Consider the following 115,343-nt stretch of genomic DNA (forward strand, 5'->3'; position numbering starts at 1 on the left):
TTTAATTGGTTTTTATAAATTTTCTTATTCTTAATTAAATTATTACTTTTTATTTTACATTTTTAATTAAATATAAATAAAAATTTATTTAAAATAAATATCTGTTGGGAAAAAATAATGGAAGAAATATTTTCAAAATGTGATGAAGCAACGAAATTTTTAAAATCTTTTTCAAATCAAAATCGATTAATTATTTTATGTTGTATTTTAGATCAAAAACGCAATGTAACTGAAATTACACAACTTACAGGCTTACCACAAGCCTCTGTTTCCAATCAACTTGCTTTATTACGAGAAAATAAACTGATTGATTGTGAAAAACGCCATCGTGAAAGATTATATTATATTGCCGATCCAAGAGTGCTTGAAATTATGCAACTCTTACATAAATTCTTCTGTCAATAAAATAAATAATAAAAATAACTTTTTTGCACCTTAAAAATAATCTCTTTTGAATTAAGGTGCAAAAATGGGTTTCTTTCTTATTAAGCACCAATAATACGATAAAGTGCGGTATCTTTTCTATCCAAATAATGTACTGATTGGATGCGACGAATGGTGCGAGAACGACCACGAATAAGTAGTGTTTCCGTCGTAGCAAGATTGCCTTTACGGTGAATCCCTTTCAACAAATCCCCGTTAGTAATACCAGTGGCAGAAAAGACTAAATTATCATCACGTACCAGATCTTCTAGTTTTAATACTTGATTAACTTCAATGCCCATTTCTTGGCAACGACGAATTTCCTCTGCAGCAAGTGCTTGATTTTCAGGTGTATCTCCTTTTACGTGATCACGTGGTAATAAACGGGCTTGCATATCGCCACCTAAAGCACGCACAGCCGCCGCCGCAATGACGCCTTCAGGCGCACCACCAATACCGTATAGCATGTCTACCCCACCATCTGGTAAACAACACAATATCGAGGCTGCTACATCACCATCTGGTATAGCCAATACTTTCACACCTAATTGTTGCATTCTTTTGATCATCTCATGATGACGGGGTTTATCTAAAGTAATCACTGTAAGTTGAGAAAGTAATTTCCCCATTTTTGATGCCACTCGACGTAAATTTTGTTCTAGTGGTAAATTGAGATCCACCATGCCTTTGACTTCAGGACCCACCACTAATTTTTCCATATACATATCAGGTGCTTTTAAAAAGGTTTCTTTCCCACCGGCAGCTAAAACAGATAAGGCATTTGCCTGCCCCATGGCAGTCATTCTTGTGCCTTCAATAGGATCAACTGCAATAGAAATTTGTTCACCTTTACCATTTCCCACTTTTTCACCGATATAAAGCATAGGCGCTTCATCAATTTCACCTTCACCAATCACGACTTCAGCATCCATTTCAACTTGATTTAACATCAAACGCATGGCTTGTACTGCAGCATTATCCGCGGCTTCTTTATCGCCACGACCTAACCATGCAAAACCTGCAAGGGCGGCAGCTTCAGTGACTCTTGAAAATTCAATCGCTAATGCTCTATTCATTTTATTATCCTTTGGGTTGATTGATGAAAATTCAGCGTTATTTTAGCACCTAGCAAACGATTGCGTAACGAAAAAATACAAAAATGCACAGAATTTTTTCGAACCAAATAAGAAATTATGTTAAGGTGGCAAGCAAAATGATACTCATCTGTTTAACATCCCTGTTAACTAGAGTAAAATAGACACACTTAATTACATTGTAGAGGAATCCTTTTATGTCTTTAGAAATTTTAGATCAGTTAGAAGAAAAAATTAAACAAGCGGTTGAAACTATCCAATTACTTCAATTGGAAATTGATGAATTAAAAGAAAAAAATAACCAATCTCAACAAGCAAATGACGCATTACGCAGTGAAAATGAACAACTAAAGAGTGAGCACCAAAACTGGCAAGAACGTTTACGCTCATTATTAGGCAAAATTGATAACGTATAATTCACTTCTTATTAAGGCTTAGTTTTTCTAAGCCTTATTTTTTAGGAGAAATTAATGAAAACAAAAATTTGTATTATCACTGGCAGTACGCTTGGTGGTGCAGAATATGTTGCAGAACATATTGCTGAAATATTAGAACAACAAGATTATCCTGTACGTTTAGAACATGGACCAAATTTTGAAGAAGTGATCGATGAAAAATGTTGGCTTGTTGTCACCTCTACCCATGGTGCAGGTGAATTACCGGATAATATTAAACCTCTGTTTGAAAAATTAGCATTTCACCCAAAACAGTTAGCTGACTTACGCTTTGCGGTGATCGGGTTAGGTAATTCGGATTATGATACCTTCTGTCACGCAGTGGATCATGTGGAACAATTACTGCTAAGCAAAGATGCTTTACAACTGTGTGAATCGCTAAGAATGGATATGCTAACCATTACTGATCCTGAACACACGGCCGAACAATGGCTCCCACAATTTCTCAGTCAATTATAATATTTATTCCCTATACAATGGCATATGTAAATCAAATATGCCATTTTTCATCTCGATCAAGCATAATATTTAACCAATCAAATCAATATTTTCTCTGTGGATAACTAAGATCAAAACTGTATAAAAGCTGTTTTTATTCCCTGAATAAGATTGAATGTTTTTTATTCTGTGGATAACTAAAGAAGTTATTCACAGTTTTTTCTGGTGCCAAATTGAGATCTTAACAACTTAAAAAATGATCTAAGTTATTCATTTAAAAAAAGAAAAGGATCTTAATCACAGCACTATAGGATCCTAATAATCATAATAATAAGATCTCTTTATATAAAAAGATCCTATCTTTATTAACTCACGATCTTTTTCACGATCATCGTACAGTCTTGATCAAAAATGTTTCTTTCATGGATCCATAAATTTCAGTAGAATAGCCAACCAGCAAAAAGGATCAAAAGATCCATAAAATCCGAGATAAATTAACAAGGTTACTATGTTTTATACTGAAAATTATGATGTTATTGTGATCGGTGGTGGACACGCAGGTACTGAAGCTGCACTTGCACCGGCACGCATGGGACTCAAGACCCTATTATTAACCCATAATGTTGATACACTAGGGCAAATGTCTTGTAATCCTGCGATTGGTGGGATTGGTAAAGGCCATTTAGTCCGAGAAATTGATGCGATGGGCGGTTTAATGGCAACTGCTGCGGACCAAGCAGGAATCCAATTTCGTACCTTAAACAGCAGCAAAGGACCGGCGGTACGTGCTACACGTGCGCAAGCTGACCGCGTTTTATATCGCCAAGCAGTACGTATTGCATTAGAAAATCAAGAAAATTTAGATATTTTTCAACAAGAAGTGACCGATATTATTTTAGATCAGGATCGTGTCTGCGGTGTTGTTACTAAAATGGGTTTAAAATTTCACGCAAAAGCAGTGATTTTAACAGCCGGTACTTTCCTTTCTGGTAAGATCCACATTGGTTTAGAAAATTATACAGGTGGACGCGCGGGTGATCCTGCTTCAGTGATGTTAGCCGATCGTTTAAGAGAACTGAATTTACGTGTAGATCGTTTAAAAACGGGTACACCGCCCCGTATTGATGCACGTACTATTGATTTCTCAATACTGGCTAAACAACATGGCGATGAAAAATTACCTGTCTTTTCCTTCATGGGATCTGTTGATCAACACCCACGTCAAATTCCATGTTTTATTACCCATACAAATGAACAAACGCATGAAGTGATCCGTAATAACTTAGATCGCAGCCCAATGTATGCTGGGATCATTGAAGGGATCGGTCCACGTTATTGCCCTTCTATTGAAGATAAAGTAATGCGTTTTTCTGAGCGTAATTCTCATCAAATCTACCTTGAACCTGAAGGGTTAACCAGTAACGAGATCTATCCAAATGGGATCTCCACCAGTTTACCTTTTGATGTTCAAATGAAGATCGTTAATTCAATGAAAGGGATGGAAAAAGCACGCATTATCAAGCCAGGTTATGCAATTGAATACGACTATTTTGATCCAAGAGATCTCAAACCCACTTTAGAAACAAAATCGATCCGTGGTTTATTTTTTGCTGGTCAAATTAACGGAACCACGGGTTATGAAGAAGCCGCAGGGCAAGGGTTACTGGCAGGAATTAATGCTGGGTTATTTGTACAAGAAAAAGAAGCTTGGTTCCCACGTCGTGATCAAGCATATATCGGTGTTCTTGTTGATGATCTTTGTACTTTAGGGACGAAAGAACCTTATCGTGTGTTTACGTCTCGTGCAGAATATCGCTTATTGTTGCGTGAAGATAATGCTGATAGTCGTTTAACACCAATTGCTCATCAATTAGGTTTAATTGATGAAAAACGTTGGGCAAGATTCAATCAAAAAATGGAAAATATTGAATTAGAAAGACAACGTTTACGCCAAATTTGGCTCCACCCACGTTCTGAATATTTAGACGAAGCAAATAAGGTCTTAGGTAGTCCATTAGTGCGTGAAGCCAGTGGGGAAGATTTATTACGTCGCCCAGAAATGAATTATCAGATTTTAACTTCATTAACGCCATTCCAACCAGCAATGGATGATCAAGAGGCGGTAGAACAAGTAGAAATTGCGATTAAATATCAAGGTTATATTGAACATCAACAAGAAGAAATTGCACGTCAAAAACGGCATGAAAGTACCGCGATTCCTGCTCATTTTGATTATACTGTCGTATCTGGTTTATCCAATGAAGTACGTGCTAAGTTAGAGCAACATCGCCCTGTTTCCATTGGACAAGCTTCGCGTATTTCTGGTGTAACTCCAGCGGCGATTTCAATTTTATTAGTAAGCTTGAAAAAACAAGGCATGTTAAAGCGTGGTGAATAATGACTAACCTTGAGCAACAACTTAGCCAAAAATTAGAAATTTTATTAAAACAGACCGCACTTTCGATAACCGATCAACAGAAAGAGCAGTTAATAAAATTGGTTTTATTATTAAATAAGTGGAATAAAGCCTATAATCTCACTTCTGTACGTGATCCGATGGAAATGTTGGTAAAGCATATCTTAGACAGTGTTGTGGTGAGCCCTCATTTACAAGGTAAACATTTTATTGATGTTGGTACAGGTCCTGGCTTACCGGGATTACCGCTTGCTATTGTTAATCCTAATAAACACTTTGTACTTTTAGACAGTTTGGGTAAACGAATTAGTTTTATTCGTAATGCGATTCGTGAGTTAGGCTTAGATAATGTTGAAGCCGTACTAAGCCGAGTTGAAGAATATCATCCAGAACAACCATTTGATGGTGTATTAAGTCGTGCTTTTGCTTCTTTAAAAGATATGACGGATTGGTGTCAACATTTACCAAAACAAGATGGTTATTTTTATGCCTTAAAAGGGCTTTACCATCAAGAAGAAGTGGAAGAATTAAGTGAAAAGTTTACTATTCAACAGGTGATTCGACTACAAGTGCCAGAGCTGATTGGAGAAAGACATTTAGTGATTGTTAAGTAAACTTTAAAGGAATGTTTAAAAAATATAATTTTGTGATCTTGTTCACATATTTTAATTTCTAATAGTATTAAAACTAGCGTATAATCCACAGCAATTTTGTTTTTATTTATACTGTTTCAATGCAGTGAATACAGGTAATGTCGAAAGTAATCTATCAAGCTAAAAAGCAATATAAAATTGCACTGGGTATTGAACTGGGCGTATTGTTAGCTAGTTTGATTTGTTTGTTGGGTTATCAATGGCAAGTCGCGATATCTTTTATATTGGGGTCATTGGCGATATTTATTCCACATTGTTTATTTGTTTGGTTCGTTTTTTTTACAAAAAAACAACAATTTTCGAATAAGTTAACAACATTTTATGGTGGAGAGGCCGTTAAATTTATATCCACAATTTTTTTGATTGTACTTGCTTTTAAACTGTTCAATTCAATGCATTTTATTGCATTTTTTGTTGGATATTTTATAACAATAGTTTTAAACAATATTCTTCCATTTTTTATAAGTAAGTACTTAAATATAAAGCATTTTCATAAATATCAATAAAGGATTAGTTATGGCAGCAGAGCTTACAACAGCGGGATATATTGGGCACCATTTAGCATTCTTGAAAACAGGGGATTCTTTCTGGCATGTTCATTTAGATACCCTTCTATTTTCAATTATTTCAGGTGCAATTTTTCTTTTTGTTTTTTCAAAAGTTGCAAAAAAAGCAACGCCGGGTGTGCCTAGCAAGATGCAATGTTTTGTTGAGATAATGGTTGATTGGATTGATGGGATCGTAAAAGAAAATTTCCATGGTCCTCGTCATGCTGTTGGACCATTAGCATTAACTATTTTCTGCTGGGTATTCATTATGAATGCTATCGATTTGATCCCAGTAGATTTCCTACCTCAATTAGCCCATTTATTTGGTATTGAATACTTAAGAGCTGTTCCAACAGCAGATATCAGTGGAACATTAGGCTTATCAATTGGTGTCTTCTTCTTAATTATTTTCTATACAATCAAATCAAAAGGTATGAGTGGCTTTGTTAAAGAATATACGCTTCATCCTTTTAATCATCCTTTGTTAATTCCGGTTAACTTAGCGCTTGAATCAGTCACATTATTAGCAAAACCTGTTTCTTTGGCGTTCCGTCTTTTCGGGAATATGTATGCAGGTGAACTTATCTTTATTCTTATTGCAGTGATGTACATGGCAAATAATTTTGCACTTAATTCAATGGGTATTTTCATGCATTTGGCTTGGGCTATTTTCCATATTCTTGTGATTACCTTACAAGCATTTATTTTTATGATGCTTACAGTGGTTTATTTGAGTATGGGTTATAACAAAGCAGAACACTAATTTTTTATAAACAAAACCAGACCTTGGGTCTAAATTTCAATCTTATGGAGAACATTATGGAAACTGTAATTACTACAACAATCATCGCATCTGCAATTCTTCTTGCTGTAGCAGCATTAGGAACGGCTTTAGGTTTTGCTATCTTAGGAGGTAAATTCTTAGAGTCATCAGCTCGTCAGCCAGAATTAGCAAGCAGCTTACAAATCAAAATGTTTATTGTTGCAGGTCTTTTAGATGCGATTTCAATGATTGCTGTAGGTATTGCGTTGTTATTTATCTTTGCTAACCCATTCATCGACCTATTAAAATAATTATTGATTTGCGAATAGGTGCAAATAATTACTCTGTTACAGAGTAATATAAACAATGATTATATAAGGAGGAGTGGTTGTGAATTTAAATGCAACACTAATTGGTCAACTTATCGCGTTCGCAATTTTTGTTGCGTTCTGTATGAAATTTGTTTGGCCGCCAATTATTAAAGCGATTGAAGAGCGTCAACGTTCAATTGCAAATGCGTTAGCATCGGCAGAAGCGGCGAGAAAAGAGCAAGCAGATACGAAAGCTTTAGTTGAGCAAGAAATTACTGAAGCCAAAATGCAAGCGCAGCAAATTATTGATTTAGCGAATAAACGTCGCAATGAAATTTTAGAAGAAGTCAAAGTAGAAGCTGAAGCAACAAAAACGAAAATTATTGAACAAGGTTATGCTGAAGTAGAAGCAGAGCGTAAACGTGTTCAAGAAGAATTACGTGTTAAAGTTGCATCGCTTGCGATTGCGGGTGCTGAGAAAATTGTGGGTCGTACAGTTGATGAAGCGGCAAACAGTGACATTATTGATAAATTAGTTGCAGAACTATAAGAAGGTTGGGCTTATGTCAGAATTAACTACAATAGCTCGCCCTTATGCCAAAGCAGCATTTGATTTTGCTATTGAGCAAAATACAGTAGAAAAATGGGCGAATATGTTGCATTTTTCATCCGAATTAATCAAAGATGAAACAATGCAAACTTTTCTAAAAAGCTCACTTTCTGCTAGTAAACTTGCCGATACAGTAATTTCAATTTGTGGCGAACAACTTGATCAATATGGGCAAAATCTTATTCGGTTAATGGCTGAAAATAAGCGTTTGGAAGTGCTTCCTGCTATCTATCAAGCATTTCAACATTATGTTGAAGAGCACCAAAAAGTAGCAGAAGTTCAGGTCATATCAGCACAACCATTAAATGCAACGCAAGAGCAAAAAATTGCTAGCGCAATGGAAAAAAGATTGGCTCGTAAAGTTAAATTAAATTGTAGCTTAGATAGTTCACTGATCGCAGGTGTAATTATTCGTACAGATGATTTTGTTATTGATGGAAGTAGTCGCGGACAACTGTCTCGTCTAGCAAATGAGCTGCAATTATAAGAGGAATAAAAAATGCAACTAAATTCTACAGAAATTAGTGAATTGATTAAAAAACGCATTGCCCAATTCGATGTTGTGAGTGAAGCTCGTAATACGGGGACAATCGTTTCTGTGAGTGACGGAATTATCCGTATTCACGGTTTAAGTGAAGTGATGCAAGGGGAAATGATTGCATTACCAGGCAATCGCTATGCGATGGCGCTTAACCTTGAGAGAGATTCTGTGGGTGCAGTAGTAATGGGACCTTATGCAGATCTTGCTGAAGGAATGGAAGTTCAATGTACAGGTCGTATTCTTGAAGTCCCAGTTGGTCGTGGCTTACTAGGTCGTGTCGTCAATACATTAGGTGAGCCAATCGATGGAAAAGGTGAGATCGAAAACGATGGTTTTTCACCAGTTGAAGTGATCGCACCAGGTGTTATCGATCGTAAATCGGTTGATCAACCAGTACAAACTGGTTATAAAGCGGTTGACTCCATGGTACCAATCGGTCGTGGTCAGCGTGAATTAATTATAGGTGACCGTCAAACCGGTAAAACGGCATTAGCCATTGACGCCATCATCAATCAACGTGATTCAGGTATCAAATGTATTTATGTTGCAATTGGTCAAAAAGCATCAACTATTGCTAACGTAGTACGTAAATTAGAAGAACATGGTGCCTTACAAAATACAATCGTTGTTGTTGCATCAGCATCAGAATCTGCTGCTTTACAATATTTAGCACCATATTCTGGTTGTGCGATGGGTGAATATTTCCGTGATCGTGGTGAAGATGCATTAATCATTTATGATGATTTATCAAAACAAGCCGTTGCGTATCGTCAAATTTCATTATTATTACGTCGCCCACCAGGTCGTGAAGCATTCCCAGGGGATGTTTTCTATTTACACTCTCGTTTACTTGAGCGTGCTTCTCGCGTAAATGAAGAATATGTTGAGCGTTTCACGAATGGTGAAGTAAAAGGAAAAACGGGTTCTTTAACCGCACTTCCAATTATTGAAACTCAAGCGGGTGACGTTTCTGCGTTCGTTCCAACTAACGTGATTTCGATTACTGATGGTCAGATTTTCTTAGAATCTAATTTATTTAACTCAGGTATTCGCCCTGCGGTAAACCCAGGTATTTCGGTATCTCGTGTAGGTGGTTCAGCGCAAACTAAAGTAATTAAAAAATTAGCAGGTGGTATTCGTACTGCACTTGCACAATATCGTGAATTAGCGGCATTTGCTCAGTTCGCTTCGGATCTTGATGATGCAACACGTAAGCAATTATCACATGGTCAAAAAGTAACTGAATTATTGAAACAAAAACAATACTCTCCGTTATCTGTAGCACAACAAGCATTAGTGTTATTTGCAGTAGAGTTTGGTTACTTAGAAGAAGTGGACTTAGATCGTATTGGTTCATTTGAATCAGCACTTTTAGAGTATGCTAACCATAACTATGCTGATTTTATGCGTGAGTTAACCCAATCTGGCAATTACAATGATGAAATTAAAGAGTCATTAAAAGGCATTTTGGATAGCTTCAAAGCAAACAGTGCGTGGTAAGTTAACACTTTAAATGGAGAGACAAAATGGCAGGTGCTAAAGAGATAAGAACCAAAATCGCGAGTGTAAAAAGTACACAAAAAATTACTAAAGCGATGGAAATGGTTGCTGCCTCGAAAATGCGTAAAACGCAAGAACGCATGTCTTCTTCACGCCCTTATTCAGAAACAATACGTAACGTGATTAGCCACGTTTCCAAAGCAACGATTGGTTACAAGCATCCATTTTTAGTGGATCGCGAAGTAAAAAAAGTGGGCATGATTGTTGTGTCCACAGATCGTGGTCTTTGTGGTGGCTTAAACGTGAACTTGTTTAAAACTGTATTAAATGAAATGAAAGAATGGAAAGAAAAAGATGTTTCCGTTCAATTGAGTTTAATCGGTTCTAAATCTATCAACTTTTTCCAATCTTTGGGAATTAAAATTTTAACCCAAGATTCAGGTATTGGTGATACTCCCTCTGTTGAGCAGTTAATTGGTTCAGTCAATTCTATGATTGATGCTTATAAAAAAGGGGAAGTAGATGTTGTGTATTTAGTTTATAACAAATTTATTAACACGATGTCGCAAAAGCCAGTATTGGAAAAATTAATTCCATTACCAGAATTAGATAATGATGAATTAGGCGAAAGAAAACAAGTTTGGGATTATATTTACGAACCTGATGCGAAAGTATTATTAGATAATTTATTGGTTCGTTATTTAGAATCTCAGGTTTATCAAGCAGCAGTTGAAAACCTTGCTTCTGAGCAAGCCGCTCGAATGGTCGCCATGAAAGCAGCAACAGATAACGCAGGTAACTTAATTAATGAGTTACAGTTAGTCTATAACAAAGCTCGTCAAGCAAGTATTACAAATGAATTAAATGAAATTGTTGCCGGTGCAGCAGCAATTTAACAAATAGAGGATCGGTAATGGCAACTGGAAAAATTGTACAAATCATCGGTGCGGTTATTGACGTTGAATTCCCACAAGATGCAGTACCAAAAGTATATGATGCCTTAAATGTTGAAACAGGTTTAGTACTTGAAGTTCAACAACAATTAGGTGGTGGTGTAGTTCGCTGTATCGCAATGGGATCATCTGATGGATTAAAACGCGGTTTAAGCGTAACAAATACGAATAACCCAATTTCTGTTCCAGTGGGAACGAAAACATTGGGTCGTATCATGAACGTATTGGGTGAACCAATCGATGAGCAAGGTGAAATCGGTGCAGAAGAGAATTGGTCTATTCACCGTGCGCCACCAAGTTATGAAGAACAATCTAACAGTACTGAACTTTTAGAAACGGGAATTAAAGTTATCGACTTAGTTTGTCCGTTTGCGAAAGGGGGTAAAGTAGGTTTATTCGGTGGTGCGGGTGTCGGTAAAACCGTCAATATGATGGAATTAATCCGTAACATCGCAATTGAGCACTCAGGTTACTCTGTCTTTGCGGGGGTAGGTGAGCGTACGCGTGAAGGTAACGACTTCTATCATGAGATGAAAGACTCTAACGTATTAGATAAAGTGTCTCTTGTTTATGGTCAAATGAACGAGCCACCAGGTAACCGTTTACGTGTGGCATTAACAGGCTTAACTATGGCGGAAAAATTCCGTGATGAAGGTCGTGATGTCTTATTCTTCGTTGATAATATTTATCGTTATACTCTTGCTGGTACAGAAGTTTCTGCATTATTAGGTCGTATGCCATCTGCGGTAGGTTATCAACCAACCCTTGCAGAAGAAATGGGTGTTCTGCAAGAGCGTATTACCTCAACCAAAACAGGTTCTATTACTTCTGTTCAAGCCGTTTACGTGCCTGCCGATGACTTAACTGACCCATCGCCAGCAACCACGTTTGCGCACTTAGACTCAACAGTTGTATTAAGCCGTCAAATCGCGTCATTAGGTATTTATCCTGCAGTGGATCCATTAGAATCAACTTCTCGTCAGTTAGATCCATTAGTCGTGGGTGAAGAACACTACAACGTTGCACGTGGTGTACAAACAACCTTACAACGTTATAAAGAATTGAAAGATATTATTGCAATTCTTGGTATGGATGAGTTATCTGAAGAAGATAAATTAGTGGTTGCACGTGCACGTAAGATCGAACGTTTCTTATCACAACCGTTCTTCGTTGCGGAAGTATTTAATGGTACGCCAGGTAAATATGTTCCATTAAAAGAAACAATTCGTGGCTTTAAAGGTATTTTAGACGGTGAATATGACCATATCCCAGAACAAGCGTTCTATATGGCGGGTACCATCGACGAAGTATTAGAAAAAGCGAAAAAATTGTAATTGCTTCTGAAAGCAACTAATCAGGCTTGAAGGAGAAAAAATGTCAGTATTTAACTTAACCGTAGTAAGTGCAGAGCAACAGATTTTTTCTGGTCAAGTAGAGAGTATTCAAGCAACAGGTATTGAGGGTGAACTGGGTATTTTAGCTGGTCACACCCCACTCCTTACGGCGATTAAACCCGGTATTGTGAAATTAACTCTTGAAGACGGAAAAGAAGAAGTGATCTATGTCTCGGGTGGTTTTTTAGAAGTTCAACCCAATGTGGTTACCGTATTAGCGGATACGGCGATTCGTGGTGATGAATTAGATGGCGATCGTATTTTAGCTGCTAAAAAACGTGCAGAAGAAAATATTCGTACGCGTCATGGCGATGCTAATTATGAAATGTTGGCGTCGAAACTGTCTAAAGAATTAGCGAAACTCCGTGCTTATGAATTAACGGAAAAATTAGTTAAAAATAAACGCTAATTTGACCGCACTTTAAATACCAAAAAGACCACATCATGTGGTCTTTCTTTTTCAATTTTATTTGCCTTTTTTTACCCAATATTGAAAGGGAATATGTTCAATCTCACTTTTTAACAGTGTGTGTTCCATAAATTGACAAAAACTGGGAATATCTCTTGTTGTTGCTGGATCATCCGCGATAACTAATAAAACATCGCCTTCCTCTAAAAAACGGATGTGTTTTCTCACCAGCATAACTGGCTCAGGACAGCGTAGGCCTAATGTATCTAATGTTTGTGCTACCCTAATCTCATTCATTGATTTTTATCATTGGTTGGCTATATTTAGGCGGTATAATACACCAAACTCAAATTGCGTAAAAGTTCAATAAAACAATGATTGAATATAAAATCCCAAAAAGTGCGGTCATTTTTGAAGAAGAAATCAAAAAAAGCCGTTTCATCACTTATCTTCAACATGTAGAAAACCTAACACAAGCAAAGGCATTTTGGCAACAAATCAAATCCCAACACCCTCAAGCACGTCATCATTGTTGGGCAACCATTGCTGGCGCGCCCAATGATTCACAACAATTTGGTTTTTCCGATGATGGCGAACCGGCTGGTACAGCGGGTAAGCCGATGTTGTCTGCTTTACAAGGCAGTAAGATTGGTGAAATTTGTGCTGTGGTTGTGCGTTATTATGGCGGCATTTTATTGGGAACGGGAGGGTTAGTCCGTGCTTATGGCAACGGTGTGCAACAAGCACTGACGTTATTAGAAACCGCAGTAAAAGTGCAACGTCAATCTTACAAAGTGCACTGTGATTATAGTCATATTAATGCGTTACAACTGCTTTGTGAAAAACAGGATGTGATGATCATAAATCAACATTTTGTTGATCGTGTAGCATTTGAGTTAGGGATCAGAGATGATAAACTGACAGCATTTGAACAAGCCTTAATTGAACGTTTTAGTGGACAGTTACAATTAGAAAGAGAGTAAATTTTGAGAATATTATCCATTATCCGTATTGTTGGCATTCTTGTGATGTGTTTTTCCCTCACCATGTTAGCACCTGCTTTTGTGGCATTACTCTATGGTGATGGAGGCGGTAAAGCGTTTATGCAGACTTTTGTAATGAGTGCTATTGTTGGTATGTTATTGTGGTGGCCTTGTCATCACCATAAAGAAGAATTACGTTCTCGAGATGGCTTTTTAATTGTGGTGGCATTTTGGTTAGTACTCGGCAGCATCGGGGCCATTCCATTCATGTTGTTTGAGAAACCGCACCTGTCTTTTTCCTCGGCAATTTTTGAGTCATTTTCTGGCTTAACTACCACGGGTGCTACTGTCATCGAAGGTTTAGACCAACTTCCAAAAGCGATTTTATTTTATCGACAGTTACTCCAATGGCTAGGCGGGATGGGGATCATTGTATTAGCGGTAGCGATTATTCCTTTATTAGGTATAGGTGGTACACAGTTATATCGTGCAGAGTCCTCCGGTCCTTTAAAAGAACAAAAATTACGCCCACGTATTGCTGAAGTAGCAAAACTTCTGTGGATTTTATATTTCTCTCTCACGGTTCTTTGTGCAATAGCGTATTGGTTTGCTGGCATGAATGCATTTGATGCCATTGGACACAGTTTTTCTACGGTAGCGAACGGTGGATTTTCAACCCATGATGCAAGTATGGGGTATTTCAATAATGCGACTATTTATTTGATTACAACCTTCTTTATGCTGATTGCGGGGGTTAATTTTAATTTGCATATTTCCGCGCTGACGTATCTCGGTAAACAAAATCTCTGGAAAAATTATTGGAAAGATCCTGAATTTCGTTTTTTCGTAGCGATACAAGTACTGTTTATTTTATTATTTTCTCTCTCTTTATATTTTTATGACGTCCTCACAAATTTAAGTGATGCTTTTATTCAGGGTTCATTACAATTGACATCAATGTCAATGACCGCAGGTTATAGTATTTTTGATATGAATAACTTACCTGCATTTTCTGCTATGTTATTAGTCATTGCTAGTGTCATCGGCGGATGTGGTGGTTCAACAACAGGTGGCTTAAAAACTATCCGTGTTTTAATTTTATGGCTACAAGTTAAAAGAGAATTACGTAGTCTTGTCCACCCAAATTTAGTTCAACCAATAAAACTAGGACAAAATATTTTACCTATTCGGATGTTAGAAAGTATTTGGGCTTTTCTTATGATTTTTATTTTGGTGTATTGGGTCTGTGTTTTTGCCGTGATTCTTTGTGGTATGGATGTGTTTGATGCTATGGGATCTGTTTTTGCAACATTAACCAATGCGGGTCCTGGGCTTGGTGTGATCCACCAAGATTTTCTTAATGTCCCTGAAAGCGCCAAGATTGTTTTTGCATTTGCCATGATTTGTGGCCGTTTAGAAATTTTTTCTTTATTAGTTCTCTTTACTCCTACTTTTTGGAAAGAATAATGAAAACACTGATTCTCTATTCAAGCCGTGATGGGCAAACGAAAAAAATCGCAGAATTTATTGCTTCGAAATTAAGTGGTGATGTACAAACACAACCTTTGACAGAAAAAACAGATATTACGAAAGCCGATCGCATCGTAATAGGTGCCTCCATTCGCTATGGGCATTTTGATAAAGTACTTGATAAATTTGTGAAAAAACAGACCGCACTTTTGAGCCAAAAGCCAAATGCATTTTTTGCAGTTAATCTTACCGCGCGTAAAGCTGGAAAAGATACGCCAGAAACGAATGTCTATGTCAGAAAATTTTTACAGCGTATTGATTGGCAACCGCATTTAGCGGCGGTTTTTGCTGGAGCATTATATTATCCACGCTATTCTTTTTTTGATCGTACAATGATTCGCTTGATTATGAAAATCACAGGTGGAGAAACAGATACCAGCAAAGAAATTGAATACACTGATTGGCAGAAAGTTGAATTTTTCACAGAGCAATTTGAGAAGCTTAAATAAAGTACATGTTTTGTTTGTTTTTATAGCGGAAAAATCATTTTTGGTTAATAAAAGAGCTGTCAGTAAAAAAAATGAAAAAAGCGCTTGCGTGAAAATCTGAAATCCCTATAATGCACCTCCGCACCGCAAGGGAGGCAAGCGAAAGGAAAGCGTAATGCTTTTTGTTGTTTTAAAAGGTAAGCAGTCTTTAAAATAAAATGGCTTGACATAGAATAGAGATTTGATTATCATTTTCGTCCTTGCTTAGTGCAACGTTCTTTAACAATCTAACAGACAATCTGTGTGGGCACTTGTTGATTGATTTCATTTAAAAAATTTTAAATTTGAAGTCTTAATAGGTGCTTAATACTGAAAATTCATGATACTTTTGAAGTAAATGTAAACTTTTAGCTAAGCAGTTTATTGAGCGATTGAACTTTGAATTGAAGAGTTTGATCATGGCTCAGATTGAACGCTGGCGGCAGGCTTAACACATGCAAGTCGAACGGTAGCAGGAAGAAAGCTTGCTTTCTTTGCTGACGAGTGGCGGACGGGTGAGTAATGCTTGGGAATCTGGCTTATGGAGGGGGATAACTGTGGGAAACTGCAGCTAATACCGCGTATTCTCTGAGGAGGAAAGGGTGGGACCTTAGGGCCACCTGCCATAAGATGAGCCCAAGTGGGATTAGGTAGTTGGTGGGGTAAAGGCCTACCAAGCCTGCGATCTCTAGCTGGTCTGAGAGGATGACCAGCCACACTGGAACTGAGACACGGTCCAGACTCCTACGGGAGGCAGCAGTGGGGAATATTGCGCAATGGGGGGAACCCTGACGCAGCCATGCCGCGTGAATGAAGAAGGCCTTCGGGTTGTAAAGTTCTTTCGGTAATGAGGAAGGGATGTTGTTAAATAGATAGCATCATTGACGTTAATTACAGAAGAAGCACCGGCTAACTCCGTGCCAGCAGCCGCGGTAATACGGAGGGTGCGAGCGTTAATCGGAATAACTGGGCGTAAAGGGCACGCAGGCGGACTTTTAAGTGAGATGTGAAATCCCCGAGCTTAACTTGGGAACTGCATTTCAGACTGGGAGTCTAGAGTACTTTAGGGAGGGGTAGAATTCCACGTGTAGCGGTGAAATGCGTAGAGATGTGGAGGAATACCGAAGGCGAAGGCAGCCCCTTGGGAATGTACTGACGCTCATGTGCGAAAGCGTGGGGAGCAAACAGGATTAGATACCCTGGTAGTCCACGCTGTAAACGCTGTCGATTTGGGGATTGGGCTATATGCTTGGTGCCCGAAGCTAACGTGATAAATCGACCGCCTGGGGAGTACGGCCGCAAGGTTAAAACTCAAATGAATTGACGGGGGCCCGCACAAGCGGTGGAGCATGTGGTTTAATTCGATGCAACGCGAAGAACCTTACCTACTCTTGACATCCTAAGAAGAGCTCAGAGATGAGTTTGTGCCTTCGGGAACTTAGAGACAGGTGCTGCATGGCTGTCGTCAGCTCGTGTTGTGAAATGTTGGGTTAAGTCCCGCAACGAGCGCAACCCTTATCCTTTGTTGCCAGCGATTCGGTCGGGAACTCAAAGGAGACTGCCAGTGACAAACTGGAGGAAGGTGGGGATGACGTCAAGTCATCATGGCCCTTACGAGTAGGGCTACACACGTGCTACAATGGTGCATACAGAGGGCAGCGAGAGTGCGAGCTTGAGCGAATCTCAGAAAGTGCATCTAAGTCCGGATTGGAGTCTGCAACTCGACTCCATGAAGTCGGAATCGCTAGTAATCGCAAATCAGAATGTTGCGGTGAATACGTTCCCGGGCCTTGTACACACCGCCCGTCACACCATGGGAGTGGGTTGTACCAGAAGTAGATAGCTTAACCTTCGGGGGGGCGTTTACCACGGTATGATTCATGACTGGGGTGAAGTCGTAACAAGGTAACCGTAGGGGAACCTGCGGTTGGATCACCTCCTTACCTAAAATGGAACGACTGCAAGTGTTCACACAGATTGTTTGGTAGATTGTGTCAATGAAGAGACAAAAAACCGAAATCCTTTTGGGTCTGTAGCTCAGGTGGTTAGAGCGCACCCCTGATAAGGGTGAGGTCGGTGGTTCAAGTCCACTCAGACCCACCACTCAAGCGAAAGCAAAAGAGTGAAGCGAAAAGGGATGACGGCGCATTGTAATGATGTGAATGGGGATATAGCTCAGCTGGGAGAGCGCCTGCCTTGCACGCAGGAGGTCAGCGGTTCGATCCCGCTTATCTCCACCAAATCATCATTGCTAAGTGTTTTGTGTAAATGGCATTAGTCTGGATAGGTTAATGGTTTTTACATTAAGAATATTTAGCAATGATGAGCGAAAAATGGCGAAGCCATTTTGACTTGTCTTTATTGTTCTTTAAAAAATTGGAAACAAGCTGAAAAACTGAAGAGATTTTCGAAAGAAAGTCTGAGTAGAAAAAATCTTGCATGAAAAAAGGCATGCAAGTGTTTAGCGTTTAAACACAACATCAAGGTGATGAAACTTGATTAATGCATTAGCAAAGGTTAATGGATTAATTGAGATTAAGTAAGAATACTTGAGGTTGTATGGTTAAGTGACTAAGCGTACAGGGCGGATGCCTTGGCAATCAGAGGCGATGAAGGACGTGCTAATCTGCGAAAAGCTTGGATGAGTCGATAAGAGGCGTTTAATCCAAGATGTCCGAATGGGGAAACCCGATGGATGAAGAATCCATCATTTCATGGTGAATACATAGCGATGAAAGGCGAACCGGGAGAACTGAAACATCTAAGTACCCCGAGGAAAAGAAATCAACCGAGATTCTGTGAGTAGCGGCGAGCGAAAGCGGAAGAGCCAGTAAGTTTTAGCTAGCATATTAGAGGAATTGGCTGGGAAGCCAAATCAAAGAGGGTGATAATCCCGTACTCGAAAGTATGTTAGTGGAACTAAGCTTACGATAAGTAAGGCGGGACACGAGAAATCCTGTTTGAAGATGGGGGGACCATCCTCCAAGGCTAAATACTCCTGATTGACCGATAGTGAACCAGTACTGTGAAGGAAAGGCGAAAAGAACCCCGGTGAGGGGAGTGAAATAGAACCTGAAACCCTGTACGTACAAGCAGTAGGAGCGAGGGCAACCTTGTGACTGCGTACCTTTTGTATAATGGGTCAGCGACTTATATTTTGTAGCGAGGTTAACTGAATAAGGGAGCCGAAGGGAAACCGAGTCTTAACTGGGCGTTGAGTTGCAAGGTATAGACCCGAAACCCGGTGATCTAGCCATGGGCAGGTTGAAGGTTGGGTAACACTAACTGGAGGACCGAACCGACTAATGTTGAAAAATTAGCGGATGACTTGTGGCTGGGGGTGAAAGGCCAATCAAACCGGGAGATAGCTGGTTCTCCCCGAAATCTATTTAGGTAGAGCCTTGAGCGGACACCTTCGGGGGTAGAGCACTGTTTCGGCTAGGGGTCCATCCCGGATTACCAACCCGATGCAAACTGCGAATACCGAAGAGTGATACTCAGGAGACACACGGCGGGTGCTAACGTTCGTCGTGGAGAGGGAAACAACCCAGACCGCCAGCTAAGGTCCCGAAGTCTATATTAAGTGGGAAACGAAGTGGGAAGGCTTAGACAGCTAGGATGTTGGCTTAGAAGCAGCCATCATTTAAAGAAAGCGTAATAGCTCACTAGTCGAGTCGGCCTGCGCGGAAGATGTAACGGGGCTCAAATATAGCACCGAAGCTGCGGCATCAGAATTTATTCTGTTGGGTAGGGGAGCGTTGTGTAAGCGGATGAAGGTGGCTCGAGAGGGTTGCTGGACGTATCACAAGTGCGAATGCTGACATAAGTAACGATAAAACGAGTGAAAAACTCGTTCGCCGGAAGACCAAGGGTTCCTGTCCAACGTTAATCGGGGCAGGGTGAGTCGGCCCCTAAGGCGAGGCTGAAAAGCGTAGTCGATGGGAAACGGGTTAATATTCCCGTACTTGGATAAACTGCGATGTGGGGACGGAGAAGGTTAGGTTAGCAGACTGTTGGATGTCTGTTTAAGGTGGTAGGTGGAAGACTTAGGCAAATCCGGGTCTTTATAAACACTGAGAGCTGATGACGAGGTCTTAAGGGACTGAAGTAACTGATACCCTGCTTCCAGGAAAAGCCACTAAGCTTCAGGTTTATCTAAACCGTACTGAAAACCGACACAGGTGGTCAGGTAGAGAATACTCAGGCGCTTGAGAGAACTCGGGTGAAGGAACTAGGCAAAATAGCACCGTAACTTCGGGAGAAGGTGCGCTTACAGTAATTGTAGTCCCTCGCGGATGAAGGTGAAGTAAGTCGAAGATACCAGCTGGCTGCAACTGTTTATTAAAAACACAGCACTCTGCAAACACGAAAGTGGACGTATAGGGTGTGATGCCTGCCCGGTGCTGGAAGGTTAATTGATGGTGTTATCGAAAGAGAAGCTCCTGATCGAAGCCCCAGTAAACGGCGGCCGTAACTATAACGGTCCTAAGGTAGCGAAATTCCTTGTCGGGTAAGTTCCGACCTGCACGAATGGCATAATGATGGCCAGGCTGTCTCCACCCGAGACTCAGTGAAATTGAAATCGCCGTGAAGATGCGGTGTACCCGCGGCTAGACGGAAAGACCCCGTGAACCTTTACTATAGCTTGACACTGAACATTGAATTTTGATGTGTAGGATAGGTGGGAGCCTTTGAAGCAGTGACGCCAGTCATTGTGGAGGCGACCTTGAAATACCACCCTTTAACGTTTGATGTTCTAACGAAGTGCCTGAAACGGGTACTCGGACAGTGTCTGGTGGGTAGTTTGACTGGGGCGGTCTCCTCCCAAAGCGTAACGGAGGAGCACGAAGGTTTGCTAATGACGGTCGGACATCGTCAGGTTAGTGCAATGGTATAAGCAAGCTTAACTGCGAGACAGACAAGTCGAGCAGGTGCGAAAGCAGGTCATAGTGATCCGGTGGTTCTGAATGGAAGGGCCATCGCTCAACGGATAAAAGGTACTCCGGGGATAACAGGCTGATACCGCCCAAGAGTTCATATCGACGGCGGTGTTTGGCACCTCGATGTCGGCTCATCACATCCTGGGGCTGAAGTAGGTCCCAAGGGTATGGCTGTTCGCCATTTAAAGTGGTACGCGAGCTGGGTTTAGAACGTCGTGAGACAGTTCGGTCCCTATCTGCCGTGGGCGTTGGATGATTGATTGGGGCTGCTCCTAGTACGAGAGGACCGGAGTGGACGCATCACTGGTGTTCCAGTTGTCTCGCCAGAGGCATTGCTGGGTAGCTAAATGCGGAAGAGATAAGTGCTGAAAGCATCTAAGCACGAAACTTGCCAAGAGATGAGTCATCCCTGACTTTAAGTCAGTAAGGGTTGTTGTAGACTACGACGTAGATAGGTTGGGTGTGTAAGTGTAGTGATACATTGAGCTAACCAATACTAATTGCCCGAGAGGCTTAACCATACAACGCTCAAGTGTTTTTGGGTGTTGAGTGAGATGTTAGACGAAGACGAAGAAGAGAAAATTACTTTAGACAGCTTGTTTTTGATTAAAGTGCGAGAGTGAAGAAAGCACGAAGGAAGAACAGAAGAATAGAGAAGACATCAACCGAATATCTTGGCGGCGATAGTGCAGTGGACCCACCTAACTCCATGCCGAACTTAGAAGTGAAACGCTGTAACGCCGATGGTAGTGTGGGGCTTCCCCATGTGAGAGTAGGACACCGCCAGGTCTGAATGAGAAGAAACCTCAAGTAGAGATACTTGAGGTTTTTTTGTGTTTGGAGAGAGTGGGGATATGGGGAGAGTGTCATTCGCATAACAAGAAGTATAGTCATTACCCAAAAATCAAGCAGGACTAAGCAGTAATACAGTAATTAAGAAGCAATTAAGAAACAGCAATTAATGAGCAGTCAAGAGGCAATTAGGCAGGCTGTTTGGGGGAATCGTCGCTTTGTGCTTTATTCATAAATCTCAATGCCACCAGAACAAAGTACTTTTGCTACCGATTGGTTATTTTTAAATACTTCCACACCATTTTCATCCTAAGCTTTAGGATTGGTATAAAAAATATGATACGTATAATTACCACTTGTTAGCTCGTAGAAACGTTTTATTTCGATTGCGCCTTTCGTGATAACCCCTTTTATAATGTTTTCAATATGACTTGTTAGTGTAAGTTCTGGATTATTAAGATTTGCACCAAAGCGATAGATATAGACTTTATCATATTTGTTTAATTGAATGATTTTTCCTTGATTTGTTCTGTAAGTAAAGATGGGTTCTTCTTGTTGTTGAGAAGATTCCTGATAAGATTTATCCAACATAGGAATACTTGTATTAGCGGCATTAAGAGAAAAGCTGGCACAGACGAATGGAAGGAAAAAATATACTGACTTCATATTATGCTCCTTTTTTATTATGGGATCATAGAAAGTATGTGCATTTTTTCTTTAAACAAAAACGTTTATTTTTTTAGATGTTATAAAATGATATATCCATTTTTGTGGATAAAAAAGGGAAGCCATTGCTTCCCCTTTGTTTAATACGTTGTTCTTTGATGCTATGCATTTAAGATATTTTGAATTTCAGTCATGCTTAAGTGGTAACCATGTGGACAAGCATGCCAAACATCTAACATACGCATATATTTATCCCACATTGGGACTTGTGAGTCACAACCGTGTTCACAACGCATAAATTCTTGATATTTTCCTTCTACACCAGTGATGAAACGCAAATAATTTAAATATTTTTTCTCACGTACGGCACAATAACCCGCAAATTGTAAACGATGTGGTGTGAGAGCTGATTTATCACTCAGGTTGTTGTAAGACGTTTGTAAGGCGTTGTACATTTCTAAGGTATCTAATACAGTTTGGCATTCCTGTTCTGACACATCGGAAAATTCTTTATCTAATTCTTTGAGTTCTAAGGCAAATCCGCCTTTTACAATGGCTTCGAGGCGCTGATATTTTTGTGCATTTTGACTATCTAATAAGCCCATTAATTTATATTGGTTGGCCAAGATTAAACGTTGTGTCGATGTCATTTCCATAATGTATTCCTTTTAATCAATTTCATTTAAGATATCTTGAGCGAGATCCTGTTTTGGTGTGCTTACTTTGCCGTCTTTCACTCGATATTCAAGGTTTTGGAAATAAGCTTCACGGAAAGTAATATACGGATCTTGTGATTGTTCTAATAAGGCATCTTTATCTAATGCTTTAGCGCGACCGTCAATAATTTGTACGCCAGATTTTAAGAGTGACCAAGGTCCTAATAAAGATAACATTGGGTAGGTGGTATCCGCCAAATTACCAATGTCTTGGCGTGGTGTGGCTGGTCCATAAAGTGGTAGCATGACATAAGAACCAGTTTCAACCCCATAGCGTCCGAGTGTATCACCAAAACGGCTTTGATTTTCTACTCTTAACGGTGGGCTATAGCTTGCCACATCAATTAACCCACCGATACCAAATACCGTATTAATCCAAAAACGATTGAAGTGAGTCATCGCTTTTTTAAATTCACCTGAAAGTAAGCGGTTTACAAAACTGGCTGGTTCATCTAGGTTATTCGCAACATTCGTTAAACCGGATTTTACAGGTGTTGGAACATACTCTTTCCAACCTGTCGCAACAGGTTTTAACAGATAAGGATCAACTACTTTATAGTTAAAATCCCACATTGTGCGGTTAAAGCCTTCTAATGGATCTTTACGCTCACCTGTTTTTGAATCAATAGTCGCACAGCCACTTAATACTGTGGCAGCTAAGAACAAGGTTACGAGACGTTTGGTTTTTTTCATATCCGCTCTCTATAAGATGAAAAGAAATACCATTTTAGCAAGTTAATGCATAACTACAAGACAATTTATTGTGGCGGAAAAAATGTGTACTTTTTTGTATTTTTATGCAATATTATTGTATAAATATTCATTTTAACGTTTGCGAAATAGCTTGAATAATTACGTATTGTCCATTAGAATTGCGAAGTTTAACTTTTGGCAAGGGATTTTCTTCCACAAGTTAATTTTCAGACACGATTTAGTTTGCTCAGCGAAACCCGAAAGCGCGGTGAATTTTCGTAAACTTTACTAGATTGTGGTTAATGAACATTCGTAAGTGTTCAACCAAAACAAATTAGGAGTAATTTATGTCTGAACCAGCAATTTTGGTATTGGCTGATGGGAGTGTTTTCCATGGCAGCTCTATTGGAGCAAAAGGCCACACCGTAGGCGAAGTGGTGTTTAATACCGCTATGACAGGCTATCAGGAAATTCTAACGGACCCTTCTTATTTTCGACAAATCGTCACCTTAACTTATCCTCACATTGGCAATACCGGTACAAATCTAGAAGATTGCGAAGCGAATCACGTTTATGCCTCAGGACTGATTATTCGCGATTTACCCTTATTACACAGCAATTTCCGTTCATCCATGAGTTTGCGTGATTATCTTCAAACCCATAATGTGGTTGCTATTGCGGATATCGACACACGCCGTTTAACCCGTATTTTACGTGATAAAGGTGCGCAAGCGGGTTGTATCATGACCGGTGAGATTGATGAAGCCAAAGCCCTTGAGTTAGCGAAAAGTTTTGGGTCTATGGCGGGCAAAGATCTTGCACAAGAAGTGAGTACGGGTGAAATTTTTACTTGGACATCCGGTCAATGGCAATTGGGTAAAGGGTTTATTGAACAAACTCAAGCGGAATTTAATGTGGTGGCTTATGACTTTGGTGTCAAACACAATATTTTAAGAATGCTTGCTGAGCGTGGTTGCAAAATCACCGTTGTACCGGCAAAAACCAGTGCAGAGCAAGTGTTAGCATTAAATCCAGATGGCATTTTCTTGTCTAATGGACCAGGCGATCCGGAACCTTGTGATTATGCCATTTCCGCTATTCAAACCTTATTAGCCTCAAAGAAACCCATTTTTGGTATTTGTTTAGGTCATCAGTTATTAGGTTTAGCAGCAGGTGGTAAAACTAAAAAAATGGCATTTGGGCATCATGGTGCTAATCACCCCGTACAAGATTTGAATACACAAAAAGTGTTTATCACGAGTCAAAATCATGGTTTTGAAGTAGATGAAGCGAGCTTGCCAAGTCATGTGCGTGTGACACATCGTTCATTATTTGACAATTCTGTACAGGGTATTGAACTCAGTGATCAGTCTGCGTTTTCTTTCCAAGGGCACCCTGAGGCGAGTCCAGGTCCAAATGATGTGGCTTATTTATTTGATAAATTTATTAATGAAATGCGCAAGGCAAATTTAAGTCAGTTATCGACTTATGTCGCGCACCATTAGTGAGGCTATGCGTAGGTTGAGGTAGTACTACGCCTTATTTATTAAATCATGACCGCATTTTCATTCAACTTTTGAGGCTCGATGATGTTAACCCCTTATGCATATCACTTGGTTAATGTGTTTGCCGAAACCTATTTTGGCGGCAATCCGTTAGCGGTTTTTCCTCAAGCTGATGGACTGACTGATCAACAAATGCAGTTAATTGCACGTCAATTTAACCTATCCGAAACCGTTTTTGTCCATCAAACAACAGAAAGCAGTGCGGTAAGAAAATTACGTATTTTTACCCCTGATTATGAATTACCTTTTGCAGGACATCCGACAATTGGTGCGGCGTTTGTGTTACATCAGCAGTTAAACCTACCCGAAACTTATCTTTTACAAACACAGGCTGGCTTGGTGAAGTTGTTTCATGAAGCGAAGCAGATTTGCTTTGGTTTACAAAACCATATTGAAGTGGAGGTGATTGATGACAATCTTCCTCAATATACGCAATTATTAGGTTTAAGCGAGTCAGATATTGCTCAAATTGCGTGGGTTAATACCGGCAGTCGCCAATTACTGATCCAATTAACCTCTCTCAACGCCCTTAAAACTTGCCAAATTCATCCCGCACTTTTTCAGCAAATTGTGAAACAATCTGCGCTTTATCTTTGGTTTGTAGAACAAAATCAAGCCAATGTGCGACTCTTTTTTGGTTCAAACGGTGCGGTTGTCGAAGATCCCGGGACAGGTTCAGCGGCTGCAAATTTAGGGGGCTTATGCCTTAAAAACGGCTTAACACCACTCAATTGGCGCATTTATCAAGGTGATGAAATCCAACGCCCGAACCGTTTAACCTTACAAGTCGATGAATCTGAAACCATTTATGTGGGCGGTAAAGTGATTGCGGTAGGATGTGGAGAGTTGTTTGTGCCGAGTAGAGAGGGTGAACCAAGTCAAGGAAGTCGTTAAGCTTGTGTACAGTGAGGAACTCGAAAAAATGAATATTTATTGCTTATTATTTGATGATTACGAAACACTGGACTTAATGGGACCGATTGAGTTTTTGTTTCGACTTCCAAATGTACAACTTCATTATATTTCCAAGCAAGGTGGACTGATTAAAAGTTATCAAGGCTTTAAAACAGATACAGTTTCTATCACCTGTTTGCCAGAAAAAAGTATATTGCTGATTCCTGGTGGGCAAGGGACACGACAACTAGTCAAAGATATGCCGTTTTTAACTTGGTTAACCCAACTTGTGGATGAGGCTGAGTTTTGTCTGAGTGTTTGTACAGGCTCTGCTTTATTGGCTGCCATGAAACAACTTGACGGAAAATGGGCGACATCCAATAAATTAGCATTTGAGTGGGTTCGTCAGATAAATCCAGATGTGAAGTGGAAAGCTGTCGCTCGTTGGGTAAGAGATGGTAAGTTTTATAGTTCATCTGGTGTGACTGCTGGCATGGATATGACCTTAGGTTTTATTCATGATCATTACGGTCAAGGCTTAGCACAACAGATAGCTAATCAAACGGAATATATTTGGAACGCTGATCCTAATAAAGATGAATTTGCTTCATTATATGGTTATTCCGCTAAAAGTAACATGACAAAAGCATAACAAGTTGAAGTGATGTCAGTATATCCAAAAGTGCGGTTAAATTTTTAATCGTTTTACAGAGAGAGAAAAAGATGCCAAAACGTACAGATATAAACACCATATTAATCATCGGCGCAGGTCCGATTGTGATTGGGCAAGCGTGTGAGTTTGACTATTCGGGGGCGCAGGCGTGTAAAGCGTTGCGAGAAGAAGGCTATAAAGTGGTATTGGTGAACTCTAACCCCGCCACCATCATGACCGATCCCGATATGGCGGATGTGACCTATATTGAGCCGATAGAGTGGCGAACAGTTGAAAAAATCATCGAAAAAGAGCGTCCAGATGCCATTTTACCCACCATGGGTGGACAAACCGCATTAAACTGTGCGTTGGATTTATCCAAAAACGGCGTGTTGAAAAAATACAATGTCGAGCTGATTGGGGCAAAAGAAGATGCCATTGATAAAGCAGAGGACCGTGGGCGTTTCAAAGAGGCAATGGAAAAAATCGGTTTAAGTACACCAAAATCCTTTGTTTGTCATACCTTGGAAGAGGCATGGGCGGCACAATCTGAAGTGGGTTTCCCGACTTTGATTCGTCCGTCTTTTACTATGGGCGGTTCTGGTGGCGGGATTGCGTATAACAAAGATGAATTTTATGCCATTTGTGAACGAGGATTTGATGCTTCACCGACCCATGAATTACTCATTGAACAATCTGTATTAGGTTGGAAAGAATATGAAATGGAAGTAGTACGCGATAAAGCAGATAACTGCATTATCGTATGTTCGATTGAAAACTTCGATCCAATGGGCGTACATACAGGGGATTCGATCACCGTTGCACCAGCACAAACCTTAACCGATAAAGAATACCAGATCATGCGTAACGCCTCGATTGCGGTATTACGTGAAATCGGCGTAGATACGGGAGGATCAAACGTCCAATTTGCGATTAATCCAGAAAATGGAGAAATGATCGTGATTGAAATGAACCCACGTGTTAGCCGGTCTTCCGCCCTTGCTTCCAAAGCAACGGGGTTCCCTATTGCCAAGGTAGCAGCGAAATTAGCCGTCGGTTACACCTTAAACGAACTCCGTAATGATATTACGGGAGGATTAATTCCTGCGTCCTTTGAGCCTTCTATTGACTATGTTGTGACGAAAGTCCCACGTTTTGCGTTTGAGAAATTCCCACAAGCGGATGATCGCTTAACCACACAAATGAAATCAGTGGGGGAAGTGATGGCAATGGGACGTACTTTCCAAGAATCCTTACAAAAAGCCTTACGTGGTTTAGAAACAGGCATTTGTGGCTTTAATTTAATGTCAGAAGAGCCGGAAAAAATTCGTCAAGAATTGGGTAATCCGGGACCTATCCGTATTCTTTATGTTGCAGACGCGTTTGGTGCAGGCTTCACTTTAGACGAAGTCCATCATTACAGTAAAATTGATCCATGGTTCTTAATCCAAATTCAAGATTTGGTGCTAGAAGAACTTGCCCTTGAGAAGCGTACATTAGATGATCTGGATTATGCCGAGCTTCGTCGTTTAAAGCGCAAAGGCTTCTCAGATAAACGTATTGCTCAACTGACTAAATCAGCGGAAAGTGCGGTCAGAAATAAGCGCGTTTCTTTAAACTTACACCCTGTTTATAAGCGAGTGGATACTTGTGCGGGTGAGTTTACCTCGGATACCGCCTATTTATATTCCACTTACGAGGAAGAATGTGAAAGCCGTCCGTCAGATAAGAAAAAAATCATGATTTTAGGTGGGGGACCGAACCGGATTGGACAAGGCATTGAATTCGATTATTGCTGTGTACACGCCTCACTTGCTCTACGTGAAGCGGGTTTTGAAACCATTATGGTGAACTGTAACCCAGAAACCGTATCGACGGATTTTGATACCTCTGATCGTCTTTATTTTGAGCCATTGACGCTAGAAGATGTCCTTGAAATTATCCATGTAGAAAAACCACATGGCGTGATTGTGCATTATGGTGGTCAAACACCACTTAAACTTGCCAATGATCTACATGCCAATGGTGTGAACATTATTGGGACATCCGCAGACAGCATTGATGCGGCAGAAGACCGTGAACGTTTCCAACAAATTTTGCATAAATTACATCTGAAACAACCAACCAACCGCACAGCACGCAATGCGGAAGAAGCGGTGAAACTCGCTGAAGAAGTAGGCTATCCGTTGGTGGTGCGTCCGTCTTATGTGTTAGGTGGGCGAGCGATGCAAATCGTGTATAACGTGGATGAATTACAGCGTTATATGCGTGAGGCAGTGTCAGTGTCTAACGACAGTCCAATTTTATTGGATCACTTCTTAAATAATGCGATTGAAGTGGATGTGGATTGTATCTGTGACGGTGCGGAGGTCGTGATCGGTGGGATTATGCAACATATTGAACAAGCGGGTATTCACAGTGGGGATTCCGCTTGCTCGTTACCCCCTTATTCCTTAAGCCAAGAGGTGCAAGATGAAATCCGTCGTCAAACGGCAGAGATGGCATTTGCGTTAGGGGTGAAAGGGTTAATGAACGTACAATTTGCGGTACAAGACGGCGTGATTTATGTATTAGAAGTCAATCCACGTGCAAGTCGAACGGTTCCTTTTGTGAGTAAAGCAACAGGGCGCCCACTTGCCAAAATTGCGGCACGTGTGATGGCGGGTGAAAGCCTGAAAGCACAGGGTATTCAAGGGGAAGTGATTCCACCATTCTATTCGGTGAAAGAAGCCGTCTTCCCATTCATCAAATTCCCGGGCGTCGATACGGTGTTAGGTCCTGAAATGCGTTCAACCGGTGAAGTGATGGGCGTGGGGACAACCTTTGCTGAAGCGTTCTTAAAAGCCCAGCTTGGTGCCAACGAACGTATTCCAAAAACCGGTAAAGTGTTTTTGTCGGTGAATGATGCAGATAAACCACGTTTATTACCTATTGCACGTCAATTACAAGAATCAGGTTATGGCTTATGTGCGACTTTAGGTACGGCAAAATTCCTGCGTGAGCACGGTGTTGCGGTACAAATTATTAATAAAGTGCGTGAAGGTCGCCCGAATATTGTTGACGCGATTAAAAATGGTGAAATTGCTATGGTGATCAATACGGTGAGCGGCTTAGCTGAAACCGTAACGGATGGACACGCCATTCGTCGCAGTGCGTTGCAACAAAAAGTATTTTTACAAACTACCCTTGCGGGGGCGGAAGCCTTAGCGGGCAGTGTGGAATACCTTGCTGATTCTGAAGTGTATTCGTTACAGGATTTACACCAACGTTTACTGTAATCGACTGTGGATAAAAAAGTGCGGTAAAAAGGACCGCACTTTTTTTAAGTTGAGTTTCATAAAAAAATCGGGACAATTGTCCCGATTTTTCTTGATTATAGCTAGACAAAGTCTAGCTATAAAAACCATACGCTTTGCGTATGGAACAGAAAAGCTTAAGCGGTGAGCAGAACAAAACATCCTCCTATAATGAACAAGGCTGACAACCAAAATTCAACATATAGGAGGATAAGTCATGGCAAGTAAATCCAATGACGATTCAAGTCTATCACACACAAGATGGAACTGTAAGTACCACATAGTCTTTATCCCTAAGTATAGGAGAAAAGCAATTTATGGAAAATTGCGAGTTGATATAGGAGGGATACTAAGACAATTATGTCACTACAAGAATGTAGAGATAATAGAGGCATATGCAATGAAAGAGCATATCCATATGCTGTTAAGGATACCTCCGAAACTGGCCGTTTCAAGTTTTATGGGGTATTTAAAAGGTAAGTCATCGCTAATGATATTTGAAAGACATGCAAATTTGAAATATAAGTATGGGAATCGAAATTTTTGGGCGAAAGGCTATTATGTAAGTACAGTAGGTTTAAATACAAAAATTGTAGAGGAATATATCCGAAATCAGGAAAAGGAAGATATGATTCAGGATAATTTATCGAAGAAAGAATATATGGACCCCTTTAAGGGGTAGGCAACAGAGTTATTGAACGGTTGTCAGAATTCACATGCCCCTTGAGGGGCATGTGAAGTACTAGGCCCTTATAGGGTGGCCTAAAAACCGCCCGTTTTACGGGCGGATTGTTATTTTCAATTAAAGGTAGTATTTTTCCACGACTTTTAAATTGTCATCTAATTTATACACTAATGGCTGACCGGTTGGGATTTCTAAATCCATGATGTCTGCATCAGAAATGCCTTCAATGTGTTTTGCCAATGCGCGTAATGAGTTACCGTGTGCTGTCACAAGGACACGTTTACCCGCCAGTAAAGCTGGGGCAATTTGGTCTTCCCAGAAAGGTAAAACACGCTCAAGGGTGATTTTTAAGTTTTCTGCATCAGGTACCACATCGCTTGGTAAGTGAGCATAACGACGGTCGTTATGGGCAGAATGAGGATCTTGTGGATCTAAATCTGGAGGAGAAATATCGTAAGAACGACGCCAAATATGGACTTGCTCATCACCATATTGTTCAGCAGTGGCTTTTTTATCTAAGCCTTGTAATGCACCGTAATGACGCTCATTTAAACGCCAGTTTTTCACTTGTGGGATCCAAAGTTGGTTAGATTCTTCTAACACAATGTTACAGGTTTTGATTGCACGCGTTAAAACAGACGTGAAAGCAATATCAAATTCAAAACCGGCTTCGAGTAATTTTTTGCCTGCTGATTTTGCTTCTTCAATACCGCGTTCTGTTAAGTTGACATCACGCCAACCTGTGAATAGGTTTTTGGCATTCCACTCACTGAAACCGTGGCGAATAAAGACCAATTCCATAAAAAATCTCCTCAATGTTAATAAAAAAACTATGGCAAGTTATAGCAAAAAACAGCCGGCTTTAAAAGGGAAATACTTTGCTTTTCTGATCTGTCGCAAAAATTTAATGAAAAATTAGATTTAGAGCCCTTGCTCAAATAATGTTATATTTAATCAACGTGATTTTAACGGAAGGTTTTGCAATGTGGTTGAGATTGAATAACGTGAAAACTCGAAGAAAACTCACCGCACTTTGTTGCGGCTTATTGTGCATGTCGGTCAATGTGTTTGCTAATGATTTATCTAAAATTCAACAACAAATCAAACAGCAAGAACAAAAAATTGCTGAGCAAAAGAAAGCGCAGCAAAAATTACAATCACATTTAAAAAATCAAGAAACCCAAATTAATCAAGTCATAACACAGCTACGTCAAACGGAAACAGATCTAAAAGAAAGTCGCAAAATGATTAGCGACACAGAAAAGCAAATCCAGCGCTTAGAGAAGCAAGAACGTGAGCAAAAACAAAAATTGGCTGAACAATTAGACTCAGCTTACCGTTCGGCGGCTAATCCTTCCGCACTAGAGCGCATGCTGTCCGAGGAGGCAAAAAATGCCGATCGTCTTAAACAGTACTATGCCCATATGAACCAAGCGCGTTTGGCGTTAATTGATGATCTCAAAGCGACACAAACGCAATTAGCACAAGAAAAAGCCACGATGATTGCTCAACAAAAAGCGCAACAGAGCCAATTATCGCAACAGAAAAAACAGCAGCAAGATCTGCAAAAAGTGCAACAAGAGCGACAGTCCACGTTAAAACAATTAAATCGAAATTTATCGCGTGATGAAACCCGCTTGGAAACCCTACGAGCTAATGAAAATGCCCTACGTCAAGAGATTCAACGCGCAGAACAAGCGGCACGCCAGCAGGAGCAGCGTGAGCGTGAAGCTTACGCACAAAAAAAGCAAGCAGAAGAAAAGAAAACGCAAAAACCGTATCAGCCGACAGCACAAGAAAAGCAATTAATGGCAAGCTCAAGTGGTTTGGGTAAGCCGAATAAGCAATACGCTTACCCTGTTTCAGGCAAATTATTAAATAGTTTTGGTGCAACCCAAATGGGCGAATTGCGCTGGAAGGGAATGGTCATTGGCGCGAATGCGGGTACCGCAGTGAAGAGTATCGCAGATGGACGCGTAATTTTAGCAAACTGGCTACAAGGCTACGGGCTCATGGTGATTATCAAGCATGGTGAAAATGATTTAAGTCTTTATGGCTATAATCAGTCTGTGGTTGTCAAAGAGGGACAATTTGTCAAAGCCGGTCAGAAAATTGCTGAAGTTGGTAGTAGTGGTGGACAATCACAATCCTCCTTGTATTTTGAAATTCGTCGTAAAGGGGTGGCTGTGAATCCAATAGGTTGGTTGAAATGAAAACAATTGGCGTCAAAAGGGTGAAAAGTGCGCTACTTTTTGGGGGCTTTTGGATCAGCATGGCGTTGGCACAGCCTGCCAAGTTAGCCATTGTGATCGATGATATTGGGTATCACCAGAAAGAAGACGCACAAATTTATGCGCTACCAAAAGAAATTTCGGTGGCAATTATCCCGTCTGCTCCACATGCTCGCCAACGTAATGAACAAGCCTATCAACAAGGTCGTGATATTTTAATCCATATGCCCATGCAACCGTTAAGTCATCAGCGCATTGAAGCGGGAGGATTACATGTTGGCATGCGCCAAGAGGACGTACAACAACGTGTGCAAACTGCCAAGGCGATTGTGTCTCATGCCATTGGCATGAATAATCACATGGGCAGTGCCGCGACTGCTGACGCGGAGTTAATGCGTAAATTAATGCAAGAACTGAAAGTGCAAGATTTGTTCTTTCTTGATAGCCGTACCATTGGACGCAGTGTGGCAGGCAAAATAGCCAAAGAGTACGGGGTACAAAGCCTCGATCGCCACATTTTTTTGGATGACAAAGACACTTATGCGGATGTTGAACGTCAATTTCAACGTGCAGTGCATTATGCACAAAAGCACGGTACGGCAATCGCGATTGGTCATCCACGTAAAAATACAGTAGCCGTGTTACAAGCCGGATTAAAACATTTACCCGATAATGTACAGTTAGTCGGCATGGGGCGTTTGTGGCGTAGTGAAACAGGGACGGCGCCGAAACCGCTTATTTCTCTCTTTAATACAATGCCAGCACCAACATCGAGCATGCCTTATCAGGCTGTCCCAATGTTGAGAGGCATACCTCAATAATTTCTTATTCAGGAGACTGCATGAAACAAAAGTATCTTTTCATTGCCTCAATGGCATTAGCGGGTTGCGGGAGTATGTCAGAAAGCAACAAGTATTGGATCCAATATAAAGATATTGATCAGTCTGTCAAAGAAGTGAGTTTTTGGTCAAGAGAGCAGTTTCATTCTCCCTCTGATGTTAAGGGGACGGTTTATCAACGTGATAATTTGACTCATCTGGCGACATCAACGCCATTAGGCGAGATTTACCACATTTATGATGTGAATCATATACCCATGAATGTGATTTTCCTCGATACGAAAACGCAGCGTTCATTGAATCCGCAGAATGCACAAGACATGGCTCAATTAAGTAAAGCAACTCAGTTTGATTTCTATGAGTTTGGCAAAGGACGTATTGCACACGCGGTATTTAGTGCTAAAACAGGACTTTGCCAGGATTTCAAATCAAAACGCGGTGTCGCATTAAAAATGGCGACAAATTACTATACCGATGACAGCTATAAAGGCTATTACGTCAGCGTTATTCATGCCATTATCCGACACAATGGGCAACATACCGATTTCGCTTATACACCGGCGTTTTCGATTGCCGACACGAAAGCGCTTGCTATGACCCAAGCTTTAGAGAAACAAGATGGAGAGAGAGTGGCACAGATGAATTTAAAAGAAAAAGTCACGTTATTGACGAATATTGTGTGCCAATAGCGTTTTCAAAACAAGTGCGGTGCTTTTTAACGCTGTTTTGTCACCGCACGAGCATTGAATTCCCCTTTAAAATTAAAGCTTTTTCTATACTCAGGGGCGTGTGCAATTAATATTGATAACTGAGCGTAAACACATAAGTGCGACCACGCGCAAAGTTATTTAACACATTAATTGTTTTATCTGACAGATCAATATTAAATACCGATTGGCTTGCCGAGTCATTATTAGCATCTAATGGGTTGATATATCGCTTATCAAACACATTTTGCACTTCTGCTTTTAGCACCAAGTTTTTAATTGGTTCATAGCTAATCTGGAGATCAAAAATGATAGGTTGTTTTGGAATGTCCTGTGTTACCCTAATTTGTTCTTTGACTGTATCCTTCTCATCACCTGATTTTATTGCCAAAGGTTGTTTTAATACTCGCTTACTTTTTCCGTAGTACTTAGCAGTCGTACTAATATCGAGTTTGCCATCGAAAAAGCGAGTCCCTATTTCTAATGAACCATAAGATTCCGGTAACACTGAGATTTTACTTGCGCCAAAACCTTGAAGTAATCTGTTTGTATTACTTGCACCACCAGTTCTTGCACTCCCATCAGTAAAGGAGACGGGTTGGTTATTTTTTTGTTTTGCATACGTGAGATTGAAATAGATATTACCCATATCATAACTTATCTCTGTTTCAATCCCAGTCATTTTTACGCGTTGTGAGTAGTTCTTATGTAAAATATTTGTATCATTAAGATAGATTAATTTACCCGCAACTAACGGTTGACGATTATCTGAGTTATAAATGAAATCTTTAATATGAGTATTATAATATACCACCTTGTAGCCTAATTTATCCCTTTCGCTAAAAAGCCTATCTCGATAACCATTAATACCGAATTGTATTGTTTTGGCTGTTTCTGGTTTCAAATTGGTATTGACGCCATAATCCCCAACACTAGAAAAAAAGACCTCTCGAATGTTGGGGGCACGATGGCTTTTAGCATAACTAATGAAAGGGGTAAATAAATCGTGAAGATGGGTAGATAATGTCACGGAATAATTATACATTTTACCTGCCGAACTATCAGGTAAGGTGAAATTCACTTCACGGCATTGCTCATGACCATCTTCCTCCTCTTTGCAGTTATGTTGTTTGAGATCATCTCGTTTTGACGTAAGCTGAAGGAGTTGTTGCTGTATCTTGGTATCTTTAAAGCGCCCTTTTATCAATTTACGAGTCAATGCATTAATTTCATTATCCATATTAGAGAGATAATGTGGTAAATATTTTAAACGCTCCCCTTTCAAAGTATAGCGACTTAGATTGATGTTATAATCAAGGTTAAACATCTTCCAGCTAAGATGGTTGTCAACATAAAACGTGATGATATTGTGCTTCCCATTAGGCTGAAAAGTGGCTTTTCCTAAACTTTTTCTAATACAACCTAAACCCAAACAGTCAAAGTCATAAGTTCGTTCGCCTTCTTCAAGGTTAATATTCAGTTCTTCAGAGGGATCGCGATTTTTAAAATAACGACTTTTTAAAATATGAAAACCCACGCGAGTTTTTAATGTTGCCTCAAAAGGTAAATCAAAATGGAACATGTTATTCACATCGAACGTGTCGGCTTTATTGCTTGCAATTAATGGTGTTAACAACGTTTTACCAATAATCATGGTGCCTTCTGGATATTTCTGTGATGACACATTACGAGCAAGTAATAAGTTGAAATCAAGCCATGAGATATCAGGGAGTGCCAAATGATAATTAAATTGGTAGTTATTATTTCGAATCGAACGTCCTCCGACACGTGTTTGGTATTGTCGATAGGAAAGGGTACCTTGTTGATAACGATCACCATACTCTAATTTAGCAAGATGACTAATTGGGCGCTGACGTACATGGGTGGCATCAAATGGTGAGGTATCAGTTTGTTCTCTATCGTTTTCATCTAAACCTGTTAAATCAATGGAACTTTCCGTCACTTTTCTGCCGCCACCGATACGATAATCTTGTGAAAGATGGCGTTCACTAAACCCATATAGTAAGCCTAACCAACGCTCATTTTCAAAATTTTGTTTAAAGGCGACAGCACCTAGTACTTGCGGTTCTGTGGCATTACTCCCCCATAAATATTTACCCATAAATCCCAGTTGTCGACTTTCTGCAACTAAATCTTTCACTCCAATAGTTTTAAAGTGGGCAGAACCTAACAGTGTATTTGCGCCATGGCTTCCTTCAAAAGAACCTCGATCAATTTCGACACGGCTTAAAAAACCAGGATCAATCAAACTACCAAATTGAGAGGTGCTACTATTGCGGCTCCCACTATCAGTAGAGCTTGCATAAAAAGTTTGGCTGACACCATCGATCATAGTGTTGACACGACCAAAACCTGTTCCGCCTCTTACATTGACTGATACGGTACCTGACGATTTATCAATTTGAGTGAACGAGCCTGGCACAGAACGTAATACCGAATCTAAACTCTGTGTTGCAGTTTGAAATTGTGTTCGAGTACTGCTAGCCGATTGTTTTAAGAACACTTTATCTTTTTCTTTAAACGCTTCTGTTTCTACCGAAATCACATCTAATTCTGTACTTTCTGCATAAGAATATAAAGGTAAGATTAAGGGTAAAATATAACCCAATATTTTCTTTGATTTGTTCATATATTTAATTCCTTTTAAATTTCAAATCATTTAAAAAATTTGAGAGTGACAGAATAGTAATATAGTTGATAATGATTATCAAACTTATTTTTGTGGTTTTTTATTTTAATAAATTAATTTTTTATGGATGATAAAATTGATGAGGAAATATCTTGTTTCAGGTTTTTATATATAAGTTTTCAATAAATAAAGGTAATTGATAAGGATGGTTATTAAATGAAATCGTCAGATATAAGATGAGTTTATTTTAATTTCCTTAACATGAAAGGATGATTTATTCTTATTTAGAATAATGAGTGATATTTAATTGTTAGTATAATTTGTTTGTCTAATAAAATAGTGCTTCATTACCAACCAAATTTTAGGTTAATAATGTATTTATTTAGCCAAATATCATTCCTTTGCTTAAATAAATTATTTTTTACAACAATATAATCTAAATTATTCATGCTATCGACGACAAGTACAGCTCATTTTAAGAAAATTGTACTTATACCATGGATTATATTGCAGATAACTTCTGTAACAACCTATCCATCGCCCGATAACCCAGTGCTTCGGCGAGGTGGCATTGTTGAATTTGGCATTCATTATTTAAGTCTGCAATGGTGCGTGCTACTTTTAAAATACGATGATAGGCGCGTACGGATAACCCCAATTTAGCTAAGGCATTTTCTAAAAATAACGCATCTTGATCACTGATCTTACAGTCTCGCTCAATTTCTTTACTGGTCAAATAAGCATTAATTTTCCCCGCACGCGCCAGTTGTATGTCGCGTACTTTTAATACTTTTTCTCTCACTTGTGCGCTACTTTCGCCCCGATCTGTTTGCTGTTGTAACGCGCCTTTGGGTAGTAAAGGGACTTCGATTGACAAATCAAAGCGATCTAAAAACGGACCGGATAAGCGATTGAGATAACGCAAGATTTGTTGTGGTGAGGTGCGATTGTGAGTACCTTGATAATGTCCCGTTGGGCTAGGATTCATGGCGGCAATTAATTGAAAACGAGCGGGGAATTGAATTTTTGCATTGGCACGCGAAATGATAATTTCACCACTTTCCAAAGGTTGACGTAAGGCATCTAATACTTTACGTTCAAATTCTGGTAACTCATCGAGAAATAACACCCCATTGTGTGCGAGCGAAATTTCACCGGGTTTGGGTATGGTGCCGCCCCCTACTAAAGCTGGTGTTGAAGCGCTGTGATGAGGGGCACGAAATGGGCGTTGTTTCCAATTATGAAAATTCAATTCATGATGAATAAGGCTTGTCACTGCGGCGGTTTCAATGGTTTCTTGATCGTTCATTTCTGGTAACAAGGTAGTTAATCGGCTGGCGAGCATGGTCTTTCCTGTACCGGGCGGCCCCAAAAAAAGCAGATTATGTTGTCCTGCGGCAGCAATGGTTAAAGCGCGTTTAGCATGGGATTGTCCGATAATATCGGTTAAATCTTTTTGTGTTGTTGCTAAAAGGGCTGGATCATGTTGTGTAGGCAGGTCTGAGGCTAAAGGTAACGTGGAATGATCATTGAGGAAATTGACGACTTCTAATAAATGTTGCGCAAAATAGGTGTCTTGCTGGGAAACTAACGAGGCTTCATTGGCATTTTGACTGGCGATAATCAATTTCCGCTTGGCTTTTTGTGCAGCAAGGATCGCGGGGATGACGCCATGTACTGCACGTAAATCACCGGTTAGCGCTAACTCACCCACAAATTCAAATTGTTGTAACTTTTGTGGATCAATTTGACCAGAAGCGGCGAGCATACCAATGGCGATCGGTAAATCAAAACGTCCGCCTTCTTTGGGTAAATCGGCGGGGGCGAGATTGACCGTGATCCGTTTAGCGGGGTATTTAAATTGAGCATTGAGCAAGGCGCTGCGTACGCGATCTTGTGCTTCTTTGACGGTTTTTTCGGGTAAGCCGACTAAGTTGAATTGCGGTTTACCATTACTGAAATGCACCTCAATGGTGACTAAAGGGGCTTGTACGCCCATTGAGGCGCGACTATAAACAATTGCAAGTGACATCGTTCATTCCACTGATAAAAAAGAAAACCGCTGGATAATAAAAAAGTGCGTTTCCTTTGGCAGGAAGAACGCACTTTTTTACGATCTAGATCGCAGAAACGATGTTTCTATTCACTCAAAACAGGGGCAAACCAACTGTCTAATTTGGCAGCAAGACGATCAATGCCCGTTTTATTTAAAGCAGAAAAGGCTTCAACTTGGACATCACCTTGGAAAGGGAGAATGGCTTCACGTACCATTTTTACTTGTTTACTTCTTGCACTTTGGCTCAGTTTATCTGCTTTGGTGAGTAAAAGAAGAACTGGCAGCTCAGAGGCGACCGTCCATTCTATCATTTGTTGGTCTAAGTCTTTCAACGGATGACGAATATCCATTAAGATCACCACGCCAGCTAAACATTGACGTTTTTGTAGGTACTCACCGAGGGCTTTTTGCCATTGAATTTTCATTTGTTCAGGTACCGCGGCGTAGCCATAACCGGGTAAATCCACTAAACGACATTGGGGTTCAACTTCGAATAAGTTGATTAACTGGGTGCGACCGGGGGTTTTTGAAGTACGTGCTAAACTTTTTTGGTTGGTTAAGGCATTAAGTGCGGTGGATTTTCCCGCATTTGAACGTCCCGCAAAAGCAATTTCAATGCCACTGTCTTCTGGCAAGGCACGAATATCCGGTGCACTGGTGAGAAAATGGGTTTTATGATAATTCAGTTTTATATCAGACATAGAGGCTCCTTTAAGTGTCTTAGAATACCTTATAAGCACACATAAAAAAATGAAAAAATGCCGAATTTATGCGAAAATAAGCGCTCTTTATTTCTAATTAGCTGAATTATATGACAGATAACTTTTATCAATGGCCTGATCCCATGCGTTTATATCCTGATCAGGGCAAAAAATCCTATCGTTTGAAACGTTTTCGTTTCCATTTACGTTCGTTATTGCATCAGGGCAATATTAAGCGTTTTGAACAGTTTATTAATCAGCATCCTACCTTAGCGGGGCTATTAAACAGCCGTCCTAGCTTTAGTTATCCGTTGGCACACCGTTTTTTAGACAAGCGTTTTAGCACCAAACAACGTTTTGCAGCAATTTGTGAGAATTTACGTTTTTTACCTGAAAAATTCACCGCACTTGGTCTGCCTCAGCTATGGGAAAAGGAAATGTGCTTTGGTGAGGTGATTGAGGATTTCGAGCTTTATCTGTGTCTAAATTATCATCAGGCAATGGAAGGGTATTGGGCATTAGAACTGCGTTATAAACCGACGGGGCAATTAATTTATTTATTAACCTTTGGTAAAGTTGAACAATCATTACTTATTGCCGTGATTCAAGGTCCAAACTTTGAGGGTTCAAAAGAGTTAGTGAAAGTGTTAACGAAAAAATGTCATGGTTTACGTCCAGCCTATTTGATGGTGGAGGCGATGAAAGCACTCACGAATGCTTTGGGGTATGACAAATTATTAGGCATTCCGCACAAGTATCAAAATAAATCTCGCTTGGTCCAAAGTAAGCGCTATGTGGTGGATTATGATGCGATTTTTGCGGAATCGGCTGGCGAACTAAAAGATTATTGGGAATTGCCAGTGCAATTTGCGATGAAAGATATGGACAGTATTCCAAGTAACAAACGCTCTATGTATCGTAAGCGCTATGCGATGCTTGAACAGCTACAAGCCAATATGAAGCAAACATTGCAACATTAAAGCCAAGAGAAAAGGTCGCTTAATCAAATAAGCGACCTTTCTGTTAGAAAGTGCGGTGGTTTTTTCGTATTTTTTAACGTGGGAGATTTACCGCACCGCCGTAACCTAGTTGTCGCCATGCTTCATAGACGGCGACCGCAACGGAATTAGAGAGGTTCATGCTACGACTATTTTCCGTCATCGGAATTCGAATTTTTTGTGCCATGGGCAAGCTGTCTAAAATGGACATTGGAATTCCTCGGCTTTCTGGACCAAACATCAAATAATCCCCTAACTCAAATTGCACTTGGCTGTGTGCCGGTGAACCTTTCGTGGTTAAAGCAAATAAACGTTTTGGTTGTTCAGTGGCTAAAAATGTTTCAAAGGTTTTATGCCGTTTGATTTCGGCAAATTCATGATAATCCAAGCCAGAACGACGTAATTTCTTATCATCCCAAGTAAAACCCAGTGGTTCAATCAAGTGTAAGCGAAAACCCGTATTAGCACATAAACGAATAATATTGCCGGTATTTTGTGGGATTTCGGGTTCGTATAAAACAATATCTAGCATAATTTTTGACAAAAAAAGAAAAAGTGGGCTGATTTTAGCATGATTTCTTTTTGTGTATAAAAAGGTTTCTGTGTTCAGAAGCCTTTTAAATAACTTATTGTTTTTTCTCCATACCTAAAACACCCCAGTACTGCTCAGTACTACCTTGGCCGACAAGATATTTGTTTTTTTCACCATTTGTACTATTGATGAAATGTAAGTCCATTTGGAAACGATGAGGTGATGTGGCTCCTTTTGTTAGTCTTGTTCCCGAATTAGGTAAATATTCTACAGTAGGAAAAATTTCTACTTTACGAGGATTATTATCAAATCCAGTAATCTGAAACAATTTTTCATTCCAATGTTTAGCCAATATTTCACCATCCACTCTACCATTGTTATATGTTAAGAATGCTCTTGCAACAGTAGGTACATTTGGAGTATCTATACTAGAGAACCAAAATTGACCTTCATAAGTCGCATTAAATTTTTGAAGGTTATCAAAATTTTCAGCTTCTTTTTTGAAAGCATAAGTATATTTATTTTCTATTCTGTTCATATCTTGAGTATCACGATAAAAACCATAATAGACATTGTCATCTAGTAAATTAAAAATATAGCTTGGTGCATTTTTATTGTCTTGATTTATGCCTAGATTAAGTTTGATATAACTAATTTCTTTTTTAAGAATCAATTTTTGATCGCTATAATCTGCATCTGGATTTGCGATTAATTCGTATGTAAATACAGCATCTTTATTATAAGAATCTTTTACTGGATTAGTTGATGTTTCTAAAAGTGTTTTGTTTACTTCGGGAATCAGAACTGGCACTTTAACAGGTTCGGCTGGTAAAGTAGCCGTTATTTGCGCTGTCGGCACGGGATTTTGTTTAGGCGCAGTATCAATAGTCGGAGCGAGTGAGGGCGCTTTAATTGGTGTAGTTGGTGAAGTTACCACTGTTTGTATTGTTAGCGCTGGTTTTTCTGCTACTTTTTGTGCTTGTGGTATAGTTACGGTACGTTTTTCCATAGGAGAGTGAGATGGATTGTTATTACCCCCACCACCACTACAAGCGGTAATCAGAAGAGAACAAAAAACAGGGAGAGATTTTTTGATGTCAAAATACTGCATGACAATTCCTTTTAAATAAAATGGTTAAAATGTTTTACTGAAGGTTAAATAAATCCGATTCCGGTCATATTCGGAAAAAGGATTGTTACTGGTGGTTTTTTGATATGCCCAAGTGATTTTAGGCGTGATCCCCAACCAGTGAAGACTACGATGCCAAATCGTAAAATTGACACCGTATTCGCGATTTTTTTGCACAACTTTAAAGAAACTCGGCGCGAAAATCATATTCTTTTCTGCTGAAGGTGCTCGATAAGTACGCGTGGCATAGCTTGTTTGTAAACGCGTTGAAATGCCTTTCGGCCATTCTTGCCCCCAACCTAGACGTATTCCTTGACGTTCAAAAGCATAGGCTTTTAGCCGGGTATTTTTTTGATAATAATCGAATCCAACAAACCAAAATTGTTGGCTATTTGGCATATATATCAGAGTATTGCTAATGGAATAGCTATTTCCATTTGAGCTTTGCCGTTGAGGTTGGATATAACGTTGTTCGGTATATTCCAGAACCGTGGAGATTTTCCAATTGGGTGTCAACCAATAATCCACGTCAAGGTTGATACCTGAGCTTTTAGAATAACGGTGTAATGTACGTGCATCCTTTGTTGCATTTTCACCGCCCACATACCAAAATTGTTCCACGAAAGGTATAAGTTTCACTTCTGTTTTGGCATTACGGTAACCACCACCTAGATTGAGGCGAGTCGAAAACTCATCATACTTATGATTATCCCAATAATATTTTCCATTGATATCGGCACTAAATTCTGTGAAAAAGCCGTGGGCTAATGACCAATTTTTACTTAAATTAATAAAATAACTTAAACCATGTGCTTTTTCTGGTTGGCTTGAAGGGGTGAAGCCTTCCGCTTTGGTGCCTTTAGGCGGTGCATTATTGACATTGTTCTCATGCAAATAATTTACTCCGCCATACACATTCCAGCTATCGCGTTGGTTAATCGCATCAATATAGCTATCAATGAGGGTCAGTAAAGGCGCGGGTAAGTTTTCTGAACGCAGTTGGTTAAATTGTGCTTTCGCGGCTTCATTTTCACGGTTTTGCGTTAAGGCGATAGCGAGTTGTAAGCGTGCAGGTTGTAAATTGGGCTTTTCTGCAATAATTTGGCGATATAAACGTACTGATTCACTTAATTTTCCTTGTTTACGAGCAACCATTGCCTGTGCCCATTTTAATAACAGCGGATCAGGCGATTGTTGGGCATAAATGGGTAACAGAATTTCCGCACCGCGCATATCATTATTTTTTAATGCCGGGATTAAGGCGCGAAGCACCAAATCAGGTCTGCTAGCAAGTTGTTCAATGGTCAACGAAATTTGCTGACTGCTCGCACTTGATGTGGGTTCAGTCGGTTTCGGTTTCTGAGAAAAGAGATGCTGTTTAGGTGACGTCTGGGAAAATGTTTCATCTGGTCGGCTATTATCTACGGGGATCACAGTATTCGCCCACGCGGTGTTATAAATAACGCCAGAGAGAAAAACAAGGCGACCGAAAAAAGGTAAAAAAGTAAGCGGTTTTAAGTTTATCATTAAGTTCATCTGAAAAAAGTCATTATATTCTGTTTATTATTGGTGTGGGCTTTTGCGATTAAGGCATTGCAATGGCATACAAGCGGTAACTAACTTGACCGGTTATTTTTTCTTTGAGTATTGTCCAGTTCTCTGGGGCAATAATCGGTTTGTCTTTTTCCGTTTCCACATAAACCAATGCGTCAGGTTTTAGCCAATTATGTCGAGCTAATAAATCAACTGTTTGCTGTGCTAGACCGAAGTGAAAAGGCGGATCAATAAACACAATGTCAAAGTGCGGTGCAGTTTGGGGTTGATTTAAAAATTGCAGGCTATTTTGATTGATGACGTTAGCCTGTTCTGCATTGCATTTTAACGTAGCAAGATTTTTGCTGAGTTGTGTCGCAACATTTTTATCTAGCTCTAAAAACGTCACCTGTTTTGCCTGACGTGAAAGTGCCTCAAAACCTAATGCACCACTGCCAGCAAAGCAATCAAGGCAGGTCGCATCGACAATGTAGGGCATGAGCCAATTGAATAAGGTTTCTTTAACCCGATCACCTGTTGGACGTAATCCATCCGCAGAAAGCACGGGCAATTTCCGCCCGCGCCATAATCCTGCAATGATACGTACTTCACCTTTTGGTGTGCTAGATTTGAGTTTTTGTGTTGGTTTTTTCATAAGGTTATAAAATAAATAGCGGTATGCGAAAATACCATATCATCATGTGTTTATTGTGCTTGGTGACTTTTTTCAGCAAATAATAACCCATAATATTTTTCAGCTTTTCCTACACCAACAACGTATTTTTTATCAGTTTTTTCTGCGTTGATAAAATTCAGCTCCATTGCCATGTTGTCGGGTCCTGTAGGGGATAGTTTATGGGGATTGTCCTTGTGTGGTGTTATAGTTAAGTTTTGTCCTTCTCCTGAGAGCTGAAACAAATCATCACGTCCTCTATTATATCTGTAGATTTCACCATAAATCTTGCCATTTCGGAAAGTAAGAGTCACATTGCCATACTGAGGAATATATTCTGAACCAACTCGATTTACATCACTTAATACGGAATATATAAAACCATCTTCTTGATAATAAGTTGCAGTTAGTGCATTGAGGTTCTCATTATTTATTGCATCTGGTTTAATTGCATAAATATAATTTTTTTCTACTTTTTTGTAATCTGCTGAAGGTTGTCCATAACTTCCATAATAAAATAAAGCGTCTTTTAACGTAAAGTTATAATAATCCTCTTTATTCTCATTTTTTCCGTCAACTAATGATATTGTTTTACTTTGTGTTTTTGTTTTATCAAAAACTGGATCATCATTGTATTGAGAATTATATTTTACGAAAGTGAATACCGTAACGTTATCTTTATCTACATTATTACTCGCATTTCCCACTTCTGAAACATGATAACCTGTCCAAGTGAGATTTTCTTGTGCAGGTTGGTTTTTTTCTTGTTCTAGAGGGGCTTTAAAGGAGGATTGTTGACTATTTTCTTTGGATGTGTCATGAGAAGACATTGAAAGTTTGTCATGAAGAGAATCATTCGTAGCGGTATTAGTAGGATTTTTGATTGGAGCGGAAGAAGGCTCACTATTTGATTGAACCGGTTGTGCTTTTTCCTCTACACGGTCAGCACGATTTCCAGCGCTACCGCCACCGCCGCTACATGCAACTAATAATGAAGAGAGGGTCATCAATAAGCTTGTTTTTAAAACGATTTGTTTCATATTTATCCTTGTACTGCCTAGATCAAAATATAGGTAACATCATATCCTTTATGATGCGGTGTTATTTTATCATTTTTTCTTTGTTAAGAAGGGATTTATTATTTTTAATAAACAAGATCGTTTTATTTGCTTGGTTTTTATGCCGTTATTGTCTATGAATTATATTATTTCGTAACAGAGAGTATTTTTTAAAATAAGAAAAGATAAAAAAAGGCGTTTTTTAAACGCCTTTTATCTTTTATTTACCCGTAGAGTTTTCTGCTGGTTTTTCATCTGATTTTTCAGCGGCTAATACTCCAATCCATGTTTCGGCTTTAGCATTACCGAAAAGGTACTTGTGATCAGCTTTTCCTTTTTCTGAATCAGCTAATATATAATTAAGATTAGCTTTATCCCCTTTTTTAATTGTACCGAGAAGATGTTCTAAGACAGGTTCAATAGTTGAACTACCATGATTACCTTTTTCTATTTTAAAAATTTCTTCTTTGTTAGTTTCTCGACTATTGCCATTCTCAGAGCGATAAATAGAACCTGATATACTACCGTTGTCATAGAGAATATTCACATCACCATAATTTATTAAGCCATTATTAGATAATTCCGTATTACTAATAGGCGCATAAATAAACCCTTTTTCTTTTTTATAATAAGCCTTGAACTGAGTAGATTGGTCTGGGCTTTTAAAATCCGTATTGATGGCATAAAGTAATTCCACATTTTTATGCGCGCGACTATCATCAATATTGTGACGATAACCATAATAGCCTACTTCATTACCATCACTGCCTAATAAAGTAAATTTATACTCCACTCCTGAATTATCACCTAAGTTAAGGGTGATATGTTCTGGCTCTTTTTTATATTTATCTGGTGTACTACTGTTTCTATCAGCATTTTCCACATGTTCTAGTTTATAAACCGTTACATGATTTTTATTTTCATTTTTTGCAGCACAAACCGATTTTGCCTCACAAGCGCCTTCCCATTTTTCTTGTGCAGAAGGAGGGGACATTCCCATACTGTCATTTGCAGGTGGTGCAGGTGGTGCAGGTGGTGCAGGTGGTGCCTCCTTTGCGCCAGTATCTGGTGCTTGGTTTTTAGGTGGTGCCGGTATATTTGGTGCAGCATCTGGTTGTTGATGCGCTGGTGGTGCAGGTTGAATCGGCTGTACTGGTGGAGGCGCATTGTTTCCGCCATTGCCGCTACCGCCACCACCGCCACCGCAAGCGATTAAAAGGCAAGATAATCCGAAGACAGTTGTTAATTTGATGATTGCTTTTTTCATAGTGTATTCCCTATACATGTTGCATAAGCAGATTGCTTATATCCTTATTAAAAATGTGCATATTTTACACATTTTTATTATTTATACAGCTAAATTTGTATAAATTTTGCAAATTTTATGGAAAGCAAGGAGATTTTTTTCATCGTTTAAGTATTCAATGTTAAAATGAGCAATCAATTTTTGAATTCAAAATATGTTTAGGCAATGAGAAAAAATTATGTCAACGGAAAATAAAAAAGGTGGCTTTTGGTCTTGGCTTGGTTTGGGAAAAAAGCAAGAAACACCAGAGGCGACACAGACGTTACCGAGTACAGAAACGTCTGACAATATTGAGCAAGTCGAAGAAATCAAACCAGAGGTTGAACCCCAAATTGAGCAAACAGAAAGTGCGGTGATTTCTGATGAAATATCATCTTCGACCACATCCGATACACCGGCGACATTCTCCCCAACATTAGACGAAACAGACGCGCAACACGTGAAGACTGATGAGGGTGACGATGTGCAGAGTGCGTTTCAGCAGGCTGAAAAGGAGACGAAAACGGAAGACTGCCTTGAAGAAACGGATTCTGTTGCCAGTGCGCTAACATCTGATGAGGACGTCAAACTGGCTGTGTTAACACCTTCTCAACCTCAAGAACAAGAAAAAAAGAGTGAAGGTGGTTTTTTTAGCCGTTTAGTGAAAGGGCTGTTAAAAACGAAACAAAATCTTGGTGCGGGTTTTCGCAGTTTCTTTTTTGGTAAAAAAATTGATGATGCATTATTTGAGGAATTAGAAGAACAGCTCCTCATCGCCGATTTAGGTGTACCGACTGCGACAAAAATCATCAATAACTTAACGCAACATGCTAGTCACCAGCAATTAAAAGAAGCGGATTTGTTGTATCAACAACTAAAAGTAGAAATGGCAGAGATTCTTAAACCTGTTGCCCAGCCACTCGTGATTGATCAAAGCAAAAAACCTTATGTGATTTTAATGGTCGGTGTGAATGGTGTGGGAAAAACCACGACCATTGGTAAATTAGCGCGTCAGTTCCAAAATGAAGGTAAATCAGTCATGTTAGCGGCAGGTGATACGTTCCGTGCGGCGGCGGTTGAGCAATTGCAAGTGTGGGGTGAACGTAACGGTATTCCGGTGGTGGCACAAAGCACAGGATCCGATTCTGCTTCCGTTATTTTTGATGCGATGCAGTCTGCTGCCGCACGTCATGTTGATGTGTTGATTGCAGATACGGCAGGACGTTTACAAAATAAAAATAACCTAATGGACGAGTTGAAAAAAATTGTGCGTGTGATGAAAAAATATGATGAAACAGCACCACATGAAATTATGCTAACGCTCGATGCCGGAACGGGACAAAATGCGATTAGCCAAGCGAAATTATTCCATGAAGCGGTTGGCTTAACGGGGATTACCTTAACCAAGTTAGACGGTACCGCAAAAGGTGGTGTGATTTTTGCGATTGCTGATCAATTCAATTTACCGATTCGTTATATTGGGGTGGGTGAAAAAATTGAAGATTTACGTCCATTTAATGCGGATGAATTTATTGACGCGTTATTTGTGCATGAAGACGAAAGCAGCGTAGCAAATTAAAGTGAGCTCGGCGATGGCTGAGCCTAAAAAGAGAGTAAAAGTAGCATAACATGATTAGATTTTCCAATGTGAGTAAAGCCTATCTCGGTGGTAAGCCTGCATTACAAAATATCAGTTTTCATTTGCCCGTGGGTAGTATGACCTATGTCATTGGGCATTCTGGGGCGGGGAAAAGTACGCTGTTGAAATTGATAATGGGCATGGAAAGGGCAAATGGTGGGCAGATTTGGTTTAATGGGCATGATATTACCCGTTTAGCAGCACATGAAATTCCGTTCTTACGTCGTCAAATTGGCATGGTACACCAAGATTACCGTCTGTTAGCAGATCGTTCGATTGTGGATAATGTGGCGTTACCCCTGATTATTGCGGGGATGCATCCTAACGAAGCGGAAAGTCGAGCGCTCGCTACCTTAGATCGTGTGGGCTTGCGTGATCGTGCGAATCATTTACCTGTGCATTTGTCCGGTGGTGAGCAGCAGCGAGTGGATATTGCCCGCGCGATTGTGCATAAACCGCAATTATTGCTTGCCGATGAGCCAACAGGTAACTTGGATAATACCTTGTCTTTTGAAATTTTCAGTTTGTTTGAAGAATTAAATCAAATGGGCATGACGGTGCTGATTGCCACACATGACCTCAATATTATTCAACAAAAACCAAAACCTTGTCTTGTCCTTGAACAAGGCTACTTACGCTGAGGAAAGTTGTGATGAGTTCGCGCCGTGTGCATGCGCCATTTTGGGTGCAAATACAATATGTGTTAAAAGCTGTATGGGCTGATTTATTAAAGCGCCGTTTTGGCACCTTACTGACAATTTTAGTGATCAGTGTTTCCCTAACCATTCCAACAGTAAGCTATTTATTGTGGAAAAATATTCACCAAGCTACGACCCAGTTTTATCCGGAAAGTGAGCTCACAGTGTATTTACACAAAACCTTGAGTGAAGAAGATGCCAATTTGGTGGTGGAAAAAATTCGCCAACAAAACGGCGTTGCCTCGTTAAATTACATTTCACGTCAAGAGAGTTTGAATGCGTTTCGTGATTGGTCGGGGTTTGGCAATGAGTTAGATGTATTAGATGATAACCCTTTGCCCGCGGTAGTGATGATCAGACCGACGAAAGAATATAATGAATCGCAAAAACGCAATGAGCTACGCCAAAATTTAGATAAAATTAAAGGTGTACAAGAAGTCCGTTTAGACAATGATTGGTTGGAAAAATTGACCGCACTGACTTGGTTAGTGGCACATGTGGCGATCTTTTGTGCGGTGCTGATGACCTTGGCGGTTTTCTTGGTGATTGGTAACAGTATTCGCTCGGATGTGTACAGTAGCCAAGCCACCATTGAAGTGATGAAACTGCTTGGCGCCACCGATCAATTTGTTTTACGCCCTTTCTTATATACGGGCATGATTTATGCCTTGTTAGGTGGCTTTTTTGCTTGTGTGTTAAGTAGTTTAGTGATTGGTTATTTCACTAGTGCCGTCAAGTATGTGACCGATATTTTTGCGGTACATTTTGAGTTAAACGGGGTAAATCTGGCGGAGTTTTTATTTCTGATGATCATTTGCACGTTGGTGGGCTACCTTGGTGCTTGGTTAGCGGCAACTCGCCATATTAAAATGCTTGAGCGAAAAAATTAAAAAACAGACCGCACTTTTTATGCAGAAACAAAAGGCAGATCAAATGATTGATCTGCCTTTCTTATTTTATGCATTTACTCTGACGTCCCGACAGTATGGAATTGACGCGAGAAATAGACTAAGGCGTGCTCTTGTTCTTCATTGACTTGAATTTCTTCAAGCTCCACTAAAAACATCGAATGCGTGCCAATATCACGAATATCCACAATGGTGCCCGTTAAATTGGCGAGTGCATTCTTAAGACTCGGTGGTGCCACCGGGTCTTGTTTTTCATGCCAAACAGCCCACTCAAAACGCTCATCCATACAACTGCCCATGAAACCAGCAAAGTGTTGTGCGAGTTCGAGTTGTTCTGCACTCAATACATTGACACAAAGGCGTTTATTGGTCTGGAAGACCGGATTCATTTCACTGTTTTTGTTAATACATACCATAATCGTTGGCGGTGTATCGGTAACGGAACAAACAGCTGTCGCCGTAATACCACATTTCCCAGCGATACCATTGGTCGTAATAATATTCACGCCAGCGGCTAATTTTGCCATGGAATTACGAAAGTGTTGTTGAATTGGCGTAAGCATATTGATTTTCCTTATGTTTTACAACGTACGTTATTTTGAAAAACGGTTGAGGTTATGCAAAATATTAATATCTTCTGAGTTATTCAGATGTGGCACTTTCCAACCTTTTTCATCATAGTCAGCCAAGCATTTATCCACTAAATCGAAACAACGCTGTAATGTACCGTTACCGGTGGATTGCCCGAGTACTTGTAAACGCACTTCTTCTTGGCTACCGGCGTAGTTGATTTCGTAAAGTTCGTGACGACCACCGAACTCCGTGCCAATGGCATCCCACAGAAGTTTTAAAATTTTGATCCGATCACGGTATTCAATATTGTTTGAACCACGCACGTATTTTTCTAAATATTGGTCGATTTCAGGGTTATTGAAATCGCGAATATGTGAAGGCAAATAAATTAACCCACTTGTTACCGTTTGTTCAATGATTTTTTTCACCGTATGGTAGGCCATTGGTGCCATCACGCGATAGGTTTGGATTGCTTGTGCACTTGGCATTTGGCAACCATTTTTCCATTGATAAGAAGATCCCGCCATGGCATCAGTAAGTGTCCAAAAGAGGTTGCGATACATCATCACTTCGCCCATTTGTGCCGCGACGCCACGGAATTCAATCACGCCGGTACATTGTAATGCTTTATGTAATAAACCTGTAATGAAATCTAATTTCACCGCTAAACGGGTACAGGCTTGCATTGGGAAAAGCGTTGCAAAGCCGGCATATTGTGCCCAAGTACGACAACGCTCTAGATCACGATAGATTAAAATGTTTTCCCAAGGAATAAAGACGCTGTCTAACACCAAAATGGCATCGTTTTCATCGAAACGAGTAGAAAGTGGGAAGTCAAACGGTGAACCGGTCGCGCCTGCGGCAAGTTCATAAGAGTGACGGCAAATGAGTTTGACACCTTCTGCATCCATGGGTGCAATAAACATCAAGGCAAAGTCGTCGTTATCACCAATAATTTGTGCGGAACCAAATCCAATAAAGTTATAGTGAGTTAGTGCTGAGTTAGTCGCCACCACTTTCGCCCCACTGACCACAATCCCATCGGCACGTTCTTCTTCGATTTTCACATAGATATCTTTAACTTGATCAATCGGTTTGTTACGGTCAATCGGTGGATTAACGATAGCGTGGTTGAAATAGAGGCAAGATTCTTGGATACGTTTATACCAATTGCGCGCATTATCGGCGAACTTACCGTAAAATTCTGGATTGGCGCCTAACGCGCTACCAAATGCCGCTTTATAGTCTGGAGTACGCCCCATCCAGCCATAGCTAAAACGTGACCAAGCTGCGATAGCATCGCGTTGTGCTTTGAGTTCTTCTGCGGTACGGGCATAACGGAAGAATTTATGGGTATAACCACCATTGCCAGTATCTGTTTCCCAACACAATTCGTCTTTGGTTGCTGGATCATGTAACGCATCGTAGAGTTTTGCTACAGAGGCGGCGGCATTACGAAATGCAGGGTGGGTTGTCACGTCATCGACTAACTCACCATAAATATAGACTTTGCGCCCATCTCTTAAACTTGCTAAATATTCTTCACCGGTGAATGGACGATTTTTTTCTTTACGGTAATCATCCGGTAATTTGTGCTGTTTTTTTTCTGCTTGCGTCATGATTTACTCCTTTTGAATAAATAAGGGTTGAATAGCATTTCGGGCAAAATCGCTGGCATGTTGCGAATTTGTTAAATTTATAGTGGATCTCTGCGCAAGAGAAAATGCAATTTTCGTGTCAAAAAATGTACTTTTCCGTATTTAGACGGGAAAAATGAATAAAATGTGATCTCTATCGCTGTTTTAAGGATCAAAACTATACAGGCGAAAAAGCATAGTTTACATTCAAGCAAGAAGGATAAGGCGGAAGTAAATTGGAGGGAGGTTATGCGAGATCAGTCCTTTGAAACACAAAATATTAATATTGAAAAAACCTATGGTGGACAAGAAAGCAGTAGCATCATCCACTATGAAACCTTTGATAATCTTGCCTTATTTTATGGACGGAAATCGTTGGTGCATTTTCATGATCGCTTTTATCAAGTGCACTATTTAACTGAAGGAAGCATTGCATTACAGTTAGATGCACATGAATATCGCCTGTATGCCCCTTGTTTTTTTATTACTCCGCCTTCTATTCCTCATGGCTTTTACACCGATTTAGATACGCATGGGCACGTTTTAACCATTCCACAAGAGTTTGTTTGGCAGTTATTAGAATCGTTAAAACGCGATATCAATTATTTTTATCCCATGTGTATTGAATTATCTCCGCAAGAGGAAGCACAGCAAATTTTTAAATTTGAATATTTATTTAATTTATTGGCGGGAGAGTACCGTCAACATACGGACGAAAAACAGACCGCACTGCGTTTAAGTGCGAAATTAATTTTATTAGAGATTTATCGTTTGTCGAAAAGCAATGAGAAAAAGTACAGTCCGCGTAACAACGAGCTGTATTTATTTAATCAGTTTAACTTCCTCATAGAAGATAATTTCAAAAATAATTGGCGCATTAATGATTATTTAGATCGCTTATGCATTAGCGAAAGTAAATTAAATGCCATTTGTCAGCATTTCTCAGCTACCTCACCAAAACGTCTTATCATTGAGCGCCAAATTCAAGAAGCGAAACGGAAGCTATTATTTACTCAGCATTCGATCTATCAAATCGCCTATGATCTCGGGTTTAAAGATCCTGCCTATTTCTCGCGTTTTTTCCAAAAAGAAACGCAATTGTCACCAAAAGCATTTCGCGATCAAGATCACATATCTTCGAATCCATCGTGATTTTTTGTGAAAAGTACAATTTTTCACCTGAAAAGTACATTTAAAACTCGGTTTAACTCCATTATAACTGTAACAACCTATTAACAATTTGGTTACATTGGACTGCTGTTTGTTCTTAAATGCCTTTTCCCAACGAATGTGAAGGAGACTTTTTATGAAGACACGTCAACTCTTACTCACTTTAACTTTAGCGGCTTCTGCCTCAGCCATGGCAAATGACAAAGTCGTATTAAAAATAGGTCATTTCTTACCCGCACTTTCAACCATGCACAATGATGTGTTAGTCCCTTGGTGTCAGGATCTGAATACGGAATCAAAAGGTCGTATCGAATGTCAATTATATCCTTCAAATCAACTCGGTGGGACTGCAGGTCAATTGATTGATCAGGTGCGTAACGGGGTGGCGGATATTGTGTGGACTGCACCGGGTTATTCGCCGGGTCGGTTCAAAATCATTGAGGCGTTAGAAACCCCATTCTTATTACCGAATGTACGTGTGGGCAACAAAGTGGCGTGGGAGTTTTTTGAAAAATACGCCAAAGATACCGAATTTAAGCAATTTAAAGTGCTGTCTATTCAAAGTGATGGAGGGGTGACTTTCCATTCGAATAAGCCTTTAAATGAAGTTGAGGATTTAAAAAATAACAAATTACGTACCCCAACGCGTTTAGCCTCCCAAGTGATTCAAGCCTTAGGTGGTGCAGCGATTTCTATTGCCCCTTCACAAGTGGCTGAAAGTATTTCAAAAGGTGTCGTCGATGGTGCGATGGGGGCGTGGGAAGTAGTGCCACCAACTAAATTAGATGAAGTGACGAAATATCATGTGATGCCTGCGGCGGGTGAGCCTTTCCCAACCGTAACCGTACTTGCTTTAGTGATGAATCAGAAAAAATACGATTCATTACCTGCCGATTTAAAAGCGATTCTTGATAAACATTCTGGTCCCGCTTTACTTGAACGTATTACGGTGGCATGGGAAAAAACCGAAGACAATGCGCGTAAAAAAGTGCTTGCCAATGGTGGTGTGATTACTGAGTTTGGTCCAAAACATACAGCAAAAATGAAAGCCATGACGGATTCATTAACCAAAGATTGGATCGAAAGCATGAAGAAACAAGGTAAAAACGGTCAGCAATTAATTGATGATTTACGTGAAATGGTGAAAAAACACCAATAATCTGCGAGGAGACGACCGATGAGCGGATCAACTCAAGCTGTCATGATGCCAGAAAACGTCAGGAAGAGTGCGATTGGCATGGGGTTATATCAGGTGTCAAAAGGCATGGCGATTGTGGGTGGGTTTTTATTCATCGCTTTGATCGTGATGTCGTGCTATTCCTTAGTGGGACGTAAATTAGGTAATGGCGGTGTTCTTGGTGATATTGAAATCATGCAAATGGGATGTGCGGTCGCCGCCTCCCTTTTCCTCCCGTTTTGTACCCTGATGTCAGAGCACTTAAAAGTGGATTTTTTTACTGCAAAATGTCCGCCTGTATTACGCAATAAGATGGATGCACTTGCTGATTTATTGCTTGGTTTGGTGTCCTTTTTATTAGTTTGGCGCATTGCCTTACAAAGTGAGACGTTAAAAGAATATGAAGAAGTGACGGCCTTGCTTTCTTTTCCAACATGGATACCCAATGCCGCCATCATGTTGGGTTTTATTGTGATGGGACTGTGTGCTTTTTTCCATTTTTATATCCATTTAACTTCAAAGGATTAAGCTTATGATGAGTGGCTTAGAAATGGGTATTGTGGGTTTTTTTATCTTACTGACCCTCTTATTAATTCGAATTCATATTAGTATCGCGATGTTTTTAGCGGCAGCTGGGTTGTACGCCTATTTAGGTCAAGGGGATCTGAATGCCTTGATGTACACCTTAAACGGTTTAGCCTATGCGCGTTTGTCTAATTACGACTTAGCGGTTGTTCCTTTATTTATCTTTATGGGACAACTTGCTTCACATGGTGGGATGTCGAAAGCCTTATTCCAAGCAGCGAGTAGCTTTATTGGTCACTGGCGAGGTGGTCTCGCTATGGCTTCTGTTGGCAGTTGTGCCGCTTTTGGGGCGATTTGTGGTTCATCTTTAGCTACCGCAGCAACCATGGGACAAGTTGCTATTCCCGAATTGAAAAAACGCCGTTATTCCGGTGAATTAAGTACAGCAACTTTAGCTGCGGGCGGCACACTCGGGATTTTAATTCCACCTTCCGTACCGCTTATTATTTATGCGGTACTAACACAAGAATCCATTGGGAAACTGTTCGTGGCGGCGATTATCCCGGGAATTTTAGCGCTGTTAGGCTATGTGTTTGTGATCAAGGTGTTAGTCAGTTTACACCCTGAGGCTGGTCCAACGTCGGAAAAAGTCCCCTTTTTACAAGCCTTAAAATCACAAGTCAAAGTATTACCAATTTTCATCGTGTTTGCGGTGGTGATTATCAGTATTTATGGTGGCTGGGCAAATCCAACTGAAGCCGCCTCTATTGGCGCTGCCTCTTGTGGCATTATTTCTTGGCTTTCTGGTGGGTTAACTTGGAAAGGGTTAGTTGACAGTATCTTACAGACCGCCATGGCAAGTGCGATGATTTTTATGGTGTTGATCGGCGCGGATTTATTGAACTCTGCGTTAGCCCTTACTCAGATGCCAGCCCAATTGGCAAATTGGGTGGTTGAACAGCAATATGCGCCGTTGTTGGTGTTGTTTTGTATCTTAATGATCTATTTAGTTTTGGGTTGTGTCATGGACTCCCTTGCCATGATCTTGTTAACCATTCCGATTTTTTATCCGATTATTCTCGGTTTAGATTTCTGGGGGCTGTCAGCACAAGATAAAACCATTTGGTTTGGCATTGTGGCATTGATGGTGGTGGAAATTGGCTTAATCACCCCACCTGTCGGCATGAACTTATTTATTATCAATAAGATGGATAAAGACACCCCATTATTAGCTACATCAAAATGGGTGCTGCCATTTATTGCCTCTGATCTTATTCGTATTGCTGTGATTGCCTGTGTTCCGGGCATTGCGCTGTGGCTCGTCCATTTATTTTAAGTGAGGAAATTATGTCTGTCTCTTTAGCTAAACAGATTACCCAACTCAATACTGCGCATAAACCTACGGTGTTTGTCATTGCGTTGAACTCAACCCAATTATTGCAACGTTGCCAAGCTCAGTTTGAACAAGCGCCTTATCAAGCGCTACCGAAAACCCCAGTTATCTATGTGTTGCCGGAAGCGACACATAATCGCAGTGGGGCGAACGTGTCGCTCCCTGCGGGGAAAAAACAGCTCAGAATTGAACCGCACTTGGCGGTAGTGTTTGGTCGAGATACCTCACGAGTTTGTGTGGAACAGGCGATGCACTACGTATCCGGGTATTTGCCGGTAGCACTGTATTCTTTACCCCATGACAGCTATTACCGTCCCGATATTGAGGGGCGTTGCCAAGAGGGCTTCTGTGTTTTAGGGCAAGAAGTGTTAAAAAGTGCGGTGAAAAATCCCACAGAATTGACGGTGAATGTTGCGATTAATGGTGCGGTGAAAAAGCACTATGTGCATTTAGCCATGAAACATTCGATTCCTGAGTTGATCAGTTTTTTAAGTCAATTTATTGCTTTTAAAGCGGGCGATATTTTGCTGACCGGCACAGAGGATATGCCACTCCTTGTGGGCGCTGGCGATCAGGTATCCGTTGAGTTTGCTCAACTGGGTTGTTTAACCAATACGGTAACTGAATGAGGTAAGCAGGATTATGAGTAAATATGCAAAAGTGATGTATCAAAATCAAATCCATAGCGTAGAAGTGCGACCAAATGGCTTGTTAACCGATCAACAACAATTATTGCCGAGTGAAGCGGTAACTTGGTTACCACCAGCCAGTGGCATGATGTATGCCTTAGGCTTGAATTACGCCGATCACGCCTCTGAATTAGATTTTAAGCCACCTGAAAAGCCCCTTGTGTTTGTGAAAACCCATCACACTTACACCGGTCACAACAGCACCACGTGGCGCCCTGATAATGTGGACTATATGCATTATGAATGTGAGCTGGTAGTGGTGATTGGTAAAACAGCAAAAAATGTAAAACGGGATGAGGCGATGGATTATGTGGCGGGTTATACCCTGTGTAATGATTATGCGATTCGTGATTATTTGGAGAACTATTATCGCCCAAATTTACGCGTGAAAAATCGTGTGGGCACGACCCCTGTTGGTCCTTGGATTGTGGATAAAGCAGATGTGAAAGATCCGATGAACTTAACTTTAAGAACATGGGTCAATGGCGAGTTGTGTCAAGAAGGGAATACCAAAGACATGATCTTTGATATTGCGTACCTCATTGAACACCTCTCCCATATTACTACATTACAACCGGGCGATATGATCGCCACAGGCACACCAAAAGGGTTAGCGGATGTGAAACCGGGTGATTGCGTAGAAATTGAAATTGAGCAAATTGGCAAATTGACGAACTACATTGTGAGTGAAACGGCCTTTTTTGCGCAAAACGTATAAATATAAAAGGAGACAACCTTATGATTAAGCATTGGATAAATGGTAAAGAAGTCGCCAGTGAGGAAACCTTTGACAACTTTAATCCTGCAACAGGTGATGTGATTTGTCAGGTTGCCTCTGGCGGTGAAAAAGAAATTAATGCGGCAGTTCAAGCAGCAAAAGACGCGTTCCCAAAATGGTCAAAAACACCAGCCAAAGAACGCGCCCGTTTGATGCGTAAGTTAGGTGAATTAATTGATCAAAATGTGGCGAAATTGGCCGAATTGGAAACTTTAGATACGGGCTTACCCATTCATCAAACCAAAAACGTGCTCATTCCTCGTGCCTCGCATAACTTTGATTTCTTTGCGGAAGTTTGTACGCGCATGAATGGGCATAGCTATCCAGTCGATGACAAAATGCTCAACTATACCCTTTATCAACCCGTTGGGGTATGTGGCTTGGTTTCCCCATGGAACGTGCCATTTATGACAGCAACCTGGAAAACTGCACCTTGTTTGGCATTAGGTAATACTGCGGTACTTAAAATGTCCGAGCTTTCACCTTTAACCGCAAATGAATTAGGGCGTTTAGCCTTGGAGGCAGGTATTCCTGAAGGGGTTTTCAATGTGGTGCAAGGTTTGGGTTCAACGGCAGGTCATGCGTTAGTCACACACGATGACGTGCGTGCGATTTCATTTACCGGTGGCACGGCGACAGGTAAGCATATTTTAAAACATGCCGGTTTGAAAAAATATTCAATGGAGTTAGGGGGCAAATCCCCAGTGTTGATTTTTGATGATGCGGATTTAGATCGCGCTTTAGATGCGGCATTGTTCACCATTTTCTCGCTCAATGGCGAGCGTTGTACTGCGGGTTCACGGATTTTTATTCAAGAAACAGTGTATGACGAGTTCGTGAAACAATTTGCAGCACGTGCAAAACGGTTAATCGTGGGCGATCCGCAAGATTTCAATACCCAAGTAGGTTCTATGATTACCCGTCAACATTATGACAAAGTGACAGGCTATATCCGCATTGGTCTAGAAGAAGGCGCCACCTTACTTGCCGGCGGTTTAGAACGCCCGCAAAACTTACCAGCACATTTACAAAAAGGTCACTTTATTCAACCAACGGTCTTTGCTGATGTTGATAACCGTATGCGTATTGCACAAGAGGAAATTTTTGGTCCGGTAGTGTGTTTAATGAAATTTAAAGATGAAGCAGAGGCATTACGTTTGGCAAATGACGTGGAATACGGTCTGGCTTCTTACATTTGGACAAAAGACATTGCGAAAGCATTGCGTTTATCCAATGGCATTGAAGCGGGGATGGTCTTCGTCAACAGTCAAAACGTACGTGATTTACGTCAACCGTTCGGTGGCATCAAAGCCTCAGGTATTGGACGCGAAGGCGGCGAATACAGCTTTGAAGTCTTTGCTGAATTGAAAAATGTGTGCATCTCAATGCACGATCATCCAATTCCTCGCTGGGGATTATAAAATTAAAGGAGCAACAATATGGGTAAACTCGCTTTAGCTGCCAAGATTACACATGTTCCGTCAATGTATTTGTCAGAACAACCGGGCAAACATTATGGTTGCCGTGCTTCCGCCATTGAAGGTCACAAAGAAATTAGCCGACGTTGTCGTGATTTGGGGGTCGATACGATCATCGTATTTGATACACATTGGCTGGTGAATAGTGCATATCATGTGAACTGTTGTTCGCATTTTGAAGGGGTTTATACCAGTAATGAGCTCCCGCACTTTATTCGTGATATCACTTTTAATTATGAAGGCAATCCTGAATTAGGTCACATGATCGTCAAACATGCGGTGGCGAAAGGGGTGCGCGCTCAGGCACATGAGATTGATAGCCTGAAATTGGAATACGGCACGTTGGTTCCAATGCGTTATATGAACGAAGATAAAGCCTTTAAAGTGATTTCCATTGCGGCATTCTGCACCTCGCATTCATTCGAAGATAGTCGCAAGCTCGGTGAGGCGGTATTAGACGCCATTAAAGAATACGATGGCATTGTTGCCGTGTTAGCCAGCGGCTCGTTATCACACTACTTTATTCCCGATCATTTAGCCAAAGACGGGATGAACAGCTATACCCGTGAATTTGAGCGCCAAATTGATTTGCATGTAGTGGATATGTGGCGTAAAGGCAATTTCAAAGACTTTTGCAAAATGTTACCGGAATACGCGGAATTCTGTCGCGGTGAGGGCAATATGCACGATACAGTAATGTTGCTCGGTATGCTGGGTTGGGATAAATACGATAAGCCAGTTGAAATCTTGACGGATTTATTCCCAAGTTCCGGTACGGGACAAATTAACGCCGTCTTCCCGGTGTAATCAGCACAAGTGCGGTTGGTTTCTGACACTTTTTGCTAAACAGACCGCACTTTTCTCTTCATAAAAAGGAAAACATGCATGCCACACTTTATTGTTGAAGCCACCGAAAATTTGCGTGATGACGTGGATTGGCAACCGTTATTTAAACAGGTACATGATTATCTTGCCAATACTGGTATTTTCCCTTTAGGCGGCATTCGCAGTCGCGTGCATTGGGTGGATGTGTATCGTATGGCGGATGGGATAGAAGATGATGCTTTTGTGCATATCACGTTAAAGGTTGGTGCGGGACGTGATGAAGCCAGTTTAAAACCTGTCGGCGAACAGGTGTTTACACTGTTAACGAATTACTTTCAACCGCTATTTGAGAAACGCTATTTTGCGCTGTCATTTGAAATGGCGGAATTGCATCCGACCTTAAATTTCAAGAAAAACAATGTGCATTTGAGATTTAAGAAATAAGCCAATTGAGGCGATTTAACAGAGTGTCATGGAGGCGTCATTATGCCAGTAGCAACCAATACGACGTGGAATCAGACCGCACTTATCTGCTTCTTAGGCACGTTGGTGGGCTTTGGACCGCTTTCCATTGATATGTATCTGCCGTCTTTACCGACCATTGCGCAAGCTTTACATACCAGTATTGAATGGGTACAACTGTCCGTTAGTACCTTTCTGACGGGGTTTTGTGTTGGCATGTTGTTTTATGGTCCCTTATCCGATAAATATGGGCGCCGTATTATTTTGCTGATTGGCATGACGATTTATATTGTAGCAAGCATTGCGTGCAGTATTGCTACTAGCATTGAACAGCTGTTAGTCGCTCGTTTTTTACAAGCCTTTGGCGGTGGGGTAGGTCCAGTATTAGGGCGGGCGATTGTGCGTGATAGTTTCCCGCCACAGCGTATTACGCACGTGCTTTCTATGATGCAGTTAGTCACGATGCTTGCTCCTCTCTTAGCGCCTTTTATCGGCGGGATTGTGTTGTTATGGTTTGGCTGGGAAACTCAGTTCTTACTCTTAGCGTTAATTGGGGTGGTTTGTTGGTTAATTGCTTATTTTTTCTTAGCGGAAACCAATCAAGACCGCCATCAACGTCCGTTAAATCTTGGCACATTTTTTCAAGCATATTGTGGGATTTTGAAACAACCACAATCTTTCGGCAATATTCTTTGTTTAAGTGCCATGTTTGGTGGCATGTTTGCTTATGTAGCCGGTACGCCCTTTGTTTACATTGATTATTTCCATATTCCGCCTCAGGACTACGGATTTTACTTTGGCATCAATGTGGTTGGTATTGTGTTAGCAACTTTAATTAATAACTATTGTGTTAAACGTTATGCCGTCCAGCGTGTGTTAATGGCGGAAATGGGCTTAGTGGCATTGGCTGGCATGGCGTTTTTTCTGGCAGACACCGATTCCTTATTTGCCATAATGTTACCGCTTTTTATTTTTGTCGGGTTAACGGGGGCGATCACGCCTAATGTGATGACCAGTTTATTAAAACAGCATAGCCATGCAGCGGGGGCGGCGATGGCACTTGCGGCTTCGATGCAGTTTGCCGGTGGTTTTGTGGCAAGTGGGGCATTGTCTTACTTTTTTAACAACAGTCCGCAAACCATGCTTTGGGTCATGAGTACTTGCGCAGGTGTTGCCATTGTGGGCTTTATGATTACGTTAAAACCAAATTCAATTTCATCTTAAAGAGGGATTTTCTATGTTATCCGGAGCGATTATTCAACAGGCGGCACAACGTCTTAATGAAGCAGAAAAAACAGGCACGCAGATTTCACAATTTTCGTTAGCGTATCCAGAGATTACCATTGAAGATGCGTATGAAATTCAAAAAGCGTGGGTGGCGATGAAAATTGCAGAAGGACGCGTGTTGAAAGGGCATAAAATCGGCTTAACCTCAAAAGCGATGCAAAATAGCTCACAAATTAACGAACCAGATTATGGTGCCTTACTGGATGATATGTTTTTTGAGGAAAACAGTGAAATCCCTTTTGATCGTTTTATCGTGCCGCGCGTTGAGGTGGAATTAGCTTTTATTTTGAAAAAAGACTTATCAGGGCCAAATTGCACTATTTTTGATGTGCTAGATGCTACCGATTATGTGATTCCTGCGTTAGAAATCATTGATGCACGCATTGAACAATTTGACAGTAAAACTAAAGTGCCGCGTCGTGTATTTGATACTATTTCAGATAATGCCGCCAATGCTGGTGTGGTGTTAGGCGGACGTGCGATTAAACCGATGGACGTGGATTTACGCCGTGTAGCGGCGGTATTATACCGCAATGGTGTGGTGGAAGAATCCGGTGTGTCTGCGGCAGTTTTAAATAACCCAATTAAGGGTGTGGCGTGGTTAGCCAATAAACTGCATCCTTATGGTGTGACGCTTAAAGCCGGTGAAGTTATTTTGGGCGGTTCCTTTACACGTCCCGTCGCCGCCCGTCGTGGTGATACATTCCATGTGGATTACCATGAATTAGGCAGTATTTCGATGCAGTTTGTGTAATGGCAACGTGAGGCGTACAATGCAACTGAAAAATCACTTTAAACAAGCGTTAAAAGAGAAAAAACCGCAAATTGGCTTATGGGTCGGCTTAGCGGATGGCTATGCTTGTGAGCTTGCCGCCACTGCCGGATTTGATTGGTTATTGCTCGATGGTGAGCATGCCCCGAATGATCTACGCACCTTGTTACATCAGCTCCAAACCTTAGCCGCGTATCCTACTACTCCGATTATTCGCCCCGTGATTGGACAAACGCATACCATTAAACAACTGCTTGATATTGGGGCGCAGACCTTATTGGTCCCGATGGTGGAAACCGCTGAACAAGCGCGCGAATTGGTGAAAGCTATACATTATCCACCAAAAGGTGTGCGTGGCGTAGGCAGTGCCTTAGCGCGTGCGTCGCGTTGGAATAGTATTCCTCATTATCTACAACAAGCGGATGAAGAAATCTGTTTATTGGTGCAAGTGGAAAACAAAACCGGCTTACAGAACCTGAAAGAGATTGCTGAAGTCGATGGGGTCGATGGCGTTTTTATTGGACCTGCCGATCTGAGTGCGTCCTTAGGGCATTTAGGCAATCCATCGCATCCAGAAGTGCAACAAGCGATTGAACAAGCGATTGCCACCATTTGTGCAGCCGATAAAGCTGCCGGTATTTTGTATGCCGATGAAAAAATGGCAAAACACTATTTAGCACTCGGCTGTACGTTTGTGGCGGTAGGCGTCGATACCTCTTTGTTAATGCGTGCATTAAACGATCTTTCACAGAAGTTTAAGTCATCGAATGCACTAGAAAACACAGCTAGTGCGGACCAAATTTATTAATTGTTGGGAGGTATTTCAATGCAACAATTTTCCCTATTAAAAACCAAAGCCTATATTAATGGCGAGTATGTACAGGCAAAGGATCACAAAACCTTTGCGGTTACTAATCCAGCGAACCAACAAATCATTTGTGAGTTGCCAGATTTAAGCGCAGAAGAAACCGAATATGCGATTGCTTGCGCGGCACAAGCCCAGAAAAAGTGGCAAAAAGTCACGCCGAAAGAACGCGCGAATCTCTTACGCCGTTGGTATAACTTAGTCATTGAAAACCAAGAAGAATTAGCCCAATTACTGAGTTTAGAACAAGGTAAACCAATCAACGAAAGTCGCGGTGAGATTTTATATGGCGCCAGTTTTATTGAATGGTTCGCGGAAGAAGCCAAACGTATTTATGGCGACGTGTTACCACAGGATAAAGAAAATCATCGTTTATTAGTGATTAAACAAGGCATTGGTGTGGTGGCAGCGATCACCCCGTGGAACTTCCCAAATGCGATGATTACTCGTAAAGCCGCGCCAGCCTTTGCGGCAGGTTGTGCAATGGTATTAAAACCCGCACAGGAAACCCCACTTTCTGCATTAGCGTTGGCAGAACTGGCACACCAAGCGGGCTTACCTGCGGGGCTATTTAATGTGATTACTTCAACTCGCTCCGTTGAAATTGGCAAAGTGCTAACCGAACATCCAACGGTACGTAAAGTGACCTTTACCGGTTCGACCCGTGTGGGCAAAATCCTGATGGCGCAATCGGCGAGTACAGTGAAAAAATTGTCATTAGAACTAGGCGGCAACGCCCCGTCGATTGTGTTTGATGATGCGGATTTAGAGAATGCTATCGAGGGCATTATCGCCTCGAAATTCCGCAACAGTGGACAAACCTGCGTCTGTACTAACCGTATTTATGTGCAAGCCGGCATTTATGACCGTTTTGTGGAACAATTTAGCGCCAAAGTGGCCGCCTTTAAAGTGGGCAGTGCCAATGAAGCCGGTGTCAACATTGGACCATTAATCAGTCAAAGTGCAGTCAATAAAATCCAAGAACACATCGACGATGCCACCGCAAAAGGGGCAAATTTGGTGATCGGTGGTAAGCTTCATACGCGAGGCGGTACTTTCTTTGAACCGACCGTATTGCGAGATGTGACCCAAGCGATGTTAGTGGCAAAAGACGAAACCTTCGCCCCATTGGCACCGGTGTTTAAATTTGATACCGAAGCACAAGTGATCGAGATGGCAAATGATACTGAATTTGGCTTAGCCTCGTATCTTTACACCCAAGATATTTCTCGCATCTGGCGAGTTTCCGAAGCATTAGAATACGGTATTGTCGGCATTAACGAAGGCCTGATCAGCAATGAAATGGCGCCTTTTGGTGGCGTCAAAGAATCCGGCTTAGGTCGCGAAGGCTCTCGCTACGGCATCGACGAGTTTTTAGAAATCAAATACCTTTGTTTGAAAGTGTAAATTTGCATTAAATGAAAAAGCACAAGTGATAGCTTGTGTTTTTTTGTTATTCAATTTTGTGAAGATACGAGTAAAAGTGCGGTCATTTTCACCAACGTTTTGTTAAGTTGGTCGGCATAAAAAAACAGCCCGATTTTCATCGAGCTGTTTGGTTATTTATCACGTTAAGCGTTTAATTACGCTTTTGGACCTGCTGCCACTAAGGCTTTACCTTCATCGTTAGTGGTGTATTTTTCGAAGTTTTTCACGAAACGGGAAGCTAAGTCTTCTGCTTTCGCTTGCCATTGTGCTTTGTCTGCATAAGTATCACGTGGATCTAAGATTGCAGGGTCAACACCTGGTAATGCAGTTGGGATCGCTAAATCAAAGATTGGTAATTTGCCCATTTCTGCTTTTTCGATTGAACCGTCTAAGATTGCATCGATGATACCGCGCGTATCTTTGATTGAGATACGTTTACCTGTACCGTTCCAACCTGTGTTCACTAAGTAAGCTTCCGCACCTGCTGCTTCCATACGTTTCACTAACACTTCCGCATATTGTGTTGGGTGAAGTGATAAGAATGCTGCACCGAAACATGCTGAGAAAGTTGGTGTTGGTTCTGTGATACCACGCTCAGTACCTGCTAATTTCGCTGTGAAACCAGATAAGAAGTAGTATTTGGTTTGTTCTGGCGTTAATTTAGATACTGGTGGTAACACACCGAATGCGTCCGCAGTTAAGAAGATCACTTTCTTCGCATGACCTGCTTTTGATACAGGCGTTACGATGTTGTCGATGTGGTAAATTGGGTAAGAAACACGGGTGTTTTCTGTTTTTGAACCATCATCGTAATCCACTGAACCATCTGCGCGTACTACAACGTTTTCTAATAAGGCATCACGTTTGATGGCTTTATAGATATCTGGTTCGTTTTCTGGAGACAGTTTGATCGTTTTCGCATAGCAACCACCTTCGTAGTTGAATACGCCATCATCGTCCCAACCGTGCTCATCGTCACCGATTAATTGACGTTTTGGATCTGTTGAAAGGGTGGTTTTACCTGTACCTGATAAACCGAAGAACACAGCAACGTCGCCTTTTTCACCCACGTTGGCTGAACAGTGCATAGATGCGATGCCTTTTAATGGTAAGAAGTAGTTCATCATTGAGAACATACCTTTTTTCATTTCACCGCCGTACCAAGTACCACCGATTAATTGCACACCCTCAGTTAAGTTAAATGCCACAAAGTTTTCAGAATTTAGACCTTGTTCTTTCCAGTTCGGGTTAGTGACTTTAGAACCGTTCATTACCACGAAATCTGGTTTGAAGCCGACTAATTCTGCTTCTGTTGGACGAATGAACATGTTTTTCACAAAGTGTGCTTGCCATGCTACTTCTGTCACGATACGCACTGATAAACGGGTGTCAGCGTTTGCACCACAGAATGCGTCGATCACAAATAAACGTTTGCCAGAAAGTTGTTCTGTCACTAAGCCTTTTAAGCTTTTCCACGTATCTTGTGTCATTGGTTTGTTATCGTTTTTCGCCGCATCGCTTGTCCACCAAACAGTGTCTTTGGTTTTGTCATCAAGCACAATGTATTTATCTTTTGGCGAACGACCTGTAAAGATACCAGTATCAACCGCCACCGCGCCTGATTGTGTCACGATACCTTTTTCGTAACCTTCTAAACCTGGTTTGGTTTCCTCTTCGAACAATTGCTCATAACTTGGGTTATAAACGATTTCTTTTACATCATGAATACCAAGTGCACCAAGTTCGTTGATTACTTTATTTAAGTCAGTCATACGTTACCTCATAGAGTTAAGTTTTAAATGTTGAAAAATAATGCGAGCATTCTAATCAAATTTCTACCTAAAAACTGTTAGCTTGATCAAAATTTTGAAAAATGGCGAAAAATTTTTAACGTTATATGATTTATGTCAAAGAAAAGAGGCTGCCATGTCAGACAGCCTTTTGTATCAAGAAAATATGAGGAGATAATCGTTAGAATTTATATCCTATAGATAAACGTATAGCATCATTATTATAAGAAACTTGTTTATATGCTACCGTTTTTTGTGGGGATGAAGCAAAACTAATGCGTGATGAAGTATGATAATAACCGACTTCAGCTAAGAAATTATAATATTCTAAACCTAAGCTAATACCATAATAAGCGCCATCTTTCGCTGACATATTGATATTTGTTTTTTCTATATAGTCTTGTCCATTTCCTGTATAGTCATGGAGTATTACATTTAATGTAGTAGATTTTGTTCTATTAAATGCATAACCTAAATCACCTTTCAAGTACAGCATCGTATTTGGAGTAAAAGAGAAATTTTGTTTTAAAGTTGCGTAAAGAGGAATAGAACGATAGCGTGGGACTTGGTATTTTTCTGTTGCATTAACGTCTGCACCTGTTTCATTATGAATTCCATAACTAATGTGTTTAAAACTATTACGCTTGATAAAACCGACACCACCACCTAGTTCTGTTTGAGGTAACACATTATAAGTAAGTTCTAAGAAAGCACTTGGAGAAAAAGTATTTCTTTTGTGAGGGACTGAAAAATGATAGATACTCGGATCAACAGTATCAAAACGAGAAACGAGATCCACCCCAACTTTTCCGTACACATTGAAATTATTGTTTAGTGCCATCGCATTACTTGCTGTGAAAACAAGCATTCCTAAGATAATTTTTTGCATTTTAAACTCCATTTTAGTTGATAAACGGCTGAGAATTATACTTATTAGCACTAAAAAAACAATCGAGTTCAGTTTGTTTCTGAATCATTTATTGATTTAAAACAATACGTTTTTTTAATATAAATTAAGCGAATCCATAAAATAAGACAGCTTAATTGAGAGAGATGTGATGATATCGACCACTCATTTTTTTAACGATGTTTATTCTTTGTTAAAAAGTCACGTAGTGCATACAGTGCAACTAAATTACGTGCTTCACGGAATGTAGGATCTTGCAATAAGTCGTCTAATTGACAGAGAGGGAATCTGATTTGTTCTAGGGGTTCAGGCTCGTCGCCTTCCAGTTTGCAGGGATAAAGGTGCCGAGCTAAAAAGATATGCATCACGCTATTCATGTAACTTGGCGAGGTATTGACTGTGCGTAAATGAATGAATTCGTTAGCACCTAATCCCACTTCTTCTTTGAGTTCTCGATTAGCACTTTCTTCAGGTGTTTCATTGGGATCCATTAAACCTTTAGGGAAACCCAGTTCGTATTGTTCTGTGCCCATCGCATATTCTCGTACCATCAGTAATTGGTCATTTTCAATGGGTAGCACCATGACCGCAGCACGTCCAGTCCCTTTAAAGCGTTCATAAGTACGCTGAATCCCATTCGAAAATTGGAGTTCGACCGATTGAATCTCAAAAATACGTGATTTGGCAACCACTGACACAGAGAGGATTTCCGGTTTTTTATGCATATTCACCTCGTGGATAAGTGCAATTTTACAAAATTAGGGAATAACGATACCATAAACCGCATGACACCAAAAGGAAAGTGATGTGCATGATAGACATGAATTGGCAACAAATTGATACGGTAATTTTAGATTTAGACGGTACTTTGATTGATCTCTATTTCGATCATCATTTTTGGAAAACAGTGGTGCCACAAGCGTATGCGAAAAAATGTAATTTGGATCTTGCCACGAGTCGTCAGCTGTTAAAACAACGTTATGATGCGATTGAGCACAGTAAAGATTGGTATTGTTTAGATTTTTGGGCAAAAACGTTGGATTTGCCGTTACGTGAGTTATATCAGGCACAAGGACCAACACTGAAAGTGCGGTCAGATGTGGCACCCTTTTTACAAGCTGTGCGTAAGATGAACAAGCAAATGATATTACTTACGGACAGTAATCCATTTAGTTTAGCGCTTAAGTTACAATATTGCGATTTTGTTGCGACATTTGATTTATTGCTGTCAAGTCATCACTTTGGCGCCCCGAAAATTGAGCAACCACTGTGGCACAATTTACAACAAAAGCATTATTTTAACCCCGCACGGACATTATTTATTGATGATACTGAAAACGTATTGGATAGCGCGAAACAATTTGGTATTGCTTATACAGTTGGCGTGGAAAATCCAGACAGCAGTTTGCCAAACAAACGGTTCAAACGACATTTTTCAGTCAACAATTACCGCACTTTAGTGGAGTAAATAACAATGGCGAAAAAGAATAACGGGCATGAAAAAGAGGATGATGTTCGCCTAGATAAATGGCTTTGGGCTGCCCGTTTTTATAAAACACGTACTTTAGCAAAAGACATGATTGATGGCGGTAAAGTGCATTATAATGGGCAGCGCACGAAACCCAATAAAACGGTTGAAATTGGTGGTGTGATCAAACTTCGTCAAGGTAATGACGAAAAAGAAGTGGAAGTGCTTGCGCTTTCTACGCAACGTCGTGGGGCGCCAGAAGCACAATTGTTGTATCAAGAAACAGAAAAAAGCCTTGAACAACGTGCGAAAATGGCGATTGCACGTAAGATTAATGCATTAACGATGCCGCATCCTGATCGTCGCCCGAATAAAAAAGAGCGGCGTGATTTATTGAAATTTAAACATCAAGATAGCTTTTCATCTTGATGATGTGATTTACCTACTTTTCTTATTAAAGAAAGGAATATGGGGAAGCTGTGTGCTTGCCCTTAACCTGAATAAAGGCTTTTTATGACAGACAACACAGACAATGACAAACTGTATCGCTACCTTTTCCAAGATCGCGCGGTGCGCGGTGAATGGGTACGGTTAAACCAAACGTTTACTGATACGTTAAATACACATCAATATCCGAAAGTCATCCAAAACTTGCTCGGTGAAATGATGGTGGCGACCAGTTTATTGACGGCGACGTTAAAATTTGAAGGGGATATTACTGTTCAAGTACAAGGTGATGGACCATTAAAATTAGCATTAGTTAATGGCAATCATCAGCAGCAAATTCGCGCATTAGCGCGTTTACAAGCGGATGTCAGTGATGATATGAGTTTGGCGCAATTAGTCGGGAAAGGGGTATTAGTGATTACGATTGCACCGACAGAAGGCGAGCGTTACCAAGGCGTGATTGCGTTAGATAAGCCAACCATTACTGCCTGTCTTGAAGATTATTTTGTGCGTTCAGAACAATTGCAAACCCAGCTTATTATTCGTGCTGGCGAATTTGAAGGACAACCTGTGGCAGCCGGTATGTTGTTACAAATTATGCCGGACGGTTCAGGTTCTCCAGAGGATTTTGAACACTTAGCAACATTGGCAGCGACGGTGAAAGAGGAAGAACTATTTGGTTTAACAGCAGAAGAATTATTGTACCGTTTATATCATGAAGAGCGTGTTGAAATTTTCCCTTCACAGCCGATCTCATTTTTCTGTGGCTGCTCACAAGAACGTTCTGGTGCCGCATTGTTGTTGATTTCTGATGAAGAATTGGATGAAGTCTTGGCAGAGCATAACGGTACCATTGATATGCAGTGTGAATGTTGTGGGACGCATTATTTCTTCAATAAAGCAGCGATTATGCAATTGAAAGTAGAAAAATAAGTCTTGGTATTATGGATTTTGTTGCAGGCTATCAAGATATTTGATAGCCTGTTTTTCCTTTGCAGCAAACGATTTTATGAGAAAAACGCCGTCTTCTCACACAGTAGTTTAGGTATTGCATAGCATGAAGCGGGAAACTATGTTTGGCGCTTGTCTGTTTAAAAAGGTTATCTATGTTAGCACTTTCACCATCATTACTTGAAAAAACACTTGAAATCGCGGATCAAGCAGGAGATTTTTTAACGCGATTTTATACCGACTCAGGGCAAAATGCGTTAGCAATTCAAACCAAACAAGATAACACGCCAGTGACTGCCGTGGATTTATTTTTGAGTCAATTTTTAATTGAAAAATTGACCGCACTGACACCTGAGGTCCCGATTCTTTCCGAAGAGAGTTGTAAAATCCCCTTACAAGATCGTGCACATTGGGCAGAATATTGGTTAATTGACCCACTCGATGGAACCCAACAATTTATTAATCGCACCGATCAATTTTCCATTTTGATTACACTTGTCCAACACAATCAACCCGTCTTAAGCATTACCCATGCCCCTATTTTACAAACGACCTATTATGCTATGCAGGGCTTTGGTGCTTACAGAAGGCAGGGCAATCAACAAGAAAAGCTAAACAACCAAGCGCGACCTGAGCAGCGAAAAATCAAAATTGCTGTGGGAGTCGGGGGCGTTGAACGGAAAATTCAGCCCTTGTTAAATCCAGCTTATCAATATGAATTTTTGGTTTATGGTTCAAGTGGCTTAAAAGGCGGCTTAGTGGCCGATGGCACTTGTGATTGCTATATTCGAGTAGGAAAAACGGGTGAATGGGATACGGGGGCGGCTGAAATCCTCTTACGTGAAATGGGAGGTGCTGTGTTTGACTTTGCTTTTCAACCGCTTAGCTATAATCAGAGAGAAAGTTTTATTAATCCCAATTTTGTGATGGTAGCGAATACAGAATTTGATTGGCAGAAAATTTTTCAATTTCATTCGCACTAGGCATTATTTATTATAAGATGCGATATCTTATGACCTCTATTTTTAACAAACGGATTTCAGGAAAAAAATGAAAATTGAAGCAGACAACAATTGTATTGTAATTTTTGGTGCATCAGGTGATTTAACTTATCGTAAATTGATTCCTGCACTGTATAACTTATATAAAATCGGTCGTTTGACTGAGCATTTCTCCGTGTTAGGTGTGGCAAGAACGGAATTAAGTGATGAGGGTTTCCGTGAAAAAATGCGCCAAGCGTTGATCAAAAGTGAAAAAGCGAATGGCGAAACACTCGATCAATTTTGTAGCCACCTTTATTATCAGGCATTAAATACCGCGGATGCTGCCGATTATGGCAAGTTAATTCCTCGTCTTGATGACTTACATGATAAATATCAAACTTGTGGTAACACACTTTACTATTTATCTACGCCGCCAAGCCTTTATGGCGTGATTCCAGAATGCCTTGCGGCACATGGGTTAAATACTGAAGAGTTTGGCTGGAAGCGGTTAATTGTGGAAAAACCGTTTGGTTATGATATACGCACGGCAAAAGAACTCGATATTCAAATTCACCGTTTCTTTGATGAACACCAAATTTATCGTATTGACCACTATCTTGGTAAAGAAACGGTTCAAAATCTGCTTGTGTTGCGTTTTTCTAATGGATGGTTTGAACCACTCTGGAACCGTAATTTCATTGATTATATTGAAATCACGGGCGCAGAATCTATCGGTGTAGAAGAGCGTGGTGGTTATTACGATGATTCTGGCGCAATGCGTGATATGTTCCAAAACCATTTGTTGCAAGTGTTAGCCATGGTTGCGATGGAGCCACCAGCAATTATTAATGCCGACTCAATGCGTGATGAAGTGGCAAAAGTCTTGTATTGTTTACATCCATTAAGTGAGGATGACTTAGAAAATCATTTAGTCTTAGGGCAATATACGGCAGGCACAGTTGAAGGTGAAGCGGTTAAGGGCTACTTACAGGAAAAAGGTGTGCCGGCAGAGTCTAATACGGAAACTTACATGGCATTACGTTGTGAAATTGACAACTGGCGTTGGGCGGGTGTGCCATTTTATGTGCGTACTGGGAAACGGTTACCAAGTCGAGTGACCGAAATTGTGATTCATTTCAAAACCACACCACATCCGGTATTTAGCCAAAAAGCACCAGAAAACAAATTAATTATCCGTATTCAACCCGATGAAGCGATTTCGATGCGTTTTGGTTTGAAAAAACCGGGAGCAGGTTTTGAAGCAAAAGAAGTGTCGATGGATTTCCGTTATGCGGATCTTGCCTCACCAAGCTTACTGACCGCTTATGAGCGTTTATTATTGGATTCTATGAAAGGCGATGCCACTTTGTTTGCGCGTACTGATGCGGTACATGCCTGTTGGCAGTTTGTGGAGCCGATTTTACAATATAAAGCACAAAATGGGCGTGTTTATGAGTATGAAGCCGGTACTTGGGGACCGACAGAAGCCGACAAACTGATCGCGAAAACGGGTCGTGTTTGGCGTAAACCAAGTGGATTAATGAAAAAGAAAGTGTAATGTCCGCCTCTTTCGTAAGAAATGCGAGGGGCTAATGTGAGCAGATTGAGTAAGGAAAGATCATGAATACAATCATTTTTGACAGTGCACAGCATGCCGTAGAGAAAATTGCACAAGAATTGTTAGCGTATAGCTTAGAAGGTCGCCCTGTGCATATTTCCTTATCCGGAGGCTCAACGCCGAAATTGTTATTTAAAACTTTAGCTCAAGCACCGTATAACACCGAGATTCAATGGAAAAATTTGCATTTTTGGTGGGGCGATGATCGTATGGTGCCACCAACCGATCCAGAAAGTAATTACGGCGAGGTGCAAAAATTGTTATTCGATCATATTCAGATCCCTGCAGAAAATATTCACCGCATTCGTGGTGAAGCCCCCGTTGAGAGTGAACTTCACCGTTTTGAACAAGCGCTAAGTGCGGTCATTCCTGGGCAAGTTTTTGATTGGATTATTTTGGGCATGGGAACGGACGGGCACACGGCCTCATTATTCCCGCATCAAACCGATTTTGACGATCCTCATTTCGCCGTGATCGCGAAACACCCTGAAACAGGGCAAATTCGTATTTCAAAAACAGCGAAATTGATTGAACAAGCAAAGCGGGTGACCTATTTGGTGACAGGTAGCAGTAAAGCCGAGATCTTAAAAGAAATTCAAACTACTCCGGCAGAACAACTGCCTTATCCTGCTGCGAAAATCAAAGCGAAGCATGGGGTGACGGAATGGTATTTGGATAAGGATGCGGCAAAATTACTGTAATGCGTCGTGAGATTTTTCAACATTTTTGCAAAGAGACTTGAAACAAAATAGACCATAGCGTTCGTTTTCAACGAGTGCTGAAAATGAAGGCTCTCGTTGAAAATGGCGCCATTTAGTGGGTAAGCTTAAGGTTCGCTCAGACAGCGCTATCAAAAGGGTAAAAGAATGTATCAACTCTATTTTAATCCACCAAAATCTTCATGGTCATTACGCGTTTGGGTGTTATTGAAAGAACTGGCAATTCCTTTTGAGCCTAAAATTGTACGTTATTTGGATGATTTAAGTGAACAACGCCAACAATTTAAGGCGTTTTCGCCGACTTCAAAAATCCCAGTATTGCATGCTGATGGTGTTGTCATTTGGGACAGTTTAGCGATTATCGAGTTTTTGGCAGAAAGTTATCCGCACGTGTGGGCGCAAGATAAGGCGACAAGAGCGTGGTCACGTTCTGCTTGTGCTGAAATGCACTCTGGCTTTGAAAATTTGCGTGAAATGTGTGATTTCGCCCCTTTAGCTCGCAAACCGTTACAAGAAATGCCCGCTGTGTTAAGCCAAGAGCTAACAAGGCTTAATCAATTATTAGAAGAAGGGTTAACCGCGTTTGGTGGTACGTTTTTAGCGGGCGATCGTTTTACCGCAGTAGATGCCTTTTTTCTGCCCGTTATGGCAAGAATTGAAACCTATGCGTTGCATCAGTATTTTGGCCCACAAGTGCTTGAATATCAGAAGATGTTAGTAAATTCAGCGAGTTTCCAAACTTGGCTTACGTTATAAAAGTGCGGTGGTTTTACAAGACTTTTTCAAAAACCACCGCACTTTTAAGATTACAGATTGTCATCTAAAACATTATTGAGTGCGAGCATTCTTACTTGCTGGTAATCTAGATGATAAAGTTGGGGGCTGAGACGAGCATAAACAGGTAGTTTAAGGTTAAAATGATAAAAAAGATGAGTTTAAATGATTGATTTGAATAATAAAAAATTCATTGCTTTACAAAACAGTGAGAATGGTGAAGTCAGTCAACAAACCTGTTTCCACTATTTTCAGCAAGGTAAAATGATTTGGGCAGAATATGGGGGCGGTGAAATTGCGAAAGGCTTTTTGATTGGCAAATGGATAAATGAAACCCACATTGAATTTACCTATCAACATCTAAATAAGAAACTGGAAAATCGTTTGGGGCGTTGTGTAACCTTATTTCAATATACCGAACAAAGTAAATTGCTCGGTATAGAACGTTGGCAATGGCTTGATACTTTAGAGAAAGGTGAATCTCAGATTATTGAGATTGAATAGGCTATGATAAATAAATAACAAGTGGTGAGATTCTCAACGTTTTTACAAAAATAGCGCTTTTAAAGGGGAAAATGGTGTAAAAGAGTGAGTTTTGAACAAAGATTTGGCAAAAAGCCTTGATATTGAAATTGTGCAAAATCTCTTGAAGATTCTCCTTTATAACCGAAAAATAAAAATCACCATAGAGCGGGTATTCTTGTCCACCGATGAGAGTTAGATTTTAAGGCTCTCGTTTAAGACGAGAGCAGTCCAGTGGTAATTAAATGATTACATATAAAACGAACGTACTCATTTCAGTACAGCAATATACCGATTTATTGAAACAAACGAGCTTAGGTGAAAGACGACCTATTGATAAGCCTGAGCAAATTGAAATGATGCTAAAACAAACCGACGTTTTAGTGACAGCGTGGTATCAGGATACTTTAGTTGGACTTGCTCGCTCGGTGACAGATTTTGCTTACTGTTGCTATTTGAGCGACTTAGCCGTTAGTGAGCAGTGGCAAAAACAAGGGATCGGGAGACAACTCATTTTTGAGACCCAAAAAGCGCTTGAGCCCACTTGTAAAATTATTTTACTGGCTGCGCCACAAGCCGTGGATTATTACCCACATATTGGCTTTGTACAGCATCCAAGTGCTTGGACGAAAATATAGTCATATACAAACATTAGCGGTCTGCGTAATAAAATGTTTTAAAATCAGACCGCACTTTAATTATTCTTATGGTTACAGGAGAACAACATGTCAGTAAAAGGTGACATCGGCGTTATCGGCTTAGCGGTAATGGGTCAAAACTTAATTTTAAATATGAATGATCACGGCTTTAAAGTAGTGGCATTTAACCGTACGACTTCGAAAGTCGATGAGTTTTTGCAAGGTGCGGCAAAAGGCACGAATATTATTGGTGCGTATTCGTTGGAAGATCTTGCCAATAAATTGGAAAAACCGCGTAAAGTGATGTTGATGGTGCGTGCCGGTGAAGTTGTGGATCAATTCATTGAGGCATTATTACCTCACTTAGAAGAAGGCGACATCATTATTGATGGTGGTAACACGAATTACCCAGATACAAACCGCCGTGTCGCGTATTTACGTGAAAAAGGGATCCGTTTTATTGGAACGGGCGTATCTGGTGGTGAAGAAGGGGCACGTTTCGGACCTTCGATTATGCCGGGCGGTGATGAATCTGCATGGGAACACGTGAAACCAATTTTACAAGCGATTTCAGCCAAAACAGATAAAGGCGAAGCTTGCTGTGATTGGGTTGGTCGTGATGGTGCTGGGCATTTCGTCAAAATGGTGCATAACGGGATTGAATACGGCGATATGCAATTAATTTGCGAAGCGTATCAATTCTTAAAAGAAGGCGTAGGCTTATCTGATGACGAATTAGAAACAACTTTCAAAGCGTGGCGTAACACCGAATTAGATAGCTATTTAATTGATATCACGGCGGATATTCTTGGCTATAAAGATGAAGATGGCAGCCGTTTAGTCGACAAAATTTTGGATACCGCAGGTCAAAAAGGAACCGGTAAATGGACGGGGATTAATGCCCTTGATTTCGGCATTCCATTGACTTTAATCACGGAATCTGTCTTTGCCCGTTGCGTCTCGTCTTTCAAAGAACAGCGTGTGCAAGCCTCTCGCCTATTCAATAAAGTGGTCGGCAAAGTAGAAGGCGACAAAGCAGCTTGGGTTGAAGCGGTGCGTAAAGCCTTATTAGCGTCAAAGATTATTTCTTATGCTCAAGGTTTTATGCTGATTCGTGAAGCGTCAGAAAACTTTGGCTGGCACATTAACTACGGCGGTACAGCATTATTATGGCGTGAAGGTTGTATTATTCGTAGCCGTTTCTTAGGTAATATCCGGGATGCTTATGAAGCCAATCCGGATCTGATTTTCTTAGGTTCAGATGCCTACTTCAAAGGTATCTTAGAAAATAGCTTAGGCGAATGGCGTAAAGTGGTGGCGAAGTCGATCGAAGTGGGTATTCCAATGCCTTGTATGGCGTCTGCGATCACTTTCTTAGATAGCTATACGAGTGAACGTTTACCAGCGAACTTACTACAAGCACAACGTGACTATTTCGGTGCACATACTTATGAACGTACGGATAAACCACGTGGTGAGTTCTTCCATACTAATTGGACAGGTCGTGGTGGTGATGCCGCATCGACCACTTATGATGTGTAAGTAAATTTACTGATATCATACCGCACTTTTATGCTGAATCTTAAAAGTGCGGTGCTTTTTAAAAAAGTTTCATACTGTGAATCAGATGAACAAGTTGAGCAGGAAAGTTCAGGGCGAACAGAGCAAACGATAAAGTCCCACTCATCTTCTTTCACGCCACAATACTTTCCTGAAGCTGTATTTTCATTCAATTTAGAAGGAAGAGTATGCGCATTCCTAATTATCGTGACCAAATTAAAATTGTCTTTTTTGATATTGATGAAACATTACTCGTTAAAGACGAAGACTATATTCCTGCGACGGTGGTCCCCGCTATTCGAAAATTAAAAGAAAATGGCATTGTACCTGCTATCGCAACGGGGCGTACCTTGTCTAACTTTCCGCCTAAGATTAAAGGATTGATTGAGCAAACGGACATGAATTTGTTTGTAACAATGAATGGTCAATATGTGAGTTATCAGAATGAGCCAATCAGGAAGCATCCTTTATCTAAAGCAAAAATCCAAGAGTTCGTTGATTTTTGTGATCAACATCAGATTGTTTATGCGCAAGTGTCACCGACAGATACCGCAGTTTCAGCGATAACCGATCAAGTTCGTGATGCATTGGATCCGCTAAAAGGGCATTATCATGTAGATAAAGACTATTTTAAACATCATGATGTTTTTCAGATACTGGCTTTTTATGATGCTACGCAAGATCAATTTGTCCAAGATTCTGGTGTACTGAAAGGATTACAATCGGTACGCTGGCATAAATACTCGGTTGATTTATTTGATGAAAAAATCTCAAAAGCTACGGGTATCGCTTGTGCAATTCAACATTTTGGCTTTGCAATGGAAAATGTGATGGCATTTGGTGATGGCTTGAATGATATTGAAATGTTAAGCACGGCAGGAGTGGGTGTTGCAATGGGGAATGCACATCATCAGCTAAAAACAGTAGCCGATCATGTCACCTTACCGATCAAAGAACATGGCATTGAGTATTTCTTAAAACAAGCTAAATTGATTGACTAAATTTATTTTACTTTTGCGATGCGTGTCGCAAAAGTAACTTATTCTTTTGCCCTTTTAATATCCTGTGCTTTAGTCTGTAGTCATTTTATGTCAAGCAAAGGATACCTATGCGGGGATTTGGTTTTTGTTGTGTTCACTGCCAGCAACCGTTAGCCATTGCACATCATGGATTATGTAGTCGCTGTAATCAGCAAATCAGACGTTTTGCTTATTGTGGCCATTGTGGTAAGGAATTAACACGAGATGCACTACGTTGTGGGCATTGTTTACAACATAAAGCCAGTTGGGATCGCATGGTGATCGTTGGTCACTATGTCGATCCCTTATCTTGTTTAATTCACCGTTTTAAATTCCAACATGCCTTCTTTTTAGACCGTACTTTAGCACGCCTGCTGTTATTAGCGCTCTACCATGCAAGACGTACTCATGGACTTATTTGGCCAGAAATACTTTTGCCGGTGCCTTTACATCGTTTACGCCATTGGCAACGTGGTTACAATCAATCTGCGTTGATTGCAAACTATCTTGCGCATTGGCTAAAGATACCCTGCGATCATGATTTTCTACAGCGTATTAAACATACTCATACGCAACGTGGTTTAAGTGCAACGGAACGAAGAAAAAATTTACGCCACGCATTTCGTCTTCATCCAAAAAGCCAAACGCATCGCTATCAATCTGTTGCATTAATTGATGATGTAATTACAACAGGTGCAACGTTGAATGAGTTGGCACTCTTATTAAGAAAAGCAGGTGTTGAGCATATTCAAGTTTGGGGATTAGCAAAAACGTAAGGAAAGATTTATTACTGTAAAAGGTAGAAAAAAAAACGAACTCGGAGTATCATTCTTGACAATCTTACTCAAGTATTCACATTCTTTAGGATAGTTTATGCAAAAAATTATGATTTCCGATGCGGCTCAAGCGCATTTTCGCCGTTTGCTTGATCAGCAAGAAGAAGGAACTCACATTCGCATTTTTGTGGTTAACCCAGGCACCCCCAATGCTGAATGTGGTGTGTCTTATTGCCCGCCCAATGCAGTAGAAGCGACGGATACGGAAATGCAATATGCTTCATTTTCAGCTTTTGTGGATGAAATCAGCTTACCTTTTTTAGATGAGGCAGAAATTGACTATGTCACTGAAGAATTAGGCGCACAGTTAACATTAAAAGCTCCGAATGCCAAAATGCGTAAAGTGGCTGATGATGCCCCTTTACTTGAACGAGTTGAATATGTGATTCAGACACAAATTAATCCGCAACTTGCAGGACACGGCGGACGTATTACATTAATTGAAATCACTGAAGATGGCTATGCCATTTTACAATTTGGTGGTGGCTGTAATGGTTGTTCTATGGTGGATGTGACATTAAAAGATGGCATTGAAAAGCAATTACTCAGTTTATTCCCGGGAGAGTTGCAAGGTGCGAAAGATGTTACAGAGCATCAACGTGGTGAACATTCTTACTACTGATCCTGACTGATATTCTTTGAAGTAAGGCTGGTTTCTTATCAAACCAGCCTTCTTTATTTAGATTTGTTTAATTTTGCGTAATCCTGCTTCATCTAAAGCAAGATTAAGATGCACTAAAAGCTGTTGTTTTTCTGCCACAGTGATTAAATTGACATTTTTATTTTCTAGTGCAGCATGAAATGCCCAGAAGATGCCAATATCGGCAGTAATCCCTTTCTTTTTTAAACGGATGTAAGCATTCTTTGCACCTAATGCCTGGAAAGTGGCAACATCATAAATTTCCACTTTTTCTAATAATCGTTCATGTTTAATCGATAAGTTAGGCAACTCTTTAATGCGATTTTTCTTTGCCAGTGCTTCAGCCCGTTTTTGATCTTTTATTTGCCGGAGAGATTGCTCTAGGATTTGTTTGTAAAGGGATTTATCTGAGGTAATTTTACGAGGAAGGCGATAATAACTGGATATGTTTAATTTAGAAGGCGCTTGTTTTGCTAAATAACTTGCTGCCCCCTGTGATTCTAAAAATAAGGCTAGGTCTCCTTCCGCCTTCAGGTAGAACACATTATTTTGATACAAACCGAACATTATTTTTTCATGAAATAATCCGTAGCTTGCAAATAAACCTTTTGCTGTTACTTCTCCAATCAGTTCACTCAATATTTTTCGGATCTCTAATGTTTCTTTTTCTGTTTTCGTCATAGTAACTCATCCTATAGTTATATTGCTGACAATAATGTATCTCATGCTCATAACCTTGAGCGATGAACGTTATAACATATCTTTGTTTTATTGAGCAAAAAATATGATTAGGCATAAATAACATGATGTTTTTGTGGTCAATTGAGTAATGCCTGCACATAAAGAAATGAGATGACAATGTATTATTTGATGAAACAAGGTGATGGAATAAATTGAGGTAAAGTATATTACTACTTACGTTTTGACACATAACATGTATAAACAGTGAACAAATCATGGCATATTTGCTTTTTTTGATTAAAAAAATAGCACTTGATCCGAGAAAATAGAAAAACATCAAAAAAGATCTTGATCCTAAATCTGAAATCCCTATAATGCACCTCCGCACCGCAAGGGAGGCAAGCGAAAGGAAAGCGTAATGCTTTTTGTTGTTTTAAAAGGTAAGCAGTCTTTAAAATAAAATGGCTTGACATAGAATAGAGATTTGATTATCATTTTCGTCCTTGCTTAGTGCAACGTTCTTTAACAATCTAACAGACAATCTGTGTGGGCACTTGTTGATTGATTTCATTTAAAAAAATTTTAAAATTGAAGTCTTAATAGGTGCTTAATACTGAAAATTCATGATACTTTTGAAGTAAATGTAAACTTTTAGCTAAGCAGTTTATTGAGCGATTGAACTTTGAATTGAAGAGTTTGATCATGGCTCAGATTGAACGCTGGCGGCAGGCTTAACACATGCAAGTCGAACGGTAGCAGGAAGAAAGCTTGCTTTCTTTGCTGACGAGTGGCGGACGGGTGAGTAATGCTTGGGAATCTGGCTTATGGAGGGGGATAACTGTGGGAAACTGCAGCTAATACCGCGTATTCTCTGAGGAGGAAAGGGTGGGACCTTAGGGCCACCTGCCATAAGATGAGCCCAAGTGGGATTAGGTAGTTGGTGGGGTAAAGGCCTACCAAGCCTGCGATCTCTAGCTGGTCTGAGAGGATGACCAGCCACACTGGAACTGAGACACGGTCCAGACTCCTACGGGAGGCAGCAGTGGGGAATATTGCGCAATGGGGGGAACCCTGACGCAGCCATGCCGCGTGAATGAAGAAGGCCTTCGGGTTGTAAAGTTCTTTCGGTAATGAGGAAGGGATGTTATTAAATAGATAGCATCATTGACGTTAATTACAGAAGAAGCACCGGCTAACTCCGTGCCAGCAGCCGCGGTAATACGGAGGGTGCGAGCGTTAATCGGAATAACTGGGCGTAAAGGGCACGCAGGCGGACTTTTAAGTGAGATGTGAAATCCCCGAGCTTAACTTGGGAACTGCATTTCAGACTGGGAGTCTAGAGTACTTTAGGGAGGGGTAGAATTCCACGTGTAGCGGTGAAATGCGTAGAGATGTGGAGGAATACCGAAGGCGAAGGCAGCCCCTTGGGAATGTACTGACGCTCATGTGCGAAAGCGTGGGGAGCAAACAGGATTAGATACCCTGGTAGTCCACGCTGTAAACGCTGTCGATTTGGGGATTGGGCTATATGCTTGGTGCCCGAAGCTAACGTGATAAATCGACCGCCTGGGGAGTACGGCCGCAAGGTTAAAACTCAAATGAATTGACGGGGGCCCGCACAAGCGGTGGAGCATGTGGTTTAATTCGATGCAACGCGAAGAACCTTACCTACTCTTGACATCCTAAGAAGAGCTCAGAGATGAGCTTGTGCCTTCGGGAACTTAGAGACAGGTGCTGCATGGCTGTCGTCAGCTCGTGTTGTGAAATGTTGGGTTAAGTCCCGCAACGAGCGCAACCCTTATCCTTTGTTGCCAGCGATTCGGTCGGGAACTCAAAGGAGACTGCCAGTGACAAACTGGAGGAAGGTGGGGATGACGTCAAGTCATCATGGCCCTTACGAGTAGGGCTACACACGTGCTACAATGGTGCATACAGAGGGCAGCGAGAGTGCGAGCTTGAGCGAATCTCAGAAAGTGCATCTAAGTCCGGATTGGAGTCTGCAACTCGACTCCATGAAGTCGGAATCGCTAGTAATCGCAAATCAGAATGTTGCGGTGAATACGTTCCCGGGCCTTGTACACACCGCCCGTCACACCATGGGAGTGGGTTGTACCAGAAGTAGATAGCTTAACCTTCGGGGGGGCGTTTACCACGGTATGATTCATGACTGGGGTGAAGTCGTAACAAGGTAACCGTAGGGGAACCTGCGGTTGGATCACCTCCTTACCTAAAATGGAACGACTGCAAGTGTTCACACAGATTGTTTAGTAGATTGTATGAATGAAATATATGGCAAAGTGGAGAGCATCTTTACATGTTGTCCCCATCGTCTAGAGGCCTAGGACATCGCCCTTTCACGGCGGTAACCGGGGTTCGAATCCCCGTGGGGACGCCATTTAAAGATGACTTTTGTTGTCTTTACTGTTCTTTAAAAAATTGGAAACAAGCTGAAAAACTGAAGAGATTTTCGAAAGAAAGTCTGAGTAGAAAAATCTTGCATGAAAAAAGGCATGCAAGTGTTTAGCGTTTAAACACAACATCAAGGTGATGAAACTTGATTAATGCATTAGCAAAGGTTAATGGATTAATTGAGATTAAGTAAGAATACTTGAGGTTGTATGGTTAAGTGACTAAGCGTACAGGGCGGATGCCTTGGCAATCAGAGGCGATGAAGGACGTGCTAATCTGCGAAAAGCTTGGATGAGTCGATAAGAGGCGTTTAATCCAAGATATCCGAATGGGGAAACCCAGTAGATGAAGAATCTACTATCAATAAATGAATACATAGTTTATTGAGGCGAACCGGGAGAACTGAAACATCTAAGTACCCCGAGGAAAAGAAATCAACCGAGATTCTGTGAGTAGCGGCGAGCGAAAGCGGAAGAGCCAGTAAGTTTTAGCTAGCATATTAGAGGAATTGGCTGGGAAGCCAAATCAAAGAGGGTGATAATCCCGTACTCGAAAGTATGTTAGTGGAACTAAGCTTACGATAAGTAAGGCGGGACACGAGAAATCCTGTTTGAAGATGGGGGGACCATCCTCCAAGGCTAAATACTCCTGATTGACCGATAGTGAACCAGTACTGTGAAGGAAAGGCGAAAAGAACCCCGGTGAGGGGAGTGAAATAGAACCTGAAACCCTGTACGTACAAGCAGTAGGAGCGAGGGCAACCTTGTGACTGCGTACCTTTTGTATAATGGGTCAGCGACTTATATTTTGTAGCGAGGTTAACTGAATAAGGGAGCCGAAGGGAAACCGAGTCTTAACTGGGCGTTGAGTTGCAAGGTATAGACCCGAAACCCGGTGATCTAGCCATGGGCAGGTTGAAGGTTGGGTAACACTAACTGGAGGACCGAACCGACTAATGTTGAAAAATTAGCGGATGACTTGTGGCTGGGGGTGAAAGGCCAATCAAACCGGGAGATAGCTGGTTCTCCCCGAAATCTATTTAGGTAGAGCCTTGAGCGGACACCTTCGGGGGTAGAGCACTGTTTCGGCTAGGGGTCCATCCCGGATTACCAACCCGATGCAAACTGCGAATACCGAAGAGTGATACTCAGGAGACACACGGCGGGTGCTAACGTTCGTCGTGGAGAGGGAAACAACCCAGACCGCCAGCTAAGGTCCCGAAGTCTATATTAAGTGGGAAACGAAGTGGGAAGGCTTAGACAGCTAGGATGTTGGCTTAGAAGCAGCCATCATTTAAAGAAAGCGTAATAGCTCACTAGTCGAGTCGGCCTGCGCGGAAGATGTAACGGGGCTCAAATATAGCACCGAAGCTGCGGCATCAGAATTTATTCTGTTGGGTAGGGGAGCGTTGTGTAAGCGGATGAAGGTGGCTCGAGAGGGTTGCTGGACGTATCACAAGTGCGAATGCTGACATAAGTAACGATAAAACGAGTGAAAAACTCGTTCGCCGGAAGACCAAGGGTTCCTGTCCAACGTTAATCGGGGCAGGGTGAGTCGGCCCCTAAGGCGAGGCTGAAAAGCGTAGTCGATGGGAAACGGGTTAATATTCCCGTACTTGGATAAACTGCGATGTGGGGACGGAGAAGGTTAGGTTAGCAGACTGTTGGATGTCTGTTTAAGGTGGTAGGTGGAAGACTTAGGCAAATCCGGGTCTTTATAAACACTGAGAGCTGATGACGAGGTCTTAAGGGACTGAAGTAACTGATACCCTGCTTCCAGGAAAAGCCACTAAGCTTCAGGTTTATCTAAACCGTACTGAAAACCGACACAGGTGGTCAGGTAGAGAATACTCAGGCGCTTGAGAGAACTCGGGTGAAGGAACTAGGCAAAATAGCACCGTAACTTCGGGAGAAGGTGCGCTTACAGTAATTGTAGTCCCTCGCGGATGAAGGTGAAGTAAGTCGAAGATACCAGCTGGCTGCAACTGTTTATTAAAAACACAGCACTCTGCAAACACGAAAGTGGACGTATAGGGTGTGATGCCTGCCCGGTGCTGGAAGGTTAATTGATGGTGTTATCGAAAGAGAAGCTCCTGATCGAAGCCCCAGTAAACGGCGGCCGTAACTATAACGGTCCTAAGGTAGCGAAATTCCTTGTCGGGTAAGTTCCGACCTGCACGAATGGCATAATGATGGCCAGGCTGTCTCCACCCGAGACTCAGTGAAATTGAAATCGCCGTGAAGATGCGGTGTACCCGCGGCTAGACGGAAAGACCCCGTGAACCTTTACTATAGCTTGACACTGAACATTGAATTTTGATGTGTAGGATAGGTGGGAGCCTTTGAAGCAGTGACGCCAGTCATTGTGGAGGCGACCTTGAAATACCACCCTTTAACGTTTGATGTTCTAACGAAGTGCCTGAAACGGGTACTCGGACAGTGTCTGGTGGGTAGTTTGACTGGGGCGGTCTCCTCCCAAAGCGTAACGGAGGAGCACGAAGGTTTGCTAATGACGGTCGGACATCGTCAGGTTAGTGCAATGGTATAAGCAAGCTTAACTGCGAGACAGACAAGTCGAGCAGGTGCGAAAGCAGGTCATAGTGATCCGGTGGTTCTGAATGGAAGGGCCATCGCTCAACGGATAAAAGGTACTCCGGGGATAACAGGCTGATACCGCCCAAGAGTTCATATCGACGGCGGTGTTTGGCACCTCGATGTCGGCTCATCACATCCTGGGGCTGAAGTAGGTCCCAAGGGTATGGCTGTTCGCCATTTAAAGTGGTACGCGAGCTGGGTTTAGAACGTCGTGAGACAGTTCGGTCCCTATCTGCCGTGGGCGTTGGATGATTGATTGGGGCTGCTCCTAGTACGAGAGGACCGGAGTGGACGCATCACTGGTGTTCCAGTTGTCTCGCCAGAGGCATTGCTGGGTAGCTAAATGCGGAAGAGATAAGTGCTGAAAGCATCTAAGCACGAAACTTGCCAAGAGATGAGTCATCCCTGACTTTAAGTCAGTAAGGGTTGTTGTAGACTACGACGTAGATAGGTTGGGTGTGTAAGTGTAGTGATACATTGAGCTAACCAATACTAATTGCCCGAGAGGCTTAACCATACAACGCTCAAGTGTTTTTGGGTGTTGAGTGAGATGTTAGACGAAGACGAAGAAGAGAAAATTACTTTAGACAGCTTGTTTTTGATTAAAGTGCGAGAGTGAAGAAAGCACGAAGGAAGAACAGAAGAATAGAGAAGACATCAACCGAATATCTTGGCGGCGATAGTGCAGTGGACCCACCTAACTCCATGCCGAACTTAGAAGTGAAACGCTGTAACGCCGATGGTAGTGTGGGGCTTCCCCATGTGAGAGTAGGACACCGCCAGGTCTGAATGAGAAGAAACCTCAAGTAGAGATACTTGAGGTTTTTTTTGTGTTTGGAGAGAGTGGGGATATGGGGAGAGTGTCATTCGCATAACAAGAAGTATAGTCATTACCCAAAAATCAAGCAGGACTAAGCAGTAATACAGTAATTAAGAAGCAATTAAGAAACAGCAATTAATGAGCAGTCAAGAGGCAATTAGGCAGGTTGTTTGGGGGAGTCGTCGCTTTGTGTTGGAATTAGACCTAAATTAGGATTGCAGTGTATTGGGGTATTAAGCATGAGAGCCGATTGATTGGCTGTATAAGGTAACGAGTTTGTTGTTGAAAGTGATAGCATGTCAGTTAACTACAATCAATACAGCAAGTAAAGCAAATACAGTCAATACAGAGAAAGAGAGAAATGTGAAAATACATAGTTTTTTTCTATTTTTTGCATCTTCAGTCAGCTAGAAAGCTGATTTAATCCCTTTAGTAAGGCTAATTTGGTAGCATATTTGATATTTTTAGTTTGGGGAAAGTTTTTGTAAAAAATCAAAAAAAGAGTAGAATAATTAAAATTTTTTTATTGCATTTTACACAAAGAGAAATTATGGCGCGATTAAATGTACTTGTTTATCCAGATGAACGTTTGAAAATCATTGCGAAACCTGTTGTAGAGGTAAATGACGAAATTCGTGAAATTGTGGATAATATGTTTGAAACAATGTACCTTGAAGAAGGGATTGGATTAGCAGCAACACAGGTTAATATTCATCAACGTATTATTACGATTGATGTGGAAGGTACGAAAGAAAACCAGTATGTGTTAATTAATCCTGAAATTATTGATAGCTGTGGTGAAACAGGGATTGAGGAAGGCTGTTTATCTTTACCTGGATTCCGCGGTTTTGTGCCACGTAAAGAAAAAGTCACGATTAAAGCGTTGGATCGTCATGGCGAAGAATATACGTTGAGCGCCGAGGGGCTATTGGCGATCTGTATTCAACATGAAATCGATCACTTAAATGGCATTGTGTTTGCTGATTATTTATCACCGTTGAAACGTCAACGTATGAAAGAAAAATTGCTGAAACTCCAAAAACAATTAGCAAGACAGAAGTAATTATTGATACCCACGTCAGTTAGCGTGGGTTGTTTTATTCATAACGTAGAACATTATTTTATATGACATCACTCAAAATTATCTTTGCGGGTACGCCAGCGTTTGCTGCCCAGCATTTACAAGCTTTATTGAATTCTCATCATCAAGTGGTTGCTGTTTACACGCAACCTGACAAACCTGCAGGGCGAGGCAAAAAGTTACAAGCCAGTCCAGTGAAACAATTAGCAGAGCAGCATAATATTCCCGTTTATCAACCGAAATCCTTGCGTAAAGTAGAAGCACAAGAAGAAATGCGAGCCATTGATGCAGATGTGATGGTTGTTGTGGCTTATGGTTTGATTTTACCGCAGACCGTATTAGCTATGCCTCGTTTAGGTTGTTTGAATGTGCATGGATCGCTGTTACCGCGTTGGCGTGGGGCGGCGCCGATTCAACGTGCCATTTGGGCTGGGGATAAACAAACGGGTATCACTATTATGCAAATGGATGAAGGATTGGATACGGGTGATATGCTGTATAAAGTGTATTGTGATATTGCGCAGGATGAAACATCTACTAGTCTGTATGCTAAATTAATGGAAATTGCCCCCCCCGCCTTATTACATGTCCTCGATGGATTAGATAAAGGAAAATTTGTATCTGAGAAACAAGATGATATAGAATCATGTTATGCAGAAAAATTGTCTAAAGAAGAAGCAGAATTAAATTGGCATGTCTCTGCAGAGCAGTTAGAACGTCATATCCGTGCGTTTAATCCTTGGCCAGTAAGTTATTTTTCTACACGCGATCTCCAAGGCAATACCCAGGTGATAAAAGTCTATAAAGCCGCTGTTTTACCTCATGTTGATAAAGTGGCTGGGACGATTTTAAGTGCGGATAAAAATGGTATTCAAATTGCGACTGCAGAAGGTGTATTAAATTTGTTGCAATTACAACCCGCGGGGAAAAAGCCAATGGATGCGCGGGACTTGCTGAATGGGCGTGCAGAATGGTTTCCTGTTGGTAAGGTTTTATGATGCAGAAATTCGTAAAAAACGTGAAAAAGCAAACTGTACTTCTTTCAACAAGAGCCATTGCTGCACAAATCATTTTACAAGTTCTGGATCAAGGTAAATCGCTATCAACCTTGATTCCAGACACGCAACATCAAGTTAAAACACAAGATTTACCTTTATTACAAGAAATTTGTTTTGGGGTATGTCGTGTATTACCTCGTTTAGAACTGATTATCAAGCAACTTGTGGACAAGCCATTAAAAGGAAAAACACGCATTGTCCACTGCTTATTATTAGTTGGCTTGTATCAGCTCCTTTATACTCGCATTCCTGCTCACGCGGCAGTTGATGAAGTTGTCAATGCAACAACCGCGTTAAAAGTGGAACATTTCCGTGGTTTAGTGAATGGCGTGTTACGTCGTTTTTTACGTGAACAAGAAACCTTATTAGTGAAAGTTGATAAACATTGGCACACATTGCACCCTGATTGGTTAGTTAATCGTTTGAAAGAAGCTTATCCAAATTGGCGTGAGATTGTTGAAGCGAATAATCACAAACCGCCGATGTGGTTACGTGTCAATCAGCAAAAAAATAGCACAGAAACGTACCGCACTTTATTGGCAGAACAAGGAATTGAGGCGGAAAAGACGGATAATCCGTGCGCATTACGTTTATTGCAGCCTGTGGCAGTATCTCAATTGCCAGCATTTCATGAAGGTGCAGTGAGTGTACAAGATGTGAATGCCCAATGGTCAGCCTTGTTATTGGCACCAGAAAATGGTGAGCTCATTTTAGATGCCTGTGCGGCACCCGGTGGGAAAACAACGCATATTTTAGAGCAAGCCCCACAAGCGCATGTGGTTGCTCTAGATGTTGAAGCTACTCGCCTTAAACGTGTGCATGAAAATTTAGCACGAATGCAACAGCAGGCAACGGTGATTTGTGGTGATGCCACACAGCCAGCACAATGGTTAAAGCAACTAAGTGAAAGTGCGGTACAATTTGACCGAATTTTATTGGATGCACCTTGTTCGGCAACCGGCGTGATTCGACGCCATCCCGATATTAAGTGGTTAAGACAAGCATCGGATATTAGTGCATTAGTGGCACTACAAAAACAAATTTTACAAGCGCTCTGGACAGTATTAAAACCAAATGGAATTTTATTGTATGCAACTTGCTCGGTTTTACCAGAGGAAAATGCATTACAAATTGAACAATTTTTAACGAACAATGTAGATGCGAAATTAGAGCCACTCCCGTTTACGGTTGTAGAAGGGGCTGTTGGGTATCAGTTTCTTCCAACTGAGAATGGGGGTGACGGTTTTTATTATGCTAAGTTAAGGAAGGTAGTTTCATGATGAACTTTAATAAAATGTCATTTTCAAAAATCGATGTTGTGATTCCTTGTTATAACGCGGAGAAAACGCTCATTCGTGCGGTAAACTCCGTCTTAAATCAAGAATTACTGAATCATTTATGGATTATTGATGATTGTTCTACAGACAATTCATTCAAGCTTGCCAATCAAATTGCTGCACGTTTCCCAGAAAAAGTGACTGTTGAGCGACTCTCTCGTAATGGTGGTGTTGCTAAAGCCAGAAACTGGGGTGCTGTTCAAAGTAATGCGGAGCTAATTGCATTCTTAGATGCGGATGATGCTTATGAGCCTGAAGCGCTTAAAGTGGCTAGCTGCGTTTTTCATTTCCGTCCTGAAACCGTATTAGTGAGACTGGCTATGAAACCAGTTGGTCTGTCAGAAGAATATACGGAACACCCCGACTTTGAAAGCGCTTGGGAAACTGTGCAAATGTCATTAGCGGGGAACGTTGTGTTTCGTCGCGCTTTTTTATTAGCATGTGGTGGTTTTCCACAAGAGTCGCTCTTTAACCGTTTAGGCGGTGATGATAATGCACTTGGTGAAGCAGTGGTGAAATTAGGACGTGTTGCAACGCTTTTTGAAGATGTTGGCGTTTTATATTATTGCCATGAAGGGATGAAAGCAGAACGTTTATTAGATGCTGTTTTATTCGGTAAAAAACCGAAAAATAGTTTACCAAACGATATTCAAGTTGCAGAACAAGTCACGGAGAATATTTGTAAACATGTGGAACAGTTGAAGAAACTATTGGATGTACAAGAGGTGGGTGTTAAACCTTTGGTGATTGAGAGAACAGAATAATGAAAATTATCATTCTTGGTGCAGGGCAGGTTGGTAAAACGCTTGCTGAGAATTTAGTCAGTGAAGATAACGACATTACATTAGTCGATAATCAATCACTGCGATTAGAAAATTTACAAAGTAAGCATGACTTACGAGTCGTTAATGGTTCTGCTTCTTCACCAAGAGTGTTACGTGAAGCTGGTGCGCAAGATGCGGATTTATTAGTGGCGGTTACGAGCTCTGATGAAATCAATATGGTAGCGTGTCAAATTAGTTATACGCTTTTTAATACGCCCACTAAAATTGCGCGTATCCGTAATGCGGAATATTTACGTGAAAAAGATAAATTATTCCAAACCAATGTGTTACCTATTGATCATATTATTTCACCGGAGAAATTAGTCACTGACGAAATTACACGTTTGATTGATTATCCAGGTGCGTTACAAGTGGCACATTTTGCGAATGGTCGCATTAGTTTGGTCGTTGTGAAAGCCTATTATGGTGGTCCTTTAGTCGGCTATGCGATTTCTGCTTTGAAAGATCATATGCCACATATTGAATGTCGTATTGTGTCTATTTTGCGTCAAGATAAAGTCATTCGTCCGCAAGGATCGACCATTATTGAGGCAGGTGATGAGATTACCTTTATCTGTGAAACCATTCATATTAAAGCTGTGATGAGTGAATTACAGCGTTTAGAGAAGCCGTATAAGCGCATTATGATCGCAGGCGGAGGGAATGTCGGCATTGGTGTTGCGAAGAATTTAGAAGGAAAATGTTCCGTTAAATTAATTGAACGTAATGCAGAACGCGCGACGGCATTGGCTGAAAAATTATCGAATACTTTGATTTTTTGTGGTGATGCTTCTGATCAGTCTTTTTTGTTAGAAGAGCAAATCGAAAATGTGGATGTGTTTTTATCGCTCACCAGTGATGATGAAGCGAATATCATGTCAGCATTGTTAGCAAAACGACTTGGGGCGAAGAAAGCCTTGGTGTTAATTCAACGTATGGCATACATTAACTTGATCCAAGGTGGCACCATTGATATTGCCGTTTCGCCACAACAGACGACGATTTCTGCGTTGTTAAGTCATGTTCGTAAAGGCGATACAGTGAATGTGGTCTCTTTACGACACGGGGTTGCTGAAGCGTTAGAGATTATTGTGCATGGCGAAGAAAGTTCGTCGCTTGTGATTGGACGTAAAATTTCTGAATTGAAGCTACCACAAGGGGCGATTGTGGGAGCGATATTGCGTGGTAATGAGGTGATTATGGCGAAGAAAAATCTCGTGATTGAAGATAATGATCATGTCATTGTGTATTTAAGTGATAAGAAATTTGTGTCTGATATCGAGAAACTTTTTCAGCCAAGTGTATTCTTTATTTAAAGTAGCGTAAATAAACTGTACAAAAAATCAAAAGTTCTTATAATGACTAGGATTTTAGCTAACATTTTATTTAGGAGTTTTTATGAGTTTTGTTAAAGAGTTTCGCGAATTTGCAATGCGAGGCAATGTTGTCGATATGGCAGTCGGTGTGATCATCGGTGGTGCATTTGGTAAAATTGTCAGTTCTTTAGTTGGTGATGTAGTGATGCCAGTATTAGGTATTTTAACTGGTGGTGTGGATTTCAAAGATTTAAGTATTGTGTTGAAAGAAGCAGCGGGTGAAGTGCCTGCAGTCACGTTAAATTACGGTGCATTTATCCAAACAGTCTTCGACTTCGTCATTATTGCCTTTGCGATTTTCTTGATGATCAAAGCGTTAAATAAATTGAAACGTGAAGAGCCAAAAGTAGAAGAACCTGCAGAGCCAAAACTATCAAACGAAGAAGTCCTATTAACGGAAATTCGCGATTTATTGAAGAAATAATCGTTTTGACTCGTCGAAAAATCTTCCCTAGTGGAAGATTTTTTTATTTCAACCGGGCTCCAATCGTCGCAACTTGTATAAGCCATTTATACCCTTTACAATACAGTCAATTTTATTCCTTAGAGGTAACCAACATGATCGACTTCAACGCGCTAAAAACAGAAACCAGAGAGATTATCACTGATCTCTTAAATGACGGCAGTGATCCCGATGCGTTATACATTATTGAGCATCACATTGCTCACCACGATTTTGATAAATTAGAGAAAATTGCGCTGGATGCGTTTAAGTTAGGTTACGAAGTCTCAGAAGCGGAAGAGTTTGAAGATGAGAAAGGTCATGTGATTTTTTGCTTTGATATTATTAGCGAAGTGAAATTGACACCTGAAATCATTGATGCACAGCAAAAAGAATTACTCCCGTTAGTTGAAAAATGTGGTGGTACCTATGATGGTTGGGGAACTTATTTTGAAGATCCAAATGCAGAGGATGACGAATACGGTGAAGATGGTGAGTTCTTTGACGACGAGCTAGATGATGAGCTGAACGAACGTCATTAAAAAACATTTAAGAATAAGACCGCACTTTTGGCAACCTGTTGAAAGTGCGGTTTTATTTTGAACTATTTTGTTTACTTTCTGCCTAACAAAGAGTGACTTTACATCATAGGAAAAACGTTATGACATTAAAACATCTTGCTTGGATATTCCTTGCGTTACCAATTGCGCTGAATGCGCAACCTGTAGACAATAAACTACAACATAATCAAGTTCAGTTCAGTGCTGAAGTGGTCAAAGAAATTGATAAAGATGAGTTGCAAGTAACACTTTATTTACAAGAAGAAGGGAAAGATGCGAGCGCATTAAATCAACTCATTGTGGCACGTATGAATCAGGCGCTTGATGCCGTGAAAAAACACAGTACAGTACAGGTTGTTTCTCAACAACGTTACACACAAGTGCGTTATGGAAAAGAGGGGAAACAAAATGGTTGGATTGATCGCGCTGAAATCGTGCTAAAAAGTCAAGATATGCCAATGTTGTCGAAACTGGTGGCAGAGTTAAATGAGCATTTTAAAATTGGCGGTATGTATGCCACCGTGTCTGAAGAAAGTTTAGCGCGTGTGGAAAAAGAAATGACCGAAGCTGTATTGCAAAAGTTTGAGCAAAAAGCACAATTGATTCAGTCTTTAATGAAAGCAAAAGGTTATCGTTTAATTGAATTGGATTTATCTCCTCATGATGTGATGGGCTCAACAAGAAGCTATGCGGTATCGATGAAAAGTAAAGACGCTTTTTATAGTTCTTCTGCCGATCACGAAATGGCCCTTGAAGGTGGCAAAACAAAATTAAGAGCCGTTGTGCAAGCGAAAATTGAATTAATCAACGATTAGCTTTCTAAGCAATGATATTTCTTATACAATACACGAATTCATTCGCGAAAAATTGGAGTAATAATGAAAATTGCAAAAAATGTTGTAGTGAGCATTGCTTATCAAGTGCGCACAGAAGACGGTGTATTAGTTGATGAGGCGCCAGTAAACCAACCTTTAGAATATTTACAAGGTCATAATAATTTAGTGATTGGTTTAGAAAATGCACTCGAAGGTAAAGCAGTCGGTGATAAATTTGAAGTTCGCGTTAAACCAGAAGAAGCATACGGTGAATACAACGAAAACATGGTACAACGTGTACCAAAAGACGTTTTCCAAGGCGTAGATGAGCTTGTTGTGGGCATGCGTTTTATTGCAGACACAGATATTGGTCCATTACCAGTGGTGATTACCGAAGTGGCAGAAAACGATGTTGTTGTGGACGGTAACCATATGTTAGCAGGTCAAGAGTTACTATTTAGTGTTGAAGTCGTGGCGACACGTGAAGCAACATTAGAAGAAATCGCCCATGGTCATATCCATCAAGAAGGTGGATGTTGTGGTGGTCATCATCACGACAGTGATGAAGAAGGACATGGCTGTGGCTGTGGAAGTCATCACCATCATGAACATGAGCATCATGCACATGATGGCTGTTGTGGCAACGGTGGCTGTAAGCACTAATTCTAGAAATTTGATAAAAAAGAACCGCACTTTACAGTGCGGTTTTTTTATATTATAGCTAGACAAAGTCTAGCTATAAAAACCATACGCTTTGCGTATGGAACAGAAAAGCTTAAGCGGTGAGCAGAACAAAACATCCTCCTATAATGAACAAGGCTGACAACCAAAATTCAACATATAGGAGGATAAGTCATGGCAAGTAAATCCAATGACGATTCAAGTCTATCACACACAAGATGGAACTGTAAGTACCACATAGTCTTTATCCCTAAGTATAGGAGAAAAGCAATTTATGGAAAATTGCGAGTTGATATAGGAGGGATACTAAGACAATTATGTCACTACAAGAATGTAGAGATAATAGAGGCATATGCAATGAAAGAGCATATCCATATGCTGTTAAGGATACCTCCGAAACTGGCCGTTTCAAGTTTTATGGGGTATTTAAAAGGTAAGTCATCGCTAATGATATTTGAAAGACATGCAAATTTGAAATATAAGTATGGGAATCGAAATTTTTGGGCGAAAGGCTATTATGTAAGTACAGTAGGTTTAAATACAAAAATTGTAGAGGAATATATCCGAAATCAGGAAAAGGAAGATATGATTCAGGATAATTTATCGAAGAAAGAATATATGGACCCCTTTAAGGGGTAGGCAACAGAGTTATTGAACGGTTGTCAGAATTCACATGCCCCTTGAGGGGCATGTGAAGTACTAGGCCCTTATAGGGTGGCCTAAAAACCGCCCGTTTTACGGGCGGATTGTTATTTATTTATGTTTCTTTAATATCACATAGATTTCATCTTTTAAGCGGAGTTTTTCTTTTTTGAGGTTTTCCACTTCTTGCGGGGTACCGAGCTCAATATTGGCTTCAATATTTTTAATGCGATGATCAAGTTCGTTATGTTTTTCGAATAAACGATTAAAATGTGCATCTTCGAGTTTGAGTTTAGAAATTAAATCACGAAATTCTGGAAACATAGGTTGCTCCTTTCATATCAGGTTAAAGTATAAAAACTATACACATTGTTATCTTATCGAAATTCGTTCTCAATTACTGTGTTAGAGATCACAAATTTATAGATGATGTTTTTCACGTAGCTTCGCTAACAGGGCATCGCAACATGGATTGAGTAGCTGATAGGTTTGGTTAAAATCTTTGCTATACCAAGGGTCAGGAATATGATCATAACCTAAATCAGGACAAAGCTCGGTTATTTTGAAAAGCTTATCAGGATGATGACCGAAAAGGCGCTCTAAGTCTTGCAGATTACTGTTATCCATCGCGATAATATAATCAAATTCTTGCCAGTGCTGGCGCTGAACCTTTTTGCTACGAAAGCCAGTACTATCAATATGACATTGATCTAATATATCCGCCGTTCCACAATGCATATCTTCACCGTCATGCCAACCAGATGTTCCTGCACTACTGGTTTTTATTACCGTTTCCAATCCAGCCTGCTTAATTTTCTCACGCATCAGAAACTCCGCCATAGGTGAACGACAAATGTTACCTAAGCAAACAAATAAAAGATGAATCGTCATGTTACTTTCCTTTTCCTGACATTATTTTTATCGTAATAAAATACAATTCGGCTCTATTCAATAAAATCGAATAGAGCCGAATTTAGGTTACATATTTTTAGCCTTCGCTAAGGATTACCATTGATAACCTGCACCGATACTTGCACCAAAGTCACCACGCGAGTTTGTGTTACCCGTTAATTTGATGATGACTTTACCGTTATCAGAAATACGGGACATACCCAATGCAATTGCGTTTTGTCCTTTGTAAGTGCCCGCTGCAACCGCAACCATGCTCTTACCTGGGATATACGCTTGTGGTAAACCAGCCGCTGCATTCGCGCCTGCAATACCCGCACGGAGATCTTTATCCACTTTATTGATACGGTTGTTTAGAATGTTATAGCCTTGACCACTTTGGTTCATGATTTGTTTGCTCAACTCATGTAACTGGCTACCATTTACCGCATCGGTACTGGTTTCAGACACTTCTCCTTTCGCAATACCGCTAATTTTATTGGTTGTAGCATCAACTTTAATATTTCCTGCCTGTAAGCCAGATTCACCTAAAGTTACATTATCACCAACTTTCACTTCTTTAAAGTTGACTTTATCTTTGGTTGCAACAGTAAAGACTTTTTGTCCATCGTTACCTACAGTTTCCTTGACTTCCATGTTGTTACCAGCAATCACATCTGTTCTGCTTGCTTTAATTGCATCATTGATATTGTTCTTGCCAGTACCGCCGATGTTATTATTTGTATAGGTACCTGTTGCTGGGTTATAGGTAGTATCACCACCGATGATATTCTTCACGCCCTCACCCTGAGCAAATAATTGGCTACCATTAACAGCATCTTTGCTATCTTGTGATACATCTCCATTTGCAACATTTACTACGTTTTGATTACCTGCATCAATACCTGTTTTACTGATACTTGGACTATTTGCAATTTTATTACCACTATCGTCAACAAAGGTTAAGCCATTGTTATCAATTTTTGTACCGCCAGCAACAGCACTATCAAATTTCACATCTTTTTGAGTTGCAACTGTGTATGTCCTACTTCCATCAGCCGCAGTTTCTGTCGTCACTTTGATGTTATCGCCTTCTACAACTGTTGTTTTAGAAGCTTTTGCTGCAGCATTGACTGCTTTGATTGCATCATGAATATTATCAGCACCAGTATCGCCAATATTTGTCATAGATAGCACACCATTCTCATTTTTAGCATTTCCACCAAGTATATTGACAGTATTATCTACTGCTTTATTAAGCTGTTCTTCTGTTGCTGCACGACCACTTTTTGCGAATGTATTACCGCCAAGTTCTTTATTAGCTAGACCTGTAATATCATTCGTTGTTTTATCAATAACAACATCACCCACCGTTGTTTTGTCAAACTCAACTTCTTTAGCTGTTTCTACTGTGTAAATCTTATTGCCATCAGGACCATCCTTTTCATTAACAACAATATTTTTACCTGCTTCTACTCCGGTCTTAGCTGCTTTAGCTGTATTATTTACGGCTTCAATCGCTGCATGAATAGTATCTTGCCCAGTTCTACCGATATTTGTCATTGTTAGGTTACCCGCAGTATTGCCATCTTTTGCAATTGTAGCATTACCACCCAATACATTAGTTACTAAAGTATTACCCACATTACCTAGCGTATTTAAGGCTAAATATAATTGACTGCCGTTGATAGCATCAGTACTTGTCGCATTAATACGACCAGCTGCGACGTTGGTGATTGTACGTTCTGCGTCTTTTTTACCAACACTGACTGTCGCGATAGGTGCAGTACCTGCAAACCCAGAATAAGTAAAGCTGTTGACTGTAGCGTCTTTTGTTCCTATTTTATCTGCAGTTTCTGCTCCAGCACCTAATGCAACAGAATCAGTGTGAGCTGCAAGTGCTTGGTAGCCTAATGCTAAACTACGATGAGCTGTACTTTTACTTCCCACAGCTAATGAAGCAGCATGATTTCCAGTTGATTCAGCAGTAGAACCAATCGCAACACTTCCTGCGCCACTGGATTTGACTCCTGCACCAATAGAAATTGCTTGCCCATTTGTTGAGTGACTATTATCACCAATCGTCACAGTGCCACGTCCAATTGCAGTGGAATTTCTACCGATAGCAATTGCGGCTTTACCAGAAGCTTTAGTAAAGGTGCTTGCACTACCTTTAGAACCAATCGCAATCATGCCATCCTGATCTGTAGCTGAATCTGTCGCTAATAATTCTGTGACAACGCCTTGACCAATGGCAATAGAATCTTTGACTTTTGCATTGGCTTCCCGACCCATTGCAATTGCATCTTGGTTCTCTGATTTCGCTTTATTACCAATAGCAATAGCACTACTTCCGATCGATGCTATAGCTTCCGCACCCAATGCTAAGCTACGATAAGTTAGAGCATTAGCACTGAATCCAAAAGCACCAGCTCCACCTTCAAGTGCTTTCGTGTAAGAACCTATAGCAGTTGAAGAGTCTTTCAAGGCAGTTGAACCATCACCGATAGCTACGGCAGATTTACCATTTGCGTGTGAGTCATTACCACCAGCAAAAGCATTTTGACCGAGTGTTTCAGCAGCTTGACCAATTGCGACTGCATTTGTTCCTCTTACTAAACTTTGAGAGCCAATCGATACAGAGCCGTTACCTGTTAATGCTGTGCCCAGTGTTGCTTTATTAATTATATTTCCCTTTTTGTCTGTAATTGTACCATCAGCTGTAAAATCACTTGAAAGAAGCCCTTTGACTGTTGCATTTGTACCCATTGCAACTGAATGAGTGCCTTCAGAATGAGTATATGTACCAATGGCTACAGAGCTAGCTCCAGTCTTTTTATAAACTTCAGCACCTTGTTTATCTACATCGTAGTTAGCACGTAAACCAATCGCGATAGCTCCAGCATCTCCAGCATTTGCGTCACGTCCCATAGCCACAGAGTGATTATTTAAGGCTCTACTTCCGTTACCCACAGCAACTGTTGTTACACCAAAAGCTTTAGCTTGCTGACCAATTGCCATTGCTGCAGTTTGTGTAGCTAATGCACGTTGACCAATTGCAATAGTATTGTCTGCTGCTACGTATTTTGTATCTACAGTACCAATAACTCTATTTTTTGTTTGCATTTGAGCAATTGTTGAGCCGTTAGTAATCGCCTGCTCAATTGCTGTAGCGTGGTTTGCATAGGCTCCCATTACAATGTTATGACTGCCAGATAAATTGCCAGCCGCACTAGTGCCTAAAACAGTATTATTATTAACATCTAAACCATTTTTTAATGCTCCATCGCCAATTGCAATATTTCTGCCTTCTTTAGTTTTATTAGATGCACTTTGGCCAGCATATCGACCAATAGAAATATCCCATTGACTGTTACCTTCAGCATTTAAACCAATTGCAATTGCTTGATCTGCCTTAGATACTGCATTGGCACCCATTGCAATTGCACCTATTGCATTTTCCGTTTTAGAGCGAGAACCAATCGCGATGTTACTTTCACCTTTATTAGTAGCACCCATCCCTAAAACAACGGATTTAGCTGGTTTAGTGTCGTATTTATCTTCAGTTTTAGTGTCAGCATCACCACAAATGACACTTTGACTTGTAGTATTATAAAAACAGTAATTACCATCTTTAGTTTCTGTTAGAGGATACTTATTCCCAGTAATATCAGCCGCACTCGCCGTGCCCGCTGCTAATACAACCGACGCCGCGATTAATGTAAAACTAAAGCCACTTACGCTGTTCACTAACGCTGATTTACCTGACGCGCTTTTGCCACCTGCTTTTGCCAATTCTGAAACCACAACCCAACTTTGAGTCGCTGCATTCCATAATGTACGATAGATTTTGTTCATTTATTTTTTCCTTATTTATTTCAAAAGTAGAACGTCAGAAGAGCGACAGTTCTGGTGCTTGCTATCCTCATTTTTTGGATACTGCTATGAAACAAGGACGTAAAAAAATTGGTTGCTAATTCTACGACGATGGCGAAGTGAACACTATGCTTATAATGTAAAGTTCTTAAAAGAAATAACTAGTTTATTAGCGACGCGTAAAGATCATAGGCATCAGCCCGCGTGATCTCGACTTCAATAAATTGTCCTGCTTTAACAGCCACTCGATTTGGATTATCAATGTAAACTACACCATCTATTTCTGGTGCATCTGCCATGGAACGTGCAATGATGCCTTCTTCATCTACTTCGTCCACGAGCACAGTGAAGACCTTGCCTACTTTTTGTTGTAGGCGCCTTGCAGAGATTTCTTGTTGTAACTCCATAAAGCGGTGAAAACGTGCTTCTTTCACCTCTTCTGGGACTTGATCTGGCATTTCTGTTGCAATAGCTCCTTCTACTGGGCTGAATTTGAAACAGCCAACACGATCAAGTTGGGTTTCTTTTAAGAAATCTAAAAGAAGCTGAAAATCTTCTTCGCTTTCACCCGGAAATCCGACAATAAAGGTTGAGCGTAATGTGAGATCAGGACAGATTTCACGCCATTTTTTGATCCGTTCTAGGGTGCGCTCAATTGAACCGGGTCTTTTCATGGCTTTTAAGATTTTAGGGCTAGCATGTTGTAAGGGAATATCTAAATAAGGCAGGATTTTACTTTCCGCCATTAATGGAATTAATTGATCAACATGTGGGTAAGGGTAAACATAATGTAAGCGTACCCACACACCGAGTTTACCCAGTTGCTCACAGAGGCTAATTAAGTTATTTTTAATTGGCATGCCATTCCAGAATACCGTTTTATTTTGTTCTTCTTTGCTACGATCTAACGCATAGGCAGAAGTATCTTGTGAAACGACCAAGATTTCTTTTACTCCCGCTTCAACAAGGCGTTTTGCTTCATCTAATACTTGTGTAATGGAACGACTGTCTAAGTCACCACGCATGGAAGGAATAATGCAGAAGGTACAACGATGATCACAGCCTTCTGAGATTTTTAAATAAGCATAATGTTTTGGTGTCAGTTTTACACCTTGTTTAGGTACAAGATTGATATACGGATTATAGGCAGGCTTAGGCACATATTTATGTACTTGCTGCATGACAGCTTCGTAACTATGTGGACCTGTTACTTCTAACACTTTCGGGTGGACTTCGCGAATACGATCTTCTTTGGCACCTAAGCAACCCGTCACAATCACTTTGCCATTTTCTTCCAGCGCTTCGCCAATTGCCTCGAGGGATTCTTGTACTGCGCTGTCAATAAAACCACAAGTGTTGACAATGACAAGATCCGCATTTTCATAACTTGGAATAATATTGTAACCATCTGAACGTAACTCCGTCAGAATACGTTCAGAATCTACTAAATTTTTAGGGCAACCGAGACTAATAAAACCAATATTGGGTAAAGAAGATGTCATAAAAAAGATCTCAAAAAAGGAATAAATTCGAGTAATTCTTTATTGTACAGAATTTATCTAGAGAAGACTACGAAATAAGCAGAAAAAGTCTAAAAAAAGCAAAGAGTGGCGATAAAATCACTGAAAATCGACAATTTCTTGAAATAAAAAACGCTTAGACGATGGCTAAGCGTTTTATGTAAAGGGAATGAAAAATTAAAGTAGATACGCCGCGGCTTTGACGACAATTTCAACGGCATTTTTTTCAATATCTTTCACTGCGGCTTCATTTGGGATCTCTTGCTGTGTACGGTTAACAATGGCACCCGCGACCATACCAGCGCGTAAACCTAACGCAGAACACATCGTAAATAAAGTGGCAGATTCCATTTCAAAGTTCATGACATTAAGATCTTGCCATTGTTTTAATGAACCTTGGAAGTGGCGATAGACTTTACCACTGTACGTATCATAACGTTCTTGACCTGGGTAGAATGTATCTGATGCAGCAGTAATACCCACATATACTTTTTGGTTGGCTAATTCTGTAGCAGCTTTGTAAAGCGCATTAGTACATTCAAAATTAGCAACCGCAGGGTACTCCATCGGGGCAAAGTGTAAACTTGCGCCGTCTAAGCGTACTGCGCCTGTGGTGACAAGAATATCGCCAACATTGATGTGTGGTTGAATTGCGCCGGTTGTGCCAATGCGTAAGAAGGTGCGAACACCTAATTGTGCCAGTTCTTCAACGGCGATAGAAACTGAAGGTCCACCGATCCCTGTGGAACAGACGACAACAGCTTTATCTCCGATATAACCGAGCCAAGAGGTGAATTCACGGGTCGATGCTAAAAATTTTGGACGGTCTAAAAGCTTGGCAATTTTTTCGACACGTTCTGGGGCGCCTGGGGTAATCGCTAAAGTGGCGCCTTCTAACATCGCTTTGGTTAAACCTAGATGGAATACTTCTGACATAATATCTCCTTATTTTATTATGCTAGGGTTTAATATCACGCAAAATTGGATTTTGCATTGAGATTAAAGTCTCAGTCGATTGAATTTCATCAATTAACTGAATTTTTGAGGCTAATACAGAATGTAACTCTGCGATTGTGTGGGTCATCACTTTAATAAAAATCGAGTAATTTCCCGTGGTATAGTAAGCCTCAACAACTTCATCAAAGCCCTCCAGTTTTTTGATCACTTTATCGTAATCTTTTGCACTTTTTAAAATGATCCCGATAAAACAGCATACATCGTAACCCAGTTTACGTTCATTTATACGCACTTTTGTGCCTTCTATGATGCCTGCTTGGCGCATTTTTTCCACACGTACATGGATAGTTCCTGGGCTCACACCGAAATTTTTTGCCATTTCAGCGTAAGGTGTACGTGCATCTTTAGTTAAAACACGCAATATTTGCTGATCAAGATTATCAATATTGTGCATAGCTGACCTTTTTTAGAATTTTTTCAAAAATAAATACGTTATATTGTATAAAATTCAAAGTATATCGCTTATTTCAAAAAAAGTATTGAGTTATAGGGCTTTTGTATTAAATAATATTCAGTGAATTTGATGTAGTATATATTTTAAGGTATCGAAAATGAAGAAATCATTTATTTTACAACAACAAGAAATTAGTTTTGCGAAGAACACGTTCACAGAAAAATTAGCAGAACATTTGGGTATTGTTGAAGTTCAAGGTCCTATCCTAAGCCAAGTTGGTAATGGTATTCAAGATAATCTTTCAGGTGCAGAGAAAGCGGTGCAAGTAAATGTGAAACAGATCACAGATGCCACCTTTGAGGTTGTTCACTCTTTAGCCAAATGGAAACGTCATACACTTGCGCGCTTTAATTTTGCACAAGGTGAAGGGTTATTTGTGCATATGACGGCACTTCGTCCAGATGAAGATTCTTTAGATCAAACCCATTCTGTGTATGTAGATCAATGGGACTGGGAAAAAGTGATTTCAGCAGAGCAACGTAACCTTGCCTATTTGAAAGAAACTGTTCGTGCTATTTATGCCGCGATTTTAGAAACGGAAGAAGCGGTAAGTAAAAAATTCGGTTTAGCCACCTTTTTGCCAAAGGATATTCAGTTTGTACACAGTGAAGAATTAGTACAACGTTTTCCGAACATGAATGATAAAGAGCGTGAAAATGCGATTTGTAAAGAATATGGCGCGGTGTTCTTAATCGGGATTGGTGGCAAATTATCTGATGGAAAACCACATGATGTACGTGCACCTGATTATGATGACTGGACAACGCCATCAGAAGGTGAATACAAAGGATTAAACGGGGATATTTTGGTTTGGAACCCAATTTTAGAACGTGCTTTTGAATTATCTTCCATGGGGATCCGTGTGGATGAAACCGCATTACGTAAACAGCTTGCTTTAACCAACAATGAAGACCGTTTAAAATTTGATTGGCACCAAGATTTAGTCAATGGTCGTTTACCGTTATCTATCGGTGGTGGGATTGGGCGCTCACGCTTAGTGATGTTGCTATTACAGAAAAAACACATTGGTGAAGTCCAATCCAGTGTGTGGCCAAAATGGGTGATGGAGCAGTTTGATAATATTCTTTAATTATCGTTATTTGTTTCCCTCTTGAACCAAAAGTGCGGTGGTTTTTTCCAAGATTTCCACCGCACTTTTTTCTTTCTTATTCTGAAAGGAAAGTAAAGCGATAAAAAAAGGGTGGACTGCGCCACCCAAATTTAGATATCCATAATGTTCCTATGAGAAAAAGTACGGCTTAGCAAAAATGTTTAGCTTAAATCGACATCTTTCGTCGCAAAGAAATAGGTTGTGATAAAGCCTGTTGCGTAAGCGACAACGGTACCTAATAAATAAGTAGCGATAGCCGGCAATACACCATTCGGCGAGGTCATTAATGGGATCGCAAGTAATCCAGATGGACCAAAGACTGTATTTAACCCCATTGGGAAACCTAAGTAGGCGATTAACCCAATAGTAAAGCCGCCCGCGGCACCACCGATACAGGCTGTAATAAACGGTTTTACTCGCGGTAAGGTTACCCCGTAAATCAGCGGTTCGCCGATACCTAAAAAGCCCGGAATAATTGCCCCTTTGATTTGATCACGCAAGACGGCGCCTTTGTTTGCTTTGAAGTAAAGCGCTAACGCGGCACCCACTTGTCCTGCGCCTGCCATAGCAAGCACTGGGAAGAGCGCGTTAAAGCCTTGTGTTTCCACTAAGGCAAAATAGACCGGGACAAAACCTTGGTGAATACCGAGCATAACGGAAATAAGGAATAAGCCTGCTAGAACGGCGGTACCCAATGGATTGCCATTTAAGTTAGAGAATAACCAAGACATTCCATTAAAGAGATACACCCCAATTGGCATGATAAATAAGAAGGTAAAACAACCCATAATTAATAGCGTAACCGTGGAAGTTAATGCCATATCTAAGCTATCAGGAATGAATTTTCTGACCCAACGTTCGACTTTTGCCCCAACAATTGCTGCGATTAAAACCCCGATGATGTTACCGCGTGGGTCAATAGTTAAGCCAAAGAAATTGCTTAATCCAGAATAAATCCCTTTGGTCGCTTCTGGGTTATAGCCCAAGATAAATAAAGAGGCAAGGATTGCGCCGTTGACACCCGAACCCCCAAAGGCTTTCGCTGCATTATAACCAATCAGAATACTTAAAAAGCTAAATAAGCCTTTACTGAACACTTTCATGTACGCAATCAAATCCACTAAAAACGCATTTGGATTTTCTACCCCAGCCACAAAGGCTTGTTGCAATACGGTGGCTAAGCCTAGGAGTAAGCCTGCGCCAATAAAACCCGGGATGAGCGGGGTAAAAATAGTGGCAAACTTCGCAAAGAATTGATGGATACTACTCGTTTGAGCAGACTTAATTTGTTGTTTTTGGGTGCGTGCAATCTCTTGGAGAGAAGGCGAACTCATGTTATCCCCTAAGCTGGCTTTCATCATTTCCGCGGCTTTTGTTGCTTTACCCGGACCAAGAATCAGTTGGAGTTGCTCATCCGCTTCGACAACACCTAGCACACCTTGGATTTTTTTTAACTCGTCTTTATCAACAACGGACGAATCGTGCAAGGTGACACGCAAACGTGTCATACAATTAGTGACACTTTGGATGTTGCTTTTTCCACCTAGGTGCTGGATGAGCGAGTGGATCATCGCATTATCAATTGTTGCCATAACGTTCTCCTTTATTTAACCAAAGTTAATGCTTGGTGAATAAAACCATTGGCTTGCGCCAAGCAGTTTTTTGCTTCTTCTGCCGACATATTCAGCAATAGCATGACAATCGCCACTTTACATTGTCCGTTTGATTGTAATAAGGCTTGTTCCGCTTGTTGGCGATCACATTGCGTCACTTCCATGACAATGTTTTTTTGGCGCTCGACTAATTTCTCGTTGGTTGCCACTACATCGACCATTAAATTACCAAAAACTTTGCCTGTTTTTATCATCGCCCCTGTCGTGAGCATATTGAGAATCAATTTTTGTGCGGTACCTGCTTTCATTCGTGAAGAACCCGTAATCACTTCAGGACCAACAATAGGTGTGATCGCAATGTTAGCAAGCGCGGCTAAAGCGGAATCCGGATTACAGCTAATGCCTACAGTGACACAGCCAACGTGATTTGCATATTCGATGCCAGCAAGGACATAGGGGGTGCGACCACTGGCGGCAATACCAACAACCACATCTTTTTCATTCAGCGCTAAGTTACGTAGATCTTGCTCACCGGCGCTACGGTCATCTTCGGCATTTTCAACTGCTTTTAAAATGGCTTGTTGTCCACCTGCGATGAGTCCCACAACTTGTTCATGGGGGGTACCAAACGTTGGTGGGCATTCACTCGCATCTAAAATGCCTAAGCGTCCTGATGTGCCCGCGCCTAAATAGATTAACCGCCCATTTTTCATGAAGGTTTCAGCAATGGCATCGACCGCTTGGGCGATTTCTGGTAAAACTTTTTCGATAGCAAAAGGAACTTTTTGGTCTTCCTGATTAATAACTGCTAACATGTCTAAAGTTGAAAGCTGGTCGATATGTGTACTAAATGGATTCCGACTTTCGGTGACGAGCGCATGTATGGCATTTGGCATAAAAAATTCCTCCAATGACTTTACTTTGGATTATTTTATTCCAAAATGCCTCAATAATGGAGATTATTTATTCATTCTGTGAGCTTGCTCACTTTTTATTCTTATACGGGAGCTGCCCTATGGGATTTTTAATTAAGCTGAAACATACTTATCCTTCGCTTTCCCCGAATGAACAGCGAATTGCAGACTTTATTTTAAAACATCCACACGAAGTAAAATCTTCTTCATCAAAAGCGTTAGCAAATCAAATTGCCGTGAGCCAATCTGCGATCATTAAGTTTAGCCAGAAGTTAGGTGCGGATAAATTTAGTGATTTCAAACTGGCGATTAGTGAGGCATTGATTCGTCAAGAGACACTGTCAGAACCGCGTGTCCATTTACACGACAGTATTACCGATAAAGACGATTTAAGTGAAATTGCAGAAAAACTGTTTGTAGAAAAACAACAGGCATTGAAAGAAAGTTTAAGTTTGAACGCGATTCCTTATGTTGCGCGTGTAGTTGAGCAGCTCATGCAGGCGAAACGTATTCAGTTGATGGGCATTGGGAATTCTGCGTTAGTGGCTAAAGATTTCTTTTATAAATTAACGAAAATTGGTTTGCCCGTTGTGACCGAAACGGATACTCATGCTTCTTTAGCAATGAGCCAGAGTTTAACGCCACAAGATATTCTTTTTTTGATTTCGTTTTCTGGACGCCACCGCGAAATTTTATTGGCGGCAGAGAATGCCAAAGCTCGCCAGATTAAAATAATCGCGTTGACGGCGTTAACGACCAATCCATTGCATGAATTAGCAGATTATTTACTCTATTCGGTTGCCGATGAGTCCACGTTTCGTAGTTCATCCATTGCTTCACGAACAGCACAGCATGCGATAACAGACTTGTTATTTATGGGTATCTTGCAACAGAAAGAACATGCCAATGACCTGATTTTAGAAAGCCGTGCCTTGATTGGTCAACTGAACAAAGGACGTTAGGACAAGCCAAAAAGTGCGGTGTTTTTTTGGATTTTTTTGTTAAGTGCAAGAGGTATGTGTTCTTTAACAATTTCTTTACAAGAAAGCAGGAGCATGATAAAAAGCAAACGTTTGCACATGGAAAATCATGAATTGCAACGACATCATTTCGCTTGCCTCTCCCAACAACACAGGAGCCACGTATGAAAAAAATGAAATTTACGCTCAGCATTGCAGCAACAACATTATTTGCGCTTTCACTTTCTGCTTGTGATGACAAGAAGACCGCAACGGTTTCGACTGCTTCAAGTAATAATCCAACCACCGCGGCAGAGACCCCTGTGAGTGTACAAAGTAAGTTTGTGACAATTGCAACAGGTGGTGCGTCAGGACCATACAATATTATTGCGACCACGTTATCAGATATTTACAGCAAATCTTTAAAAACCAATTCAAAAACGCAAACCACAGGTGCCTCAGTGGAAAACTTGAATTTAATGGCACAGAAAAAAGTGGAAATGGCATTTGTGATGAGTGATGCCTTAAACGATGCACTTAATGGGACAGGGAGCTTTCCAGCGAAATTAGAAAATGTCACTCAAATGGCGGCGTTATATCCTAATTACGTACAAATTGTCACGTCTAAACGTTCTGGCATTAAAACCATTACCGATTTAAAAGGAAAACGTGTCGCCACAGGCGCACAAAACTCAGGGGTGGAAGTGAATGCACGCAATTTATTAGCGGGCTTTGGCATTACTTATTCTGATATTAATGTGGATTATTTAGGGTATGCCGAAGCCGCGGATGCGTTAAAAGCGGGATCGATTGACGCAGCATTCTTAACCAGTGGGTTGCCAAACTCCTCATTACTTGAATTACAACAAAGTTTTGATTTGCAATTGGTGGCGATTCCAGTAGAAGGTGTACAAAAACTCGCCGAGTCTAAGCCGTATTTTAACGCGATGGAAATTCCTGCGAATACTTATGGTAACGAAGAGCCGATTCCAACCGCGGCAATTAAAAATGCCTTAGTAGTGCGTAAAGATATGAGTGAGGCGGATGTGTATTTATTGACGAAAACCTTCTTTGACAGTTTAGCGCAATTACAAACGGCACATCAGGCTGCGAAGGCCGTGAGTTTAGAGGGGGCGCAGCAAGGCTTGGTGGCACCATTGCATTCTGGTGCGCAAAAATATTATGACGAAGTGAGTAAAAAATAAGATCAACCTATGTTGAGCAAACGCAGCAAGCTGATGTGGGGATTAGCAGCTTTCACACTGCTTGCTGGGTTATTGCCAGTTAATTATTTGGTGGTGACGACAGCGCAGACCCGTTGCTATTTGCGTGCACCGGAATTTAGTTTGCAATGGCGACATTCTGTAGAGCACCAATTGTGGCAGGAGCATTATCGGCATGACGGCAAAAGGCTATTTTTGTACCAGACGTGGTTACAAACCTTTGGTGCTGGCACGCCTTCTCAGGGAACCTCTCTCGTTAATGTTCCGCCGGGTTATATTGGTTATGAACAACAGGTTACATTCGCGGAATTAGATTGGGTGGTTTCTCGTCGTATGGAAGGCACCATTAATAGCGCGAATTGGCATTTCCCGATTTATCAAACCTTACCCGATTATTCCACTGTCAATATTAAACCAACACAATCGCCTTTGATTCTTTTTTTGTTAGGGAGTGCATGTAATGACGGATAAAATCCAAACAGATACTACTAATCTCGGTAGCCGAGAACAAGCGATCTTAGAAAAATATGATCGCGAATCGGTGACCCGACAGACCAATCCTTTGCAAAAAGGGCTCATTACGGTCATTGCCGTGTGCTATTCCTTATTTCATCTCTACATTACGTTTTATCCTCTACCGACTTTATTACAACGTGCGATTCATGTTGGCGTTGGGGCAATTTTGATTTTTTTAATTTATCCTGCGACACAAAAACATCGGCAGGGTGGTGTCGCTTGGTATGACTGGCTATGGGTCGGGATTGCTAGCCTTGGCATGGGGTATTTAGTCCATCAGTATAACGACATTATGACGATTCGCGGTGGGATTCCAAATACGGCAGATATTGTGGTGGCTATTCTGACGGTATTGGCGGTGTTAGAAGTCACTCGTCGTATAACCGGACTGATTCTCGTACTTTTTGCTTTGCTTTTCCTTGCGTATCCTTTTGTGAGTTCAATGGATTTTATTCCTGACCGTTTACTGACCCGCCCTTATGATGTGGGGGATATTTTTGGTCAACTTTATCTCAAAACCGAAGGGTTATATTCCTCAGCAATCGGCGCCTCGGTGACGTTCATTTTCTTGTTTATTTTGTTTGGTGCCTTTCTTGCTAAATCGGGGATGGGGCAGTTATTTAATGACATCGCGCTAGCCATTGCCGGCGATAAACAAGGGGGACCGGCGAAAGTGGCGGTGATTTCAAGTGGCTTTATGGGCAGTATTAATGGGGCGGCAGTGGCAAATGTGGTCAGCACGGGCGCGTTTACGATCCCTTTAATGAAAAAAATCGGCTATCACCGCAATTTTGCCGGGGCAGTAGAAGCAAGTGCTTCGGTAGGTGGACAAATTCTGCCACCGATTATGGGCGCGAGTGCGTTTATTATGGCGGAAACAACAGGCGTGAGTTACGGCACGATTGCACTTGCCGCACTTTTTCCTGCCGTGTTGTATTATCTTGGAGTGATTGCGCAAGTGCATTTCCGTGCGGGTAAACAAAACTTGAAAGGATTGTCAAAAGATCAATTACCGCAGTTTAAAGCGATTATGAAAGCGCGTGGGCATATGTTATTGCCGATTGTTGCATTGGTGTGGTTTTTGATTGAATCAGTGCCGATTGGTTATGCGGCGGTTTATACCATTGGGATTACGGTATTAATTAGCCAGTTGCGCAAAGAAACACGTATGGGAATAAAGGAAATTATTGCTGCGTTGGAAGATGGGGCGAAACAATCACTGTCGGTCATGGCGGCTTGTGCGGTCGTCGGGATTGTGATTGGCGTGGTGAATTTAACCAGTTTTGGCACAGTAATTACCTCGTCTATTGTGACTTTGGGGGCAGGCTCGTTATTATTCACCTTATTTTTAACCATGATTGCGTCTATGATTTTAGGCATGGGCTTGCCGTCTATTCCTGCGTATATCATCACGGCAACCATGGCTGCACCCGCACTTGCCACGTTTAATGTCCCTGTGTTAGTGGCACATATGTTTGTGTTTTATTTTGGTATTTTCGCCAATATTACGCCTCCGGTCGCCTTAGCTGCGTTTGCGGGGGCGGGGATTGCACAGGGCGATCCGATGAAAACAGGCTGGCAATCGCTACGTTTGGCATTGGCGGGTTTTATTGTGCCGTTTATGTTTGTGTATAACCCGAATATGCTGATGATTGATGTGAGCAATGTCGCGGTGACGGCAAAAACCTTCCCACTCCCTCATATCGTTGACATTATCAGTGTGTTGATTTCTTCGACAATTGGTGTATTAGGTTTATCAGCTGCCACAGAAGGATATTTCAAACAGGCAATGCCAATTTGGCAACGCGTAATATTAGCTATTGGTTCTTTTATGTTAATTATTCCAGAGCTAATGACAGATTTGATTGGTATCGCAGTGGTGGCGGTCATGATATGGCTGAATTTCCGTCGACCTTCATTGCAGTAACGCGAGTACATAAACAAAAAGGCGATGGATAATCGCCTTTTTGTTGTTGGAATGCAGGGGGAAATCGGTATGAATTCACCGTATGTTCGTCGTTGTTGTGATTACACCACTTGCGTAAAAAAGTCACGAATTCCCACTAACATATTATTGATCGCCACGGCAGCAAGGATTAATCCCATGACCCGGCTTATTACGGCAGCGCCAGTGTTACCAATTAAACGTTGAATACGGTTTGCCATCAAGAAAAGCAGGTAAGTGATAAATAAAATGGAAAGCATAATCACAGTGGTGATAACTTGATCGAAAAAACTGAACCGATGATTATCGGTCAATAATACGATTGCCATCATCGCACCCGGTGAAGCAATGGACGGCACCGCAAGAGGATAAACCGCCAGCTCACTTAAACTGGATGTCATACGCATTTCATGTTCTGGCTTACCTTCACCAAAAATCATGGTTAAGGCGAATAACAGTAACACTAAGCCCCCGGCAATTTGGAATGCTGTGAGCGGAATTTGCATCGCTTCTAATAGCCCCTGACCTAGAATCAAAAAGAACATTAAGATCCCCGTTGCGATCACGACCGCTTTTAAGGCAATTTTACGTCTATCTTCTAGCGATAGCCCTACGGTTTTGGTCAAATAAACCGGTACGGATCCAATTGGGTCGATTACTGCCCACAATACAACAAATTGCACGATTAACGAATCAAACATTGGCAACTCCGATAAAAAAGTAGAGAATAGCTCATTCTATAATAAAAGTTGAACAAGACATACGAGAACGCATGCTTTTTTTTACAAATTTAACATTAAAGCGCGGGCAATCCGTGTTGCTCGAAAATACATCGGTCGCGATTAACCCCGGACAAAAAGTGGGCTTAGTCGGAAAAAATGGGTGTGGCAAGTCATCTTTATTGGCGTTATTAAAAAAAGAGATTAGCGCAGAAGGCGGTGACGTCAGTTTTCCTGCCAATTGGACGTTATCTTGGGTCAATCAAGAAACGCCTGCCTTAATGACCTTGGCAATCGATTATGTGATCGAAGGTGATCGGGAATATTGCCGCTTACAACGTGAGCTAGTATTAGCCAATGAACAAGGCGATGGACATAAAATTGCTCATCTGCATGCGCAATTAGATGCGATTGATGCATGGACAATTCAAGCACGCGCTGCCGCACTATTGCACGGTTTGGGCTTTAGTCAAAGCGAATTACAGCAGCCAGTCAAAGCCTTTTCAGGTGGTTGGCGTATGCGCTTAAATTTAGCACAAGCATTACTCTGTCCTTCTGATTTATTATTATTGGATGAGCCGACTAACCACTTAGATTTAGATACGGTCATGTGGTTAGAGCGTTGGCTGGTACAATACAAAGGCACCTTAGTGTTAATTTCACACGATCGTGATTTTCTGGACCCTATCGTCAATAAAATTATCCATATTGAACATCAGAAGTTAAATGAATATACCGGTGATTATTCTTCCTTTGAAGTTCAACGCGCCACGAAACTGGCACAGCAGAATGCACTTTATCGTCAACAGCAACAAAAAGTCGCACATTTACAAAAATATATTGATCGTTTCAAGGCAAAAGCTTCCAAAGCTAAACAGGCGCAAAGTCGGGTGAAAGCCTTGGAACGGATGGAATTAATCGCCCCAGCTTACGTGGATAATCCGTTTCATTTTACCTTTCGTGAACCCTTGTCTTTACCGAATCCGTTGTTAGCTATGCAGCAAGTAAGCGCAGGCTATCCGAGCGCAGAGGGACAAAGTGCGGTCGAAATTTTAGAAAAAATCAAATTGAACTTGGTACCGGGATCTCGGATTGGACTATTAGGGAAAAATGGCGCGGGGAAATCGACACTGATTAAATTATTGGCAGGTGAATTAACACCGCTTTCGGGTCAGGTTCAGTTGGCGAAAGGTGTCCAGCTTGGTTACTTTGCTCAACATCAATTAGAAACGTTACGTCTCGATGAAAGCCCACTTTGGCATTTACAAAAGCTAGCACCGCAACATACAGAACAGCAGTTACGGGATTATTTGGGCGGTTTTGCGTTCAAAGGCGATAAGGTGAATGAGGCGGTGAAGTCCTTTTCTGGTGGGGAGAAAGCCCGTTTAGTGTTAGCCTTGATTGTGTGGCAGCGTCCAAACTTATTGTTACTCGATGAGCCGACTAACCACTTAGATTTAGATATGCGCCAAGCGCTGACAGAAGCCTTAGTAGATTATCAAGGGTCGTTGGTCGTGGTATCGCATGATCGCCATTTATTACGTAATACAGTGGAAGAATTTTATCTGGTACATGATAAAAAGGTTGAGCCTTTCAGTGGCGATTTAGAGGATTACCAGAAATGGTTAACTGATGTTAATCGCAATACGGAAGAAAAAGCGGATACCAATGCACTGGTTGATAATGCCAATAGCAGTGCGAATCGCAAAGAACAAAAACGCCGTGAGGCAGAATTGCGACAACAAACTGCCCCGTTACGCAAAAAATTGCAGCAACTTGAACAAAAAATGGAAACCGTATCGAGCCACTTAGGGCAAATCGAAGCGCAACTGGTCGAATCGGATTTGTATTTGGCGAAAAATAAAGAAAAATTGACCGCACTTTTAAATGAGCAAGTGAGCAATAAAAAACACTTAGAAATGCTTGAAATGGATTGGCTCGCGTTACAAGAGGAACTCGAAGGACTACTGGAGTAAGTAAACGTGGGGACAGGAAAGGACGTGGATTGGCACGTCCTTTTTTGTTTATTTTCGTTGATTTAATGTGGTTTTGAAATGCGCTTCAATTTGCTCTACTGTTATCGCACGGCGAGCCACGCCTTTGGCGCGGACATGCTCATTGATGACATTCATAAAAGGCGCCGAGGCGGTGATTTTTTCACCATCTACATTGGGATTAGCAGGGATAATGGCAAGGGCATCACACATCACAATCACGGCCTCAGCCAGATAACTATCTGGAATAGGTCGTCCGATTTTCTCTTCTTCTTTATTGGATTCTAATACTTTGCCGTTAACATCATAACGGGTTCGGGTATTGATAATGGTGTCTTTAGTTTTACAGTTTGTGCTAACGCGTTCAATACTGTAGCTATGTGGGGAGAGGCTTGCAATTAAGGCGGAGCGTTGGTCGCCAAACGTATCAATACTCGATAAGCGAATAAAAAATAGGTCATCATTTCCCACCCATTGATGCCGTTTTGCTTCTGTGCGATAAGTATAGGAAACATACGAGCTTGCACGCATCACATTTTCAATAGAGGGACCTTCTACATAAACATTGGGATTAGCGAGGGTTACTGTTGAACAGAATAACGCACAGATGAATAAACTGATTTTGCAAAATGTATTGATAGGCATAAATTGCTCCAATAAGCCGAGATTAGAGAGGGATTACTATACCATTCTTGCTGATATTTTATAATCTATTTGTATGAAAACAAAAAAGCCAAAGTCGATCACTTTGGCTTTTACTTGATAAAACAGGATTAGAAATTGACCGCACTTTTGAGTTTTTTCAGTGCATTCGTTTCTAATTGGCGTACACGCTCGGCAGAAATATTGTATTTGGCGGCTAAATCTTGCAAAGTGGCTTTGTTTTCATCTAACCAACGCGCTTTAATAATATCAAGACTACGTTCATCCAGTCCCTCAAGTGCCACACTTAATTGTTCTGTAGCTTGGGCTTCATAATTTTCATTTTCAAGTTCCGCCGCGAAGTTGGAACCTTTGTCTTCTAAATATAGAGATGGTGAATAGGTTTCTTCGTTGTCATCTGTTGGCAAATCAAATGCCACATCGGCACCCGTCATACGGGACTCCATTTCCATCACATCTGCTGGCGAAACACCAAGTTCATTAGCAACCATTTCTACTTCGTTTTCGTTAAACCAGCCTAAACGTTGTTTTGTTTTGCGTAGATTAAAGAATAATTTACGTTGTGCTTTGGTCGTTGCTACTTTCACAATACGCCAGTTTCGCAGAACGTATTCATGAATTTCTGCTTTGATCCAATGCACTGCAAAGGACACTAA

At 40.9% G+C, this 115,343-nt stretch carries 103 protein-coding genes, 3 tRNA genes and 6 rRNA genes (1 of these 112 running past the window's edge); 80 read left to right on the forward strand and 32 right to left on the reverse strand.

Annotated features, from left to right (window positions below):
- Positions 1 to 117 precede the first annotated feature (117 nt).
- Positions 118 to 405: an ArsR/SmtB family transcription factor gene (locus CKV69_RS08250; RefSeq protein ID WP_005718041.1), complete on the forward strand. Its 288-nt coding sequence runs from the start codon at positions 118 to 120 to the stop codon at positions 403 to 405.
- Between the two features lie 80 nt (positions 406 to 485).
- On the opposite strand, the gene glpX is transcribed toward CKV69_RS08250, so the two are convergent.
- A complete protein-coding gene (glpX, locus tag CKV69_RS08255; RefSeq protein ID WP_005724182.1) occupies positions 486 to 1,499 on the reverse strand; it encodes a class II fructose-bisphosphatase in 1,014 nt (337 codons plus the stop codon).
- Between the two features lie 215 nt (positions 1,500 to 1,714).
- On the opposite strand from glpX, the gene zapB reads away from it, so the two are divergent.
- The 13 genes from zapB (at position 1,715) to CKV69_RS08320 (ending at position 12,508) form a co-directional block, all read left to right on the forward strand.
- Complete coding sequence (gene zapB, locus CKV69_RS08260; RefSeq protein ID WP_005718043.1) at positions 1,715 to 1,933, forward strand: cell division protein ZapB; 219 nt, start codon at positions 1,715 to 1,717, stop codon at positions 1,931 to 1,933.
- Positions 1,934 to 1,987: 54 nt separating this feature from the next.
- Positions 1,988 to 2,431, forward strand: a complete 444-nt coding sequence (gene mioC / locus CKV69_RS08265; RefSeq protein ID WP_005755058.1) for an FMN-binding protein MioC — start codon at positions 1,988 to 1,990, stop codon at positions 2,429 to 2,431.
- A gap of 487 nt (positions 2,432 to 2,918) precedes the next feature.
- Positions 2,919 to 4,808 carry a tRNA uridine-5-carboxymethylaminomethyl(34) synthesis enzyme MnmG gene (mnmG, locus tag CKV69_RS08270; RefSeq protein ID WP_015702549.1) on the forward strand — a complete coding sequence of 630 codons (1,890 nt, stop codon included), beginning with the start codon at positions 2,919 to 2,921 and terminating at the stop codon, positions 4,806 to 4,808.
- Positions 4,808 to 5,440 carry a 16S rRNA (guanine(527)-N(7))-methyltransferase RsmG gene (gene rsmG / locus CKV69_RS08275; RefSeq protein ID WP_005718046.1) on the forward strand — a complete coding sequence of 211 codons (633 nt, stop codon included), beginning with the start codon at positions 4,808 to 4,810 and terminating at the stop codon, positions 5,438 to 5,440. Before mnmG ends, rsmG begins: the two co-directional genes overlap by 1 nt.
- Before the next feature lie 137 nt (positions 5,441 to 5,577).
- On the forward strand, positions 5,578 to 5,985 hold the full coding sequence (locus tag CKV69_RS08280; RefSeq protein ID WP_005718047.1) for an ATP synthase subunit I: 408 nt from the start codon (positions 5,578 to 5,580) through the stop codon (positions 5,983 to 5,985).
- Between the two features lie 10 nt (positions 5,986 to 5,995).
- A complete protein-coding gene (atpB, locus tag CKV69_RS08285; protein WP_005724193.1) occupies positions 5,996 to 6,790 on the forward strand; it encodes a F0F1 ATP synthase subunit A in 795 nt (264 codons plus the stop codon).
- A 56-nt stretch (positions 6,791 to 6,846) separates the two neighbouring features.
- Positions 6,847 to 7,101, forward strand: a complete 255-nt coding sequence (gene atpE / locus CKV69_RS08290; protein WP_005718049.1) for a F0F1 ATP synthase subunit C — start codon at positions 6,847 to 6,849, stop codon at positions 7,099 to 7,101.
- A gap of 79 nt (positions 7,102 to 7,180) precedes the next feature.
- Positions 7,181 to 7,651, forward strand: coding sequence for a F0F1 ATP synthase subunit B (atpF, locus tag CKV69_RS08295; RefSeq protein WP_015702551.1), 471 nt, complete (start codon positions 7,181 to 7,183; stop codon positions 7,649 to 7,651).
- A gap of 13 nt (positions 7,652 to 7,664) precedes the next feature.
- Entirely contained in the window at positions 7,665 to 8,198 is a 534-nt protein-coding gene (gene atpH / locus CKV69_RS08300; RefSeq protein WP_005752058.1) for a F0F1 ATP synthase subunit delta, read from the forward strand.
- A 12-nt stretch (positions 8,199 to 8,210) separates the two neighbouring features.
- Positions 8,211 to 9,752 carry a F0F1 ATP synthase subunit alpha gene (gene atpA, locus CKV69_RS08305; protein WP_005724203.1) on the forward strand — a complete coding sequence of 514 codons (1,542 nt, stop codon included), beginning with the start codon at positions 8,211 to 8,213 and terminating at the stop codon, positions 9,750 to 9,752.
- 26 nt (positions 9,753 to 9,778) lie between these two features.
- Positions 9,779 to 10,648, forward strand: a complete 870-nt coding sequence (gene atpG, locus CKV69_RS08310; RefSeq protein WP_005718053.1) for a F0F1 ATP synthase subunit gamma — start codon at positions 9,779 to 9,781, stop codon at positions 10,646 to 10,648.
- 17 nt (positions 10,649 to 10,665) lie between these two features.
- Positions 10,666 to 12,039: a F0F1 ATP synthase subunit beta gene (gene atpD, locus CKV69_RS08315; protein ID WP_005724211.1), complete on the forward strand. Its 1,374-nt coding sequence runs from the start codon at positions 10,666 to 10,668 to the stop codon at positions 12,037 to 12,039.
- A 40-nt stretch (positions 12,040 to 12,079) separates the two neighbouring features.
- Positions 12,080 to 12,508, forward strand: a complete 429-nt coding sequence (locus CKV69_RS08320; protein WP_005718055.1) for a F0F1 ATP synthase subunit epsilon — start codon at positions 12,080 to 12,082, stop codon at positions 12,506 to 12,508.
- A 57-nt stretch (positions 12,509 to 12,565) separates the two neighbouring features.
- On the opposite strand, the gene tusA is transcribed toward CKV69_RS08320, so the two are convergent.
- Entirely contained in the window at positions 12,566 to 12,805 is a 240-nt protein-coding gene (tusA, locus tag CKV69_RS08325) for a sulfurtransferase TusA (RefSeq protein ID WP_025248532.1), read from the reverse strand.
- Between the two features lie 77 nt (positions 12,806 to 12,882).
- On the opposite strand from tusA, the gene CKV69_RS08330 reads away from it, so the two are divergent.
- The 8 genes from CKV69_RS08330 (at position 12,883) to rrf (CKV69_RS08365) (ending at position 21,217) form a co-directional block, all read left to right on the forward strand.
- Positions 12,883 to 13,491: a YigZ family protein gene (locus CKV69_RS08330; RefSeq protein ID WP_005718057.1), complete on the forward strand. Its 609-nt coding sequence runs from the start codon at positions 12,883 to 12,885 to the stop codon at positions 13,489 to 13,491.
- Between the two features lie 3 nt (positions 13,492 to 13,494).
- Positions 13,495 to 14,958: a TrkH family potassium uptake protein gene (locus CKV69_RS08335; RefSeq protein WP_016570016.1), complete on the forward strand. Its 1,464-nt coding sequence runs from the start codon at positions 13,495 to 13,497 to the stop codon at positions 14,956 to 14,958.
- Positions 14,958 to 15,470 carry a menaquinone-dependent protoporphyrinogen IX dehydrogenase gene (gene hemG / locus CKV69_RS08340; protein ID WP_005718059.1) on the forward strand — a complete coding sequence of 171 codons (513 nt, stop codon included), beginning with the start codon at positions 14,958 to 14,960 and terminating at the stop codon, positions 15,468 to 15,470. The genes CKV69_RS08335 and hemG overlap by 1 nt, the downstream gene beginning before the upstream one ends.
- 419 nt (positions 15,471 to 15,889) lie before the next feature.
- A 16S ribosomal RNA gene (locus CKV69_RS08345) occupies positions 15,890 to 17,431 on the forward strand.
- Positions 17,432 to 17,514: 83 nt separating this feature from the next.
- Positions 17,515 to 17,591 (forward strand) — tRNA-Ile (locus CKV69_RS08350).
- A gap of 61 nt (positions 17,592 to 17,652) precedes the next feature.
- Positions 17,653 to 17,728: transfer RNA gene (locus CKV69_RS08355), tRNA-Ala, on the forward strand.
- Between the two features lie 321 nt (positions 17,729 to 18,049).
- Positions 18,050 to 20,949 (forward strand): 23S ribosomal RNA (locus tag CKV69_RS08360).
- A 152-nt stretch (positions 20,950 to 21,101) separates the two neighbouring features.
- A 5S ribosomal RNA gene (gene rrf, locus CKV69_RS08365) occupies positions 21,102 to 21,217 on the forward strand.
- Together the 16S, 23S and 5S rRNA genes with 2 tRNA genes alongside form the textbook arrangement of a ribosomal RNA operon.
- A 312-nt stretch (positions 21,218 to 21,529) precedes the next feature.
- Here the strand turns inward: rrf (CKV69_RS08365) and CKV69_RS08370 are convergent.
- The 3 genes from CKV69_RS08370 to CKV69_RS08380 form a co-directional block, all read right to left on the reverse strand.
- Positions 21,530 to 21,886: a hypothetical protein gene (locus CKV69_RS08370; RefSeq protein WP_016504648.1), complete on the reverse strand. Its 357-nt coding sequence runs from the start codon at positions 21,884 to 21,886 to the stop codon at positions 21,530 to 21,532.
- Positions 21,887 to 22,047: 161 nt separating this feature from the next.
- Positions 22,048 to 22,542, reverse strand: a complete 495-nt coding sequence (locus tag CKV69_RS08375) for a YfbU family protein (RefSeq protein ID WP_005718061.1) — start codon at positions 22,540 to 22,542, stop codon at positions 22,048 to 22,050.
- Between the two features lie 12 nt (positions 22,543 to 22,554).
- Positions 22,555 to 23,295, reverse strand: coding sequence for an MlaA family lipoprotein (locus CKV69_RS08380; protein ID WP_005718062.1), 741 nt, complete (start codon positions 23,293 to 23,295; stop codon positions 22,555 to 22,557).
- A gap of 347 nt (positions 23,296 to 23,642) precedes the next feature.
- On the opposite strand from CKV69_RS08380, the gene carA reads away from it, so the two are divergent.
- The 5 genes from carA (at position 23,643) to tnpA (CKV69_RS08405) (ending at position 30,384) form a co-directional block, all read left to right on the forward strand.
- Entirely contained in the window at positions 23,643 to 24,800 is a 1,158-nt protein-coding gene (gene carA, locus CKV69_RS08385) for a glutamine-hydrolyzing carbamoyl-phosphate synthase small subunit (protein ID WP_005752067.1), read from the forward strand.
- Positions 24,801 to 24,884: 84 nt separating this feature from the next.
- The gene (locus CKV69_RS08390; RefSeq protein ID WP_015702554.1) at positions 24,885 to 25,754 is read left to right on the forward strand and encodes a PhzF family phenazine biosynthesis protein; all 870 of its coding nucleotides are present in this window, start codon (positions 24,885 to 24,887) and stop codon (positions 25,752 to 25,754) included.
- Between the two features lie 28 nt (positions 25,755 to 25,782).
- Entirely contained in the window at positions 25,783 to 26,406 is a 624-nt protein-coding gene (locus CKV69_RS08395) for a DJ-1/PfpI family protein (RefSeq protein WP_015702555.1), read from the forward strand.
- Between the two features lie 71 nt (positions 26,407 to 26,477).
- Positions 26,478 to 29,684 carry a carbamoyl-phosphate synthase large subunit gene (gene carB, locus CKV69_RS08400; protein WP_005757684.1) on the forward strand — a complete coding sequence of 1,069 codons (3,207 nt, stop codon included), beginning with the start codon at positions 26,478 to 26,480 and terminating at the stop codon, positions 29,682 to 29,684.
- A gap of 235 nt (positions 29,685 to 29,919) precedes the next feature.
- Complete coding sequence (gene tnpA / locus CKV69_RS08405) at positions 29,920 to 30,384, forward strand: IS200/IS605 family transposase (protein ID WP_014325726.1); 465 nt, start codon at positions 29,920 to 29,922, stop codon at positions 30,382 to 30,384.
- Between the two features lie 120 nt (positions 30,385 to 30,504).
- Here tnpA (CKV69_RS08405) and CKV69_RS08410 read toward each other — a convergent pair whose 3' ends face one another.
- The gene (locus CKV69_RS08410; protein WP_005718066.1) at positions 30,505 to 31,188 is read right to left on the reverse strand and encodes a 2,3-diphosphoglycerate-dependent phosphoglycerate mutase; all 684 of its coding nucleotides are present in this window, start codon (positions 31,186 to 31,188) and stop codon (positions 30,505 to 30,507) included.
- Between the two features lie 182 nt (positions 31,189 to 31,370).
- Between CKV69_RS08410 and envC the strand changes: the two genes are divergently transcribed.
- From envC to CKV69_RS08425, 3 genes are read left to right on the forward strand one after another with little or no spacing between them, the layout of a single operon-like run.
- Entirely contained in the window at positions 31,371 to 32,600 is a 1,230-nt protein-coding gene (envC, locus tag CKV69_RS08415; RefSeq protein WP_010907196.1) for a murein hydrolase activator EnvC, read from the forward strand.
- Complete coding sequence (locus tag CKV69_RS08420; RefSeq protein ID WP_015702556.1) at positions 32,597 to 33,439, forward strand: divergent polysaccharide deacetylase family protein; 843 nt, start codon at positions 32,597 to 32,599, stop codon at positions 33,437 to 33,439. Before envC ends, CKV69_RS08420 begins: the two co-directional genes overlap by 4 nt.
- A 20-nt stretch (positions 33,440 to 33,459) precedes the next feature.
- Positions 33,460 to 34,146 (forward strand): hypothetical protein, encoded by a 687-nt coding sequence (locus CKV69_RS08425; RefSeq protein WP_005757690.1) that lies wholly within the window; start codon positions 33,460 to 33,462, stop codon positions 34,144 to 34,146.
- A 106-nt stretch (positions 34,147 to 34,252) separates the two neighbouring features.
- Here the strand turns inward: CKV69_RS08425 and CKV69_RS08430 are convergent, their stop codons facing one another.
- The 3 genes from CKV69_RS08430 to yihA form a co-directional block, all read right to left on the reverse strand.
- Positions 34,253 to 36,814, reverse strand: a complete 2,562-nt coding sequence (locus tag CKV69_RS08430) for a TonB-dependent receptor domain-containing protein (RefSeq protein ID WP_038641799.1) — start codon at positions 36,812 to 36,814, stop codon at positions 34,253 to 34,255.
- Between the two features lie 502 nt (positions 36,815 to 37,316).
- Positions 37,317 to 38,846: a YifB family Mg chelatase-like AAA ATPase gene (locus CKV69_RS08435; RefSeq protein WP_015702557.1), complete on the reverse strand. Its 1,530-nt coding sequence runs from the start codon at positions 38,844 to 38,846 to the stop codon at positions 37,317 to 37,319.
- A gap of 107 nt (positions 38,847 to 38,953) precedes the next feature.
- Positions 38,954 to 39,571: a ribosome biogenesis GTP-binding protein YihA/YsxC gene (yihA, locus tag CKV69_RS08440; protein WP_025248539.1), complete on the reverse strand. Its 618-nt coding sequence runs from the start codon at positions 39,569 to 39,571 to the stop codon at positions 38,954 to 38,956.
- Positions 39,572 to 39,681: 110 nt separating this feature from the next.
- Here yihA and CKV69_RS08445 point away from each other — a divergent pair, with 110 nt between their 5' ends.
- Positions 39,682 to 40,551, forward strand: coding sequence for a VirK/YbjX family protein (locus CKV69_RS08445; RefSeq protein WP_014668443.1), 870 nt, complete (start codon positions 39,682 to 39,684; stop codon positions 40,549 to 40,551).
- Between the two features lie 73 nt (positions 40,552 to 40,624).
- Here the strand turns inward: CKV69_RS08445 and trmL are convergent, their stop codons facing one another.
- The 6 genes from trmL to CKV69_RS08475 form a co-directional block, all read right to left on the reverse strand.
- On the reverse strand, positions 40,625 to 41,101 hold the full coding sequence (trmL, locus tag CKV69_RS08450) for a tRNA (uridine(34)/cytosine(34)/5-carboxymethylaminomethyluridine(34)-2'-O)-methyltransferase TrmL (protein ID WP_005755093.1): 477 nt from the start codon (positions 41,099 to 41,101) through the stop codon (positions 40,625 to 40,627).
- Between the two features lie 94 nt (positions 41,102 to 41,195).
- On the reverse strand, positions 41,196 to 42,212 hold the full coding sequence (locus CKV69_RS08455) for a hypothetical protein (protein ID WP_015702558.1): 1,017 nt from the start codon (positions 42,210 to 42,212) through the stop codon (positions 41,196 to 41,198).
- A 24-nt stretch (positions 42,213 to 42,236) separates the two neighbouring features.
- Positions 42,237 to 43,757, reverse strand: coding sequence for a surface lipoprotein assembly modifier (locus CKV69_RS08460; protein ID WP_016532830.1), 1,521 nt, complete (start codon positions 43,755 to 43,757; stop codon positions 42,237 to 42,239).
- A gap of 58 nt (positions 43,758 to 43,815) precedes the next feature.
- Positions 43,816 to 44,418: a 16S rRNA (guanine(966)-N(2))-methyltransferase RsmD gene (gene rsmD, locus CKV69_RS08465; RefSeq protein WP_015690955.1), complete on the reverse strand. Its 603-nt coding sequence runs from the start codon at positions 44,416 to 44,418 to the stop codon at positions 43,816 to 43,818.
- 50 nt (positions 44,419 to 44,468) lie between these two features.
- The gene (locus tag CKV69_RS08470; protein ID WP_010907203.1) at positions 44,469 to 45,476 is read right to left on the reverse strand and encodes a hypothetical protein; all 1,008 of its coding nucleotides are present in this window, start codon (positions 45,474 to 45,476) and stop codon (positions 44,469 to 44,471) included.
- Positions 45,477 to 45,714: 238 nt separating this feature from the next.
- A complete protein-coding gene (locus tag CKV69_RS08475; protein WP_010907204.1) occupies positions 45,715 to 46,761 on the reverse strand; it encodes a hypothetical protein in 1,047 nt (348 codons plus the stop codon).
- 217 nt (positions 46,762 to 46,978) lie between these two features.
- On the opposite strand from CKV69_RS08475, the gene ftsY reads away from it, so the two are divergent.
- From ftsY to ftsX, 3 genes are read left to right on the forward strand one after another with little or no spacing between them, the layout of a single operon-like run.
- A complete protein-coding gene (gene ftsY / locus CKV69_RS08480) occupies positions 46,979 to 48,358 on the forward strand; it encodes a signal recognition particle-docking protein FtsY (RefSeq protein WP_015702561.1) in 1,380 nt (459 codons plus the stop codon).
- Between the two features lie 50 nt (positions 48,359 to 48,408).
- Positions 48,409 to 49,059, forward strand: a complete 651-nt coding sequence (ftsE, locus tag CKV69_RS08485; protein WP_005718118.1) for a cell division ATP-binding protein FtsE — start codon at positions 48,409 to 48,411, stop codon at positions 49,057 to 49,059.
- Positions 49,060 to 49,070: 11 nt separating this feature from the next.
- Positions 49,071 to 50,006: a permease-like cell division protein FtsX gene (gene ftsX, locus CKV69_RS08490; RefSeq protein ID WP_005755112.1), complete on the forward strand. Its 936-nt coding sequence runs from the start codon at positions 49,071 to 49,073 to the stop codon at positions 50,004 to 50,006.
- A 74-nt stretch (positions 50,007 to 50,080) separates the two neighbouring features.
- On the opposite strand, the gene hpaC is transcribed toward ftsX, so the two are convergent.
- Both hpaC and hpaB read right to left on the reverse strand, forming a co-directional pair.
- Entirely contained in the window at positions 50,081 to 50,587 is a 507-nt protein-coding gene (gene hpaC, locus CKV69_RS08495) for a 4-hydroxyphenylacetate 3-monooxygenase, reductase component (protein WP_005735585.1), read from the reverse strand.
- Between the two features lie 30 nt (positions 50,588 to 50,617).
- On the reverse strand, positions 50,618 to 52,216 hold the full coding sequence (hpaB, locus tag CKV69_RS08500) for a 4-hydroxyphenylacetate 3-monooxygenase, oxygenase component (protein ID WP_005755115.1): 1,599 nt from the start codon (positions 52,214 to 52,216) through the stop codon (positions 50,618 to 50,620).
- 267 nt (positions 52,217 to 52,483) lie between these two features.
- Between hpaB and hpaA the strand changes: the two genes are divergently transcribed.
- From hpaA to CKV69_RS08565, 13 genes are all read left to right on the forward strand, one after another.
- On the forward strand, positions 52,484 to 53,386 hold the full coding sequence (gene hpaA, locus CKV69_RS08505) for a 4-hydroxyphenylacetate catabolism regulatory protein HpaA (protein ID WP_005755118.1): 903 nt from the start codon (positions 52,484 to 52,486) through the stop codon (positions 53,384 to 53,386).
- A gap of 154 nt (positions 53,387 to 53,540) precedes the next feature.
- Positions 53,541 to 54,563: a TRAP transporter substrate-binding protein gene (locus tag CKV69_RS08510; protein ID WP_015702562.1), complete on the forward strand. Its 1,023-nt coding sequence runs from the start codon at positions 53,541 to 53,543 to the stop codon at positions 54,561 to 54,563.
- An 18-nt stretch (positions 54,564 to 54,581) separates the two neighbouring features.
- Positions 54,582 to 55,109 (forward strand): TRAP transporter small permease, encoded by a 528-nt coding sequence (locus CKV69_RS08515; RefSeq protein ID WP_015702563.1) that lies wholly within the window; start codon positions 54,582 to 54,584, stop codon positions 55,107 to 55,109.
- Positions 55,110 to 55,113: 4 nt separating this feature from the next.
- The gene (locus CKV69_RS08520; RefSeq protein ID WP_005724333.1) at positions 55,114 to 56,442 is read left to right on the forward strand and encodes a TRAP transporter large permease; all 1,329 of its coding nucleotides are present in this window, start codon (positions 55,114 to 55,116) and stop codon (positions 56,440 to 56,442) included.
- An 11-nt stretch (positions 56,443 to 56,453) separates the two neighbouring features.
- Positions 56,454 to 57,128: a fumarylacetoacetate hydrolase family protein gene (locus CKV69_RS08525; RefSeq protein ID WP_015702564.1), complete on the forward strand. Its 675-nt coding sequence runs from the start codon at positions 56,454 to 56,456 to the stop codon at positions 57,126 to 57,128.
- Between the two features lie 13 nt (positions 57,129 to 57,141).
- Positions 57,142 to 57,906, forward strand: a complete 765-nt coding sequence (locus tag CKV69_RS08530; protein ID WP_005724337.1) for a fumarylacetoacetate hydrolase family protein — start codon at positions 57,142 to 57,144, stop codon at positions 57,904 to 57,906.
- Positions 57,907 to 57,926: 20 nt separating this feature from the next.
- Positions 57,927 to 59,387, forward strand: a complete 1,461-nt coding sequence (gene hpaE / locus CKV69_RS08535; RefSeq protein WP_005755124.1) for a 5-carboxymethyl-2-hydroxymuconate semialdehyde dehydrogenase — start codon at positions 57,927 to 57,929, stop codon at positions 59,385 to 59,387.
- An 18-nt stretch (positions 59,388 to 59,405) separates the two neighbouring features.
- Positions 59,406 to 60,251 carry a 3,4-dihydroxyphenylacetate 2,3-dioxygenase gene (hpaD, locus tag CKV69_RS08540; RefSeq protein WP_005724341.1) on the forward strand — a complete coding sequence of 282 codons (846 nt, stop codon included), beginning with the start codon at positions 59,406 to 59,408 and terminating at the stop codon, positions 60,249 to 60,251.
- A 78-nt stretch (positions 60,252 to 60,329) separates the two neighbouring features.
- Positions 60,330 to 60,713, forward strand: a complete 384-nt coding sequence (locus tag CKV69_RS08545) for a 5-carboxymethyl-2-hydroxymuconate Delta-isomerase (RefSeq protein ID WP_015702566.1) — start codon at positions 60,330 to 60,332, stop codon at positions 60,711 to 60,713.
- 42 nt (positions 60,714 to 60,755) lie between these two features.
- Positions 60,756 to 61,955, forward strand: coding sequence for a Bcr/CflA family multidrug efflux MFS transporter (locus CKV69_RS08550; protein ID WP_015702567.1), 1,200 nt, complete (start codon positions 60,756 to 60,758; stop codon positions 61,953 to 61,955).
- A gap of 13 nt (positions 61,956 to 61,968) precedes the next feature.
- The gene (gene hpaH / locus CKV69_RS08555) at positions 61,969 to 62,772 is read left to right on the forward strand and encodes a 2-oxo-hept-4-ene-1,7-dioate hydratase (RefSeq protein WP_015702568.1); all 804 of its coding nucleotides are present in this window, start codon (positions 61,969 to 61,971) and stop codon (positions 62,770 to 62,772) included.
- Positions 62,773 to 62,791: 19 nt separating this feature from the next.
- Positions 62,792 to 63,598 carry a 4-hydroxy-2-oxoheptanedioate aldolase gene (hpaI, locus tag CKV69_RS08560; protein WP_015702569.1) on the forward strand — a complete coding sequence of 269 codons (807 nt, stop codon included), beginning with the start codon at positions 62,792 to 62,794 and terminating at the stop codon, positions 63,596 to 63,598.
- Positions 63,599 to 63,616: 18 nt separating this feature from the next.
- Positions 63,617 to 65,062, forward strand: a complete 1,446-nt coding sequence (locus CKV69_RS08565) for an NAD-dependent succinate-semialdehyde dehydrogenase (RefSeq protein WP_015702570.1) — start codon at positions 63,617 to 63,619, stop codon at positions 65,060 to 65,062.
- A gap of 176 nt (positions 65,063 to 65,238) precedes the next feature.
- On the opposite strand, the gene pckA is transcribed toward CKV69_RS08565, so the two are convergent.
- The 3 genes from pckA to nudE all read right to left on the reverse strand — a co-directional run bounded on the left by pckA (position 65,239) and on the right by nudE (position 68,505).
- A complete protein-coding gene (gene pckA, locus CKV69_RS08570; protein WP_005724363.1) occupies positions 65,239 to 66,855 on the reverse strand; it encodes a phosphoenolpyruvate carboxykinase (ATP) in 1,617 nt (538 codons plus the stop codon).
- A gap of 199 nt (positions 66,856 to 67,054) precedes the next feature.
- Complete coding sequence (locus CKV69_RS08575) at positions 67,055 to 67,762, reverse strand: hypothetical protein (RefSeq protein ID WP_015690968.1); 708 nt, start codon at positions 67,760 to 67,762, stop codon at positions 67,055 to 67,057.
- A gap of 191 nt (positions 67,763 to 67,953) precedes the next feature.
- Entirely contained in the window at positions 67,954 to 68,505 is a 552-nt protein-coding gene (gene nudE / locus CKV69_RS08580; protein WP_005718226.1) for an ADP compounds hydrolase NudE, read from the reverse strand.
- Between the two features lie 86 nt (positions 68,506 to 68,591).
- On the opposite strand from nudE, the gene yrfG reads away from it, so the two are divergent.
- The 13 genes from yrfG (at position 68,592) to nfuA (ending at position 79,937) form a co-directional block, all read left to right on the forward strand.
- Positions 68,592 to 69,248, forward strand: coding sequence for a GMP/IMP nucleotidase (yrfG, locus tag CKV69_RS08585; protein WP_016533743.1), 657 nt, complete (start codon positions 68,592 to 68,594; stop codon positions 69,246 to 69,248).
- 6 nt (positions 69,249 to 69,254) lie between these two features.
- Positions 69,255 to 69,677 carry a ribosome-associated heat shock protein Hsp15 gene (hslR, locus tag CKV69_RS08590; protein ID WP_005724378.1) on the forward strand — a complete coding sequence of 141 codons (423 nt, stop codon included), beginning with the start codon at positions 69,255 to 69,257 and terminating at the stop codon, positions 69,675 to 69,677.
- An 84-nt stretch (positions 69,678 to 69,761) separates the two neighbouring features.
- Positions 69,762 to 70,628, forward strand: coding sequence for an Hsp33 family molecular chaperone HslO (gene hslO / locus CKV69_RS08595; protein WP_005718232.1), 867 nt, complete (start codon positions 69,762 to 69,764; stop codon positions 70,626 to 70,628).
- A 173-nt stretch (positions 70,629 to 70,801) separates the two neighbouring features.
- Complete coding sequence (gene cysQ / locus CKV69_RS08600) at positions 70,802 to 71,629, forward strand: 3'(2'),5'-bisphosphate nucleotidase CysQ (protein ID WP_005718234.1); 828 nt, start codon at positions 70,802 to 70,804, stop codon at positions 71,627 to 71,629.
- A 67-nt stretch (positions 71,630 to 71,696) separates the two neighbouring features.
- Positions 71,697 to 73,187, forward strand: coding sequence for a glucose-6-phosphate dehydrogenase (zwf, locus tag CKV69_RS08605; protein ID WP_005718235.1), 1,491 nt, complete (start codon positions 71,697 to 71,699; stop codon positions 73,185 to 73,187).
- A gap of 62 nt (positions 73,188 to 73,249) precedes the next feature.
- Positions 73,250 to 73,948, forward strand: coding sequence for a 6-phosphogluconolactonase (gene pgl, locus CKV69_RS08610; protein WP_015702573.1), 699 nt, complete (start codon positions 73,250 to 73,252; stop codon positions 73,946 to 73,948).
- Positions 73,949 to 74,113: 165 nt separating this feature from the next.
- Positions 74,114 to 74,722 carry a glutathione S-transferase family protein gene (locus CKV69_RS08615; RefSeq protein WP_015702574.1) on the forward strand — a complete coding sequence of 203 codons (609 nt, stop codon included), beginning with the start codon at positions 74,114 to 74,116 and terminating at the stop codon, positions 74,720 to 74,722.
- Between the two features lie 183 nt (positions 74,723 to 74,905).
- A complete protein-coding gene (locus tag CKV69_RS08620) occupies positions 74,906 to 75,244 on the forward strand; it encodes a hypothetical protein (protein ID WP_015702575.1) in 339 nt (112 codons plus the stop codon).
- Between the two features lie 263 nt (positions 75,245 to 75,507).
- Positions 75,508 to 75,900 (forward strand): GNAT family N-acetyltransferase, encoded by a 393-nt coding sequence (locus CKV69_RS08625; protein ID WP_005724388.1) that lies wholly within the window; start codon positions 75,508 to 75,510, stop codon positions 75,898 to 75,900.
- An 87-nt stretch (positions 75,901 to 75,987) separates the two neighbouring features.
- Positions 75,988 to 77,442: a decarboxylating NADP(+)-dependent phosphogluconate dehydrogenase gene (gene gnd / locus CKV69_RS08630; protein ID WP_015702576.1), complete on the forward strand. Its 1,455-nt coding sequence runs from the start codon at positions 75,988 to 75,990 to the stop codon at positions 77,440 to 77,442.
- Between the two features lie 206 nt (positions 77,443 to 77,648).
- Entirely contained in the window at positions 77,649 to 78,461 is an 813-nt protein-coding gene (locus tag CKV69_RS08635; protein ID WP_015702577.1) for a Cof-type HAD-IIB family hydrolase, read from the forward strand.
- Between the two features lie 107 nt (positions 78,462 to 78,568).
- Positions 78,569 to 79,255, forward strand: coding sequence for a ComF family protein (locus CKV69_RS08640; RefSeq protein ID WP_005724393.1), 687 nt, complete (start codon positions 78,569 to 78,571; stop codon positions 79,253 to 79,255).
- A gap of 97 nt (positions 79,256 to 79,352) precedes the next feature.
- On the forward strand, positions 79,353 to 79,937 hold the full coding sequence (gene nfuA / locus CKV69_RS08645; RefSeq protein ID WP_005724395.1) for a Fe-S biogenesis protein NfuA: 585 nt from the start codon (positions 79,353 to 79,355) through the stop codon (positions 79,935 to 79,937).
- 57 nt (positions 79,938 to 79,994) lie between these two features.
- On the opposite strand, the gene CKV69_RS08650 is transcribed toward nfuA, so the two are convergent.
- On the reverse strand, positions 79,995 to 80,636 hold the full coding sequence (locus tag CKV69_RS08650; RefSeq protein WP_005752109.1) for a TfoX/Sxy family DNA transformation protein: 642 nt from the start codon (positions 80,634 to 80,636) through the stop codon (positions 79,995 to 79,997).
- A gap of 684 nt (positions 80,637 to 81,320) precedes the next feature.
- Here CKV69_RS08650 and CKV69_RS08655 point away from each other — a divergent pair.
- From CKV69_RS08655 to tnpA (CKV69_RS08720), 14 genes are all read left to right on the forward strand, one after another.
- Positions 81,321 to 82,862 (forward strand): 16S ribosomal RNA (locus tag CKV69_RS08655).
- A gap of 93 nt (positions 82,863 to 82,955) precedes the next feature.
- Positions 82,956 to 83,031 (forward strand) — tRNA-Glu (locus tag CKV69_RS08660).
- A 225-nt stretch (positions 83,032 to 83,256) separates the two neighbouring features.
- Positions 83,257 to 86,156 (forward strand): 23S ribosomal RNA (locus CKV69_RS08665).
- A 152-nt stretch (positions 86,157 to 86,308) separates the two neighbouring features.
- A 5S ribosomal RNA gene (gene rrf, locus CKV69_RS08670) occupies positions 86,309 to 86,424 on the forward strand.
- Positions 86,425 to 87,009: 585 nt separating this feature from the next.
- On the forward strand, positions 87,010 to 87,522 hold the full coding sequence (def, locus tag CKV69_RS08675; RefSeq protein ID WP_005718266.1) for a peptide deformylase: 513 nt from the start codon (positions 87,010 to 87,012) through the stop codon (positions 87,520 to 87,522).
- A gap of 62 nt (positions 87,523 to 87,584) precedes the next feature.
- Positions 87,585 to 88,538, forward strand: coding sequence for a methionyl-tRNA formyltransferase (gene fmt, locus CKV69_RS08680; RefSeq protein WP_010907230.1), 954 nt, complete (start codon positions 87,585 to 87,587; stop codon positions 88,536 to 88,538).
- Positions 88,538 to 89,878 carry a 16S rRNA (cytosine(967)-C(5))-methyltransferase RsmB gene (gene rsmB, locus CKV69_RS08685; RefSeq protein ID WP_015702578.1) on the forward strand — a complete coding sequence of 447 codons (1,341 nt, stop codon included), beginning with the start codon at positions 88,538 to 88,540 and terminating at the stop codon, positions 89,876 to 89,878. Before fmt ends, rsmB begins: the two co-directional genes overlap by 1 nt.
- Complete coding sequence (locus tag CKV69_RS08690; protein WP_005724398.1) at positions 89,875 to 90,699, forward strand: glycosyltransferase family 2 protein; 825 nt, start codon at positions 89,875 to 89,877, stop codon at positions 90,697 to 90,699. The genes rsmB and CKV69_RS08690 overlap by 4 nt, the downstream gene beginning before the upstream one ends.
- On the forward strand, positions 90,699 to 92,075 hold the full coding sequence (trkA, locus tag CKV69_RS08695) for a Trk system potassium transporter TrkA (protein WP_025248541.1): 1,377 nt from the start codon (positions 90,699 to 90,701) through the stop codon (positions 92,073 to 92,075). Before CKV69_RS08690 ends, trkA begins: the two co-directional genes overlap by 1 nt.
- An 82-nt stretch (positions 92,076 to 92,157) precedes the next feature.
- Entirely contained in the window at positions 92,158 to 92,559 is a 402-nt protein-coding gene (gene mscL / locus CKV69_RS08700) for a large-conductance mechanosensitive channel protein MscL (protein ID WP_005718275.1), read from the forward strand.
- 134 nt (positions 92,560 to 92,693) lie between these two features.
- Positions 92,694 to 93,119: a ribonuclease E inhibitor RraB gene (rraB, locus tag CKV69_RS08705; RefSeq protein WP_005735662.1), complete on the forward strand. Its 426-nt coding sequence runs from the start codon at positions 92,694 to 92,696 to the stop codon at positions 93,117 to 93,119.
- A gap of 119 nt (positions 93,120 to 93,238) precedes the next feature.
- Positions 93,239 to 93,952 carry an SIMPL domain-containing protein gene (locus CKV69_RS08710; protein WP_005724400.1) on the forward strand — a complete coding sequence of 238 codons (714 nt, stop codon included), beginning with the start codon at positions 93,239 to 93,241 and terminating at the stop codon, positions 93,950 to 93,952.
- A gap of 63 nt (positions 93,953 to 94,015) precedes the next feature.
- Complete coding sequence (slyD, locus tag CKV69_RS08715) at positions 94,016 to 94,615, forward strand: peptidylprolyl isomerase (RefSeq protein WP_005724401.1); 600 nt, start codon at positions 94,016 to 94,018, stop codon at positions 94,613 to 94,615.
- Positions 94,616 to 94,807: 192 nt separating this feature from the next.
- Entirely contained in the window at positions 94,808 to 95,272 is a 465-nt protein-coding gene (gene tnpA, locus CKV69_RS08720) for an IS200/IS605 family transposase (protein ID WP_014325726.1), read from the forward strand.
- 114 nt (positions 95,273 to 95,386) lie between these two features.
- On the opposite strand, the gene CKV69_RS08725 is transcribed toward tnpA (CKV69_RS08720), so the two are convergent.
- The 6 genes from CKV69_RS08725 to asnC form a co-directional block, all read right to left on the reverse strand.
- On the reverse strand, positions 95,387 to 95,599 hold the full coding sequence (locus CKV69_RS08725; RefSeq protein ID WP_005718289.1) for a YdcH family protein: 213 nt from the start codon (positions 95,597 to 95,599) through the stop codon (positions 95,387 to 95,389).
- Positions 95,600 to 95,695: 96 nt separating this feature from the next.
- On the reverse strand, positions 95,696 to 96,166 hold the full coding sequence (locus CKV69_RS08730; RefSeq protein WP_005755156.1) for a low molecular weight protein-tyrosine-phosphatase: 471 nt from the start codon (positions 96,164 to 96,166) through the stop codon (positions 95,696 to 95,698).
- 114 nt (positions 96,167 to 96,280) lie between these two features.
- Complete coding sequence (locus CKV69_RS08735; protein ID WP_015702581.1) at positions 96,281 to 100,021, reverse strand: YadA-like family protein; 3,741 nt, start codon at positions 100,019 to 100,021, stop codon at positions 96,281 to 96,283.
- A gap of 179 nt (positions 100,022 to 100,200) precedes the next feature.
- Positions 100,201 to 101,541 carry a 30S ribosomal protein S12 methylthiotransferase RimO gene (gene rimO, locus CKV69_RS08740; protein ID WP_015702583.1) on the reverse strand — a complete coding sequence of 447 codons (1,341 nt, stop codon included), beginning with the start codon at positions 101,539 to 101,541 and terminating at the stop codon, positions 100,201 to 100,203.
- A 195-nt stretch (positions 101,542 to 101,736) separates the two neighbouring features.
- Entirely contained in the window at positions 101,737 to 102,495 is a 759-nt protein-coding gene (gene udp / locus CKV69_RS08745; RefSeq protein ID WP_005718315.1) for a uridine phosphorylase, read from the reverse strand.
- A 22-nt stretch (positions 102,496 to 102,517) separates the two neighbouring features.
- Positions 102,518 to 102,970, reverse strand: a complete 453-nt coding sequence (gene asnC, locus CKV69_RS08750) for a transcriptional regulator AsnC (RefSeq protein ID WP_005718316.1) — start codon at positions 102,968 to 102,970, stop codon at positions 102,518 to 102,520.
- A gap of 157 nt (positions 102,971 to 103,127) precedes the next feature.
- On the opposite strand from asnC, the gene asnA reads away from it, so the two are divergent.
- Positions 103,128 to 104,120, forward strand: coding sequence for an aspartate--ammonia ligase (asnA, locus tag CKV69_RS08755; RefSeq protein WP_005724417.1), 993 nt, complete (start codon positions 103,128 to 103,130; stop codon positions 104,118 to 104,120).
- Between the two features lie 182 nt (positions 104,121 to 104,302).
- Here asnA and murP read toward each other — a convergent pair whose 3' ends face one another.
- Both murP and murQ read right to left on the reverse strand, forming a co-directional pair.
- The gene (gene murP / locus CKV69_RS08760; protein ID WP_005724420.1) at positions 104,303 to 105,733 is read right to left on the reverse strand and encodes a PTS N-acetylmuramic acid transporter subunit IIBC; all 1,431 of its coding nucleotides are present in this window, start codon (positions 105,731 to 105,733) and stop codon (positions 104,303 to 104,305) included.
- An 11-nt stretch (positions 105,734 to 105,744) separates the two neighbouring features.
- A complete protein-coding gene (gene murQ, locus CKV69_RS08765) occupies positions 105,745 to 106,650 on the reverse strand; it encodes an N-acetylmuramic acid 6-phosphate etherase (protein WP_005752129.1) in 906 nt (301 codons plus the stop codon).
- Positions 106,651 to 106,769: 119 nt separating this feature from the next.
- Between murQ and CKV69_RS08770 the strand changes: the two genes are divergently transcribed.
- The 4 genes from CKV69_RS08770 to CKV69_RS08785 all read left to right on the forward strand — a co-directional run bounded on the left by CKV69_RS08770 (position 106,770) and on the right by CKV69_RS08785 (position 111,293).
- Positions 106,770 to 107,630 carry a MurR/RpiR family transcriptional regulator gene (locus CKV69_RS08770; RefSeq protein ID WP_015702586.1) on the forward strand — a complete coding sequence of 287 codons (861 nt, stop codon included), beginning with the start codon at positions 106,770 to 106,772 and terminating at the stop codon, positions 107,628 to 107,630.
- 182 nt (positions 107,631 to 107,812) lie between these two features.
- Positions 107,813 to 108,832, forward strand: a complete 1,020-nt coding sequence (locus CKV69_RS08775) for a TAXI family TRAP transporter solute-binding subunit (protein WP_015702587.1) — start codon at positions 107,813 to 107,815, stop codon at positions 108,830 to 108,832.
- Positions 108,833 to 108,841: 9 nt separating this feature from the next.
- Positions 108,842 to 109,321: a DUF1850 domain-containing protein gene (locus tag CKV69_RS08780; protein ID WP_005735696.1), complete on the forward strand. Its 480-nt coding sequence runs from the start codon at positions 108,842 to 108,844 to the stop codon at positions 109,319 to 109,321.
- Positions 109,311 to 111,293, forward strand: a complete 1,983-nt coding sequence (locus CKV69_RS08785) for a TRAP transporter permease (protein WP_015702588.1) — start codon at positions 109,311 to 109,313, stop codon at positions 111,291 to 111,293. The genes CKV69_RS08780 and CKV69_RS08785 overlap by 11 nt, the downstream gene beginning before the upstream one ends.
- A gap of 101 nt (positions 111,294 to 111,394) precedes the next feature.
- Here CKV69_RS08785 and CKV69_RS08790 read toward each other — a convergent pair whose 3' ends face one another.
- A complete protein-coding gene (locus CKV69_RS08790) occupies positions 111,395 to 112,012 on the reverse strand; it encodes a MarC family protein (protein ID WP_005718347.1) in 618 nt (205 codons plus the stop codon).
- Between the two features lie 71 nt (positions 112,013 to 112,083).
- Here CKV69_RS08790 and CKV69_RS08795 point away from each other — a divergent pair, with 71 nt between their 5' ends.
- A complete protein-coding gene (locus CKV69_RS08795; protein ID WP_015702589.1) occupies positions 112,084 to 114,006 on the forward strand; it encodes an ABC transporter ATP-binding protein in 1,923 nt (640 codons plus the stop codon).
- Positions 114,007 to 114,054: 48 nt separating this feature from the next.
- Here CKV69_RS08795 and CKV69_RS08800 read toward each other — a convergent pair whose 3' ends face one another.
- Positions 114,055 to 114,669 carry a hypothetical protein gene (locus CKV69_RS08800; protein ID WP_015702590.1) on the reverse strand — a complete coding sequence of 205 codons (615 nt, stop codon included), beginning with the start codon at positions 114,667 to 114,669 and terminating at the stop codon, positions 114,055 to 114,057.
- A gap of 128 nt (positions 114,670 to 114,797) precedes the next feature.
- On the reverse strand, positions 114,798 to 115,343 hold the 3' portion of the coding sequence (rpoH, locus tag CKV69_RS08805; RefSeq protein ID WP_005724428.1) for an RNA polymerase sigma factor RpoH. The gene runs 300 nt beyond the window's last position; only the last 546 of its 846 coding nucleotides appear in the window; its start codon lies off the right edge, out of view; the stop codon is at positions 114,798 to 114,800.

This window comes from Pasteurella multocida (assembly GCF_900187275.1).
Classification (GTDB): Bacteria; Pseudomonadota; Gammaproteobacteria; order Enterobacterales; family Pasteurellaceae; genus Pasteurella; species Pasteurella multocida.

Coding starts and splice junctions, on each gene's coding strand:
- CKV69_RS08455 (WP_015702558.1), bottom strand. CDS start 42,212: ATGCAGTATTTTGACATCAAAAAATCTCTCCCTGTTTTTTGTTCTCTT.
- CKV69_RS08575 (WP_015690968.1), bottom strand. CDS start 67,762: ATGCAAAAAATTATCTTAGGAATGCTTGTTTTCACAGCAAGTAATGCG.
- atpE (WP_005718049.1), top strand. CDS start 6,847: ATGGAAACTGTAATTACTACAACAATCATCGCATCTGCAATTCTTCTT.
- mioC (WP_005755058.1), top strand. CDS start 1,988: ATGAAAACAAAAATTTGTATTATCACTGGCAGTACGCTTGGTGGTGCA.
- CKV69_RS08380 (WP_005718062.1), bottom strand. CDS start 23,295: ATGAAAAAAACCAAACGTCTCGTAACCTTGTTCTTAGCTGCCACAGTA.
- hpaA (WP_005755118.1), top strand. CDS start 52,484: ATGCGAGATCAGTCCTTTGAAACACAAAATATTAATATTGAAAAAACC.
- hpaC (WP_005735585.1), bottom strand. CDS start 50,587: ATGCTTACGCCAATTCAACAACACTTTCGTAATTCCATGGCAAAATTA.
- ftsE (WP_005718118.1), top strand. CDS start 48,409: ATGATTAGATTTTCCAATGTGAGTAAAGCCTATCTCGGTGGTAAGCCT.
- CKV69_RS08420 (WP_015702556.1), top strand. CDS start 32,597: ATGAAAACAATTGGCGTCAAAAGGGTGAAAAGTGCGCTACTTTTTGGG.
- rraB (WP_005735662.1), top strand. CDS start 92,694: ATGATCGACTTCAACGCGCTAAAAACAGAAACCAGAGAGATTATCACT.
- CKV69_RS08280 (WP_005718047.1), top strand. CDS start 5,578: ATGTCGAAAGTAATCTATCAAGCTAAAAAGCAATATAAAATTGCACTG.
- CKV69_RS08615 (WP_015702574.1), top strand. CDS start 74,114: ATGTATCAACTCTATTTTAATCCACCAAAATCTTCATGGTCATTACGC.
- CKV69_RS08520 (WP_005724333.1), top strand. CDS start 55,114: ATGATGAGTGGCTTAGAAATGGGTATTGTGGGTTTTTTTATCTTACTG.
- envC (WP_010907196.1), top strand. CDS start 31,371: ATGTGGTTGAGATTGAATAACGTGAAAACTCGAAGAAAACTCACCGCA.
- def (WP_005718266.1), top strand. CDS start 87,010: ATGGCGCGATTAAATGTACTTGTTTATCCAGATGAACGTTTGAAAATC.
- CKV69_RS08545 (WP_015702566.1), top strand. CDS start 60,330: ATGCCACACTTTATTGTTGAAGCCACCGAAAATTTGCGTGATGACGTG.
- CKV69_RS08390 (WP_015702554.1), top strand. CDS start 24,885: ATGTTAACCCCTTATGCATATCACTTGGTTAATGTGTTTGCCGAAACC.
- CKV69_RS08515 (WP_015702563.1), top strand. CDS start 54,582: ATGAGCGGATCAACTCAAGCTGTCATGATGCCAGAAAACGTCAGGAAG.
- CKV69_RS08775 (WP_015702587.1), top strand. CDS start 107,813: ATGAAAAAAATGAAATTTACGCTCAGCATTGCAGCAACAACATTATTT.
- atpH (WP_005752058.1), top strand. CDS start 7,665: ATGTCAGAATTAACTACAATAGCTCGCCCTTATGCCAAAGCAGCATTT.
- trmL (WP_005755093.1), bottom strand. CDS start 41,101: ATGCTAGATATTGTTTTATACGAACCCGAAATCCCACAAAATACCGGC.
- CKV69_RS08710 (WP_005724400.1), top strand. CDS start 93,239: ATGACATTAAAACATCTTGCTTGGATATTCCTTGCGTTACCAATTGCG.
- atpD (WP_005724211.1), top strand. CDS start 10,666: ATGGCAACTGGAAAAATTGTACAAATCATCGGTGCGGTTATTGACGTT.
- CKV69_RS08445 (WP_014668443.1), top strand. CDS start 39,682: ATGACAGATAACTTTTATCAATGGCCTGATCCCATGCGTTTATATCCT.
- CKV69_RS08435 (WP_015702557.1), bottom strand. CDS start 38,846: ATGTCACTTGCAATTGTTTATAGTCGCGCCTCAATGGGCGTACAAGCC.
- CKV69_RS08250 (WP_005718041.1), top strand. CDS start 118: ATGGAAGAAATATTTTCAAAATGTGATGAAGCAACGAAATTTTTAAAA.
- CKV69_RS08460 (WP_016532830.1), bottom strand. CDS start 43,757: ATGATAAACTTAAAACCGCTTACTTTTTTACCTTTTTTCGGTCGCCTT.
- udp (WP_005718315.1), bottom strand. CDS start 102,495: ATGTCAGAAGTATTCCATCTAGGTTTAACCAAAGCGATGTTAGAAGGC.
- rsmB (WP_015702578.1), top strand. CDS start 88,538: ATGCAGAAATTCGTAAAAAACGTGAAAAAGCAAACTGTACTTCTTTCA.
- gnd (WP_015702576.1), top strand. CDS start 75,988: ATGTCAGTAAAAGGTGACATCGGCGTTATCGGCTTAGCGGTAATGGGT.
- cysQ (WP_005718234.1), top strand. CDS start 70,802: ATGTTAGCACTTTCACCATCATTACTTGAAAAAACACTTGAAATCGCG.
- murQ (WP_005752129.1), bottom strand. CDS start 106,650: ATGCCAAATGCCATACATGCGCTCGTCACCGAAAGTCGGAATCCATTT.
- CKV69_RS08640 (WP_005724393.1), top strand. CDS start 78,569: ATGCGGGGATTTGGTTTTTGTTGTGTTCACTGCCAGCAACCGTTAGCC.
- asnC (WP_005718316.1), bottom strand. CDS start 102,970: ATGCACAATATTGATAATCTTGATCAGCAAATATTGCGTGTTTTAACT.
- CKV69_RS08530 (WP_005724337.1), top strand. CDS start 57,142: ATGAGTAAATATGCAAAAGTGATGTATCAAAATCAAATCCATAGCGTA.
- rimO (WP_015702583.1), bottom strand. CDS start 101,541: ATGACATCTTCTTTACCCAATATTGGTTTTATTAGTCTCGGTTGCCCT.
- CKV69_RS08790 (WP_005718347.1), bottom strand. CDS start 112,012: ATGTTTGATTCGTTAATCGTGCAATTTGTTGTATTGTGGGCAGTAATC.
- CKV69_RS08475 (WP_010907204.1), bottom strand. CDS start 46,761: ATGAAAAAAGCAATCATCAAATTAACAACTGTCTTCGGATTATCTTGC.
- murP (WP_005724420.1), bottom strand. CDS start 105,733: ATGGCAACAATTGATAATGCGATGATCCACTCGCTCATCCAGCACCTA.
- fmt (WP_010907230.1), top strand. CDS start 87,585: ATGACATCACTCAAAATTATCTTTGCGGGTACGCCAGCGTTTGCTGCC.
- CKV69_RS08425 (WP_005757690.1), top strand. CDS start 33,460: ATGAAACAAAAGTATCTTTTCATTGCCTCAATGGCATTAGCGGGTTGC.
- rsmG (WP_005718046.1), top strand. CDS start 4,808: ATGACTAACCTTGAGCAACAACTTAGCCAAAAATTAGAAATTTTATTA.
- CKV69_RS08650 (WP_005752109.1), bottom strand. CDS start 80,636: ATGACGAAAACAGAAAAAGAAACATTAGAGATCCGAAAAATATTGAGT.
- glpX (WP_005724182.1), bottom strand. CDS start 1,499: ATGAATAGAGCATTAGCGATTGAATTTTCAAGAGTCACTGAAGCTGCC.
- hpaI (WP_015702569.1), top strand. CDS start 62,792: ATGCAACTGAAAAATCACTTTAAACAAGCGTTAAAAGAGAAAAAACCG.
- CKV69_RS08510 (WP_015702562.1), top strand. CDS start 53,541: ATGAAGACACGTCAACTCTTACTCACTTTAACTTTAGCGGCTTCTGCC.
- hpaH (WP_015702568.1), top strand. CDS start 61,969: ATGTTATCCGGAGCGATTATTCAACAGGCGGCACAACGTCTTAATGAA.
- mscL (WP_005718275.1), top strand. CDS start 92,158: ATGAGTTTTGTTAAAGAGTTTCGCGAATTTGCAATGCGAGGCAATGTT.
- CKV69_RS08330 (WP_005718057.1), top strand. CDS start 12,883: ATGATTGAATATAAAATCCCAAAAAGTGCGGTCATTTTTGAAGAAGAA.
- CKV69_RS08320 (WP_005718055.1), top strand. CDS start 12,080: ATGTCAGTATTTAACTTAACCGTAGTAAGTGCAGAGCAACAGATTTTT.
- CKV69_RS08725 (WP_005718289.1), bottom strand. CDS start 95,599: ATGTTTCCAGAATTTCGTGATTTAATTTCTAAACTCAAACTCGAAGAT.
- hemG (WP_005718059.1), top strand. CDS start 14,958: ATGAAAACACTGATTCTCTATTCAAGCCGTGATGGGCAAACGAAAAAA.
- nfuA (WP_005724395.1), top strand. CDS start 79,353: ATGCAAAAAATTATGATTTCCGATGCGGCTCAAGCGCATTTTCGCCGT.
- CKV69_RS08430 (WP_038641799.1), bottom strand. CDS start 36,814: ATGAACAAATCAAAGAAAATATTGGGTTATATTTTACCCTTAATCTTA.
- CKV69_RS08410 (WP_005718066.1), bottom strand. CDS start 31,188: ATGGAATTGGTCTTTATTCGCCACGGTTTCAGTGAGTGGAATGCCAAA.
- CKV69_RS08375 (WP_005718061.1), bottom strand. CDS start 22,542: ATGGAAATGACATCGACACAACGTTTAATCTTGGCCAACCAATATAAA.
- CKV69_RS08635 (WP_015702577.1), top strand. CDS start 77,649: ATGCGCATTCCTAATTATCGTGACCAAATTAAAATTGTCTTTTTTGAT.
- CKV69_RS08800 (WP_015702590.1), bottom strand. CDS start 114,669: ATGCCTATCAATACATTTTGCAAAATCAGTTTATTCATCTGTGCGTTA.
- zapB (WP_005718043.1), top strand. CDS start 1,715: ATGTCTTTAGAAATTTTAGATCAGTTAGAAGAAAAAATTAAACAAGCG.
- slyD (WP_005724401.1), top strand. CDS start 94,016: ATGAAAATTGCAAAAAATGTTGTAGTGAGCATTGCTTATCAAGTGCGC.
- hslO (WP_005718232.1), top strand. CDS start 69,762: ATGACAGACAACACAGACAATGACAAACTGTATCGCTACCTTTTCCAA.
- CKV69_RS08625 (WP_005724388.1), top strand. CDS start 75,508: ATGATTACATATAAAACGAACGTACTCATTTCAGTACAGCAATATACC.
- tnpA (WP_014325726.1), top strand. CDS start 94,808: ATGGCAAGTAAATCCAATGACGATTCAAGTCTATCACACACAAGATGG.
- hslR (WP_005724378.1), top strand. CDS start 69,255: ATGGCGAAAAAGAATAACGGGCATGAAAAAGAGGATGATGTTCGCCTA.
- CKV69_RS08690 (WP_005724398.1), top strand. CDS start 89,875: ATGATGAACTTTAATAAAATGTCATTTTCAAAAATCGATGTTGTGATT.
- atpA (WP_005724203.1), top strand. CDS start 8,211: ATGCAACTAAATTCTACAGAAATTAGTGAATTGATTAAAAAACGCATT.
- CKV69_RS08730 (WP_005755156.1), bottom strand. CDS start 96,166: ATGACGATTCATCTTTTATTTGTTTGCTTAGGTAACATTTGTCGTTCA.
- yrfG (WP_016533743.1), top strand. CDS start 68,592: ATGATAGACATGAATTGGCAACAAATTGATACGGTAATTTTAGATTTA.
- CKV69_RS08620 (WP_015702575.1), top strand. CDS start 74,906: ATGATTGATTTGAATAATAAAAAATTCATTGCTTTACAAAACAGTGAG.
- tnpA (WP_014325726.1), top strand. CDS start 29,920: ATGGCAAGTAAATCCAATGACGATTCAAGTCTATCACACACAAGATGG.
- pckA (WP_005724363.1), bottom strand. CDS start 66,855: ATGACTGACTTAAATAAAGTAATCAACGAACTTGGTGCACTTGGTATT.
- CKV69_RS08550 (WP_015702567.1), top strand. CDS start 60,756: ATGCCAGTAGCAACCAATACGACGTGGAATCAGACCGCACTTATCTGC.
- CKV69_RS08795 (WP_015702589.1), top strand. CDS start 112,084: ATGCTTTTTTTTACAAATTTAACATTAAAGCGCGGGCAATCCGTGTTG.
- carA (WP_005752067.1), top strand. CDS start 23,643: ATGTCTGAACCAGCAATTTTGGTATTGGCTGATGGGAGTGTTTTCCAT.
- asnA (WP_005724417.1), top strand. CDS start 103,128: ATGAAGAAATCATTTATTTTACAACAACAAGAAATTAGTTTTGCGAAG.
- tusA (WP_025248532.1), bottom strand. CDS start 12,805: ATGAATGAGATTAGGGTAGCACAAACATTAGATACATTAGGCCTACGC.
- CKV69_RS08780 (WP_005735696.1), top strand. CDS start 108,842: ATGTTGAGCAAACGCAGCAAGCTGATGTGGGGATTAGCAGCTTTCACA.
- zwf (WP_005718235.1), top strand. CDS start 71,697: ATGAAAATTGAAGCAGACAACAATTGTATTGTAATTTTTGGTGCATCA.
- yihA (WP_025248539.1), bottom strand. CDS start 39,571: ATGTCTGATATAAAACTGAATTATCATAAAACCCATTTTCTCACCAGT.
- hpaB (WP_005755115.1), bottom strand. CDS start 52,216: ATGACGCAAGCAGAAAAAAAACAGCACAAATTACCGGATGATTACCGT.
- CKV69_RS08370 (WP_016504648.1), bottom strand. CDS start 21,886: ATGAAGTCAGTATATTTTTTCCTTCCATTCGTCTGTGCCAGCTTTTCT.
- CKV69_RS08525 (WP_015702564.1), top strand. CDS start 56,454: ATGTCTGTCTCTTTAGCTAAACAGATTACCCAACTCAATACTGCGCAT.
- carB (WP_005757684.1), top strand. CDS start 26,478: ATGCCAAAACGTACAGATATAAACACCATATTAATCATCGGCGCAGGT.
- mnmG (WP_015702549.1), top strand. CDS start 2,919: ATGTTTTATACTGAAAATTATGATGTTATTGTGATCGGTGGTGGACAC.
- CKV69_RS08785 (WP_015702588.1), top strand. CDS start 109,311: ATGACGGATAAAATCCAAACAGATACTACTAATCTCGGTAGCCGAGAA.
- atpB (WP_005724193.1), top strand. CDS start 5,996: ATGGCAGCAGAGCTTACAACAGCGGGATATATTGGGCACCATTTAGCA.
- pgl (WP_015702573.1), top strand. CDS start 73,250: ATGAATACAATCATTTTTGACAGTGCACAGCATGCCGTAGAGAAAATT.
- CKV69_RS08735 (WP_015702581.1), bottom strand. CDS start 100,021: ATGAACAAAATCTATCGTACATTATGGAATGCAGCGACTCAAAGTTGG.
- CKV69_RS08470 (WP_010907203.1), bottom strand. CDS start 45,476: ATGAAACAAATCGTTTTAAAAACAAGCTTATTGATGACCCTCTCTTCA.
- atpG (WP_005718053.1), top strand. CDS start 9,779: ATGGCAGGTGCTAAAGAGATAAGAACCAAAATCGCGAGTGTAAAAAGT.
- CKV69_RS08395 (WP_015702555.1), top strand. CDS start 25,783: ATGAATATTTATTGCTTATTATTTGATGATTACGAAACACTGGACTTA.
- rsmD (WP_015690955.1), bottom strand. CDS start 44,418: ATGAAAAAACCAACACAAAAACTCAAATCTAGCACACCAAAAGGTGAA.
- nudE (WP_005718226.1), bottom strand. CDS start 68,505: ATGCATAAAAAACCGGAAATCCTCTCTGTGTCAGTGGTTGCCAAATCA.
- trkA (WP_025248541.1), top strand. CDS start 90,699: ATGAAAATTATCATTCTTGGTGCAGGGCAGGTTGGTAAAACGCTTGCT.
- hpaD (WP_005724341.1), top strand. CDS start 59,406: ATGGGTAAACTCGCTTTAGCTGCCAAGATTACACATGTTCCGTCAATG.
- ftsY (WP_015702561.1), top strand. CDS start 46,979: ATGTCAACGGAAAATAAAAAAGGTGGCTTTTGGTCTTGGCTTGGTTTG.
- CKV69_RS08565 (WP_015702570.1), top strand. CDS start 63,617: ATGCAACAATTTTCCCTATTAAAAACCAAAGCCTATATTAATGGCGAG.
- hpaE (WP_005755124.1), top strand. CDS start 57,927: ATGATTAAGCATTGGATAAATGGTAAAGAAGTCGCCAGTGAGGAAACC.
- CKV69_RS08770 (WP_015702586.1), top strand. CDS start 106,770: ATGGGATTTTTAATTAAGCTGAAACATACTTATCCTTCGCTTTCCCCG.
- ftsX (WP_005755112.1), top strand. CDS start 49,071: ATGAGTTCGCGCCGTGTGCATGCGCCATTTTGGGTGCAAATACAATAT.